We start from the raw sequence: 114544 nt of genomic DNA on the forward strand, positions 1-114544 counted from the left end.
TACGAACCGCCCGCCTGCCTTGCGTCGGTCCTGCGTCCCTACCAGGTCAGTGGCTACCAGTGGCTGAGCGCCCTGGTCGACATGGGCTTCGGCGGCATCCTAGCGGACGAGATGGGGCTGGGAAAGTCCGTGCAGCTCATATCGCTGCTGCTGGCGCGGCGGGGCAGGGGTGCCACGCTGGTGGTGTGCCCGGCCTCGCTCGTCTACAACTGGGAGGCGGAGTTCGCCAAGTTCGCGCCCCAGCTGGACGTCGCAGTGGTTGCGGGTAGCGCCGACGAGCGGGCGCGCATCCGCGGCGAATGCGGCCACGAGGTGCTCATCACCTCCTATGACCTGTTGCGCCGCGACATCGAGGGCTATGCGCGGCTCGACTTCTGGTGCGAGGCCCTGGACGAGGCCCAGTACATCAAGAACCACGAGACCCTGGTCGCACGCGCGACCAAGGCCGTCCATGCGCGCCATCGCTTCGCGCTCACGGGCACCCCCATAGAGAACCGCCTGTCCGAGCTCTGGAGCATCTTCGACTACCTGATGCCGGGGCTCCTGGGGTCCTACGACCGCTTCCGCGAACGTTACGAGCAGCCTGTGTTGGACGGTGACGAGGAGGTGGGGGCATGCCTGCGTGCGGCCACCGGTCCGTTTGTGCTGCGTCGCCTGAAGCGCGACGTCCTGAACGACCTCCCCGAGAAGCTCGAGCAGGTTGTGTATGCCCGTCTCGCGGGCGAGCAGCGCAGGCTGTACCAGGCCCATGAGCAGGCGCTGCGCGTATCGCTCTCCAGGCAGACGGACGAGGCCTTCGGCAGGGGCAAGATCCAGGTCCTGGCCGAGCTCATGCGACTCCGCCAGCTGTGCTGCGATCCCCGCCTGCTCTATGACGACTACGAGGGGGGCTCCGCCAAGCTGGCCACGGTCATGGACCTGGTGGGCTCGGTGGTCGACTCGTCCCACAAGATGCTGCTCTTCTCGCAGTTCACCAGTTACCTGTCGCTGATTGCGAGTGAGCTGGACGCACGTGGCGTGCGCTACTACACGATCACGGGCGCGACCCCCAAGCACCGTCGCCTCGAGCTGGCGGACGCCTTCAACGCCGACGAGACGCCCGTGTTCCTCATCTCGCTCAAGGCCGGGGGCACCGGCCTGAACCTGGTGGGCGCCTCGGTCGTCGTGCATGCGGACCCCTGGTGGAACGCTGCGGCGCAGGACCAGGCCACCGACCGTGCCCACCGCATCGGCCAGACGCGCGACGTCTCCGTCTACAAGGTCATCGCGAAGGATACCATCGAGGACCGCATCCTCGCCCTGCAGGAGGTCAAGAGCGACCTGGCCGAGCAGGTCATCGGCGTAGGCGGCGGCGCGGGCCTGTCGGCGCTTCGCAAGGAGGACCTGATTGCGCTGCTGGGGGAGTAGGGGGTCTTGTCGGCGTGTCCCTCCCGTCCGCGGGTGCCTTCGGTCAAGTGCCCCTGCGGTGCGTCGCCGCCGTGCGGGCCCGTGGTTGCGACGGTGCGCCGCCGCCGTGCGGGCCCGTGGTGCGCCGCCGCCGTGCAGGTGATTACGTTCTTCGCCTTTGGGTAGAAGAAGGGCATCAGACAAGGTTCGGACAAGCCGCGCGGGCACATCGCCGTGCGGCTTGTCGTTTCGCTTACGGGGACGGGAGGCATGTCATGGTGTTCCAGACCAACGACAACGAGATTCTCTTTCTGGGCGACAATGGCGCGGTGAAGGGCCGAGTGTCGTTCCCCGATGTCGGCGAGGGTCTCGTCGACATCACCGAGACCTTTGTCGCGCCAACGGAGCGCGGCATGGGCCTGGCGGGACGTCTGATGGGCCGGGCGGCCACGCACATCAGGTCGCAGGGCAAGAAGGCGCGCCTTTCGTGCAGCTATGCCCAAGACTGGTTTGGGAAGCACCCCGAGTACGCGGACCTCGTCGTGGAGTAGGGGACCGTTCCGGAGGGGCTCTCGTGGCGCTTGCGAGAAACCGGGAAGGAGCCGAGGGAGGATTCGGGGGAGGGCGGCTACCGGCGTGGGCGGTCCTGTTTGTCGGAAGTGAGTACCTGGTCGCCGGAAGTGAGTACTTTTTGGGCTTTCCGTGGGGCCTCAGCGCCCGACTGGCGCGTCTCTCGATATATCCGCAGTTACACTCGTTGCCAGGATTATCGGAAGTGAGCACTGGTGCTCACTTCCGATACTCGGGTACTCACTTCTGGGAGCGGGGAGCGTGGCGTGCAGTTCGGCCTTGGCAGAATGCTCATTCCCGATGGCCGGGCTTCCGATACTCGGGCACTCACTTCCGATGATTGGCGCGGCTGGATGCGCGCCGGTGTCTGGTTCCCAGCATGATTGGGGTCATGCACCGAGCGGGCCGCGCATGCAATGCAACGCTAGTCGATGCCCACGCCGCCAGAAGTGCGGGTGTTTCTCGGTCGCAACCTTGCGAATAAGCGATATTCTCGTACCCGCACTTGTGCTGCGGCCTCTCCGTCACTCGCATTGGGCGTCCCGCGTCCGCTGCGAGTGCGTCTGCGCTTGCGCATCGTCTGCCCAAACTCACGATGAGTCATCAAGGAAGTGGCCATGGTCCTGCTCGGCGCCCTGCTCAACGGTCTTGAGGCATTTCTGGGGGGCGTCATAGGCCTGCTGTTCAAGAGCCATGTCTCCGATGATCTGGGCGACTTCCTGCTCAAGGGACAGGGCCTGTGCGTCGTGCTTGTGGGCGTGCAGGGCATGACGTCGGGCGGCAGCGTCGTCGTGGTGACGGCCGCAATGGCGCTTGGTTGCCTCGTAGGATACCTCATCGATTTTGATGGCCTGGTCAGACGCCTGGGCAACTGGGTGCAGCGGCGCCTGAGCACCACGTTTTCCGGCAGCGAGCGCCTGGGCAGCTTCTCGGAGGGCTTCGTCGCGGCGACGCTCTTCTGCTGCACGGGTGCCATGGCGATCGTGGGGTCGCTCCAGAGCGGCTTGCAGCTCGATCATGCCACGCTCGTCGCGAAGGGCCTCATCGACCTGGTGGTCTGCATTCCTCTTGCCGCAACCCTGGGCGTGGGCGTGCCCTTCGCGGGGGTGAGCCTTTTAGTCTACGAGGGGATCCTCAGCCTGCTGGCCAGCGCTTTGGGTGGCGTGCTGACCGAGGCGGTCATCGCAGAGGTCTCCGTCACGGGCTCGCTTCTGCTGCTGGCCGTGGGCACCAACCTGCTCAAGGTGACCGACCTCAAGGTGGCCAACATGCTCCCTGCGGCCTTCATGCCCATCGCGCTCGTGCCACTGACGAGCGCGATGGGGCTCCTCTAGGCAAGGTTCGTGAGCGACCGCCGGCCGCCTCCCTGCCGCCGGCCGCCTCACGGCCACTGTCCCCATCGTCGCCGCTAGAGCGTGGTGCCGAACCACCTCTGCTCGAGCCCGTCGACGGTGCCGTCCTCCTTGAGGTCCTTGAGCGCCTGGTTGATGGCCTCGGTCAGCTTGGGGTTGTCCTTCGACACCACGACGCCGTACTGCTCGCCGGTCGGTATCTCCATGGCGGTCCTGAGGTCCGTGTAGGCGATGCCTATCTCGTACGAGGCGACGGGCAGGTCGCAGACGGACGCCTGGTAGAGACCGCTCTGCACGCCGGTCAGGCACTGGATGATGTCGTCGAGGGGAACGATGGTGGCGTTGGGGATGTTCTCCCTTGCCCAAGCCTCGCCGGTGGTTCCGGACTGGACGGCGACCTGCGTCCCTGACACGTCGAGCGCGGCGGCATCGGTGGCGGCGGAGGCCGCCTTGACGACAAGTGCCTGGTTGGAGTCCAGGTAGGGGTCGGAGAAGTCGATCTCCTGCTCGCGCTCGTCGGTGATGGTGATGGCACCCAGGGACACGTCGGCCTTGCCGCCCTGCTTGATGGTCGGGACGATGGTGTCGAACTGCACGGTGGGCAGGATGTTGGGCTCTAGGCCTAGCTTGGCGCAGATGGCCTTGTAGAGGTCGACGTCGAAACCCTCGTAGTCGCCCGTCTTCTCGTCCATCGAGACGAACGGCGGGAAGTAGAAGTTGGAGATTAAGGTGAGTCTGCCGTCCTCGACGAGGGTGTAGCCGGCTTGCGTGGTGGTGTCAGACGAGGCTGCACCTCCGGTTTGCGTACCGTCGCTCCGCGAGCTGTCGCTTTGCGAGCCGCAGCCCGCGAGCCCCACGGCCGCCAGGCCGAGGCCGCACATGGTCAGGAAGTTACGCCGAGTGGTGTCGTACATGATGGTCTCCGTCCCTATTTGCTTCGTGCGCCCGTCATCGGTGCGGCCGCCCACTGTCACGCCCGGGGGTTGCTCCGTGCGTTAGTGCGACAGTTTCTGGCGTCTTCCAGTAAAACGCCGTGACGTCCCCTTACTTGTAATCAAGATGTTATAAATGCACTATATATTTCCGTAAAAACAATACATGTGTTTATTATCTTTAGTAAAAGTGATTATTAATAGTATATATATGAAATACGAGACGTGGAATAACCCAGGGGAGCAAGCGCTGTCCTATAGAGCTGAAAACGCATGTAATCAGCGTAAACGAAGAGGACAGGCAGGCCTGTCCCACGGTCGGGCCCCTCGCTCGTTCGCTCATCCCGCATATCGTGGCGTTCCGTTAGGATGCTGTCCCTGTCTCCATCCCCATCCCCATCCCCATCCCCATCTCCATCAGGCTGTCGTCCTCGACTTTGTTCCCGCTCGTGCCGCTTCTCGCTGTTCGGGAAGCTGATTGCGGTGCGCATCTTGTGTAGGGCGTCAGTCATACCCCCCAGGCTAGGCTGCTCCGTCACCTGGCCCTGGCTGCAATTGCCGAGATCACGAGTGGGGCTTCCGTTGGCTGCGACGTTGTGCCTAATGGTGACATATCCTGTGTGAACCTGTGCAAGGCTGGTGACATCTCTGGGGTTATGAGGTGCATCCCAGGCTCTGCGACTACTACTTTCTACTGATCTGCTGACGGGCGTTTCTCCGGCGCATCAGGTGACCTCTCCGTTGGCCGCCCCTGCTCCGAGGCGGTGTAAGGTGGTGGTATCGCTCTCCTGAGGGACGATGACATGGTCGACATCGACCTTAACGCGAACTCAATGACTCCATGAGAAGTTGCTGATGGCGAGGGACGCGGAGCAGGGTGGATGTTCCGTCTCGCTTCCTCGCCTTTGAGTACTCTTGGCCACTTGAGATGCTTTCGATCATTACCGGAAAAGCTCGATGTAACAAAATCGGGACTTATGTGTGTTTGGGAACGCCTTCCGCGAGCTCTTTCTCCCGCATAAGCGTAAGGATAAAAAAGTTATATCTTAATAAGCTGGAGGTATAAAATTTTACCTGAATATCTCCTTGGCTAATCGATTGTCTTAAAGAAGCCATACGTATAAAAAAGGAGTCCGAAACACACATAAGTCCCGATTTTGTTACATCTGGACTTTGGGGCGAGACACGTCGGGACTTCGGGATGAGCTATACCCGGACTTTGGGGCAGGTCATGCGTCGAACGATGTTGTGACAGACGCCCTGACGTACTGCGGGTGGGCACGACGGCATAAGGTGACGAGCTGCTGCAACGCTCCGCTGCGCCCTAGGCCTCGAGCAGGTCTTCCGTGTGGCATCTCAGTACCTGGGCCAGCAGGTGGACCGAGATGGCCTGGGCATGGTTGACGTCCTTCCCGCGCTGCTCATACTGCTGTATGGCACGAAGCGAGACCCCCGAGGCCCTCCCGGGCGTCCTCGATGACTTGCTGACGGAGGTATAGCACGAGGACGACGGCAGAGTGGGTCCACTTGCTCTTGCAGGGTGATAACCTGCCTGTAATAGCATTGTGCCGATGGACGGCTTCGAGCGGTTTCGTCGTGAGATGGGCCTTGCACGTCGCATATGGAATGCTATAGGAGGTAGGCTATGGACTACGTGCATCACTACGACTCGCCGCTTGGCGGCATCACGATCGCGAGCGATGGCGTTGCGCTCGTGGGCCTCTGGTTTGACGGACAGAAGCACTTCCCCGACCCCCTCGTCCTGGGCGCCCTTGCCGAGGGAAGTGCCGAGAGTGACCCGCCCGTCTCTGCCCAGACGGACGCCTGGCTCGACGCGTACTTTGCCGGGAGCGACCCAGGCCCCACGCCACCCCTGGCACCTCGCGGCACGGCGTTCCGGCGTGAGGTGTGGGAGATCCTGCTCCAGATCCCCTACGGTCGGACCACGACGTACGGTGACATCGCGGCACAACTTGCGCGCCGATGCGGCCTCGGGCACTTCAGCGCGCAGGCCGTCGGGGGAGCCGTGGGGCACAATCCCATCTCGGTCATCATCCCCTGCCACCGCGTCTTGGGTTCGGACGGCAGCCTGACGGGGTATGCTGGCGGCCTTGAGCGCAAGGCTGCGCTCCTCGCCCTCGAGCGCACGGGTGGGATGCGCAGCGGAGCGCCCCTTCCTGAGCTACCTTCCCATGGCGGCGCGGGGCGGCGGGAACTGCGCGCCTCTCGCCGCCCGCGCTAGTGACGCATCCTGCTTGAGATGAGGCGGCAGGGGCTGGTGACGGTGTAGCTGCCAGCGCTTGCGGGAACAAGGCAGGATTCGGTGAAGCCAAGGTGGACGGCACCCTCCTCGCTGGATACGTCGTACTCGCCGGCAACGCAGGCGAGGACGCGATAGGATCCGTCGCAGTCCTCGCCCCACGTGTCAGGGACGTCCATGATGTCGATGACGAAGAGGCCGGCGACGGCGGTGCCGCGCGTGGTTCGCGCGGGCGCGGTGGCGTCAAAGCCTCCCAGGTGGATGGGGTCGGGCTGTGGGCGGACGTCAAGGACGTCGAAGCCCTTCTCCACATGCAGCTCGCGACTGCGACCCCAGTCGCAGAGGCGGTATGTCGTGAAGCCCAGCGTGCTGATCCCGACGGCGAAGATGCCGGCACCATAGGCGTGAAGCGTGCCTGCGGGCACGACGATGAAGTCACCTTCGGTCACGGGCACGCGCCGTCCGTACTTGTCGCCGATGGTGTTGTCGGCGGCTGCGGCTCGCAGCGCATCGACATCATCGGTGAGGGAGCCGGCAATGAGGGTCGAGCCCGGGTCTGCCCCAAGGACGTACCAGGCCTCCGCCTTTGACGGAGGTCGCCATGCCGCGATGGGCCGTGAGATCGAAGCCCTCGCCGTAGAGCTCGGGCCCGCCAAGACCGCGCACCTTGTTGATGCGGTCCCCCGACCAGATGGGTGCGATGTAGTTCGTGTTGAAAAGAAGCGGACCCATGGGTTCCTCCCGAGCTAGATCTCGATGTAGTCGGCGCCGGCCTCGGCCATGCGGCGACGGAACTCCTCGATGATGGGGATGCCCTGGCTGCAGCCGATGCGCTCGGCGCCGGCGGCGACCATGGCGGCAAAGTCATCGGCTCTGCGGATGCCGCCAGAGGCCTTGACCTTGACTGCGGGATCGACGGCTTTGCGCATGAGCGCCACGTCCTTGACGGTTGCGCCACCGGCGACGGTACCGGAGGAGGTCTTGACGAAGGTGGGCTTGACCTCGCTCGCTATGTTGCAGATCTCCATGATCTCCTCGTCGGTGAGGAAGTAGGTTTCCAGGATCACCTTGGAGATGGCCCCCGCCTCGTTGCAGGCGGCAACGATCTGGGCCATCTCGTCCTTCACATAATCCCAGTCATGGGCCTTGACCTCTGTGAGGTTGATGGAGTAATCGATCTCGTTCGCCCCGTTTGCCAGGGCATCCTTGGTCTCGAAGACCTTGGTGGCGACAGTTGCCTGGCCGAAGGGGAAGGCGATGGCGGCGCCGGTGTCGATGTCGGTGCCCACAAGCTCCCTGGAGCAGACCTCGGATTGCAGGGCGGTGACGGCCACCATCTTGAAATGGTATGCCTTCGCCTCACTGCAGAGCCTGACCATGTCCTCGTGCGTTGCGTTGGGACGGACGTTGGTGTGGTCAACCATGCGGGCGAGCTGATCGATCGTGTAACGTGCCATGGGGCTCCCTTTCCTTCGTGGACATCGCCTTGTTGTTGTGAGTATAGACAGAAGTGCGTTCCCAAGACATATATGTCCGTACAAAAAATAGAAAAATGTATAATATGTACCACTCATAACAAAAAAACAGACCGTTTGCTGGACGTACTTCGGTTCATGTGAGCGATACGATGAGGGGCCCGTCACAGTTCGGTGTAGATAAGACGAAGGGGGTACCAATGAACATTCTGGTCACTTCCCACTCGACGTTCTGCACAGGGCTCATCTCGGCTTACGAGATGCTCGTGTCGCCTGATGCTCACAGGTTCTCGGCGGTCTCCCTGACCGATGGGGGCATCGGTGACTTTCGCGCCCGCCTCGGCCGGAAGTTCGCGGAACTCAGCTCCCAGGGCAACGTGCTCACACTCGCCGACCTCACCCGCCTTGGGGGCAGACTACGGAGGCGTCCTCAACATCGGCAACTACAGCGTCGGTGCGCTGGCTGCGGGCAACATCGCCCTTGCCACCATGCTGAGCATCCCCAATGCGGGAGAGTGGCTGCCGCTCCAGACCACGCTTGACGGCATCTCCCCCCGCGTGCTGCCGCTCATTGCCGTGCTGACCACCTGGTGGATGATCAACAAGAAGCAGTTCTCGCCCACCAAGGTAATCATCGTCTTCAGCGTCGTGGTCGCCATCGCCTGCCTGCTTAGCGTGTTCTAGGCAAGGGTGGACCGGGGGGGGGAGGCGGGCCGTCGGGTCATCCGGTGGGCCGCCTTTCCGAGGTCCCCGACGGGGTGGGGCAGGCGAGAAACGCGTTCTTCTCGTCTGCGTGGCGCCCTCTTGTACGTACAATTAGGCGAGTGTGTCAGACAAGCGGGCGGACGGGACAATGGCTCTCCACAACGAGATTCGCGATGACATCTACGGCAAGATCAGCGACGGCACGTATCGTGAGGGCGACTCCATCCCCTCCGAGATCGACCTCGCCTCAAGCTATGGGGTGAGCCGTTCGACCATCAGGCAGGCGCTCCAGGCGCTCGTCCACGAGGGCTACCTCGAGCGCCGCAAGCGTCGCGGCACCATCGTCACGCGGCCGAAGGTGGACCAGTTTGCCGCCATGGGAATCCGCAGCTTTGAGGAGGAGCAGGCAAACGTCGGCCGCAAGATCAGGACGACCGTCATCAACTTCAAGCGTCAGAGGGCAAACGCCGAGGTGGCGCGTGCGCTCGAGCTGTCCGCCGCCGCCGAGGTCTGGCACCTTGTGCGCCTGCGCTACGTGGATGACCGCGCCAACGTCTTTGTGGAGAGCTACGTGCCATGCGAACTGTACCCCGGCTTTGACGAGTACGACTTCGCCACCACGCGACTCTACGGTGCCATGGCCGATAAGGGCCGTCCCGTCGTGAGGGCGCACCGTCGTCTGGGCGTCATCAAGGCCGACTCCGCCATGGGCGCGCTTCTGGACGTGAGCGCGAGGGATCCGCTGATTCTCATGCACACCGTGGGCCGGGACGAGGACGGCAATGCCGTGGAGTACTCCGTTGCGACGTATCGCGGCGAGAACAACGTCTTCGAGTTCGATGTGGCTAAGTAGGCAGCGCTCAATCCGCCCCGAGCGCATAGCATCTCGGCGTTTTCTGCGACCCCGGGCTTCGCTGCTCTTTGCGTGGCCGGGCTGTGGCATGGCCGTGAGAGCGCGGAGGTTGGCGATTGGCAGCTTGCGGATTGCAGCTTGCGGATTGCGGCGAATGTACGGCGCATTACGGCGTGGTGTGGCTGGTAGGTTTTGGCCGGTACCCCCGTGCACACGTTTCGAAAACGCATGCACGGTCCCGGCGTTTGTCCAGCTCGCAAGATGACCCGTGCACACGTTTTGAAATCGCGTGCACGGGGCGCCGGCCCTTCCTGCAGTGAGTGGGCGGCTGGAGAGCTTCTGTGAAAGCGCGCTTGCGGAGGCTCACAAAAGTCGCTCAGCTGTCCAGCCGAGCGAGCTGGCCGAAAAGCGCTTCGTAGCGCGACGCCTTGGTCTCCCCGATCCTCTTTTCGGGAGACGCGTACTTTCCAATATCGTGATCTGCCTTGTACGGCAAAAACGGTACGTGCCTATGCCATATTTTATTGAGATGGCGCAGAAGGAGGTGCAGTTGTCGTGGTGAGGCTACGGCGTTGAGAAGACTGATCCCGCGCGATTCCACGATTTAAAGCGCCCCCTGCCGCGCGAGGCAAAAGGTTACGAGGCAAAGGGTTACTATGGACTTACCGCGCCCGGCTTCCGGACACCCAGGCGACAGGAGGGTCGGCCATGTCCATTAGAGTCGAGTTCGAAGCAGACCGAGGTGCTTCGGTCCATGCTTTCCGGGTCCGAGCTTCAGGGGGAATCGTATTCCGCGTTCCGTGACAGGGTGAGGAGCCTGCGCTTACCGCTTGTCGAGGCCCATCGCGCCGCCTTCGATGTGATGTACGCCTGCAATGAGGAGAATGTGGCCAAGGTGTCGACCCTGCCAGAGACATCCCCTGGCATTTCGGACACGGATGAGGCGCAAGCGAAAATCGAACGTCTGCAGGAGCTCAACCAGGCCTACATGCGCCTGATCGACGCCGACCCGCCGGGGACCTCGAATGATGCAGTACGCTCCGTTGAGGGTGCCATCAGGGTGAACGAGGACCTCATTGCCTCGCTGAGGGACGTTATTTACCAGATAGAGGACTATGCGGCCCGTTCTGTGGGAATCTATGCACGCGCCCGGAGCGCCGTGGACGTTTTGCGGGAGGCGGGCGCCTCGGTGAAGAGCTGCCTTGTCGGCAACGGGTACGGGGATCTCTCGTGGGCGGATGGCTTTACCGAGGGTGACGACGAGCTGGTGGCCGAGAGGCTGGGCGTCTCCAAGGAGGACTTCGTCACCATGCAGCGTGATCAGTTTGGCTTCAACGCCGAGACCGTGGAGACCATGTGGGACATCTACGCTGCGCTGTACCGTCGCTATCCCGACTTGAGCCAGGAGAAGATCGCGCGGCGTCCGCCTCACACGTCCCGTCCCATTGTCCAGACTCTGTGACGCCGCTCGCATTCCTTCACAACGTGTGCAATACTACGCGTGCTAAGAGTTATTACACATACTGTGAAGAATTGAGACAGTCGTGCAACAGGTACTCAGAGGCGTTTCGTCGCCCCCGGCGCGCACCGATCCGCGCAGCGTCCGCACGCGCCGCGCCCTGCGTGACGCCCTTGCCGCCGAGATCCTTTCGACGGGAGACCTCTCGCAGGTCACCGTCACCGCAGTCAGCAACCGCGCCGGCGTCACGCGCCGCACGTTCTACTCCCACTTCAAGGACATTCCCGACCTGGTCGATCAGGTTGAGCGCGAGACGGTGGACGGATCGCGCGCGCTGGTGGAGCGCATCGCGTCCACCCACTTGGACGAGCTGCAACGTTCCATCGAGAACCTCAAACCCTGTCCCGGCTCCGTCGAGCTGCTGGAGTACTTCCGCGCACGCGGCGGCTACCTGGGGGCGCTCTTGGGTGACGGTGGCGACCCGGCCTTTGCAGAGCGACTCAAGCACATGGTGCGCGAGACCGTCGCGTCGCGCGCGCTGGAGGGCATCGACCTCCTGGCCATCGGGGCCTTTTTCGACTACTACCTCACCTTCGCCATCTCGGCTGAGGTAGGCGTCCTCGTTCGTTGGCTCACCAGCGGCATGCGCGAGAGCAGCGAAGCGATGGCGCGCGTCATGACTGCCCTCATGTTCGTACGCCCCGGCGACCTGTACGGAAAGAAGATCGAGTTCGACATCCCGAGCTTGGGGCTTGCCTTGCTGACAATGAGGGAGAACGACGATGACTAACCACATGGAATCGACAGCTGCCCAGGTCCGCGCCCGCCAGCCGATCGAGCTCGTGCAGTTCGAGGCGGAACTCAGGCCCAAGAACCCCATCGATTTGTCCCACGCGCACCTGCGCCTGGGCATCGACGTGGGCTCGACCACCGTCAAGCTTGCCGTCATCGACGACAACGACAACCTGGTCTACGCCAACTACGAGCGCCACCACACCGACGTCAAGGCCACGGCCGCGCAGGTCTTCGCCAAGGCGCGCAGCGTCGTCGGCGACGTGCCCATGCGCGTCTCCATCACCGGGTCGGGCGGCATGCTCCTGTCCCAGTGGCTGAACGTGGAGTTCGTCCAGGAGGTCATCGCCTCCAAGCACGCCGTCGAGGCCCTCATCCCCCAGACCGACTGCGCCATCGAGCTCGGTGGCGAGGACGCAAAGATCATCTACTTCGACAATGGCATCGAGCAACGCATGAACGGTACCTGCGCCGGTGGCACGGGTGCCTTCATCGACCAGATGGCCTCCCTCATGGAGACCGACGCGACGGGCCTGAACGAGCTCGCCAAGGGTGCGTCGCACATCTACCCGATCGCGTCGCGCTGCGGCGTCTTCGCCAAGTCGGATGTCCAGCCGCTGCTGAACGAGGGCGCCGCCCGTGAGGACGTGGCCGCCTCCATCTTCCAGGCCGTCGCCAACCAGACCGTCTCTGGCCTGGCCTGCGGCCATCCCATCCGTGGATATGTCGCCTTCCTCGGCGGCCCCTTGCAGTACCTCTCGGAGCTGCGCCACCGCTTCTACGAGACCCTGCGGCTCGACGAGCAGCATCGCGTCATCCCCGAGAACGCCCACCTCTTCGTCGCCACGGGTGCCGCCCTTGCCGGCGAGTCCGACACCTATGTCACCTTCTCCGAGGTCATCGACGACCTCAGGAACCTGGGCGACACCCAGGGCAGCGAGGTTGCCCGTCTCGACCCGCTCTTCGCGACCGAGGACGCCTACCGCAGCTTCAAGGAGCGCCATGACCAGGAGGTCGTGGCCAAGGGCAGCCTGGACGGCTACCACGGCCGCGTGTTCATCGGCCTGGACGCGGGCTCCACCACGATGAAGGCCGCCGTCGTGGGAGAGGACGGCGAGCTCCTCTACACCTGGTACGACAACAACAACGGCGACGTCCTGGGCACGGCGCGCAGGATCATGGACGACATCTACGACCATCTGGGCGAGGGCTGCACCATCGGTCACGTCACCACCACCGGCTACGGCGAGGGCATCCTGATCGAGGCGCTCGGTGCCGACTCCGGCGAGATCGAGACCGTCGCCCACCTGCGTGGGGCCCGCGCCTTCGTCCCCGACGTCAACTTCATCCTCGACATCGGCGGCCAGGACATGAAGTGCCTGCAGGTCAAGAACGGCATCATCGAGCACATTTCGCTCAACGAGGCCTGCTCCTCGGGCTGCGGCTCGTTCATCGCCAACTTCGCCGACTCCATGGGCATGGACGTGCGCCAGTTCGCTGCCGCGGCGGTCAAGGGGGAGCGTCCCGTCGACCTGGGCTCGCGCTGTACGGTCTTCATGAACTCCCGCGTCAAGCAGGCCCAGAAGGAGGGTGCGACCATCGGTGACGTCGCTGCGGGCCTCTCGTACTCCGTCATCAAGAACGCGCTCTTCAAGGTCATCAAGCTGCGTGACTACGACGAGATCGGCAAGTACGTCGTGGTCCAGGGCGGCACCTTCATGAGTGACGCGACACTGCGGGCCTTCGAGCTCCTGACGGGTCGCGAGGTCATCCGGCCCGACATCGCGGGCGCCATGGGCGCCTACGGCGCGGCGCTGCTTGCGCGCGACCGCGCCGGTGCAAGTGGCACCTCAATGCTCCTCTCGCGCGAGAAGATCGACAACCTCGAGGTCAAGCATACCAACGCCCACTGCGGTCGCTGCTCCAACAACTGCCTGCTCACCATCAACTCCTTCGGCAACGGCCGTCGCTTCATCACGGGCAACCGCTGCGAGAAGGGCTCGGGCAAGCCCAAGAGCCAGCAGTCCCAGGCGCCCAACCTCTTCAAGTTCAAGAGCAGGCTGCTCTTCGACCGTGAGGTCCTGCCCGCCGACGAGGCCCCACGCGGCACCGTGGGCATACCCCGTGCCCTCAACATGTACGAGAACTACCCGTTCTGGCACGCGTTCTTCACCAGGCTGGGCTTCTCGGTCGTGCTCTCCGACCCCACCACGCGCAAGACCTACGAGGCAGGCACCGAGTCCATGCCATCGGAGTCCGTGTGCTACCCGGCCAAGCTCTCGCACGGCCACATCATGAACCTTTTGGAGAAGGACCCCGACTTCATCTGGATGCCCTGCATCCGCTGGGAGCGCCAGGAGGATGACGGTGCGACCAACCACTACAACTGCCCCATCGTCATGAGCTACCCGCAGGCGCTGGGCCTGAACGTCGACGAGCTCTCCGACCCCAAGGTGGAGTACCTCGACGCCTACATCCCCTATGACAACAAGAAGGAGCTCAAGCGCCGCCTGTACGAGCTCATCCAGCTGCAGCGCAGAGCCGATGCGGCCGCCGGCAGGGGTCGCTTCAGGGGGGCGGACATCACCCGTGCCGAGGTCGATGCCGCCGTCAACGAGGCCTGGGAGGCCGACCTCGCGTTCAAGGACGCCATGCATCGCAAGGGCGACGAGACGCTCAGGTGGATCGAGGACAACGATGCCCACGGCATCGTGCTGGCGGGTCGCCCCTACCACAACGACGGCGAGATCAACCATGCCATCCCCGAGATGCTCCAGGGCTTTGGCTTCGCGGTCCTGACCGAGGACGCCGTCGCGCACAAGATGAGGCCCGAGCGTCCCATCCGCGTCGTCGACCAGTGGATGTACCACAGTCGCCTCTATCGTGCGGCGCGCTTTGTCGCCAGCCGAAACGACCTCGACCTCATACAGCTGCAGTCCTTCGGCTGTGGCCTCGACGCGCTTACGACCGACCAGGTCCAGGAGATCCTCGAGAACTCCGGCAAGATCTACACCGTCCTCAAGATCGACGAGGTCTCGAACCTAGGTGCCGCGCGCATCCGTGTCCGCTCGCTCATGGCCGCCCTCAAGGAGGGGCGTGCCGAGCTCGAGCGCGAGACTGCGGCGGGCATCGCCACGGAGGTCGCGCCCGTCGACGTCCGTCGTGCCGATGGCACGCTCGAGCACGCCCGCCAGACGGACCTCTCGCGCCGCACGCCCGTCTATCGCAGCGCCAAGGGGTCGGACTTCAAGAAGGTCCGCTACACCAAGGAGATGCAGGCCGAGGGGTACACCATCCTCGCACCTCAGATGGCACCCATCCACTTCGACCTCGTCGAGCCCCTTCTGAGGGGGGCCGGCTACAACGTCGTGCTGCTGCCCTCCGTCGACCACGCGGCCGTCGACACGGGCCTCAAGTACGTCAACAACGACATCTGCTACCCGTCCATCCTGGTCACGGGACAGATCATGGAGGCCGTCCTCTCGGGCAAGTACGACCTCAGCCGAACGGCAGTCCTGATCTCCCAGACCGGTGGCGGCTGCCGAGCCACCAACTACATCGCCCTCATCCGCAAGGCGCTCAAGGACTCGGGACATCCCGACATCCCGGTCATCTCCCTGTCCGCAGCCGGCAACCTCGACGAGAAGAACCCCGGCTTCAACATCCTGTCCGATCCCCAGCTGCTGGTTCGTGCCGTGTACGCGCTGCTGTACGGTGACCTCATCATGCAGCTGCTCTACCGCGTGCGCCCCTATGAGGTCGAGAGGGGCTCGGCGGACCGGCTCTACGACAGCTTCATGAGCCGTGCCAAGACCCTCATCCCACGCACGGATCGCAAGAGCTTCTATCGCCTGTGTCAGGACACCATCGACCGCTTCGAACGGCTGCCGCTGGAGAACGACCGCTCCAAGCCACGCGTCGGCGTGGTCGGCGAGATCCTCGTCAAGTTCCACCCGACGGCCAACAACGAGGTCGTGCGCGTCATCGAGAGCGAGGGCTGCGAGGCAGATGTGCCCGGCCTGGTCGACTTCTTCCTGTTTGGCATGTCCAACCAGATCAACATGAAAAGGGAGCTGGGCACCAAGGCCAGCTCGCGCCTCACGCACATCGCGGGCATCAAGGCCATCGACGCCCTGCGTGCGCCCATCAACAAGATGCTGCGCAGGACAACGCGCTTCGAGCCCTATGGCTCCATCTTCGAGCTTGCGGAGAAGGCCGAGCAGGTCCTGTCCCTGTGCAACACGATGGGCGAGGGCTGGCTGCTCACGGCCGAGATGGTCGATCTCATCGAACACGGCACGCCCAACATCGTGGTGTGCTCGCCGTTTGCCTGCCTGCCCAACCATGTCGTGGGCAAGTCGGTCATCAAGCGCCTGCGCCAGATGCATGGCGAGTCCAACATCGTGGCCGTCGACTACGACCCCGGTGCGTCCGAGGTCAATCAGCTCAACCGCATCAAGCTGATGATCTCTGTCGCGAAGGAGAACTTCAAGAACGGTGGCGCGTTCAGGATCGAGAACGCGAACGACCCCACCACCAGCGTGGTCATGCCCTACGTGGACGAGACCTCCTCGCATCGGCGTCACCGTGGCGAGCTTGGGGACAGCCTTGTGAACGAGGGTGCGGTAGTCTCGGGAGTCTATGCCGCCTACGGTGCGCCGGCGTCAGAGGATGGCGGTGCGACGTACGGTCGCGGGGAGGGGAGGATCCACCTCTCGCCCGAGCAGCTCGATGCCATCCGGCAGGCCAAGGAGAAGGCTGGCGTGAGGTAGGCGACATAACAGGCGACATAACAGTCGACATAACAGGCGGCATAACAGGCGGCATAAGGTATGCGGCGAGATATGAGGCGTGTGGCAGGTGACATTCTGGCTGCGAGGCGAGTGCGGGTAAGGCGACTCGCCCAAGCGATGGGGGCAGACGAGGATGTGCCGGCAGAAAAGTAGCAAAAGTCGCTTAGGCACTTTTGCTACTTTTATACATTCGCGCAGGTAGACACGCAAAAATTGCCAAAAGTACCAAAAGTCCCTCAGGGGTTTTTGTTACTTTCGCCTGTGAATGAAGCGTCGGGTCGCTTGCTGGTTACATTCGGGTCCCTCCAGGTTCGACAACACCCCGTGCGGCATCATGTCTCGGCATCGCCTTTCGCGCCGTCCTTCCCGCCCCTGTCCTTCCCGCCCTTCTTCCTGAGCCTGTCCCAGACCTTGTCGGAGAGGGTCGCACGACGGGTCGTCCCGTCTGCGATTCCGCGGATCTTGCCCCAGTGCGCGCGGAGCATCAGAAGCGTCAGCACGAGGGCGACCGCTGCCTGTTCGGACGTGCCGACGAGCAGTGTGAACAGGAAGAACGCTCCGCATATCGCGACGGCGCCCACGCAGAGGTAACCCGAGAGCACAACGACCGCGAATCCGAGAAGGGACGCTGCGATGCCCCAGAGCGGACTCGTGAGGATGATGGCCGAGCAGGTCGTGGTCACGCCCTTGCCGCCATGGAAGCGGTGCCAGAAGGGATAGTTGTGACCGAGCGTCGCACCGAGGCCCGCCCAGAGGCCGGCGGCGTCCGCGCCGCCTGCTGCATCGGCAAAGACCGTACGTGCGACCATCCAGGCGAGGAGCGTCTTGAGGATGTCGCCCGCAAGCACGGCGAGAGCTGCCTTGGTGCCCAGCTCGTGGCCGACGTTGGCCATGCCGGGGTTGCCCTGCCCTACCTCGAAGGACGACTTGTGCACGAGGGTGCGACACACGACCTCGGCCGTGAGGAGGCCGCCGAAGGCATACCCGATGAGGAGCGATGAGATTCTTGCGACCATGCTGGCTCCGTCCTGTGGGGATCTATGCCGGGTTCCGCTCGGGGGGCTCGTAACGTCTGGTCTCCCAGTCTTCCTGAGTGGAGGGTGGATAGGGTGGGGGACGGCTAGATTAAAGGGTAGCTGGTCGGGCCGATGGCGTCCCTTGGGATTGCCCGTTGGGCTCAGAAGTCTCTGAGACCCCATCTTTGGGGAGCTCGTTAATGTGGTTCCCCGGTTTTCCACAGCGACAAGCCGCACCGCGGCGTCCCTCTCGCCAGCGCCATGGCGTACTGGGGTACCATCAGAGGGTCTGAACGAGGTGTGTCAGGGCGCGTTCCCGCTTGTTCGGAGGGCGTGACCTGTCCTATGCCTACGCTTCCCTGCCTGCAATCCCCGTTTGTCCCACGCAACGAGAAAGGTCCCCGCCATGGCCAGCGCCACCGAGCACCGCGAACCCAAGCACCGCGAGCCCAGACCCTGCGAGCCCAGACCCTGCGAGCCCAGACCCTGCGAGCCCAGATCCTATGAGCCCAAGCCCTCCGACGTGCTCGAGCGCTTCCTGCGCTACGTGCAGGTCGACTCCCAGTCCGATCCCGACAACGAGTCGGAGACGCCCTCCACGCCTGCACAACATGACATGGCACGCGTTCTGGGAGAGGAGCTGCGCGCCCTGGGCTGCGAGGACGTCGTCGTGGACGGGCACGCCTACGTCACCGCGACGGTTCCGGCCTCTGCGGGTGCCGAGGGCCTTCCCGCCCTGGGCCTCTGCGCCCACATCGACTCCACGGTCGACGCCCCTGCCGCAGGCGTGAGGCCCCACGTGGTCCACTACGAGGGTGGCGACCTGGTCGCAGGCGTCATCGACGGCACCGAGGTCTCCACCTCCTCCGATCAGGTTCCCGACCTGGGACAGTTCGTGGGCCAGGACATCGTCGTGAGCGACGGGCGCACGCTCCTCTCGGCTGACGACAAGGCCGGCGTGGCGGAGATCTGCGCGTTGGTGGCGCGTCTCGGGGACGATCCCAGCCTGCCACACCCCACGCTCAAGATCGCCTTCGTGCCGGACGAGGAGATCGGTCACGGGGCCGCCCTCCTGGACCTCGATAAGTTTGGCGCCGCCTGGTGCTACACCGTCGACGGCGAGGCCTTGGGCGAGTTCAACTACGAGACGTTCAACGCAGCCGAGGCCACCGTGCGCGTGCGCGGCGTGATGGTGCACCCAGGCAGCGCCAAGGACGTCATGGTCAACGCAATCACCGTGGCAGGCGAGTTCGAGCGGCTGGTGCCCGCCTTCGAGCGCCCGGAGCACACCGAGGGTCGCGAGGGCTTCTACCATCCCATCCAGGTCAGAGGCACGGCGTCCGAGGTCACTCTCACCTACATCGTGCGCGACCACGACGCCAGTCGCTTCGAGGGACGCCAACAGGTCCTTCGTGACATCGCGGCCTTCCTGAACGGCCGTCATGGGGAGGGGACCGTCACGGTGGAGCTGCGCGAGCAGTACCGCAACATGTCCGAGGCCTTTGGCGACTGTCCCTTCCTGATCGCCAACGCGCTCGAGGCACATCGGGAGGTGGGCATCGAGCCCAAGGTCGTCGCCGTCCGTGGCGGCACCGACGGCTCGCAGCTCTCGCTGCGCGGGCTGCCCTGCCCCAACATCGCGACAGGCGGCTACAACGCGCATTCGGTACGCGAGTTCGTTCCCGTGCGTAGCCTTGAGCTCACGGTCGACCTCCTTGAGCGTCTGGTGGGGAAGTTCTCCGTGCCCCAGTCGTAGCGCTCCCGTTTGCGTGCGAGAAAAGACAAGCCGTCTACCGGGTCTTTTTCACCGCCTGCCGGAGCGTTTCCCCTTGTCCTGCCGTCTGCGCCGAAAGCCGGGCCCCCTGCGAGGCGCTGGGCCGCCAGCTGTGTGCCGTGGGATACAGTGGGCACAGACGACAGATGAGGGGAGGTCCGCATGTACGACAGGGGGCGCGTCGGTGGCATCTTGCGCGCCCGTGGCGTGCGTGTCTGTAGAGTGGCGGCCTGGTCATGACCTTTGGCGTGGGGCTTCTCCTGACGGTGGTCCTGCCGATGGTGGCGCTCCTGCGTGCGAGCCTCATGGGTCCGGGTTTGGCTGAGCGCCATCACAGCCACCATGACACCTACAGCGTCTCGAGCTTCCTGCTGCGCAGCGTCGTCGTCGCGATGCTGTTCATGGCGGTCCTGGGCGTCATCTTCGGGTGGCTGTGCGAGGTCGATGCCTTTGCGGCGGACTCCGACGTGGTCGTCGCGTTCTTTGCGGCCTTCGAGCTGATGGCCTTCTTCATGTGGTTCTGCATGGTACGCTATCGCGTCGTGACCTATGGCGATCACATGAGCGTGACGCCATTCGTGGGTCCCCGCGTGGACGTTCCCTACGACGCTATCGAGTGCATGGAGTGGACGAGCTCCAGTTCGCTGGTGGGCTACCAGAGCGTGCGCGTGCGTTCGCGGGGACGCCGCCGCGTCACGCTCTGGGGCACCATCGACGTGGACCAGGTCCTCATGCGCATCGACCGCTATGACGTGCTGGAGAGCCGCGTGCATGAGTGAGCCCGTCCCCGGCGTCTCTTCGCGTCCCCGTCCCGGCTCCCTCCCTAGGCGCCCATGCCCGCGAAGCCGTAGCAACCCATCTCCCAGGCACGGTGCTCTCCCGGGAGCGTCGAGGTGACGCACAGCTCCGAGACGTCCTGTGGGTACCAGCGTGTGGTCAGGGTGACCTCCCCGCCGTTCACGAAGACCTCCACGATGGAGGTGTCGACCAGCATGCGCAGCGACTCCACGCGACCGGCCGAGAGCGTGCTCGCAAGGAGGCGCCGTACGCCGCGATGGGCCCCTGCCGCCCCGTGGAAGCAGAGCTCGAGCATCTGGTCGCACACCAGGAGCTCGAGCTCGCTGCCCAGAAGGACGCGCCCCTCCCCGTCGATGTCATCGATCACAAGGTCGCAGCTGCCATCCGCGAAGCGCGCCCCCCTGGCGCCCGTGAGGTCGAAGACGTCGTAGGGGGAGGTCCCGACGGTGCCCGTGAGCCCGTGGGCGTCCTGCGCCGTGAGCTTGACCTCCTTGCCACGCAGGCCGTCGATCTCTCGGGCGGGCCACTGGCAGATGCGGCCGGCGGCATTCGTCGTGAGCTCGCGTGGCACGGTCAGCGTGTGCGTCCACGCACGGGTCGGGTTGTCGTACTGGGTCTCTATGTCGGGCAGGCCTGCCCAGCCCACCAGGAGCGTCCGCCCGGACTCGTCCTCGAACGCCTGCGGTGCGTAGAAGTCGAAGCCAAAGTCCAGCTCGACGAAGCTCCTCTCGTCGATGCAGGGGTAGGGGCCACTGGCGCCCATGAGATCCCCGTCGCCGCGCATGAGCTCGACGAGGCTTCCCTCGAGGGGGAAGTAGCCGCTGTTATGGATGTTCTGGAACGAGAAGGGCCGCTTGCTCACGCCCTGGGGGCATACGAGGAGGAACTCACGCCCATCCACACGCACCAGGTTGGGGCATTCCCACATGTAGCCGAAGGGCTCGGCACCCGTGCCCGTTGCCGACCCCTCCAGCTCCCAGGCAAGGCCGTCGGGGCTGCCGTACAGGAGGATGGCCCCCCGGTCGTCCATCGTCCGCGCCCCCAGCAGCATGTGCCAGCTGCCGCCTTGTCGCCACACCTTGGGGTCGCGCACGTGGCAGCTGCAGTAGGAGGGGTAGCCCTCGTTGCCCAGGACGAGCCTCTTCTCGCCAAAGCGCACCCCGTCGCTCACCACCAGGGTCTCATTGGCGAGACGACCCGAGCGGTCGTAGTCGTGATCGCCGGGGAGCAGGGCATTTCCGGTGTAGTAGCACCACATCTGCCCGTCATGCACGACGGCGGAGCCCGAATAGGATCCGTTTCGGTCCAGGTCGCAGTCGGGCATGATGGGGCAGCCCATCCACTCCCAACTCACAAGGTCGCGGCTTGCCCAGTGGGCCCAGCCATGCGCGGCGTCGGGCCAGAGGCGGCGGTGCTGGTGGAAGAAGTGATAGGTCCCGTCCAGCTGGCACAGCCCGTTGGGGTCGGTGATGTCCCCGGTCTGGGTCTGGAGGTGGAAGCGCAGGCGCCAGTTGTGCTTCGGGTTGGCGTTGTAGTCTATGGCCACGGCTCTCGTCTCCTTGGGTTCGTCGCGACAGGGCGTCGGCATGACGTGATGTTAGCGGGCGTGGCGCTGGCAAGCGTGGCGCCGGCCGGGCAGGCGCCGACCGGGATGATGCTGGTCGAGAGGGGCGGTCGGACCTAGCCCAGGACCTTCTCGACCTCAGCGAGCGTCGGCATGGAGGGGATGGCCCCGCGGCTGCGGACGCAGAGCGAGGCGACGGCGTTGCCGAAGCGCGCGAAGCCCTTCGCGTCCTCGAGGGTCACGTCGGCAGGGGAGGTCCTGCTGTCCACGAAGGCGCACAGGAACCCACCCCAGAAGGAGTCCCCGGCACCGGTGGTGTCGACGGCCTCGACACGGAAGCTCGGCACAGTCGCGCCGCCATCCTTGGTGGCAACGTAGGCGCCATCTGCGTCGAGCGTGACACAGACTACCTTCGCGCCCTGGTCCAGAAGGACCTGGGCCGCGGCCTGGGGGTCGGTGGTGCCGCACATGAGCTCGCACTCCTCGCAGGAGATCTTGATGAGGTCCATGTAGCCCACGATGGAGCGCATGTGCCCGGAAGCGACCTCGGCCGAGGGCCAGAGGCTGCTGCGGTAGTTGGGGTCGTAGGACATGACGCAGCCAGCCGCCTTGGCCGCCTCGAGCGCGGCCATGGTCGCGGAGCGCGCAGGCTCGTCGGTGAGGGAGAGCGAGCCCACGTGGAAGACCTTGGAGTTGCGGATGATTCGGGTGTCCACCTCCTCGGGGCGCAGCTGCGTGTCCGCCCCGGGCTTGCGCGCGAAGGAGAAGGTGCGCTCGCCGTCCTCGGAGAGCGCCACGAACGCGAGCGTGGTGAAGTGCTCGGGGTCGCTGACGAGGCCGTCGCAGTTGACGTCGTTGGCGACGAGGGTGGCGCGCAGGAACTCCCCGTGCATGTCGTCACCGACCTTGCCGATGAAGGCGCAGGACATGCCCAGGCGCTCGAGTGCAACCAGGACGTTGGCGGGGGCGCCCCCGGGGTTGCGCTCGAAGAGCTTCTGCCCTGCGGCAGAGGTCCCGGCGTCGGTGAAGTCGATGAGCAGCTCTCCAAGGGCGGTGACTGCAAACATGTGGGTTCCTTTCGGTTGGGTCCGCGTCGCTCAAGAGGGGGACGGCCGCTGGTGCGACCGTCCCCCGCAGGCGTGAGCGTGTGGTCAGGAGACGGCCTGCTGCCTACGTGAGGTCGATCAGGTCGTCACCGGCTGCGACGTCGGAGCCGGTGTGGCCCTCGACCGCGCCGTAGGAGTCGGTGTTGGTGACGATGACCATGGTGGTCGCGGGCTTTCCGGCGGCCTTGATGACCGAAAGGTCGACATCCATCAGGAGCTGGCCCTTGCTGACCTTGTCACCGGCTGCGACGTGGGCGGTGAAGGGCTCTCCCTTGAGCTCGACGGTGTCGATGCCAATGTGGAGAAGGACCTCGGCGCCTGCGTCGGAGAGCAGGCCCAGCGCGTGACCTGTCTCGGCGAGCAGGGTGACGCTGCCGTCGACGGGCGAGTAGACCTTGCCGTCACTCGGCTCGATGGCGGCGCCCTTCCCCATGGCCTCGGAGGCAAAGACGGGGTCCGAGACCTCGGTCATGGCGATGGCCCTGCCGCTCATGGGAGCCACGATCGTCTCGGAGGCGATGGAGACCGGAGCGGCGTTGTCGACGGCCGTGGCGACGGCGGCGGCCTGGTTTGCCGTGGCGGACACCTCGGCGACGGCCTCGGTGGTCTCGGCCTTGGTCGCGGCGGCGACGGCATCGTCACGGTAGATCACGGACGTGATGCCGAAGGCGACGCCAAAGGCGACGGCGAACATGATGGCGTACTGGATGGGCTGCTGGATGCACAGGAGGATGCCGAAGATGCCCGTGACGCCGGTGCCGCTGGCGGCCAGGTTGAAGAGGAAGCAGCAGAAGGCACCGCAGGCGGAGCCGATCATGCCGGCGACGAACGGCTTGATCTTGGGGAGGTTGACGCCGAAGATGGCGGGCTCGGTGATGCCGAGCAGGCAGGAGATGCCGGAAGGGACGGCCAGGGCCTTGGTCTTGTCAGACTTGGTCCTGAGCGAGACGGCCAGGCAGGCACCGCCCTGGGCGATGTTGGCGGCGCTGGCGATGGGCAGCCAGTACGTGACGCCGTAGTTGGCGAGCATGGAGACGTCTATCGCGGTGTACATCTGGTGCAGGCCGGTGACGACGGACGGCGAGTAGATGAGGCCGATCGCCATGTAGCCAAGGCCGAGGGGGACGGAGAGCAGGAACTGCAGGACGCCCAGGATCGAGTTCTCGAGCCAGACGAAGACGGGGCCGATGAAGAGGATCGTGATGTAGGCGGCCAGCGAGACGGACAGCAGCGGGGTCAGGAACAGGTCGAACATGTCGGGGACGAGCTTGTGGAGGCGCTTCTCGAAGAAGCAGAGGATCCAGACCCCCACGAGGATGGGGATGACGTGGCCCTGGTAGCCCACCCAGTCGATGCTGTAGAGGCCGGGGATGACGCTCAGGGTCACCATGCTGCCGTCCGCGATGGCCGACGAGGCGTTGTAGGCGTTGACGAAGTCTGAGCTGATGAGCAGGGCACCGAGCGAGGCGCCCAGGTAGGGATTGCCCCCAAAGACCGTCGCTGCGGAGAAGCCCAGAAGGATCTGCAGGTTGGCCAAGGCGCAGGCGTTGACCAGGGCTGCGATGCGCCACCAGACGGTGGTGGTGTCGAGCGTGAAGAAGCCGGCCCCGTCCGGGGCGGGGGTGCCCATGTAGCTGATGGCGCCCATGATGCCCATGAGCATGCCGGACGCGACGATGGCGGGGATGATGGGGACGAAGACGTCCGAGAGGACCTTGATGGCGCGCTGGAGGGCGTTGCCCTTGTTGGCCGCGGCCTCCTTTGCCTCGTCCTTGGACGCGGCGGACACCCCGGACTGGGCGATGAAGGCGTCAAAGACCTTGTTGACGGTTCCGGTGCCATAGATGACCTGCAGCTGGCCGGCTGCCTGGAAGTTCCCCTTGGCGCCGACGCAGTCGTCGAGCTTGGCCTTGTCGACCTTGGAATCGTCGGCGATGACGAGGCGCAGGCGCGTTGCGCAGTGCGCCGCCGAGACGACGTTGCCGGCACCGCCCACCGCGTCCAGGATCTCCCTCGCCGCTTGCGCGTGATCAAGTGCCATTGAGTCCTCCTGTCTCTGTTATGGAACCGTTCTCACACCACTTTGCTCCTGCGACCGACTCCAAATCAATCATACTGCCCTATCGTGATATGAAATCGTTCTCATATTCATACTAATACTCCCAGATGTGGGGATGCGCACCTCAGTGGGTGGGGCCGGACGTGAACGGTATCTATCGCGCGGTGAGCGGTAGGCCCTCCTAGCGCGTGGAGCGTCTCCGACGCAGCTCGAAGCCCATCATGATCTGGCGCGCCACGTTGTCCGAGACATCGGCCATGGCCGCGACCAGCATCTTCGCGGCCTCGATGCCACTCGTCTTGTAGTAGTTGTGCACGGTGGTGAGGGAGGGGCTGATGATCTGGGAGAGGGTCCCGTCGCCTATGCCCGTCACCTGAACCTCGTCCGGCACGCCGTGGCCGTACTCGCGCAGGCAGGTCAGCGCCCCGTAGGCGACGCTGTCCGTGGCGCACACCACCGCGTCGACCTCGGGGTAGGCCTCGAGGAGCCCCTCGCAGCTGGTGTAGCCCGAATCCACGTCGAAGCCGCCTATGACCTGGGCCCGGTCGGGCACGTTGAGGCCCGCCTCCCTGCAGGCGGCAAGGAAGCCCTGGTGGCGGTGGCAGCCTGCGGAGAGGTCGTCCTCGCGTACGCCTATGAACGCGGGATGTGCGCTCTTCTCGGCAACCAGGCGCGTTATCTCGAGCGTGGCGCGGTAGTCGTCCTGGAACACGCAGGACCGCCCCTCCATCTGCTGTCCCAGCACGACCAGCGGCACCTTCAGCGCGTCGAGGGCCCTCTGGTGGGCGGGCGTGACGATCGTGCTGATGAGCACGACCCCGTCCACCTGGCTGCGCTCGGCGAACAGCTGCAGGAAGCGGATCTCCTCCTTGGCGTCGTTGTCGGTGTTCGCCAGGAGCATCTGGTAGCCGGCCTCGTTGAAGACCACGCTCAGCCCCGCCACCATGCGCGAGACCGAATGGGAGTTGATCTTGGGGATGATGACGCCCACGAGCCTGGTCTTGCCGGTGCGCAGGGTCTGCGCCTGGGGGGAGGGCACGTAGCCGGTCTGGTCTATGACGCGCTTGATCAGGCGGCGCTTCTCCTCCGACACGTAACCGTCGTTGAGGTAGCGCGAGACGGTCGCGCGCGACACGCCTGCCATCCTCGCAATGGTGTTGATGTCCATCCCGCACTCCTCGTCGAAAACCGCCAACGCCCATCGTATCATCTACACGACAAGCCGCAGCCCAAGGAGGCCATCATGGGTAACCCGCTCGCCAACGATCTCGAGACGCTTCGCCAGGCGGTCGAGAGGAACGCGCGCCCCGGGCGCTTCGCCCAGGCGTTCCACCTCGTCCCCCCGGTCGGCTGGCTCAACGACCCCAATGGCCTGTGCTGCTTCGATGGGGCCTATCATGCCTTCTTCCAGTACTCGCCCTTCAACTCGGAGGGTGGGGTCAAGATGTGGGGCCACTCCGTGAGCGATGACCTCATGGGCTGGGAGTACCTGGGGACGGCGCTCTATCCCGACCAGCCCTTCGACGTCTCGGGCGTCTACTCGGGCTGCGCCTACGTCGAGGACGGCGTGATGCACGTCTTCTACACCGGCAACGTCAAGCGCGAGGACGCGGACGGCTACGACTACGTCAACAGCGGCCGCGAGGCCAACACCGTCCACGTGGTGTCGACCGACGGCATGACCTTCGGCAACAAGCACCTGGTCATGACCAATGGGGACTATCCCCAGGATGACACCAACCACGTGCGCGACCCCAAGGTCTGGCGCTCTGCCGACGGCTATCGCATGGTGCAGGGGGCCCGGCGCGAGGACGACAGGGGAGAGGTGCTGGTCTTTGGGTCCTCGGACCTCGACAGCTGGGAGCTCGTCAACCGCGTGTCGACGGAGTACCCCTTTGGCTACATGTGGGAGTGCCCGGACTACTTCGAGCTGGCCGACGCCCGCCGCACGGGCGCGGGGGCCACGGTGAAGGTGCTCTCCGTCTCGCCGCAGGGCCTCGAGGGGCAGGACTGGGACCGGCGCAACGTCTACCAGTCGGGCTACTTCGTGCTGCAGGGAGACATCGTGGGCGCCTGCCGCCTGCACCCCTTCGCGCTCTGGGACGCGGGCTTCGACTTCTACGCCCCGCAGACCTTCGAGTCGGACGATGGACGGCGGATCCTCATCGGCTGGATGGGGATGCCGGACACCGACGAGTACGTGAACAAGACGGTGGAGGATGGCTGGCAGCACTGCTTCACCATCCCGCGCGAGGTCACGGCCGCCAACGGGCGCGTCTTGCAGCGGCCCGTGCGCGAGCTGGACGCGCGGCATGCCAACGAGCGCCACGGTGAGGACGCGCTGAGCGCGGACGGCACGCGCTGCTTCGACCTGCTGGTAGACGAGTTCCCCCCGAGCCTGGACTTCGCCTACGTGCGCATTGCCGAGGACCTGGTCCTGACCTGGGGCAGCGGAACCTTCGAGATGCGCTTCCTGGACGAGGGCAAGGACTCGGTCGGAGCCGGCCGTACGTGCCGCTACGAGCACCTCGACGGCCTGCGCAACATGCGCGTGGTGGGCGACGTCTCGTCGATCGAGGTCTTCCTCAACGACGGGGAGCTCACCTTCTCGACGCGGTACTACCCGGAGAGCTATGGCGTTCGCGTGGACGCCCCGGGCGCCAGCGTCACGCTCTGGGACGTCGAGGCGTAGGTGACGGGCGCACGTTCGGGCATGTGGCTTGCACGAGGGCGGGCTGCCGTGGCCAAGATTGGACTCATATGAGACGCTTCAGGCTCGACGACGATCGCTACTCGACCATCAGCCGCTACGTGGTCGCAACGGCTGCCGCCATCGTCGCCATCGTGCTGGCGGCCGTCCACCTCGCCGAGATCGCGGATGCCGTCGGGACCTCACTCGCCTGGGTCTATGCCATCGTGAGTCCGCTCATCGTCGGAGGCCTGGCTGCCATCCTCCTGTATCCCGGGGTCAAGTGGTTCGCCCGGAGGCTGGGTCGCGTCCCCCTCCTCTCGGGGAGGGAGAAGCTCAGGCACGTGCTGGGAGTCCTCCTCGTCTGCGTGTGCTTCGTCCTGGCGCTGTCGGTCCTGGTGGCGCTGCTGCTCTCGGTCATCACGGGATCGATCCACCGCATCAGGTTCGAGAACCTGGAGTCACTGGCCCAGTACCTGGCCTACGGGGCCGATGGCCTGTACAGGTGGCTCATCCGGCTCACGACGTCTCTGGGGGTCCCGCCCGATGACGTGAACGCGGCCCTGGAGCATGCGGAGACGTTCGTCTTTGGCGATGGCGACGGCTTGGGCCAGACGCTCACGAAGGGCGTCACGGCCGTGCGCAACGCCGCCTCGACCATGGTGTTCGCCGCGATCTTCGCGGTCTACCTGATGGTGGACGCGCCCCACCTGGCAAGCTATTGGAACGGGGTGCTGCGCTCCCTGATGGGGGAGAGGGGCTATGGGCGCTTCGCCGAGTTCCGTGCCGACGTGGTCTTTGCGTTCACGGGCTACATGCGCGGGCAGTTCATCGATGCCGTGCTGGTGGGGCTGATGGTGGGCGTCTCGCTCACGGTCGTGGGCGTGGACTTTGCACCGGTCATCGGCATCGCGACCGGCATCGGCAACCTGATCCCCTACATCGGTCCCATCGTCTCGTACGTGCTGACGGTCGCCGTCTGCGTGGTCAACGGCGACATCGGCCGCCTGGTCGTGGCTGCGGCCGTGCTGCTGGTCATCCAGTTCGTGGATGGGCAAGTCATCAACCCCAAGATCCTGAGCGACAGCGTCGAGGTGCATCCCATCCTGGTCCTGGTGGCCCTGACCGCAGGGGGCAGGCTGGGTGGCGTGCTGGGCATGTTCATCGCGGTGCCGTGCGCGGCGCTGGCGAAGATCTACTTCGAGAAGTTCGTGGCCTGGCGGCGCCGGATGCGCGTGGGTGGGGGCGGCGGCACAGGGGCAGATGCCGGCACGAGCGGCGATGGCGGCACAGGGGCAGATGCACATGAGCGTGGGGGTGGCACGGCGAGTTGTGAAGACACGTCCACGGCGGTTGACATCAAAGGGGATGTCCCGTAGTATTTTTTTCCGCGCATGGTGCGCCCAGACAGTGCGGGGTGGAGCAGTCTGGTAGCTCGCCGGGCTCATAACCCGGAGGTCGTTGGTTCAAATCCAGCCCCCGCGACCAAAAACACGTCCCCTACCTGGCAAAACAGGTGGGGGTTTTCTTTTGACCACCAACGTGACCACCATTTGACCACCAAAAATTTTTTCTGGCAAGTCAAAAACCGCCCGGAAAACGGCGTAGCTGCCGCCTTGGCGAAACCTTCACTTTTCAACAACCGCCCCAGCGAAAGCTAACTACCGCCGTGGCGAAACCTATGTACCGCCCTGACGGTAGCTTCGGGCGGGTTACTCTCGCTCTGGCGGCACCTCTTATCTCCTTTATCTATTTTTATAAAAAATCTCCGAGCGGTCTCGAAAGCGCGGCGCTCCTCCTCTGGCGCTCGCGCTTGCGTTAAGCCCGCTCGACTTTCGAGTGAAATCCACCAACCCTAAAGCCCTCCTGCTAGCTTCTGCGTGAAGCCGAAGAACGGAGGGAAGTCCATGGAGAACGTGAACGCAAGGGAAGACGAGGAAGAGGGCCGCGTCATCACGCTGTCGGAGGCAGGAGAGATCCTCCACGCCTTGTATGCCACGGTGCTCAGGCTCGGCACCGACGGCGTGCTCTCGGCGAGCTTCGACCAGATGCTGAGATCGGCCGGCACCGTCACCATGCGCGACGTGGTGCACGGCGTCTGGGAGGCAGCGATCCTACCAATAGGCTGCGGCGTACTCTCGCTCACCTTCATCCTGCAGCTCATCCGCATCAGCCAGCGCATGGACGGCAACGCCTCCATGCCGGGCGTGAAGGAGGTCGTGTTCCTGCTCGTCTTCTACGCGGTCTTCCTCTTCGTGCTGCAGCACAGCTTCGAGCTCATGCAGTCTGTCTACGAGGTCTCGCGCATCGCGGTGTCGCGCGTGAGCGACCTCTTCGGGACGGGCTCGGCCTTGGACCTCCAGACCGTCTCCATCACCACGACCGACGACGACGTGGCCGCGCTTCTCGGCATGCTCGTCGTCGCGCTCGTGAAGAGCGGCGGCTGGGCGCGCGACGTCATGGGCGGCTAGCAGCCGACCTGAGGAAGGAGGCGGCCATGGTCACCTAGGCCGAGAAAGGCAAGAAGCAAGCAAGGACAAGGGCGGAGACCCCCGTGCCGCCGCAACGACAAGGAGGAAGAAATGGCAGATGAGAGAGGCCAGGGCAAAAATGTCTACCTCACGCTCCACGAGAACTTCGTGCGCGAGGACATCGCCTACACCGACCGCGCCACGGGGGAACGAAAGACCTTCAACCAGGTGCGCCTTCCCGCCGGCACTGTCATCGACGGCAAGGACGTGGGCAGCTGCGAGTTCACCCCGCTCTTCGTGGACGCGTCGCGCTTCAAGGGGCCAGAGTGGCGCGACATCCCGCTTCTGGCGGACCGCGAGGTGTGGCTCAAGAGGTCGGTCCTCGACCCGGAGGGCCGCCCCGTCACCGATGCGGACGGCAAGCGCGTGAAGGACGTGATGAAGGTCATGCCGCAAGAGATCAAGGACGCGCTTACGGCTTCGAGGCGCGCATGGGCCGAGGAGCACGGCGACGACCCGCGCGCACTGGCCGACCGGGGACGCGCCGCCAGGGACTCCGCCGAGGCCATCGATCGCTCGGGGCGCACGCGCCCGGACGCGCGAGAGATTGGATAGGCGCGGCATGGAGAAGACGAAGGGGAGCTGTATCGCCACCTGCGAGGTGGTCATCATGCGCGACGCCGTGACCGTGGACTTGGGCACGCTCACCAACGACGCGCCGCCCACAAGACGCCTTCCGCGCCTGGCGTGCAGACCGAGACGATCGACGCAGACGACGGCGACCACGAGGCCGTGGCCGACGACTCGGTGACCATCGTGGGCACCGTCTCCTACACGGGCCCCACGCCCGGCAAGGAGTACACGCTCACCGGCACGCTCGTGGACAGAGAGACCGGTGAGCCCGTACGCTCTGACGGCAAGGCCGTCACCTCCACCGTGGCCTTCGTGACCGATACGGCGAACGGCACACAGGAGGTCACCTTTACCTTCGGCGGCATGGAACTCGCAGGGAATGCGCTCGTGGCCTTCGAGTCGTTCGCCCTGGGCGGTCAGGAGGCCGCGGCACATGCCGGCGTGAACGACGAGGGACAGACCGTAAGACTCGTGCCGCCTGAGACTCCCGAGGCGCCGACGCCCGGCAGCAAGCTCCCGCAGACGGGAGATGAGCTGCCGATAGCGGGCATCTGCGTCCTGGCTGCGGAGGGCTGCGCCGCCTCCGTCATCGGCATCGCGCGCAGCATCGGTACGGGACATCGTGAGGAGGACGAGGGAGAGGAGGCCTAGTATCGTCGCCTCATAGCCGGCTTCCTCTCCGGCTTCGTGGCGCTCGCCGCCTACGCCTGTTGCAGGGCGTCCGGCGCAGTGTCACGGGCTAAGGAACGGGAATAAAGAAAGCTTATTGAAGTGGTCTTTTGCGTCTATTTCTACGTGTCGCCATGAAAAGCTGCATACGTTAGACTGGCCATCACTGTCAGTAACTTGTCATAGCCTTTGCAAAAATCTCCAGCGTTTTCTTTGCAGCATGCTGTGGGATTAGTCCTTCATGGAAATAAGAGGCGAGCTCAACTTGATTTGCTTGCACGCGTGCGACGATAAGAGCGGGAGGCGTTGGGACAGCGCCGCCTTTAATCAAGACGCTTACAATGCCCTTGTCTTCGTCCTCTTCTATGACCGTCCCCGCATCGATAGCGCTATCGCGAACGGCCTTGAAAGGCCTATCGCAATGGAGCTCTATCTTGCAGAAAGCAGTATCCTTTTCCCTGATTTCTGCTATTGAAGAGTCTGTATGGCTCTCAATGGCTTTCTTCAGGAGCTGCTCCATCGTCTCCATTCCCGTCACCATCCTCTGTGGCTTCTTTCAGCACGGCTACCAAGCCGTTAGAGAGCATTTCGTCGATGTTGCCGTCAATCTCTATGCGGTTTCTAACCACCTCCTCTGTTGGAGGAAGTATGAGCACGCGGGCGAATTCTCTGCGGTTGTCCGATGCGTACATGTCCTTCAAGGTGCCGCCATTGCTCAAGGCATCCTGAATACTTTCAACAACCTCGTTTGCTTCGGATTCGCAGAGAAGATACTCGCTGCAAACGTCATTCATGACTTCGGTGATAATTGCCAGCATTTGGTCGGCATCGTCTTTGACGAAGTAGCCAACAGAAACTTCAATCAGCTTGCTCGCAGCGACCCCGGCACCAAGTGAGCCGACTAGCCCACCGACGATCGTCCCCGGACCAGGGAATATTGCGGTTCCAAGTGCTGCGCCGCCGATCCAGCCGCCAGTTCCTCCAGCGACTGACCCGAAAGTCGTCGCGAGGTTTTTTGCTAGCTGCGCTGATGAGATTCGCCCACGAACGATGTCATAGATGTCTACGGAGGATAAGGCTACCACGGTCAGACCGGCAACAACCGCATTACCACGAAGGAGCTTCGCCGCGCTCTTCATAGCTGCAGCGCCATATATGTTCGAGCCGGACCTGAAGGCGTTTACGATGGCCGCGCATGCCTTCGGGCCAAGTGCATTGGCAATCGCCTCCGTACCGGAAACCATCGCGCTATTAAGACCCGCTTTGAGAAGCTGCTGGGAGAGAACCGATACAAAGAAGGAGGTTCCTGCAACCTTGACGCCGCATAATGCAGCCTTCTTTGCTGCGATATCTAGGGAGTCCCCACTCCAGACGCTTGCGCAGAAGGCAATCACTGCACTTACGCCAAATGCTGATGCAGCAACAACAGCGCCATTCGTTGCATCGTACTTCAGCGAATCGATGTTGCCCGCCTTGGCGATGTTTCGGGCCTGTTGGTAGGTGTAGTTTCCCTGCTTCACGATATTCTTAGCTTCGGCAGGGTCTGTGACGCCTTCTACCTGACCGTTTCTGATCTTCTCTTGCATCCGTTCAACGGCCTGGTCGTATATATTCTCGTCTTTGGGCACCTCAATGGTCATGGGGCTATCGTGTTTGCCTATATAGCGAAAGGCACCATCTCCGCCATCCTCGAAGCACGCGTCTATCGCCTGTCGTCCATTTTGGAAATACTTCGATTGGATCCACTCGCCATTTACGATGCGGTCCGGCCCGTTCTTTGCGTTGTCATCGCCAAGAATGCGGGCGTCTTTCCCGTGCAGCTTGTCATGTAACGTGTTCGCACGTTCCGCAGCGAATCCATGGCCTTGCCGGGCGTGGAAGCGCTCTTGCTCGTAAGACAGGTTTACATTTTGATATCTGGCTGCGCTATCGCCACTGAGCTCTGCCATCTTTGGAATCGTTGCGTTTTCCGCAACGATTCCATGAGGTGTGCTTGCGTGTACAGGGTCCTTTTTGGACTCGTTTTTCATGCAACCATCCTCCCCTCAATAAGCGGGCGTTGGTTTATAAATCGTCCGTTTTATAGACTTGCTTTGTTGTAGACATTTTAGGTTATGGGGTGCTGAAAATGATTCATCAGCACACGCAAGCTAGACGATATGACCCGAACTGAGGGAGTGGAACTTATCTCTGGGTCGGGGCCCCAAGGGGACCTCCCGTGAGCCGGGATGGTTCCGTTGCGGCAGAACGGCGCCGAGGCGCCACGACCGACGGGAGGGTCCCCATGCCTATCTATCGTGCATACTTCGGGATCAACAGCCACCCGCGAACCACAACGATATGTGCGCCGGCGCCCGAGGACGACGAGCCGGGGACTCGCACGTCCGAGGGAAGTGACTACGGGGAGATGGCCGAGTGGGCGGCCGACTTCCCACAGCCGTCCCACGGCGCGTGCGAGAGCGGCCGCGCGGATTCGTGCCGGCACGGATGCCGGCGCGTGGCGACACGCTGGCGGGGCCCGTGGCCTCCCCGAGGCCTCCCAGCTCGGCCGACTCGCGCCCCGGGAAGAACGACAGGCGCGACGCGGAGGGCCGTGCGCGGCTCGCCCTGGCCGGGGAGGCCGGCCCGAACCCGACGAGGCGCCGCGACCCGTCCTCACCGCACGCGATCGCCGCCGCCACGCCCCTGGACCGCACGTGGCCCTCGTCGCGACAGTCGGGGTAGGTGGCGCCCGGCCACGGGTACGGGAACGCCATGCCCCCGAGGCGCCGCGCGCCTGGGGCGGCGACCTCCCCGTCGAGGTCCGCCGCCGTGCGCGAGACGCGCGAGGGGACCGGCGACGCGAGCCCGAGCGCGTCGGCGGCCTTCCCTGTCCTCCTGGCCGGGAGCCCGCGCACGCAGGCCTCCCGGACGACGCCGACCATGGCGCGGTCGACCCGCGAGTGGGGCCTGACGGGCCCGTCCGGGAAGTGCGTGCCCCTCGCGCAGCTTGGGTATGCGCAGCGTGATCTCGCCGACCGTGGCGGCCGGCCTGCGCTTGCGGCAGCCGCGGCTCCGGTTGCCCTCCCCGCACAGCTCGTCGGCCTGCCAGCCCGTGACCTGGTCGGCCATCGCCTCGAGCTGGCGCCCCGTCATCTCGTTGATGCCTGTCGTTCCGTCCTCGCGGATCGGCAGGTCTCGCAGAGCTTCCTTTTCCTGTAGAATATCCATCGGTGGCCGTTGCCCCTCTCTTGAGTCGATTGCCTTCGCAAAGCTCGATTCTAGGCAATGGCCGCCTCTTCTCAAAGCGGCCCGTGACACCAACAATCGGCACACGATCGGAAGGAGGCGTTTGTGGCAGACGAAGACGACAAGAACGTAGACCGCAATGCCTCCTTTTCCGAGTTCGGATGGGAGTTTCAAACCAACGCAGCCATAGTGCTCTTCATTCAAAGGATTGAAGATGCCAGCAGCGTGAGGGTTGAGGGTGCCCACGAGGACATAGAGATCAGCCTAAATGACGGCACAGTCGTTTACGCTCAAGCAAAAGCGAGGACGGGCAATGAACCTGGGAAAGGTTCAACCGACCGGCTTGATGGTGCTCTGAAAACACTTGCGGATGATATCAAGCAAGGGAACTATCGCGAGCTCATCTTCGTCACCAATGATGATTACCCGTTTGGGAAATCGCACGACGTATCAGACCTGCATGGTGGAGGAACGCTAAGGTTCGATGAGCTGCCAGATGGGGTCCAGAACTACATCAGGGAAAAAGGCGCTGCGCATGGCATAGGGGATGACGCCTATCCTGTCATGGCGGTAAGCGTAATAGGCTTCTATGGTGATGATCGAGATACGAGGCACAAGCACATCCGCGCGGCGATACAAGACCTGCTCTCTCGCTTAGACCTTGGCAGGCGTGGTGATGTCAACGATGGTCTGTTGCGTGACCAATGGGGCACGATGATGCAGGAAAACGCAGGCACGCTTGATACCGACATCACTCTCAGCAAGGAAGATTTCGTTTGGCCTGTCATCGTTATGCTCTGCAAAGTCGATACCGATGACAAAGACTTTGAGCGTTTTGACGAGGAAGATGTGCAGGACGCTGTTAGGGAATACGGTTCGATCATCAATTACCACACACAGAAGTTCGAGTTTGTCACAAAAGTCTCCACCGACTTCGACAGATACCTAGCAGATAACAGCGGCGGGAGAAAAGAGGTGCGAACGCGCTACATTGACGAACGTTGGGGCGATTACGTTGACATCCTTGGACTCGGCGAGATTGGCGACGGCGAGACGCGCGAGATTGTTGCAAAGCTCATCATGCGCAAGGTGCTCCGCAGAGAGGATGTAATCAAGCGCGTTAAGGACGGTGTCAACCTTGGTAATTGAGTCTCTTGATATCCACGAGGGGATGTTCGTCAAATCTTTCGCTTTTGGTGACGGTCTGACTGTGATTAGCAGCAACAACGTCAACAATGTTGGGAAGACGACCCTTGTTCGCTTGGTCCTCTATGCCCTGGGCGAAGAGGTCTCCATGACGCAGGGGTTCGATCCGCAGAAGCTTGTTACGCGCCTTGTGATTACTACCGATGCGGGCAAAAGGCTAGAGCTCGAACGCGAAGGCAACACCATTACAGTAACAGGCGATGGGGAGCCACAGCGATTCATACCGTCACTCGAGGCACGAGAAATCAAGAAGTGCATCTACGGCATCGAGAACGGTGAGATAGCAGATAACCTCCTCGGCGCGCACTACATCGACCAGGACAGGGGTTGGACTCTGCTCAACCGTGGCAAGGTCATCGGGGACATACGCTTTTCCATCGAGGCATTGCTTCGGGGCCTGTCTGGAGGAGATTACGGCAGACAGCTTCTTAGGCTGCGAGAGCTTGATGCGGAGATAGACAAGTACAAGTTCTTTGTGGAAGCAACAGGATACAAAGATCGGATGGTCGATATCCCTGATACAAAAGAGATGGCTCCTGATAAGAGCCGGGACCGCGAGCGCCTTACGCAGCTGCGCATACAGTCTGCGTCACTCAAGAAGCGCATAGCGACCATCCGACGCGCCCAAAACGGCAACAAGCGTTTCGTCGACTACATCGTTGACATGGGCCTCCGGGTTAGGACAGATGACGGGGAGGTTGCAATCACACCAGACAACCTCCTTTATTTCACAGATAACGACCGGTATCTCAACGGCGAAGTGCTAGAGCTCACTACCGAGAAGAAGAGAGTCGACGAGCGTATAGAGGAGCTTAAAGCGCGGCTTCAGGAATACGAAGGCGCACTGTTCCCTGTTCCGCGTGTAGACACACGCGAATTTGATCGGCAAATTGCTGGGATGAAGCTTGACCTGCCTGCATATGAGGCGATTCTTAAGTCGCTCAGAGATGAGAAGGCAGCTATCAAGCGGGCAATGAAGCAGCCTTTCGCTGTAGGCAACGAGCTGTTCGATTCCATCACCACTACCATTGACGACTATTGTGCTGAGCTTGGGATTGAAGAGTACTTCAGGAAGGATTCAAAAGGGCTGCTCACCAAGACGTTGAAGCGAAAGAGCGGGACCAACTATCACTTGCTTGTATTCGCGTTCAGGCTTGCCTACGCAGATGCGGTAAGGCGCATTTGCAACGTCAGGCTGCCTTTGATCATAGACTCGATTCGCGGACGCGAGATGAGTCGGGAAAACTTTGAAAAGTGCGTCGCCCTTCTCGAAGAGCATTTCTCTGACTACCAAATCATCATTGCTAGCATTTCGGCAGAAGGTATTTCTTCTGGTAGGACGATTGTTTTAACCAGCAAGGTTATGGAAGGCGCAGAGATAGACCCTGCGTTGGCAAGCGAGAGCGAGTAGCTCGTCGTTGCTATCGAGCTAGGTAGGGCTGCACAACAAATCGAGGTGTAATCAATGGATGAGTTGCCGCCGGTTGACGAGCGCATCGCAGAACAAATGGACATCCTCCGTGAGCTGAGGCACTATTACCTGCACCTTCACCATGCAGGCCTTCATCCGCTTGACCCCGACGAGTATTACGAGCGCCAGATTGACCGGAGGGCATACAGGGAGCCCAGGGATAAAAGCAGGAGCCAAGCGAGAAAAGACGCAGGGGTGTCTCTGCTCCTTCGAGTACACGCCTTACTCAGCGAGACGGCGAAAGCCGAATTAGAACAACGTAAGACGCTCGCCGACATCAAGGAACAAGAATACACAGCAGAGCACGCGCGGATGGTTGAGGAGGACCGTGCCGTCTACCTGAAGCAACAGGAGCAATGCAACCTGCAAATCGACGAGCGTAGGCGCGCCTATCTTGATGGCGATCCCTTAGAAGTGATGGGTTATTTCGAAACAGTGCTGCATAACGATAGCTTTACTCTGGAATTCCCAGATCGACCTCAGCCCTATGAATCATGCGTGCAAGTCGTGAGCTATGACCAAGCTAAGAAGACATTATTCGTGCGGTACAGGGCTCCCAATGCTGACGAGATCTGCACCATCGACTCGTTCACCTTCAACGAAAAGGAATGGATGGTCGAAACGAAGGAATTACCTGCGCAGAATTCGCTCAGGGTGAGGGCCAGCGTCCTTCATGCTATCATTGTGCGCACTGCTGCACTTGTGTTCTACTCAGATGCCTTTCATCTTGTCGACTCGCTCACCATCACCGGATATCTTGATTACTTCGATCCTGCCTATGGAACGAATCAGACCATTGACGTTCTCAAGACAACCGTTAGTGAAGAGGAGTTCCTCAAAGTTGACCTCGAACGAGCGAGGCTCGAAGACCTGTTTACCAGGCTTTTCAAATCCCACGTTGCTTCCGGGCTCTACAAGAAAAAACCCTACGAGCTCAAAGGCGTGACTTAGTAATCCAGAATCGCCTCAGACGTGCAAAGAACCACTTTGTGACGGCCTTCTAACCTGCTCGCAGTGTTAGAGGGCCGATTTGTTTGTATCGGCCATGACCGAAATGCAGGCCGACATGGCTGGTGATAACCATGACACAGAGACGCAGGAAGAGCCGCAAGCCTCGCAGCACATCGGGCAGCAGCAAGCGGCGCAAGAGCAGCCGCAGATGAGCGGCAAGGACTGGGAGAAGGCCATCGCCGAGCGCGACGGGCGCATCGCTGAGCTTGAGCAGTAGGTGACCGACGCCGCCAAGAATGCCGAGACGGCCGAGCAGCTGCGCAGCCAGATCGCCGAGCTGAAGACACAGGGCGAGAGCGACCGAATCGACTTTGAGCAGTAGGGCGTCGCGGTACCGCCAATCTGGCGAGAGCGGTACCGCGATTCCGGCCTAGGTGGTACCGCGCGTCACTCCCTCTTCGGGCGGTTGTCAGCGATCCGCTTCCTCATGTTCGGCCCGTCGATGTCGAGGTACCTGCAGGCCGACGCGACGCGGCCGAGGATCGGGTCGGCGATGGGCTCGCCCCCTGTCCTCAGGTACCGCTCGTTCGGCCCCGGCTGCGAGGCGATCATCGTCGCGCGCCTGCCCTCCCTGGCCTCCGGGATCTCGAAGGGGTCGACGGAGCTGGCGGTCTCCATCGGCGTCGTGGGGGAGTCGTCGATGATGAGCGGCCTGATCGACCTGAGCCGGCCCGTCAGCCGGAGGTGGGCGCCGCCCTTGGCCAGGCGCGCCCTGTCGAGCCCTGCGCAGGGGTCGGCCGGCCGGGCGTGGCGCGTGGGCGGCAGCCTCCCGCGCGCCGCGCTTCCGATGGCCTGCGCCACGAGCGACTTCCCACGGCCGGTCTTCGAGATGGCCGCGAGCGCCTCGTCGTCCTCAGCCCACGGGCACTCGGCGAGCCTGGCGACGCGGCCCTTGCCCGACTTGCGCTCGGGCATGTGGACTATGCCCCCGACGCGGGCCGCGGGTTCCCTGAGGCGGGCCCCCCTCACCGGCCTCGCCACCCTCCTCGCCTGCCCGGCGGCCTCCCCGGCGTCGATCGTCCCCCTCGCCTTCCCCTCGAGGGCCCACGAGTCGTGCGACTCGCCCTCGCGCATCTCGCGCGGCCCCTGGCCCATGGCGCGCGCCCGGAAGGCGGCAGACTCGGCGAAGTCCCCCTCGGCGGGCACGCCACTCACCCCGTTCCCAGGCGTCGGCGCCCCCCGCGCGGCCGGCGGACTCGGCGCGGCCGACGGCGGCGGCCGCCGGCATGCCGGTGCCTGGGCCGGCAGGCGTGCCGTCGGCGCCCTCGGCCCTGGTGGTGGCGATCGTGCCCCTCGGCGCGGTGTGGCCGGGCACCGCGGGGCCGGCGACGAACCGCGCGCACGCCCTCTCCGGCAGCTCCGGCGAACGCGACCTGGAGAGCCCCGGGATGCTGCGGCAGGCGGCGAGCGCCCGCTCGACGACGGACCCGGGGGCGGGCACCCCCCGCACGCACTCGCCGGTCGCGGGCCCCACCCCGTCCGCCCGGGACCCGAGGCTCTCGCGCGACCGGGGGCCCCTCGCGTCGCGGTGCTCGGGCGGCATGTGCGACTCGTCGGTGGGGTACCGGCCCCGCCCGCCCCGGGGCCCGGGGCGCCCGGCGACGACCTCGCCGCCGTCCATGACCCGCACGGCGCGGCCCGTGACGCCGACGCCCACGGTGCGGCCGACGGGCGCGAGCGGGACCGGGTGGCGCATGTGGCCGACGCGGACGTGGCAGTCGGGCGCCACCCTGGGCCGGCGCCAGCCGCAGACCTCGTGGCGCGACGGCGGCGGCGGCAGGTGCGGCAGCCCCTCGAGCGGGCGCTCGTCGCGCGGCGCGCCGCAGCCGGGCACCTCGCGCGCGTTGGGCCAGCCGACCCCGTCGCCCAGGCAGTCGTTGAGCTCGCCGAGGCCGCGGAGGCGCGGCCCGCGCGAGGGGGCGATCGCCCACCGCCCGGCCATGTCGACCGTCCCCTCGGCCAGGCCCTTGTCCCTCGGCCTCCTGACGCGCTCGGGGAGGATCCCGCGGCCGTGGTGCCCGGCGAGGCGCCCATAGGCATCATTGGCCCCGGTGACGCCGGCGCCCGCCCGGTCGGTGGCCGTCGCACGGCTGCCTGGCACGGGCACGCGCGGAACGCCGCCGATGGCCTCGAGGGCCCGCATGCGCCCGTCCTGCCAGCCCCCCATGGGCATGCCGGCGTAGCCGCCCGCCCACACCCATCCGGACCGCGGCAGGCAGGTGACCGGCACGCACGCCTCGGCCCTCCCGCCCGTGGCTCGGCCGGTGGGCCAGGCGACATCCCCCGCCCAGCCTACGCAGGCCCTCTGGCCCGGCTCGCGCGCGAGGCGGGCGGGGGCGCCGGGCCTCCTCGCCCCCTCCGAGAAGGTCTCGCAGAGCCGGGGGCACGGGCACGGCAGCCTCCTCGCGGCGGATGCGGCCTCGCGGCGCTCGGCCCGCATGGGCCCGAGCGGAGGCCTGGGGTCCCCGGACCTTCCCTCGACCAGCGCCGGCGCGTCGACCTGGAGGCGCGACCCGTCACGACCCCCGGGGGGCGCGGCGAATGTCGAGGCGGCGTCGGCCCCGGACATCGCCTCGAGCTCCCCGGCGCCGATTCCGCTCCCCCGCAGGAACCTCGCGCACTCGCTCGCGTCCCCCTTGCCGCAGCCGACCATCGCGGCCACGTCGGCCTGGCTGTGCCCGCCCCTGGCGTGCATGGCCGGCACCCTCCTCCCCTTGGGCATATGCATGCCCCCTTCTGCTCGGGGACCCCTTTGGCCCCTTCGCTGAAAGGGTCACACATGGTACCTGTTAGGCCGAAATGTCGGTACCATGCTCATCGGATGGGCGGTACCATCACACGCTACCGCTCACGCTATGGCATTGTGCCTGGCGACGGGCTGAGAAGGCTACTCCGCTATCCCGTTGATTGTTCCGACGGGAGGTTGGCCTGAGCGGCTGTCCCTGCCTTCGGGCTCGGGGCAGGGCGACTTGGTGGGGCTACGCATAAAGAAGACCCGCCAGTGTGCGTGCCCGAAAGCAGAGGCCAGGCAGGTTTACTAGTTACAGTTTATCGCATTTGCCAAGCGTCAGGTTGGCTTTGGGGCTTAGGCGCTTTGAGGTCGCAGTTTGCGACCTCAAAGATGTCACACGTTTTAATCTCCTACTCGCCAAGCGCGCCGCGAATCGATTCAATGATGCTTGAGTCCTCAAGCTTGGCGACGGCGAAGCTCTTCTTGCCTGCGTCCTTCAGCGACGCCCCCCACCAGGTAGCCCTCGGCTCCGTCCAGGATGAGGAAACGGTCGTGAAACGAGGTCGTGTGTTTGACCTCGAGCGTCGGGTACTGCGCATTGAAGGTTGCCGCATCACGTGCGGTGAGGCTGGTCCTGGGGTGCGTCCACACGGTGACGGGGACGCCTGGCTGCTTCTTGGCGAGGATGTTGAGCGTTCCCGTGTCCACGTAGCCGTCGACCAGGACGATCTCGCGCCTTGCCCTCTGCACGAGGGAAACCAGGAGCTCGAAAGCGTCGTAGACCTGTCCCTCGAAGAAGACCTTCTGACTCGGCGCTTCGTGGGTCTCCATGTAGTCGAAGACGCGCTCGAAGCGCTCGTCGGTCGAGCGCTCGAGACTGTCCAGCCTATGGTCGATGCTCCTGATCTGCTCGAACATATGGGCGTTGTCCGCGATGAAGCGCCGCATCTCGACGAAGGCGCGCATGATGCGTACGCTTGTGTCGACCGCGGCCTTGCTGCGGAGCACGCCCGAGAGCATCGCCACGCCTTGCTCGGTGTACACATAAGGCATGTAACGACGACCGCCAGATGCGAATTCCCGCAGGTCATCGCTTGAGATGCCAATTTGGCATCTCAAGTTTTCGTGCTCATCGTCAGTAAGCCTGAACCGGAAATCCTCAGGGAAACGATCCTCGTTGCGCTTGGCTGCACGGTTGAGTGCACCGGTCTCAACCTCGTACAGTTCGGCGAGATCGCTGTCGAGCATCACCTGCTGTCCCCGCACGGTGTAGATCATGTCCCTGATCTGCGCGTCGCTTGAGAGAGCGATTGATGTCTCAGTCTTGGCAGGTTCTTTGTCGGGCATGGCCGTAGCCTTTCTCCTCGAACCATTGATGCAATTCTATCAAGCGCGTGCTCACATCCACCGCGAGACGGCGCGGAAGAGCCAGCGCACGAGACGCTCCCGATGTAGGAGACGTCGATGTCAACCGAGAGCCTCGGAACGTCGAGCATGAAGAGGTTGATCGCCGTGCCGCCGTGGAGCGCCAGCTTGCCCTTGAGGGAGGGGTGGCGCTCCATCTCGTCCAGGAGGTCGAGCAGGCGCTCGACCTTGTCCACGGTTCTCGGCTCGAACTCGTCGGTGCTCATGATGTCCATGAGAGGACCTCCCCTTCCGTCTCGGGCAGGTACAGCTTCCATCGAAAGCTCCAGCCCCTGTTCTCCTTCGCCTTAGGATCGAGTTTGGACGGGCCATGCCCGAGCCTCTCTTCGAGCGACAGAAGCGTCTCGTCTGCCACGCCCCAGTCAGCTTGCTTTGCATCGAGGAGCCAGCCTGCGCGGGCGACGACGGCTGCAGGCGCGCCGCCGAGGATCTCAAGCAAGACATCGATGTCAAGATAGGGAAACGCCGAGCAGGACCGCACGGTCTCCTCAGCGCCGCCTGCCCTCCCGGGACTCGTCAGGCAATCGACGATGGTCTGCTCGCGCGTGGTCACGCTAGCCGTGCCATACGACCTTGAGCGCATGGCCTGCGTCCGGGGGCTATCGCCGAGGTCGTATGGAACGTAGCGGATGCCCCCGTACTCGAACGGCGAGCGTACTTTTGCGGATCTGAAGGCACACTCGAAGCCGACGTTGTGCGCGACGCCGTGGGCGACGAGGGCAGAGTGGTACGAGATCACGGCCTCGGGGTCGGCGGTCCTGGCAACGAGGAACGGGTCGGGCGCCTCGCCGGTAAACTTGCCGGTCTTGGACACGTAGACGCCTCGTCGCACACGCTCCACCTTGCCGGATTTGACGGCGCGCCGTAGCTGCGTGTGTGCGGCCTCCACCGCCGCTATGGCGTAGACGTCCCCCGTCGTGAACGCCTGGTGCGATTCTATGTAGTCTTTGAACTTCATACAGACGAAGTATAGTAGAAACGGGTACAAAATGTAACCGTATCCATGAATTATAAACTGTAAATCAGCGTATTTCATCTGCTCACATCCACCGTGAGACGGCGCGGAAGAGCCGGCGCACGAAGCGCCAGACGAGCCTAAGGACGCCCATGTGAAGCCTCCTTCTCCTCTGCGGCGGCGAGCATGGCCTTGAGCTGGTCCACCGAGAAGCTGAGCGCGGGCTCGCGTCGCTTTGGCGCGCCAATGGCGCTGTCCATGATGGCGTCGCCGTAGCCGCTCATCTCCGCGTCGAAGCCCTCCTCGACCTTGCTCACGGCGGCGCGCTTGGCCTCCGGGTCCACGTCTGCGTAGATGTCCAGGGCTCCTTCACGTAGAAGCCGCCGTCGCCGTTTCCCAGGGCGCGGCTCACGGTTATGGTGCCGTCGTCCGAGAGGTCGGACCACCTGAGCGCGCAGACCTCTCCGCGCCTCATGCCCGTGGTGAGGGCGAGCTCTATGGCTATGCCCAGGGGCGCGGGCTGGGCGCGCCTCGCCAGCTCGAGCATGCGCGTGCGCTCCTCGCGCGAGAGGGCGTTGATGGGCGTCCTCGCGCGCTTGGGCGGCTTGCAGAAGTCGCAGGGGTTCTTGGTGATGGGGCCCTGCGCCACGGTCCACCTGAGCGCCTCCCAGCGGCCGGCGTTGCGCCTCCACCTCAGCGACCTGCTGGTGTACCTGGAGCCCACGTCTCCTCCCAACGAGTCTTCCACGGCCGTCCGTGGCCGACATCGCGGCCGCCGAAGCGGCCGCCAAGCCGAAGATGGAGGCACGGGGGCCGCGGGCTTCGGAGGTGCGGGGGATTGGAGGAGCCACAGGCCAGGGGCCGCTCGCCTGCGGCTTCGGCGCAAGCAGAAAGGGGAGGGCGTCAGTGGAACGCCCCCTGGGTCGCCCATGGCCCGGAGGCTGCGGGTTCGAGCCCCTGCCCCCGCGACCAAGACGTTGTCGTAGGCCAGCTGGCTTCTTGAGTTGCTGGCCCGTTTTTGTGTCTCGGTTTGCCCCTGTTAGCGGACGCAGAGGGACGGAAATTGGTATTTCGGGCATTGTCCGACATGTGTCCTAGCACGTCCGCTATTCTCCCATCCCCCTCCGGCCCCTCTCGGTCATCTCGTAGTGAGCCCCTCCGCCACGAGTGAGGCTCCAACCAGGTATCCCTCCGTTCCGTTCAGGAAGGAAGCGGTCGTCGGTCGAGCGCTCCAGGCTGTCCAGCCTGCGGTCGAAGTTCCTGACCTGGGCCAGCAGCTCGGAGTTGTCTGTTAGGAAGTGGCGCATCTCGACGAAGGCGTCCATGATGCGCACGCTCACGTCGATGACCGTGTCGCTGCGCAGTACTGCGGAGAGCATCGACCTTCCTGCTCGGTGAAGACTCTCAGGGGCTTTCGCCTGCCGCCCCAGCTTCTCGAACTTGAAATCACAGATTATGACTTCAAGATCTCTGACTCCTCACTTGTGAGCTTGAGACAGAAGCGTTCTGGAAAACGTCCCGGGTTTCTCGTGACAGCCTGGTTGAGCGTTCTTGTCTCGACCTTGTACAGCTCGGCAAGGTCGCTGTCGAGCATGACCTGTTTGCCCCGTACGGTGTAGATCATGTCCCTGATTTGCACGTCATCGCATGCGATGATTGCTGCTTCGTTCATATCCTGCATGACCAAGGTGAAACGGGGTGGGGTCCTGTGGGGGGTAGCACGCGGGAACGTGTCGATGCGGTCTTTACGGGGCTTGCGCGCCCGTGTGACGGGCCATGACCGTAGTGGCGCCTGGGTACGCTTCTGGCCATCGTGGCGTTGTTCGTGTGCGGCGTGGTGGGAGTCAGCGCACAAAGCGCCCGAAGAGCCTAATACTCAAGCTGCTCCCATTCTTATATTAATGTTAATAGCGATATTTCGTAAAAAAATTGCAAAATAGTGCGATACTCATTACACTATGAGTTGCGAAAGGAGGGCAAAGGTATGTACAAACTCGTGTCGCTCACGGTAGGCAACTTTCGGTCGTTCTGCGACCCACAGACCCTCACCCTCGATGGGCGCAGTGCTCATTCGGTGACTGCGGTTTTCGGTCCCAATGCCGGAGGCAAGTCGAATATCGCCAAGGCGCTCGTTGCTCTTATCAACTGCATCAGGAGGTCTTCCGACCCCAACTTCCGGCTTCCCTATGAGCCCTTTCTGCTCAAAGCGGGCATGGACGAGAGGCCGTCTATGCTCGGCATGGCCTTCTCCTTGGACGGAAGACGTTACGAGTACTCTGTCAGCTTCTTGGCTCATAAAGTTACCCATGAGCTGCTAAGAGAGCAATCTGATAAGACGAACCGAATGAACAAGGTGCTCGAACGAACGGATGACAAACTCAATCCCTACGCGCGCCAGTACGGCTTCGGTAAGAGGCTTCTCGACAGAACGCGCGAGGACACCCTGCTCATCACAAAGGGCCGTGAGGATAACAACGCATACTCCAATATCATCTTCGGCCTCCTCGACCATATCAGCATTGTCTCTCCCAGCCCGGATGCGCCCACGCCTCTCTTCGTGGAAATGCTCAAGAACGATGTGAGCCTGCGCTCCAAGACTCTTGAGCTGTTGAAGCGATGCGACTTCTCCATCAGAGACATCAAGTTCACTGATGTGGCTTTGCCAGAAGACATTTTCGATCAGCTGCCTGTTCAGATTCCCCCCGATATCAGGAGGGCGATGATAGAGCAAGGCACCACGACCTTCACCACGGTGCATGCTGTCCGTGATGAGGAGCAGGCGATTGTCGGCTCGCGTGACCTCGACTTCTGGGCCCAGGAGTCAATGGGCACCCAAAAGTTCTTTGAGGTAGCCGTCCCCATCATCGACGCACTGGAGAACGGCAAGACCATCTTCATCGATGAGTTCGGCACCTATATCCATCCCATGCTGACCCATGCCATCGTGTCGCTGTTTGGGGAGTCCAGCAGTGATGACGCCTACATGGTCCTCATGACACATGGCACGACGATGCTGCGGGAGCTTACGCGCGACGAGGTTGTGCTCGTTGAGAAGAGCCACACCGAGGAGTCTCTTATCATACCCCTGACCGATCTGGGAGTCCGCGACGGCGAGGCCTTTGAGAAACGCTATCTCGCGGGGCTCTACGGTGGCGTTCCAATCATCGAGGGTTAGGAATGCGATGGTGAGCAAGAAAAACGGGAGAAGGTATCTGCTCATCTGTTGCGAGGGGAAGACGGAGAGGGAGTATTTTTTGATTCTAAGGAGGCTCTACCGTATTTCCGCAGCACAGGTTTCGGTTATTGGCGAAAAGGGTCAGCACAAGGCACTCGTCGACAGAACGCTCGAAGAGCGCGACAAGCTTTGTGAAGACATGTGTATTGATCAGGACGAGGTCGAGTGCTGGGCAGTTTGCGATGATGACAACATGCCATTCTCCTATGCGGAGCTTAAGGATTACGCTGAGAAACGTAAGGTAAAACTTGCCTTCTCCCGTCCACAGTTTGAGGCGTACCTGCTCCAGCATTTCGAGCAGTCCTCGCTGCATGACCAGAAGGGGCTTTATACGAGACTCAGCGACCTTGCGTCAGGCGCTGCTGGTCAAAGTGAGGAATACGATAAGGCGAATTTGAAGTGGCTAGACGTAGCAATTGATGCTAAGCCTAAGCTTGTGGATATCGCTCTCGTTAATGCCGACCAGAGAACAAGGCAGTCAGGTAAGGTCTTCCTTACTGTGCAAAACCTTGTTAGGCGTATGAAGGAGCTTGGTAAGCATTAACTGCATGCTGGTTTTTCAACAGTTTTAATCGAGCCCGCGTCTCGCTCATTCCTGAGAGAGACGCGGTCCGGTTTTAACAAAACGGTCTCAACGACTGTTACGTCAATAGGTTTACAGAAATATTGAAGGGCATTCATGGAGCACCTTCGCCGCCAGATAAGGGTTGTTGAACTTGCGGTACATGCTCGGCCCGCGCCTCAACAGCTCCGCCACCAGTCTGTAGGACCACAGAAGCGTCAGTGGGTCACGGAGCAGCAGATTCAACTGATCGAGGTTCTCGAATTCTAGAGAGAATACGTTGTCGGCATTTGCGTATTCGGCAGGCCTGGCTAATCGTCTCGCTGATTGCCCGTTCAGTGCGACTATGGTGTTGCCACGAAACCTCCAGCCGGCGCGTTTCATTGGTGCCATGTCGTGCTTTATGCACTCTTCGAGCTTCTCGTCAGGTACGTCCTTGCCGTTGATGAAGCCGCTTCCGTCCCTGCCGATGACGAGAACCTCAAGGTTCTGGCAGCTGAGTGTTGCCGCCCTCGTCCTCCTCGCCGTCGATGGCAGCGCGGTGACCGTCCACAAAATCCCGGCGCCCCCGGGCAGGTCGGTCTTCATGATGTTGCGGAGATCCCATCCGTGTGAGCCAAACCATGCGATTGCGTCGGTCTCTGCGCGGTCGAGCACTTCAGGGTTATCGCCGGAGACGTGCGCGAACAGCATCTCGGCGACCTTCGGGCTTCCTTCCATGTGCCGGTACTCGTGTGCGTGCTGCACATAGCGCTTGCGGACGTCCTCGGATTTGCCGACGCAGCACGTTCCGTCTTCGAACTTGTAAACGTATATGCCGCGGGCATCCACATCGGATATGTCCCCTGCGATCGAGGACTTCCCGTCGATAGTCAAATGTTTGAAATCCAGTTCCGCAGCATTCATGCTACTGCCCCTTTCTCGCAAATGTGCGAGCGCGCCCAATCTCTAAACGGGTGATTGGAATGCAGAAGCGCAGGTCGTTTTTTAAACCGCCGTTTGCCACTGCGTTTGCCACTGTACTTTTGCGACTCTCCAAAAAGCAGGCTTGGCAACCTTCCGGCGCAGCCATCTGGCGAGAAGTTCTTTTGAATAGAAGAAGGGACTCAGGAAGGGACTCAGCGTACCCTTTCGAAGCAGCATGGTAGTGCACTGTCCTCCGCAAGCGGTTCGCGTTTTCGTTTCGGAGGAACGAAGCGGCACGACAGAGCAATGAGGCCAGATTGTAAAGACGAAACCACGCGCAACGGAGGGCACCTTTCTCCCAAGGCGTCCATATCGATAGCTTTTGGGCGCCCTGAACAGATCAAAGGGGCATAAGCGGGACAGATGGCATCGAGGGCAGCAAGGAGGCGGCGGAAGCGCTGGCACGGGGCTGGGGCAGACGAGGTTCTCCCTGATCGCGCCCTCGTACAGCCAGATATCCTGAAGCACCATGCCAAACCGCCCGCGCAGCCCGTATCGGGACATCTTCCCATCGCCCTGTTTTGCTATCCTGACTGGCGTGAAGTCCCTGGTGAGAAAGTAGGGGAGGCTGAGAAAGGCATGGACCGCTATCTTGAGGCGACGCCCCTGCTTGACTTCCATGATCGCCGGATTCAGGGTCTTTTGGCGAGACGAGGCTGGCGGACCCTGTCCACGCCCACGTGCATGCGGGCCATCTACGACTTCGTGCGAGATGAGATCCTCTTTGGCTACAACGAGGATGACAACATCCCTGCTTCGCAGGTGCTTCTCGAGGGCTATGGTCAGTGCAACACCAAGGCCACCCTGTGCATGGCCCTGTTCCGGGCCTGTGGCATTCCCTGCAGGATCCATGGCTTCACGATCGACAAGCGCCTGCAAAAGGGCGTGATGATGGGCTTGGTTTACCGCAAGGCTCCCGCACACGTCTTGCACAGCTGGGTGGAAGCCTGCCTTGATGGGTGCTGGTACCAACTTGAGGGCCTGATATTGGACTCGGCCTACCTGCAGAAGCTCCAGGCGCGCTTTTCAGGTCATGGGGGACCGTTCTGCGGCTTCGGCGTCGCCACGGCAGACCTTCAGCATCCCCAGGTGGATTTCGACCTATGCGACACTTATATCCAGCGAGACGGCATAGACCAGGACTTCGGCCTGTACGACAGCCCGGACGACCTCTACGCCCACCATCGCCAGGCAATGAGCCCCCTGAAGCGCTGTGCCTACCAGCACCTGGGTCGTCGGCAGATGAACCGCAAGGTACGCCAGATCCGCGAGGGCTAGGGCAAATCGGGCAGCCTCTGGAGGACTTGTCGGCATCTTCGGGGCATGTTGCGAATCGTTTCGGTGCCGGATCGCCCACCAGCTTATTTGGCTGGTGGGCGCACGCCCGCCGCTTCTCCTCGGGCGCGACGTCCAAGCCGTACTCGGCGAAGAAGCGCGGCTGGAGCGAGAACCACACGCTCTCCGAGCCCACGAGGACGTCGTTCATGTCGAAGATGACGGTGCGAACGGTCGTGCCCGGGACCGCAGGCCGATCAGACGGAGCTTTCGAGGGGCTAGTAGTCGTAGGCATATCCTCCACGGTCCCCCCTCGTGTAGCTGCACGCGTACTCGATCGCCTGGCCGAGCGCGTCGTACGAGACGCACTCCAGAAGCAGCGCCGCCGATCCGGCCGCGACGCCCAGGAGGCCCGCGTCACGCCCTCCCAGCTCCACGATGTCGAGCTTCTCCTGCGTCTGCGCGACCATATGGCCGAGGTGCCTGTACGTCTCGTACAGGCTGAAGACCTGGATGTCCACGTCCTCCACGCCAGGTAGGATGGATAGCGGTACCAGCGTGTTCTCGATGGTCAGCGGCTCGGCGTCCACGCTGTTGAGACGGCGCAGGCTGTATAGCAGGTCGTCTGGCCTGATGCCGAAGAGCCACGCATAGTACTCACCCGCGCGACGCTTCCTGCGTGAGAGTACGCGCACCGACGGCTTGCGTCCTAGGATGCGGGCCGTCTCGCGGAAGCCGCCTCGTGAGGTGCCCTCCGGATCGAGCAGCCCCGGGGTCACGAAGGTGCCCTTGCCTTGGATGCGACGGACGCGGCCCTGGTCTACGAGTCCGTCGGTGGCATTACGAATCGTGAGCCGCGTCGTGCCGAACTCGGAGGCGAGGTCGTTCTCGGAGGGCAGCGCGGCACCCACGGCGTAGGCGCCGCGCTCGATACGCTCGGCGAGCGCACGTCGGACGCGTAGGTACGATGGCATATCTGTGTCGGGAGTCGAGACGGGTGCGTCCCCTTGGCCACCCCGGGCGATCGTGGTGCGGGCCCCCGCTATGACCTCAGCCATGCTGTGTTCACCTCCACATGCACGTCGTCCGTCTCGTCCTCGACGCTTGCGAAGCGGTAGCGACTTGGGAGAATCACGGACGTGACGTACTCCACCGTGACCCCGTCCTCGGTGCGTGCGAGGCTACGCTCGAAGAAGGCCGGCTCTCCGACGCGCGCCCCCAACACGTCGGCCTCACCCTCGTTGACCTGCGTGATGCTTACGCGCTGGTAGCCACGGACGGGTATGATGCCGTACTCTTCCTCGAGGACGGCGTAGAGGCTCTCTCGGCTGAAGTCGTGCCGATCGATGTCCGGGCAGAGCGCAACGTTGACGCGGGCCGTCTCAATGCCCACGGGCTCGTCGTCGGCTGTCCGCATCCGGCGCAGGACGAAGGTCGCGGCGCCGGCGGCAATCCCGAGGTGGTTGGCGACGCCTTCGTCGGAGGCCGTGATTCGGGCCTCCAGCACGCGCGAGCCAGGCCTCATGCCTGCCTCGCGAACCGTGTCGGAGAAGGACCCGGAGCATTGGAAGACGGACTGCGGCTTGCGAGCACAGACGTATGTGCCCGATCCCTGGCGACTCTCCAGCTCGTGCTGGCTCACGAGTATCGCGATGCCAGCCCGTAGGGCCGTGCGCGAGACGCCTAGCCGACGGCTCAATTCACGCTCGACGGGCAGACGGTCGCCTGCGCCAAGCTCCTGGCTGTGTATCAGCCACTCGATGCCCTCGACGGCACGGTCCTTGGGCGGTATGGCATACGGGTCTCGCACGTGCGGGCCTCCCTCCTTGTGGGGCGAGCGTCTCGGGTGCCGTTCCCATGGCATAGGGGTGCCTTTCGGTGGCGGCGTCCAGGGGTTCGCTTCGCCTTGCGTTACCCCAACCTTAGCAACTCTACCCTCCTGCAAGCCACGGGGAAGACGCCCCTCGACGCCTTCCCCGTGGCTTGGGCCTCCTCAGAGGTACGGCATGAACCGGAGGATGTCGTTCGTCTTGGACGGCACGAGGTCCTCGGTCTCGGCCACTAGGGGCAGCTCGTCCCACGACCCCTTCTCCTCTGTCGCCCGGTAGGCGATGATCTGGAAGAAGGGCAGCAGGTAGAGCGGTAACAGAAGCGGGTCAGCGGGACGCTCCTCCGGGAGAGGGAAGACGTTGCCGTCCGTACCGGCAGCCCCGTCCGTCGCGGTGGCGGTGAGCAGGAATGCGTGGTCGGTCACGTGGCGGCAGGCCCGGTACAGGGCCACCATGCGCTCGTGGCCCCGTGCGAGGTCGTCTACCAGAAAGACGGTGTATGCGGGCGTCATCTGGAGGTTAGGACCATGGTTGAACTCCTCGGCCTCATAGGCGAAGGCCGGGACCTTGACCGTCTCGCCGAGCTTGAGCGCACCCTCCAGCGCGACGCCCCAGGCCTGGTCGAAGCCGAGCACGTAGCACGGACCCATGCCCAACAAGTCGCGACGGTGTGTCCGGTAGAACTTGTCTGCGCTGGCCTGCAGGGCGCGATGGGCCTCAGGTACGAGCCTCATCTGAGCGAGGGTCGCGTCCCGTTCCCCGTTCCCCATCCGTCCGGTGGCCACGGCTGCGTCAAGTGCGAAGAGCATCAGGTACTGCGCGAGCGTCACGACCCCCTTCGTGACGTAGCCCACCTGCTCCTCTCCGCAGCCGAAGTCGAAGACGGCATCCGCATGGCTGTGCACCTCCGCCTCAGGGTTCGCCGTGAGGGCGAGGGCGGGGGCGCCCGTCCCCCGCAGACGGTCCAACACGGCGAGGGCGTTCGTCGAGCAACCCGATTGGGTCACGACCAGGTGGAAGGTGCCGCGCACGGGGAAGGTTTCGGAGACGAGGCACGTCCCTGGTGTGGACACCGTCACGCGCGCTCCCAGCGCCCGTCGCATCAGCGGTGCCGCGCACTCCGCCGCGTTGCGGCTTGACCCGCAGGCCACGAGCACCACGTTTCCGGTTGACGTCCCGTCGGATGACTCGGCGACGTAGCGCGCGACGAGCGGGCCGCACAACGTCTCGTGGTTGGTGAGAGCGCACTCGAGAGCCTCGGGAGACTCATGCACGTAGTCGAGCATCGTCGGGTGCTTCTCGGTAGTCATAATCTGGACCTCCCATGCTTCTTCTGGGCGTTCCTCCTGATCGACGAGGCCTTGTCGGCTGAGCTGCCGCCGTCGGGTGCCGCGCCGTGTTCGGTGCTCCTCTCGCTGACCGCCGTCCGTGCGCTCACGATCATCGCGTCGAAGGTCTCCTTGACGTGGTCGGCGGCGGCTCTGAGCTCGTGGTACACCGGTGAGGAGCGTCGTGTGGGACGCGTGATGTAGGGCAGCTGAATCGTCACGTCGGCTCCATGCACCGCGATGACGACGCCGAGCGAGAAGCACCTGTCGCCACGTTTGGACGCGTTCGCCTGCGAGTAGCGCATCGGGTTTGCCACAAGCGAGGCGAGACTACCCTCGCGCTCTATCCGGGTGCGCTCCGCGGCACCGTCGTCGTCCGCCACGCGGCACGCAAGGACGTCCTCGAAGGAGTAGATGCGCGGTGACGCCCCAGACAGGCGCACCGCCCAGCGGTGATGCCCTCGGTCGAGGTAGATGCTGGGGGCAGGTACGAGCGCGGGCGGCTCGTAGAGCACCTCATCTACGGTGAAGTTGGTTCCCGCGAAGAAGCGCTGCGGGTCCTTGCCGCCGAATGCCGCCATAGGCATTCCCTCCCTCCTGACGCACGGCGCATGCATGCGCCGTGCGCGTATGTCGTGCGACGAACTAGATAGGTAAGAAAAACCTCATACCAATCTGCTCATATTGTGCCATAGAATGACTTGTTGAAATTTAAGACCATTTACCGATGGTGGACTGCCGTTCACCCAGGAAGGATCCGTTCCCAGGAATTGGTCTGAAAAAGGCATTATCTTATCAAGTCAAGATCACAGATTGGTATGAAAAAGACAAAACTTGACTCTGAAGGGAGCATATACGATGGCAGTGACCGAGAATGTGGAGATCATGCACTTCGACCAGGAGGGATACTTGGCCGGTGGTGCTGCGGCAGCGGCCGCCGGTGACGTGATGGAGGGCTTTGCCGACCGCGTGGCGGCTGAGGGCTACGACGCGATCTTCCTGCTGGGAGTCGGCGGGACCTGGGACGAGTTCATGCAGCTCGAGTACTTCATGAATAAATACGGTGACAAGGACCTGGAGTGCTACCTCATCCACGCCGCTGAGTTCAACGTGTCCGGCCATAGGCGCATGACCAACCGATCGGTCGTGCTTACCGCCTCGGAGTCTGGGACCACCCCCGAGGTGCTCGAGGCCGTGCGCAAGCTCAAGGACATGGGCGTCCGGGTGTTTGCCATGACCAAGCCCGACGGCAAGATCGGCCAGGCTGTGGGCGCCGAGAACTGCCTCGACATGGCGTCAGACCATGCCGACGGCGGCTGCGAGATGGGCTACTACCTCGCGGACCGCTTTGGCCTCAAGCTCCTCAACCTGCGCGGCTGCTTCCCCAAGTACCACGAGTTCGTCGAGCAGACTCGTGGCATCTGGCCCGCCTTCCTCGACATTCGCAAGCAGTTCGAGCCCAAGGCCGAGGCGTTCGCTCGCTCGTACGCACTCGCGCCGTACACGATGTTCATCGGTTCCGGCGCCCTTTGGGGCGAGACGATCCTCTTCGCGATGTGCATCCTCGAGGAGATGCAGTGGAAGCGCACGCGCTACATCAGCTCGGCGGACTTCTTTCACGGGACTCTGGAGCTCGTCGAGCCGGGCGTGCCCGTCGTACTCTTCAAGGGCGAGGACGAGTGCCGCAAGCTCGACGACCGTGTCGAGGCCTTCCTAAAGACCGGTCGCACCGGTGACGCCGACGTCACCGTCATCGACACGGCCGAGTATGCGCTGCCCGGTCTTGACCCGGACTTCCGTCCGCTGCTGAGCCCCTGGATTCTTTCCTCGATCATCACGGACCGTCTCTCGGCTTACTACGAGCTCGTCACGAAGCACAACCTCGACTACCGCCGCTACTACCACCAGTTCGACTACTAACGATGGGTGGGAGGGACCGTCTCTCCCAGCGAGGCGGTCCCTCTTCCGGCTTTGGGAGGGGGTCCATATGCCAGCTCGCCTTGCGGCCATGAATTGCTCACATCGCTTCTTTGACCTGGAAGAGTTCTTTGCGAGTGCTGACGCCGCGGGCTTCGAGGGTGTGGAGCTCTGGACCGGCCCGATGCACTTCTTCATGGATGCACACGGGTACGATCCCGTCTCGCGCCTCGTGGGTCTGGAGAGGCGCTATGATCTCCCGATCATTGGGGTCTGCCCTGAACAGGCTAACCCCAAGCCGCACAATATCGCCGTGCGCGGTGAGACGGGACGGGCCCGCACGCTTGCGTACTTCACAAATGCGCTCGAGGTGGCTCGCGAGCTAGGTGCGAGCCAGGTCGTCGTCACGAGCGGTTGGGGCTACCTTAACGAGCCAGTTGAGGTCGCCTGGGAGCGCAGCGTGACAATGCTCAGTGCCATAGCGCGGCGCGCCGAGGCGATAGGCGTACCGCTTGCGATTGAGGCGCTCCAACCCGACGAGTCCAACCTCGCGCATACGGCTGCCGACCTTTTGCGCCTCGTGGCCGAGGTGGACTCGCCCGCCCTCGGTGTCTGCCTTGACCTGGGCGCGATGGCCGTTGCTGGTGACACGATCGAGGGCTACTTCGCGACCTTCGCCGGCCGCATCATCCACGTGCACTTCGTTGACGTGGGGCACGGTATGACGCACCTCGCCTGGGGCGACGGCGAGAGGGACATGACCTCCGACCTCGCTGCACTTGCGCGCTGTGGCTACGAGGGGTGGCTCTCGTCCGAGACGGTGGACCCCGAGCGTTTCGCAGGTCCGGCTGCCGCCGACGCCCAGACTATGGCCGCGTTCCGTACGGCCCAGGAACAGCTTCGAAGGGGGGTGAGGCATCTGTGAGACAGATCGTCATCGCAACCCACACGCACCTCGCGGCGGGACTGGCTGAGGCTGTGACGTTCCTCGCGGGAGAGCACGGCAACGTCCGCGTTCTCAATCTCTTTGTCGACGGCGAGGACGATGTGGCGGCAGCGGCCCGGCGCGTCATCGACCAGACGCCCTCAGGCGACGACCTCGTCGTCTGTACGGACCTGCTCGGTGGCTCGGTCAACAACGAGTTCGCCAAGCTCGCTCAGATCGACCCGCGCATCCTGCTTGTTACGAACGCAAACCTGCCTGTCGTTCTACAGCTCGTGCTTGCTGCCGGTGACGAGCCCACCGTCGAGCTCGTCCGACAGGTTGTGAGCGCCGAGGAGTCGAGGCCCGTCCTCGTGAATGACCTCCTGGTCGCCGAGTCGGACGGTGAGGACGAGTTCTAGCGGGACGACGCCGACCTATGCGACACGCACCGCCAGCATGTCACGTACACGCATCCCTGGGGAGGGAGCACAATGATTCTACTCACTCGTGTGGACCACCGGCTGCTCCACGGTCAGGTGGCCGTTTCGTGGGTCAACGGTCTCAAGGCCAACTGCGTCTTCGTCGTGGGCGATCACGTCGCCAACGACCCTGTGTGGAAGACGACGCTCAGGCTGGGCAAGCCTGCTGGTTGCAAGCTCGTGGTCAAGGACATGGCCCGTGCAATCGAGTCGTTGAAGTCGGGCGTCACCGACAAGTACCGGATGATCATCTGCGTCGGATCGATCGCCGAGGCCAAGCAGCTCGCCGAGGGCTACCAGAAGATCCGCTCGATCAACCTCGGCAACACCAAGGAGAGCCCCACCACCCGAACGCTCACGAAGCAGGTCTTCGTGGAGCCGGATGAGGAGCAAATGCTGCGCGATATGGCGGCCGACGGCATCGAGCTGGAGTACCGCGCCCTCGCCGACGATCCCAAAGTCGACGTCGCAAAGCTTCTCGATGAGTAGGGAGTTACGTGTGGGAGGGCATCGCGCAAGCACGATGCGCGACGTCCGACTCGTGCGAGGATCGCAGGTCATGCAACACACAGAACGGAGGAGGCAATGCTTGGCACATCTTTGATGCTGGGAATCGTATACTGGACCTTTGCGTACTTCGATTACCAACTTGGCACGCTCTACGCCTTCAGGCCCATCGTGGTCGCCCCAGTCGTTGGGGCCTTGCTCGGTGACGTCCAGACGGGCCTGGCCATTGGGGCGAGCTTGGAGCTGCTCTTCATGGGGTCGGTCTCGATTGGCGCCTATGTTCCGCCCGACGCCACGGCGTCAGCCGTCCTCTGCACCGCGTACGTGATCCTCACCGGTATCGAGCCCGCGGTGGCCGTCGGTCTCGCGATGCCCGTGGGGACGTTGCTCGGTGCCCTCGAGAACCTTCTCCAGCCGCTCCAGAACTGGCTGCTCGCCTTCATCCCCAAGTTCGCGCGGGAGGGCGCCAGCCGCAAGATTATGGCTCTGCACTGGGCAGTCGGCTTGGTTACTGCCCCAATCTACATTGCTGCCATCACAGCCTCCGTCTACTTTGGGTCGGACGCCGTCAACTGGCTCGTGGAGGTCATCCCCGCCTTCGTGCTCGACGGCTTTGCCTGCGCGGCAAACATTCTGCCCGTCATGGGCTTCGCGATGCTCGCCCGCATGATCCTGACGAAGCAGCTCGTCCCGTTCTACTTCCTGGGCTTCCTACTCACTGCCTACCTCAACGTCCCAGTACTTGGCGTGGCGCTGCTCGCGATCATCATCGCGATCGAGAAGCTCGACCTGTTCAACAACAACCCTGAGCCCGCGCTCGCCGTAGAGGGGGATGACGACGATGACTTCTGATCGCAAGAGTGACTTCGGCATCACCAAGAATGACTTGGTCAAGACCTCGCTCAACGTTGGCTCGCTGGGCATGGAGTTCTCTTGGACCTACGTCAACCAGATGGGCCTCGCCTTCTGCGTGATGATCATGAACTGCCTGAAGAAGATCTGGGGTGAGGGCACCGAGGGATACAAACAGGCCCTCGAGCGCAACGCGGCCTTCTTCAACATCACGGTGCAGCTCGCGCCCTTCGTCGGCGGGATCACGATTGCGATGGAAGAGGGCGTCGCCAAGGGCAAGGTCGACCCGAAGGCCATCAATGACGTTAAGGCCGCCCTCATGGGGCCGCTCTCCGGCATCGGCGACTCGATTTTCCTCACGACTCTTCGTGTGATTGCCGCTGGCGTGGGCATCTCGATGTGTCAGGCCGGCAACCTCGCCGGTCCCCTCGTCTTCCTGCTCATCTACAACATTCCGGCGTTCTGGCTGCGTGTGGTGGGCATCCGGTACGGCTACGAGATGGGTACGAGCCTGCTCGACCGGGCCGAGAAGTCTGGCATCATGGAGAAGGTCTTGGCCGCTGCGGGTATCGTCGGCATCATGGTCATCGGTTCGATGACCAAGGACATGTTCGGGGCTGAGCTTGCAATCGGGTTCGGTGCTGGCGACGACGCCACCACGCTCCAGGCGGTGCTCGACGGCATTATGCCCGGTATGGTGGGCCTCGGTTTCATGTGGCTCTACTACTGGCTGCTCGGCAAGAAGATCAGCCCCTCCGTGCTGGTTCTCGGCACGATGCTCCTGGGCGTCATCCTGGTCTACTTCGGGATTATGGCCTAGCCATGCCGTTCTCGTCCGCGCGCTCGCTGGCGCGCGGACGAACTCGTGGGCACAGGATGCCCTCCCAGGGAAGAGGCGGTGCTCCGTGGGCACGTCCGTGGCGTGCCGCCCTCGTCTCTCCAACCCAAAGACATTAGCGAGCGGAGTGAACAATGGACAAAAAGAATGGCAGCAGGTTGCCGTGGCTCGTGATCGCGATCATGTCCGCAATCGTTGCGATCATGTGCGCTGTCGGTCAACCTGGGGCAGGCGCCGAGGATGACGAGGGCATCTGGGACCTGCACCGGGCCTATGGTGACCTCTACGTCAATCTTGGCGACACGGTGACCTTCGCGGTGGATGTGGTGGACTACGACACAGCCGAGGTCATCGGAGACAACGCAACGGAGGTGATCGCCGAGTCCGCAGACGCCGAGGGCGAGGGCGATCAGGCCGCCGAGGGGGAGTCTGAGGCTGAGCCCCGCGAGCAGTCCGAGGACGGCAAGGGTGACGGTGAGGAGAAGCCCGAGGACGGGGAGATCGACCTCTCGCAGTTCAAGTTCCAGTGGTATTGGTGCCAGCATAACGACGAGACCGGCGAGATCATGTACGAACCCATTGAGGGCGCGAACGAACCCACGTACACGATTGACCGCGTGAGCGAGGTCGACCTCTACGACAACAACGAGCTCGAGTTCGTCTGTGCCCTCTTCCCGGCGGATGCGACGGACCTCTCCTACGGCAACCGCATCAACGTGTCATCCATCTGGTTCTCCCTGTCGCTGATGCCGGACGACTACGTGCAGACCGGAACCACCCAGCACGTAACCGTCAACCCCGAGGGTCAGGACTCCAAGGGCGGCTACGTGGCCTTCGTGACCAACGAGGCCGGGACCTTCGACTTCCAGGTCTCGGGCGTCTCCGACGCCGCTACGTCACCGAGCGTCTACGTCGCCGCCATACAGGGCGACTGCGTGGTTGCTGAGTACGAGTCCGACAAGACGAGCTTCTCGCTTGCGTGCGACCCGGCCTACACCTACGTGATCAGCTGGTCCGCCGACGCTACGAAGCCCGTGAGCTTCGACTACACGATCTCCGGCGAGGCGAGCGAGCCCGCGTACGTGGACCTCAACGAGTCGCTCGAGCCGACGGACGAAGGCCTCAACGTCTACGTGGACGCCGTGACGCTGCGTGAGGACGGCGAGTACCAACTCACCGTCGCGAACCCATGGGTGGACGCCGACTACTCGATTGACAACGAGTCCGTGGCTACCGTCTCGGATGACGGTAAGATTTGGGCTGTGGGACCCGGTGAGGCCACCATCACGGTCACACAGGGTGACGAGACGGCAGCCGTCGCCGTAAACGTGGGATAACGCGCGGTTCCCACACCACGAATGGCGAGGCGCCTCCGGGAATTGTGTTCCGGGGGCGCTGACGGTAGGGGGCGTTCTCCTCGACCGTCCGGGCGGTCTCCCTCGTGGCGATCGCATAGGCGTTGTCGGTCGTGAACACCTGGTGCGATTCTATGCGCTTCTTAAATTTCATACAGATAGAGAGCCGCTCCGCTGCGAACGTGATGCTGCCAGCATCGGTCACCGGACGCGACGCCTGTCTCGGTGAGTACGTCCCGGCTAACCGAGTGCCTGGCCGCCAGCGCGTCGAAGGACTTGTCGCGTCGGCTCTCTGCCACCTTCCTCAGAGACTCCAAATGTCATTTGGCCGTCACACCGACCGTCAAAGCAATTATCGATCAAGTGAAAAAGCGGCAAAATCGAGACGCAGCCCTTTCTCGGAGATGCAGCGGGGATGGGTTGAGCGCGCGGTAGGATGTTCCCCACCAAGTATTAGGAAGGCACGAGCAACAGCCAATCGCCCGCGACGATCCTGAGCTCTTCTCTACCGAACGGGAGAATCAGTGCTTCGATCGAAAGAGCTCCCGCAAGGACGAGAAGGAAGCTGCCAGTTTGGCGGCATCACCTTTCAGCTATGGCAGGGAAAAGTTTCACGAATGGCAAAGGCATGCCGACCAGCTAGCCCTACCGTTGCGGTTGCAGTTACCAACTGACGATCGCATAGGAGGCCGGAAGGATGATCGGCATGCCAATGATAAGAATATAAGGGAGATGTCCCGCAAGTGGCTGTCCAACGCGGAAATCCATCGCGGGACGGGGATCTCGCAGCCGACGACTCGCAAGCATATCGCGATGGACGACTTCTCGTCCCAGGTGTCCAGGGCCCAAGGGCACCCCTCGGTGCTCGACCTGTACAAGCCCTTTGTCGACAGTATTCTGATGGAGGACCGGCGCGCCCACGCGCATCGTCGACAGGAAAGCCTACATATCAGACGCGGCCCCGCCCCCTACGCCCGCCTCCTCGAGAGCGCCAGCGCGGCCGCGGCGCCGATCAGGCAGACCCCCGCGGCCGTCGCCGCCAGGGCGCCCCGGCCCCCGGCCCTGGGCATGGAGACGTTCGGGTAGTTGGGCAGCGCGAGGGCGCCGGCGCCGGGCCCGGGCCTGAACGCCGGCGGCATGTCGCCGGCGGGCGAGGCGTGGGCGGTGATCCTGACCCTCGGGTCGGCCCTGGGGTCGACCTCCACGAGCCACTGCCCGTAGGGGGCCGCGAGCCCCGCGGGCGCCTCGGTCTCGGCGAGCATCCAGGCGCCCGCCGGCAGCTCCCCGAAGTCCACGGTCCCGTCGGGGCCCGAGACGGCGCGCCTGAAGGGCGACGAGACCACCCAGCAGCCCGCGGCCTCCGAGGCGGCCGAGGCCAGCGGCCACAGGGAGTGGTCGCAGCCCGCCGGGCAGGCGTAGAGCTCGAAGGCGGCGCCGGCCAGCGGCGCGCCGTCCCTGTCGACCTTCACGAAGGAGAAGGGGGCCTGGGAGGCGCGTCCTCGAAGGAGAGCTCCACGACGGCGCCGGCGGCGGCGAAGGCGTCGCCCGCCACCGTCTGGTCGGGGGCGGCCTCGTATCCCGCCGGGACCCGGGTCTCGGAGACCGTGTAGGCGTCGGAGGCCCTGCCGTAGGGGACGTTGGCGATGGTGTAGGTGCCGTCGCCGTTGTCGGCGGACGTCAGCGAGAAGGCGCCGTGGACGCTGGAGGTTCCCGAGCACGTGAACTCGGCGCCCGCCAGGGGCTCGCCCGTCGACGCGTCGGCCTTCTTGATGGTGACGGTGCCGGTGACAGGGGTGTAGTACGCTTCTACGAACCCATCGGCGTTTAGACTGTTTATGTAGAAGGAGTTGTTTGAGGAATTGAACGTGCTGTTTATCGTCGCGCCATTGTAGGTGACATCGGAACGGTAGAACCCCTCCGATGGGACCGCGTTCAACGGAACCGCTTTCCCGTTCCCTGCATACCTCGTCAGATACCCGGTGGATGCCGCCGCTCCCACAGACCAGCTCAACCACGCTTGATCTGCGTAGTCGTGGATCTGGATGCCGCCACCTGTCGAACCGAGCACCCATCCGGAAAGGGTGCCGTTGTTGTAGGCCCTGTAATACGGCGCTGCTTTGATCGCAACGGCCTTCGTTATCAACCCGCCCCCGTGAGCGCCGGAGGCGCGGAACCTCTCTATGACATGGGAGCCCGCCAGCATGGAGAAGCAGTTTGCGGCGGCGCCGTACTGGGCGGTCGTCGCCGGGGAGTTTTGGGAGGCCCGTATCCACAGTCCGTTCGCGTCGGGCGTCGCGCTTGACCCCGCTATGTCCACGGCGACCCCCGACGTCCGGGGGATGTATGCCTTAGACTGCGCTCCGTAATCTATGACGAAGCCCTCGCAATAGGCACCCGCAAATGTGGACGTTGCGTAGGACACCGCGTCGGGGCCGTCGATCTCGTTCTGCTGCCAGATTAACTTGGATCCTACATGCTCGGTGCCGTCCTTATTCAAGACCTGCATATCGACTTTCGTTTGAATCCCTATTCCGGAATTCATCGGCCTCCCGGTGCCGTTCCAGGCGAACAGGCAGGGGGCGTGTCCGTTCCAGACAAACGTCTGCGTGGGATAGCTGCTTACCAGCGCGTCATTTATCACGAAGTCTTCGATCGTCAGCTGGATTCTCACATCTCCGTGCGACCCGTCTGAAAACTCTGCGGCATCGTAGAAGAGCAGGGTAGCCGTCGCGTTCGGCGAGGCGTTCTGGGTGATCGGCGCCGTCCAGCAAATTGCATGCACCGTGTCTCCCTGGCCTGTGATATCGGAGGTTGAAAGAACCAGGTTTGGATTTGAAGACGCGAAGGAATACGTGCTGCCGCTCGGTCCATGCGTTGCCGTGTTTATCTTGCCCGGATCGATCCTCGCATCGGTGAACGCGAAAGACGACATGTAATCGTCGTGGTTCCCTGCCACCACGACCTTGCTCCCGCCATTGTTTATCGTCGCGTCGGTCACCCTGATCTCGACCACGTCGCCGTCCGGGAACGTGCAGGAGAGCCTCTCCTCGGTGGAGAAGGGCGCGAGCGACGCCAGCCTCCAGTCGTCCCCCTCCCGCCCCACGGAAAGGAGGGCCGGGTCGCTGAACTCGCAGGAGACGACGTCGGAGGCCTCGCGGCCCACCGACAGGCGGGAGAAGACCTCGGAGAGCAGGACCGAGGACTCGCCGGCGATGGAGAACGTCCCTCCGTCGAAGCGGAAGTCCACCGTCCAGGTCACCGCGCAGGTCGGGAAGGCCTTGCGGGGAGAGACGAGGCGTTCCGCATGACAGTCCGTCGATAGCCTTTTCAGCAATACTATTATGTTTCCGTTATACTATTGGCATGACGAAGTTCGATGACATATACGAGGAGGCAGTCGATAGCCACGGGCTCATCACGTCCGCGCGCGCGGCGGAGCTCGGCGTCACCAATAACGAGCTCGTGCAATACGCGAGGCGCGGACGCCTCGAGAGGGTCGGTCACGGGCTCTACCGTCTGGCAAGGCGCGTTCCGGAGGACAATGATCCCTACGCGCTCGCGGTCGCTCTCGCCGGGCCTGGGGCGTATCTTTTCGGCGAATCCGTGATCGCTATGCTCGGCCTTGCGCCCACCAACCCGAGCCGCCTCCATGTTGCCGTTCCTGGGCGCATCCGCAGAAGGCTTCCTGACGGGCTCGTCGTGGAACGCGGGGACGGGATGGGGACGACGGCCTACGACGGCATATCCTCTCAGACAGCCGAAGCTGCCATACGGGCCTGCAGGGGCAGGATGATGCCCGAGAGGCTCGTGCAGGCGGCGGGGGCCGCTAGGCGCGAGGGCTACGTCGATGAGGTGGAGTACGGCAGGCTGATAGAAGAAGTCGAGGGGTCATGAAGAAGCCGAACAGCAGGAGGAACCTCGACGTTGCCATAGAGAGGGCGTTCGGGCGCGGTCGCTCGTTCACGAGGGCCCGAGCTACCATCGCGAACGTCATAGTCGGCCAGATGCTTCCCGACGGTGCCGTGAAGGGTGGCAGCTCCATAAAGCTCCGCCTCGGCGAGGGCGCCACACGCTACACCACCGATCTCGACGTCGCGAGGGCGTCAGATCTGGAGGACTGGATCGCACGCCTCCGGAGCTCGCTTGCCGAAGGCTGGGAGGGCTTCACCGGCCGCGTCGTGACACGCGAACCGGCGTCGCCCGAGGGGGTGCCTGCAGCCTACGTCATGCAACCGTTTGCCGTAAAGCTCGACTACAACGGCAAGCCCTGGGTAACCGTCGACCTTGAAGTCGGCCACAACGAGATAGGGGATGCCGACGAACCTGACCTCTGCCTTCCCCGCTTCGTCGTGGAGATGTTCGAGTCCATCGGGCTGCCCAGCCCCGGTCCCGTTCCCCTCATGCCTGTTTCCCACCAGATAGCCCAGAAACTCCACGGGCTGAGCGAGCCCGGCAGCAGACGCGCGCACGACCTCATCGATCTGCAACTGCTCGTGGCAGGGTGCGACGTCGATTACGCGAAGACCCGCTCTGTCTGTGAGCGCCTCTTCGCCTATCGCCAGATGCAATCCTGGCCACCGAAGATCGATGGAAGTGCCGATTGGAACGACCTGTACCGTGAGCAGTCAGGCGAGCTCGACGTCGTCGATGATGTCGAGCTCGCAGTGACATACATGACCATATAGGCGGGAAGGTGAGCCACTTTGCCCGAGACGTGCACATTCGCCTCGCAGAGCACGACGGCCTGATCGATGCGGTAGTTCTCTACCTTCATCACATTATCCAGGGCGCTGTGTCTCTTGTAGGTCTTGCCGCTTTTCACTTCGATAGGCAGCACATGGCAGCCTTTACGCTCCGTCACGAAGTCGAGCTCCCCGACCCCTTTCTTCCTGAAGAAGCGAAGTCGGTGTCCATGGGCCTTGAGCTCCTGCGCGATGGCGTTCTCATAAATCGATCCATAGTTGACGCCCAGGTTGTCGCTGACGATGCCCTTTGGTACCTCCATGCCGCACATGGCGCTGAGCAGGCCCACGTCGTTGGCGAACAATTTGAAGAAGGCACGGTTTTCCGCCATCTTGAGGGGATGGCGGGGTTTTGTCACGTTGACGACTGCGTTGGCCACGCCGGCATCCACGATCCACATGAAGTCTTCTTGGTAGCGCTCGTAGGTGCCCTTGGGAGCCAGGGCTGAGAAGTTGAACCTCTTCGACTGGGAGTCCAGCTGGGAGGGAATCTGATCGAAGATCTCGCGGATCACCAGCCTGCGTGAGCGGGCGTACTTGGATATATCGGCGCGGTAGAGCCTGACGATGTCGTCCTGGACCTTCTTCACTTCGGCGATGCTGTCGGTCTCCAGGAAGCGCGTCACTGCCGCCGGCATGCCACCCACCATGAGGTAGAGATGGAAGAGGGATAGCATTCGTTGATGAACGGGTTCTATGACGGGCCGGGACTCCGCGAAGCAGTCCCGCGCATGGCATAGGGCCTCCTTCCTATATTGTGAGGGGCGGGTGGCCCGGAAGCCGGGGCATGGACTTGGGCGAGGCCATGCAGATTCCGGTGGATTATCTGAGGAACGTGCCGGACGATATGGAAAGAAGCGATGGCAAGAAGAGGGATGCGAGGAAGGTCCAGTCGCTTTTGCGGGCGTTGGGGCGCGCGGAGAGCAACATGACTTCGATGAGGTCGTTGCAGAGGGACATGGAGGAATACGCCGAAGACCGCGACGCTGCATATGAGGCTTCCGTCAACATGATCGCCGACTACCTCGATTGCTTCACAAGGTCGGGTTCAACCAGGTTGAGGCCGCCGCGGCGGAGCTGCTGGCCCTCAGGAAAAAATTCAATGCGGAGACGGGGTCGAGCCCCTCGTTCCTATGCGTCATCTGCGGAATGTCAAATGCGGCATTCAGGAGGCCCGACGGGGTCATCGTGGTGCCGATTACATCGCTTGGCACATAGTTCCGGATGTCCGACATGTCGAACAATATGAAGCCAAGACGCCGAAGAGCGACCGTTCTCCCAGGTGATCGACTGTCGTGACGTCGCGGTGAGGTCGGATGTAGTCGCGCCGTGCGGCCCGCCCCGCCTGTCAGCGCAGCTCGACGGCTCGGACCGGATCGTCCGAGAACGCGACGCGCGCGAGCTTGCGGAACGTGCGGGGAGGCGTTCCGACGCGCTTCGAGAACAGCGCCGAGAAGCTCGTCGCGCGCGCGAAGCCGCACATGCGCGCGATCTGGCCGACGCTCAGTTCGCTCGAGGCGAGCAGCCGCTTCGCCCGCTCGACGCGCTCTGTCGCGATGAACTCGGTGGTGGTGGTCCCGGTCAGCTGCCGGAAGAGCCGTTTGAACTTGGTCGTGCCCATCTGCGCCATGTCGGCGAGCTCCCCGAGACGGGGCGGGGCGTCGATGTTGGCCCGGATGTGGTCGGCCACGAGCACGATCGCCCGGCGGTCCCCGTCGTCGACCGCCTCGGAAAAACGGTCCTCCATGGCCAGCATACGCCCCATCACCTCGTTCGCGATACCCGCGAAAAGCAGTTCGGCCGCCCTGCCGTGCGCCTCGGTGCCGCCGATCGCCTCGAGCAGGCGCGGAATCTGCGGGTCCCACATGCCCTCGCCGCGCATTGCGCCAAGGCATGCGGAAAGGTGGGCCAACGACTCGGAGCACCCGCTGCCGAACGCCTTCTCGAAATACCCGTCGTAGTACTCGATCTCGGTGTAGGCGACGTGCGTGCCCGTCGGCATCACGACGCGACCGGTGCGAGGCCTGGTCTCCAGGAACGCCATGACCTGCGCTGGCGGGAAGATGCCGGCGCTCTCGTGGCGAATCGCGAAGTAGTTGGTGAAATCGAATGCGAATGGAACTCGTTTGAGCAGCCTGAAGTCGCAGCTTGCCACGACGAGGTCTCGATCGAGCGACCACGCGTGGTACCAGCCCTCAGAAGCCTCCCCGTCGCCCGCGAAGAACACGCCGCAGCCTCGTGGGTTCTCGTGCGAGGGGACGAGCCCGACATTCGCCAGAGGGGCGGTAAAGAGCGAGCCAGCCCAGGATCCGCCGGGGACGTCGGGGTCGGACATTTGCGATCGGACGCGATGCATGCCCGTAGAGTCCTTTTCCTCCGAGAGCCTCGTCAGCGACAGTTAGCGATAGCTAACATCCTCATGATACACCCAATGGGCCACGCGGAGAGCGAAAGGGCGACAAGTGGCTTTGACCGACGACAACGGACTCTGCAGCCGTCTCGACGTGCGCACCAAGCTTGCGGTGCTCCTTGCGCTCATCGTCACCGGCGCGTTCGTCAAAGACTTCGCGTGGGGCAGCATGGTCTTCGCCTTCGCGTGCATGCTGACCTTCGCGATTGGGCGGAGGAAGATGGCGCTGTCGTTCGCGGCAAGCTATGTGCTCATCATGCTCGTCTTCTGGGTCACCTTGTCCTTGCCGCGGAGCGTGTCGGGGGCCATGGGCTCGGCCGTCCTGCTGGCGCGCACGTGCATGCCGGTATTCCTGTTCGCCGCAGCGTTCGTGTCGTCGACCAAGATCGGAGACCTCACGGCGGCGCTGTATGGTCTGCGCCTGCCGCGCGCTTTGGTGGTGCCGCTCGCGGTGTGCGTCCGTTTCTTCCCGACGCTCGGCCAGGAGGCCGGCGCCGTGCTCACCTCGATGCACCTGCGCGGGCTGGGCCTTTCGCCGCGCAACGTCGTCGCGCACCCGGTTCTCACGTTCGAATCGCTGCTGGTGCCCCTCATGCTGCGCTGCGCGAAGATAGCCGACGAGCTCGCGGCGTCGGCGGTGGCGCGCGGCATCGACCGGCCGGGCCTCCGCACGTCGTACAGCCCCATCCGCATCACGGCGGCCGACGTCGCCGTGCTGGCGAGCACCGTCGCCTGGTGCGCCGGCGTCGCCGCCGCCAAAGCGTATTTCGAAGGCGGCCTGGTCGTATGAGCGTGCCGGTCATCGAGTTCGAGGGCGTGTCGTTCACGTATGCAGGCGCCGACGAGGCCTCGGTGAAGAAGGTCTCGCTTGCGGTCGAGGCAGGGGAGTGCGTGGTCCTGTGCGGGCGCTCGGGCTGCGGCAAGACCACCCTGACCCGCCTTGCCAACGGGCTGGCCGGCGGCTTTTGGGAGGGAAGGCGTACAGGCGCGGTGCGCGTCGAAGGGCGAAACGTCGACGAATTCGAAGAATGGCAGCTCGCCGAGCATATAGGCAGCGTGTTTCAGAACCCCCGCACGCAGTTCTTCAACCTCGACACGACGGGCGAGATCGCCTTCGCCCTCGAGAACCTGGGCGTCCCGCGCGACGAGATGCATGCGCGCGTGGCACGCGTGGCAGACGAGCTGGGTGCGACCGACCTGCTCGATCGCTCGATCTTCAAGCTCTCGGGCGGCCAGATGCAGTCGATCGCCTTCGCAAGCGTTTCGGTCTGCGAGCCAAGGGCCTACGTGCTCGACGAGCCGTCGAGCAACCTGGATCCCGTCGGCATGGAGCGGCTCGCTGCACTCATCGCCAAGGCGAAGGCCGCGGGTTCCGCGGTGCTTGTCGCCGAGCATCGCCTGGCCTACCTCTCAGATGCCGCCGACACGTACGTCCTCATCGAAGAGGGTCGGGTCGCGCACGCATGGACCCCGAGCGAGTTCGAAGCGCTCTCTGCCCTGGAACGCACCCGTATGGGCCTGCGCTCGCCGGCACCGCCGCGCACGGCCGATCTCGTCGCACGGCTTCGCATCGGTGCGACGTCGGCGTTTCCGGCACTTGAGGCGCGCGGCGTCGTCGCGGAGTACGACCGCGACGACGAGGTGCTGCGCAACGTGACCGCGGGCTTCGAGGCCGGGCACGTCACCGGCGTCGTAGCGCCGAACGGGACGGGCAAGTCCACGCTGTTCAAATGCCTGGCCGGCGTGCACCCCGAGGTGCTGGGGCACGTGCGCATCGACGGGGCCGTTACGATTCCCAGGAAGCGCGCGGACAATGTCTTCCTAGTAATGCAGGACCCCGACTATCAGCTGTTCAGACCGACGGTTCGCGACGAGCTCACGACGCTTCCCCGCGTCGAGGGCGGCATCGACCCTGCACGCGCCGACGCGATGCTCGAGCGATTCGGGCTGGCTTCGGTTGCGGATCGCCATCCCGCCTCGCTTTCGGGCGGTCAGAAGCAGCGCGTCGCATGCGCCTTGGCTGCGCTCTCGGACGCCCGCGCGCTGCTGTTCGACGAGCCGACGAGCGGCCTTGACCTGGACAACATGCGCCGACTTGCGCGAACCATGCGCGAGCTGGCGGACGAAGGCCGAGCGGTCGTGGTGGCAACCCATGATCCCGAACTGCTCTCGGAGGCATGCGATCGGATTATCACGCTTGGATGACCTGCGCAGACGCGCTTCATCAAGAGAGACCTGAACCTGCAAGCAGAAAGGACATCGCACATGGAAGCAAACGTTGAAGAGAGGAAGCTCACCTCGAGGGATCTCATCGCGCTCGGCGTCTTCTCGCTGCTCTTCATGATCGTGAGCATGCTCGTCGTCGGCCTCACCTCGATAAGCGTCATCGCCTACTGCGGCTGCTGTGCCATCGCGGCCATCCCCGCGGGCATCGTCTGGACCTACATGCACGTGCGCATCCCACGCGCGGGCACGTCGCTCGTCATGGCCGCCGTCTTCGCCATCGTCGTGTTCGCCGTCGGCAGCGGCTGGCCGGTCGCCCTGGGCCTCCTGATCGGCGGCGGCGTCTCCGAGTTGGTGCGTAAAGCGGTCGGTCGCAGGCGCTTTTCGGGGATCGCCGTCGGCTACGCGCTGTTCGAGACCTGCTGGGCCGCCGGCATCTTCGTCCCCATGTTCGCGGATCAGGACTACTATCGCGCACTCATGGGATCGAACAACATCGATCCGTCCTACATGGAGTCGATGCTCTCGTTCGTGACGCCCCAGACGTTCGCCGCCATCGCCGCCGTCACCATCGTCGGGGCGCTCATCGGCGCCTTCCTAGGGCGCGCCGTCTTCAAGAAGCACTTCGAGCGCGCCGGCATCGCATAAGGAGCAGGAAGGGAGTGGACCGCATGAAAGAGCAGGATGCCATGCAGGTCGAGCCTGCGGCCGGGGTCGCAGGCAAGATCTCGGCCGGATCCGCGGACGGCAAGGGCAGACAGCCCAAACGGCCCGGGGTGTTCACGCGCTGCATGGCGTTCGCCGGGCCGCGCAAGCCCCTCATCGTGCTGTCGATGCTGCTGGCCGCGCTGTCCTTGGCGGCGTCGTTCGTGCCCTACGTCGCCATCTATGCGACGATATCGGCGATCGTGTCTGTCTATCCGGACCTGTCTGCGCTCGACGCGCGCCAGCTCTCGGGCTACGGCATGCTGGCGCTGGCGGGAGTCGTCGCCGATGTGGGGTGCTACCTGTGCGCACTGCTGTGCTCGCATGCGGCTGCGTTCGACACGCAGTACCGCATCAAGATCGGCATCGTCGACCATCTGGGCAAGGTGCCGCTGGGGCACGTCGCCCGGCTGGGAACGGGACGCATCTCCAAGATCATGGACGAGGCGGTCGACGGCATAGAGCAGTTCATCGGGCACTCGATCCCCGATTTGGCCGCCACCGCCGTCGCGCCCGTCGTGCTCATCGTGCTGCTCTTCGTGTTCGACTGGCGCTTCGGCGTGGCGACCATCGTCGCGGTCGCCGTTGCCTGCATCGTGCAGTTCTCGTGCTACGCCGACAAGCGCCTCATGAGCCAGATGGGGCGCTACCAGCAGGTCAAGGAGGAAATGGGCAACGCCGCCGTCGAATACGTGCGCGGCATGCGCGTCGTCAAGGCGTTCGGGCAGACCGCACGCTCGTTCAGGAAGCTCGCCGAGGCCGTCAAGGACTACACGGGGCTGGCGCTGGACGTCACGTTCTTCTTCCAGAACTCCATGCCGGGCTTCACCGCGCTGCTCAACAGCGCCTACCTGTTCGTCCTGCCAGTGGGCATCCTGCTCGCCCCCGGAGCGGACGACTGGCCGGCCTTCGTCCTCTCGCTCGTCTTCTACCTGCTGTTCGTGCATTCGATATCGAGCGTGTTCCAGAAGATCCTCTATGTGAGCGAGGACTCCATGATCGCCGGCGCGAGCATCGGCCGCATCGATTCGGTGCTGAAGCTCGACGGGCTTTCCTCCGCCGGCGAAGCGCAGACCCCGCGCGATGCCTCGGTGGAGTTCGAGAACGTGAGCTTCGCGTACGAGGAAGGCGGCCCGCAAGCGCTCGAGAACGTGAGCTTCACCGTGCCCGCCGGAAGCGTGTGCGCGGTCGTCGGGCCGTCCGGTTCGGGCAAATCGACGCTCGCGAACCTCCTCGCGCGTTTCTGGGACGTCGATCGCGGCTGCATCCGCATAGGCGGCGCCGACGTGCGCTCGATGGGATCCGACGAGCTCATGGAACAGCTGAGCCTGGTGTTCCAGGACTTCCACCTGTTTCGCGAAAGCATCGCGGACAACATACGCCGCGGCCGCGCCGGCGCCACGGACGCCGACGTGATCGCGGCGGCGAAGGCGGCCCAGGCGCACGACTTCATCGAGCGGTTGCCCTCCGGATACGACACCGTCGTGGGCGCCGCGGGCATCCATCTGTCCGGCGGCGAGGGCCAGCGCATCGCCCTGGCACGGGCGATCCTCTCGGATGCCCCTGTCGTGGTGCTCGACGAGGCCACCGCGTTCGCCGACCCCGAGAACGAGTGGCTCATCCAGAAGGCGTTCGAGGGGCTCATGGACGGCAAGACGGTGCTGATGATCGCGCATCGGCTGTCGACGGTGGTCGGCGCCGACAAGATCGTCGTCATGGACGACGGCAAGGTGGCGGAAGAGGGCACGCACGCCGAGCTGCTCGCTTCGGGCGGCACCTACGCACGGATGTGGGAACGCTACGAGCAGTCGCTCGCTTGGGGCATCGGCTCCGACGGCGGCGCGCGAATCGCTGCGGCGCCGCCTGCCGCAGCCCTTCCGCCCGAGGCGGTGGCTGCGAAGTCCGCTGCCGCTGCTACTACGACCGCATCCGCAGCCGCCGCAAGCGCCGATAGAGACGAGGATGCCCCGGGCAAGAAGCAGCCGTGGCTCAAGCGGCTTCTGAGCCTTTCGGACGAAGGATACAGGAGCCTGGCGCGCTCGTCGGTCGCCTGCACCCTTACCGACCTGTCGCTCATGATCCCGTTCATGTGCACGGTCGCCGCGTTCTCCATCCTCGTCGGAACGCTCGCGGGCGAGCCGTTCGAGGCCGGGAAGCTGTGGGCGGTGTTCGTCTGCGGCATCGCGGGCCTCGTCGTCACCTTCATCGCCGCGAAGAACGACTACAGGAAGACGTACGTCGCCGCCTACACCGAATCGGAATCGATGCGCCTGTCCCTTGCCGAGCATCTGCGCCGGCTGCCCATGAGCTTCTTCAACCGGCGTGGGATCGCCGATGTCGCCGACCGCATCATGAGCGATGTGACCGCGCAGGAAACGATGCTTTCGAGCACGGTGCCGCAGCTCGTGGCCGGATGCGTCTCGACGGTCGCGATCTGCGTGCTGCTCGCGTTCTTCAACTGGATGCTTGCGTTCTGCGTGCTCGTGACGCTGCCGATCGCCGCGCTGATCGTCCTTGCCAGCCATCGGCGCGAGAAGCGCCTGTTCGAGCGCCAGCAGGATGCGCGCATCGAATCGCTCGCCTGCATCCAGGATTATCTCGAGGGTCTCAAAGACATCCGCGCCTGCCATATGGTCGGCGAGAAATCGCACGAGATGAACGAGGCGCTCCTGTCGCTCAAGCGCATGACCATGAAAGTCGAGCTGGCGGTCGACCTATCGGTATCGCTCGCCAACGCGATCCTGCGCTCGGGCGTAGGGCTTACGGTGTTCGTCGGCACCGCCTTGCTTGCGGGCGGCAGCGTCGACTTCATGACGCTGCTCATGTTCCTCCTCATCGCCTCGCGCGTGTACGGGCCGATCCTCATGCTGGTCTCCAAGCTGCCCAGCGTGCTGAGCCTTTCGACCAAGACCGCGCGCCTCAGGGCCATCATGGACGAGCCCGAGGCATGCGGCGACGCGGAAGTCCTGGTGGACAGCCATCAGATCGCCTTCGAGGACGTGCGCTTCGCCTACGAGGAAAAGGAGGTGCTGCACGGCGTGAGCTTCGTCGCGCGCGAGGGGCAGGTGACGGCGCTGGTTGGGCCGTCCGGCTCGGGCAAGTCGACCTGCGCCCAGCTCGCGGCCCGATTCTGGATACCCGGCGGGGGACGTGTGACCTGCGGCGGACGCGACATAGCGGGTTTTTACGAGGAATCGTGGCTGTCGCATGTCTCGATGGTGTTCCAGGACGTGCTGCTCTTCGACGACACGGTGGCGGGCAACATCCGCATCGGGCGCGAGGACGCGACCGATGACGAGGTGCGCGCCGCGGCGGAGACGGCATGCTGTACCGAGTTCATCGACAGGCTTCCCGACGGCTTCGACACCATGCTGGGCGAGAACGGGGCAGCGCTTTCGGGCGGCGAGCGCCAGCGCCTCTCGATTGCCCGCGCCCTGCTCAAGGACGCGCCGGTGATCCTGCTCGACGAGGCCACGGCCTCGCTCGACCCTGAGAGCGAGACGTTGGTCCAGCAGGCCGTGGGGCGCCTGTGCGCCGGCAAGACGGTCATCGTGATCGCCCACCGCATGCGCACGGTGGCAGGGGCCGACCATATCGTGGTGATCGACGACGGCCGCGTTGTCGAGGAAGGGAGCCATGGGCTTTTGCTCGAACGGCAGGGCCTCTATGCCCGGCTGTGGGAGCTGCAGCACGAGAGCGCCGGCTGGAACGTCGAGAGGCGCTAACGCGGTTCGCAACGGCGTACGGTGCCCGCCCTCACCAGCCGCAGCGTGCTGGAGGTGTGCCCGGTGGGCGGTATGGTCCTCGGCGAGTCCGAGGTCTTGGGCTCCTTCACGCAGGGGCCTCCGCCGCCGTCTCCAAGGGCGTGGGCCACGGTCATGCCGCCGCCGTCTGAGGGGACGTTTAGGGAATGGGTGGCATACCAGTTCCCCAAGATGCCGATCGCCGAACCGACCCCAGAGACCACGCCAAACGAGATCATGATGGGCGGCTCCACTGTCTCGCTCGGTCTCTCGAGCGAGACACACCGCTTCCCTCAGCGTTGGCGTACTGCGGCGATGCGTCGTGCGTTCTGCTTCGATCGTCCGACGTTCGTCTCGTAGTTTTGCTGGAAGACCCAGCAGTAGAGGCAGTCAAGGATAAAGTGCACCGCGTTGAACGACGCGAAGCCCTCGATCTTGGTCGAGAACGAGCTGTCCTCGCCGACGTGGGTGAGGATGGTGTCATCGGCCATGCGTGCGACCGTGCTCTGCGGATGTGCGGTGATGGCGAGCGTGCGCCTCCCCAGACTCCGGAGAATCTGGACGCACTCGACAATGGCGGGCGTCTCACCCGAGTGTGAGACGAGCAGGTCAAACGAGTCCTTTCCACCAAGGAAGGCGTAGCTTGGAAGCAGGGACGAGTTCTCCTCGATGTTGGTCTGCTTGCCCAGCCTGACCATCTTCTGCTTGAAGTCGAGGGCTGCGGTGGCAGAGACCCCGACAGCGTAGATGTTGACGCTATCCGCTGACGCCATGCGTTCCACGACGCCTTCGAGCCTGCGGTAGTCGAAGCCCTGGAGGGCGTTGTTCATGGCGCTCGCCGCCAAGTTGGCCATGCTGAAGGCAACCTCCCGAAGCGGGTCCGTGGCCGAGAAGGGCAGGTTTGCGTCGACGCTCTTGCGTCGGGAGGCCTCCTCGAGCTCTGCCGCAAAGACGATGCGGAAGTCACGGTAGCCTGACAGGCCCAGCTTGCGGCAGAGGCGGGTTATGGTCGCGGGGGAGGAGTAGGTCCTTCTGGCGAGCTCCGAGATCCCCAGGTTCCTGATATCGTGGGCATTCACGAGGAGGTAATCCGCGATCTTGGCCTCGGAGGCGGTGAGGCTGCCCTTCATTTTGAGCGCGTCCATGATCATCGTATGCCTCGTTTCTGACGTGTGACGCGGATCCCGCATGGGACAGGTGCCGCTAGCCGAAGTCCCTTATGCCACCAGATTTCAGCAGTATGGCCGTCGAGGCGAAGGACGCAACGAGTGATATGGCGATGCCCAGACAGTACATGGGGAAGTTCTTCGCGCCGAGCCATGCACCAAACGAGAGGATGCCAGAGAACGCGAAGTTGGTGGCTGCGACCTGCCCGAGGCCGAGCACGAGCCCGCCGCAGGCCCCCGAGACGACCATCGTGGCGATGAGCCTCTTGTCGCGCAGGATGACGCTTGCGCCCGTGACTAGCAAGTCAGAGACGCCTGGGTACATGATGGCAGCCCCGAGGGTCGCGGCGACGTAGGGGTTGCACTTGAAGTGCTTGCCGGCGGTGAAGGCAAGCAGGATCGGGAAGAAGTAGATCAGGGCGTAGAAGATCGCGTAGAACGTCATATAGGTCAGGCTGTCGGGGGCGACGACGCCCATGTTGGCGAGCAGGCCGATGATGCCGGAGGCAATGCCGCCCGTTGCGAGCACGGGGATGTAGGGTGCGTAGACGTCGGACATCATGCGGGTGAAGCGGTCGAAGAGACCGATCCTTGCGGCGCTAGGGTCGCCTATGGCCTCGGACTCCCTGATGCCACGCTCCTTGAGCTCGGGAAGCTCGACGAGCTGCCTGAACACGTCGTCCACCCGGTTGCCAACGAGCACCTGGAAGGTGCCGGCGGCCGACTGGGTGCCGATGACGCCCCGCAGCGCCTGGAGGGCGCCCCTGTCGGCCTTGGTCTCGTCCCTGAGGGTGAACCTCAGCCTGGTCGCGCAGTGGATGACGTTGACGACATTGTCGGCACCGCCGACTCCCTCGATGATCGCGCGGTTGAGCTCCGTGTAGTCCTCCATGACTCTCCTTCCCTGCCTTCCTCTAGATGTTCAGTGCGAAGGTGTGTCCCTCGAAGTTTGCGTTCATGATGCTCGAGGGCCTCACGCAATCTCCGATGGTCGCTGTGTCGGGGACGATGCCGTGGAACCTTTCCACCAGGTCCGTTTGGGGGGCGAGGCCAACGGAGACGATCATGTGGTCGTATGCAGCCTTCTGCCTCCTGCCAGCGTCATCTGCGTACTCGACGTGCTCTGCTGAGACCTTGGTGCAGCTGTTGCCCAGTGCCGCTTTGATGTTGGGGTGCAACTCGAACTTCTGGCGCAGCGCCTCCCGGTAGAGGGCGTTGGCATTGCCGGCCAAGGCATGGGCCATCTCGATGACGAGCACCTGTCGGCCCCTCTCGGCAAGCTCGAGGGCCAGCTCGCAGCCAATCGAGCCGCCGCCGAGGATGACGATGCGTCCCTCGAGCTCGTCGGCGCGCATGATGACCTCGGTTGCCAGCAGCACCTTGGGCCCATCGATCCCCTCGATGGCGGGCCTGCGTTCGGTTGCGCCGATTGCGATGCCGAGCGCCTCAGGCTCGAGGGCGCGCACAAGCTCGGGCGTGGCCTCGCAACCGAGCATCACGCGGATGTCCCTCTTGGCAAGCTGGGCCCTGTAGTGGCCAAGGAGTCGCGCCACCTCCGACTTGTGGCTCTCCCGTGCGATGAAGCGCAGCATGCCGCCAGGCTCGTCCTCGCGTTCGACCAGCGTCACGCGGTGACCACGGTCGAAGGCGGTGATGGCCGCCCTCATGCCGCCTGGTCCCGCACCAAGGATGACCACGTTGCGGCCTGTGTTGGCACGGGCGATTCCCTTGGGGACAAAGGACTCGTTGTGGTAGTGCGGGTTGACGGAGCATCCCACGTTCCAGTGGTCCGAGGCGATGTGGTAGCAGTTGTTGCACCTCAGGCAGGGAACGATGTCCTCGGGCCTGCCCTCCATGGCCTTCCTCGGCCAGTCGGGGTCGGCGATGAGCGTGCGACCAAAGGCGACGGCATCGACGTCGTTGCGGGCGAGGGCGTCCTCGGCCACCTGTGGCGTCATGAACGCGCCCACAACCGAAACGGGGATGCTCACGGCCCGCTTTACTTGGCGTGCCCAGCCGAGGTTGGTCATCTCCGGCTCGAGGTTGGTGGTGATGCAGTGGACGTTCGCGACGGTGTTCTTGTCGATGCCCGAGGAGACCTGGATCATGTCTACGTACCTCTCGGCCATCCTGGAGAACGCGAGCACGTCTGGGAACTCGATGGACCCCTCGACCCACTCATAGGCGCTGATGCGCATCTCGACAGGGTAGTGCGGCCCGACGGCATTGCGGACGGCCTCGAGGATGCGCAGGGGGAACCTGGCCCTGTTCTCGATGCTGCCGCCGTACTCGTCGCTTCGGTGGTTGTAGAAGGGAGAGAGGAACTGGTCGGGCAGCCAGCCGTGACCAAAGTGGAGGAGGATGGCGTCGAATCCGATCTTTCTGCAAGACGCGACCGTCCGGGAGTACCAGTCGAGCGTCTCCTGCATCATGGCCTCGTCCATGGCGCGCACCTTGGTACCGTCGGGCATGGTGAGCGAGCAGGGGCCCTTTGCGTAGTCCCTCACCCGCGACTCGCGCCCTCCGTGGAAGATCTCGATGGAGGCCTTGGAGCCCGCCTGGTGGACCTTGAGGACGCGCTTGCGCGTCGCCTCGCGCTCGTACTTCGCAAATGGCCAGGGCTCGTCCTCGCTTGCGAAGCTCGATCTGCCAGGCTCGACGATGGCGTGCCCGGCCACCACGAGCGCCGCACCGCCCAGGGCCTTCTCGTCGAAGGCGTCACCCGTCGGCGTTGCGATGATGCGGTTCCTCAGGATCATACCGTTGACGTTCAGCGGACGAAGGAGCTGCTCGAACACGCCCTGTCACCTCCCTTGCATCGCCGTCCTCTGCCGGCAAGGATAGGTGACGGGTCGGTGGGAGAAGCCCTTGGGGGTCAAGTTGTTGAATTGCTTTCAGCTCTGAGGCGAGAAAGTGCCTCCGACATGAAAATGCTTTTCAGACAAGGGGGAGTGGGGGAGAGGAAGGTCTCCATCGCGCTCACCGAGGCTGACGTCATGGGCGCCAGACGCGGCGGGTCCGCCTACAACCCCACATCGGGCGATGTGGGCGCCCACTAGGTCCCCCGCGCCTGCCCCGCGAGGGACGTCGCGTTTGCCCCGCGAGGGGACGTCTTGCCTGTTCAGATTTGTCGCAGTCGGCACGACGCCTTGGGATGCGACGCCTTGGGATGCGACGCCTTGGGATAGATGCTATAAATAGGCACGGGCGCGCCGATTGGTGCGCCCACGAGGTGCCTGGCATGGCAGCCTTGGTGAGCCCTTGCCCCTCCTGGGGAATTATGATCGGGCATCAATCTGCCAGGCGCGAAGAGAGGACGGCAGGGGGCCGTCCGAGACCCAGGGGGGACATAACGTGAGAGAGTACCTGGTAAGCGCGTCGGACGTGCTCGAGGAGTGCGCAACCGATGCCGAGCAGGGCCTTGGTGCCGGTGTCGCAGAGGAGCTGCTCAGGCAGAACGGCCCAAACAAGCTCAAGGAGGCCGAGAGGACCCCACTCTGGATCCGCTTCTTCCAGCAGATGGGCGATCCCATGGTCATCATGCTGATCGTGGCTGCGGTCATCTCGGCCGCAACGAGCGTGGTGCAGGGCGAGGCCGACTTCGCCGACGTGGTCATCATCATGTTCGTCGTCATCCTCAACTCCGTCCTCGGCGTCGTGCAGGAGGCCAAGTCCGAGGAGGCGCTCGCGGCGCTCCAGGAGATGGCCGCCGCCACGAGCAAGGTCATCCGGGACGGCAAGCAGGTCGAGGTCCACTCGCAGGACCTCGTCGTGGGTGACGTCGTGATCCTCGAGGCCGGCGACTCCGTGCCGGCGGACTGCCGCATCCTCGAGAGCGCGTCCATGAAGGTCGAGGAGGCGGCCCTCACGGGCGAGTCCGTGCCCGTGACGAAGCACGCGGACGCGATCAGCCTTCCCGAGGGCGAGGACGACGTTCCTCTCGGCGATCGCAAGAACATGTGCTACATGGGCTCCACCGTGGTCTTTGGCCGTGGCCGTGCCGTGGTCGTGGCGACGGGCATGCAGACCGAGATGGGCAAGATCGCCGGCGCCATCGCCGAGGCACAGGACGAGGAGACCCCGCTGCAGGTCAAGCTCGACGAGCTCTCCCACATCCTGACCATCCTCGTCGTCATCATCTGCGCCGTCGTGTTCCTCACGGGCTTCTTCAAGCATGGCATGGGCTTCGTCTCAAACCTCGACCTGGTGCTCGACACCTTCATGGTCGCCGTGGCACTTGCCGTCGCCGCCATCCCCGAGGGACTGGTCGCCGTCGTGACCATCGTGCTCTCCATGGGCGTCACCAAGATGAGCCAGCGTCACGCCATCATCCGCAAGCTCTCGGCCGTCGAGACCTTGGGCTGCACCCAGATCATCTGCTCCGACAAGACGGGCACCCTCACCCAGAACCGCATGACCGTCGTGGAGCACGCCACCGAGAACCTCACCTCCCACGTCCGCACCATGGCGCTCGCCTCCGACGCCAAGTGGGACGAGGCCACCGGAGCCGCCCTCGGCGAGCCGACCGAGGCCGCGCTTGTGACCGACGCCGCCAAGCTGGGCTTCACGACCTCCCACCTGTCCCAGTCCCGCCCGCGCATCGGCGAGGCCCCGTTCGACTCTGGCCGCAAGATGATGTCCGTCGTGGTTCGCGGCAGGGATGGCGTCATGCAGCACACCAAGGGCGGTCCCGACGTCGTGCTGGCCCGCTGCACCAGGTACCTGGCCGAGGACGGCGTCGTCCCCATGACCGACGAGCTGCGCGCCCAGGTCATGGAGCAGAACAAGGCCATGGCCGACCGCGCGTTGCGCGTCATGGCGGCGGCGCGCCGCGACTGGGGCGACAGCGAGCCCGAGAGCTACGATGCCTCCTACCTCGAGCAGGACCTCACCTTCGTTGGGCTCTCCGGCATGATCGACCCGGTCCGTCCCGAGGTCAAGGCGGCCATCGAGGAGGCCCGCTCCGCAGGGATCCGTGTCGTCATGATCACCGGCGACCACGTCGATACCGCCGTGGCCATCGCCCGCGAGCTGGGCCTCGTCGAAGGGCGTGGGCAGGCCATCACCGGTGCCGAGCTTGACCGCCTCTCCAACGAGGAGCTCACCGAACGCATCGCGGACTTTGGCGTCTACGCCCGTGTCCAGCCCGAGCACAAGACCCGCATCGTCGACGCGTGGAAGAAGGAGGGCGAGGTCGTCGGCATGACCGGCGACGGCGTCAACGATGCCCCCTCCATCAAGCGCGCCGACATCGGCATCGGCATGGGCATCACCGGCACAGACGTCACCAAGAACGTCGCCGACATGGTTCTGGCTGACGACAACTTCGCCACCATCATCGGCGCGGTCGAAGAGGGCCGTCGCATCTACGACAACATCCGCAAGTGCATCCAGTTCCTGCTGTCCAGCAACCTCGCCGAGGTGATTGCGGTCTTCGTGGCCTCGCTCGTCGGCTTCACGATCCTCGAGCCCACGCACCTCTTGTGGATCAACCTCATCACCGACTCGCTGCCCGCCCTCGCCATGGCGACGGAGGGCGCCGAGAAGGACATCATGGAACGCCGTCCGCGCGACGCCAAGGACGGCATCTTCGCCGGGGGGATGGGTGCCGACACGATCTTCCAGGGCGTCGTCATCTCCCTGCTGACGATCGCCGCCTACTTCATCGGCATCAGCTCCGTTGGTGCCTCCGTCGCGGACGTCGTTGCCAGCGATAGGGCAGGTCTCACGGGCATGACCATGGCGTTTCTGACGCTCTCGATGGTCGAGATGTTCCACTCGCTCAACATGCGCAGCCTGCGCGGCTCCATCTTCACGCTCAAGGGTCAGAACAAGTGGCTGTGGGGGTCCCTCGCGATTGCGCTGCTCCTGACCTTCGTCGTGATCGAGACCCCGCTCTCCGTCGCCTTTGACTTCGCCGAGCTGGATCTGGAGCACTATGCCATCTCGATGGGTCTGGCCATCCTGATCATCCCCATCGTCGAGCTGGAGAAACTCGTCATGCGCTCGATCGAGAAGGGCGAGAGGCGCGGTTAGGGCAGAGGTGGTCGTGCGGCTGTGCAGGGCGTGCGATTGTGCAGCGGTTCCGCGGCCATCGTATAAGCATAACGACCGGTAACTTGTGGTAGGTTACCGGTCGTTCCTATCTGTCCACAGGTTCCTATCCGCAGGTACTCGCAGGTATTCGCAGGTACTTGCAGGTCCAAGTAACAAAAACTCCTGAGGGACTTTTGGCACTTTTGGCAATTTATGGGTATCTACCTGTGTAAACATGCGAAAGTAGCAAAAGTCCCTGAGTGACTTTTGCTACTTTCCGCTGTGTGGGTCACCTTGCTGCTGACGTTGCTCGCGTGGGTTATCCTGCCTCTATGGGTTACCCTACCGCCTACGTCCCGCAATTGTCGGCCGGTTCGTGCGCACCGCATAGCGACCCGCAGCCGCCGTCACTTGCGAGCCGCCGTCACTCGCGACCGCAGCTGCCGCTGTCATTCGCAACCGCGGCTGCTGTCGACGCCCAGGTGCCAGATGTCGCGGTTGTACTGCTCTATGGTGCGGTCAGACGAGAAGAACCCGGCCTTTGCGATGTTCACCAGGGCCTTGCGCTGCCAGCTATGCTGGTCAGCCACGTCATTCAGGACGCGGGCCTTCTCGGTCAGGTAGGAGTCGAAGTCCGGGAAGGTCATGAACCAGTCCTTGCCCAGGAGCTCCTCCGTCAGACGCTCGAGGCTTTCCGCATTGCCCACCTCAAGCATCTGCGGTCCGCGCAGGAAGTCGACGGCCTCCTTGAGGCGCTCGTCCCCCTCGTAGTAGCTGCGCGGGTCGTAGTCGCCACGCTGGTAGCGCGCGATGACCTCGTCGGAGCCCTCGCCAAAGGTGTAGATGTTCCCCTTGCCCACGAGCTCCGCGATCTCCACGTTGGCGCCGTCCATCGTGCCCAGCGTCAGGGCTCCGTTGAGCATGAACTTCATATTGCTGGTGCCCGACGCCTCCTTGGAGGCCAGCGAGATCTGCTCCGAGACGTCGGCGGCGGGGATGAGTCGCTCCGCAGCGGTGACGTTGTAGTTCTCGATCATCACGACCTGCAGGTACTGGCTCGCCACGGGGTCTGCGGCAACGACCTTGCCCAGGCAGATGATGGCATGGATGATGTCCTTGGCGATGGTGTAGGCCGGGGCCGCCTTGGCCCCAAAGAGCATGCATACCTTGCGCTCGGGCAACTTGCCGGCTTTGACTTGCAGGTACGTGTTCGTGGCCCACAGCAGGTTGAGCTGCTGGCGCTTGTACTCGTGCAGTCGCTTGGACTGCACGTCGAAGATGGCGTCGGGATCGACCTCGGTACCCTGGTGAGCACGCAGCCATGCGGCGAAGCGCTCCTTGTTGTGGCGTTTGATCTTGCTCAGCTGGTCGAGAAGGCCGTCGTCATCCTGGTGCGCGAGCAGGTCCTCCAGCCGGGTGGCGTCGTGCTTCCAATCGTCTCCGATGGTCTGGGTGATGAGGCCTGCGAGCTCGGGGTTGCACTCGATGCACCAGCGGCGGAAGGTGATGCCGTTGGTCTTGTTGTTGAACTTCTCGGGATAGAGCTTGTAGAACGGTGCCAGCTCGACGTCTTCCAGGATCTTGGTATGGAGCGCCGCCACGCCGTTGACGGAGTGGCTGAAGTGTATGTCGATGTTGGCCATGTGGACGTTGCCGTGCTCGTCGATCACCTGGACGAAGGGGTCCTCGCAGCTGTCGCGCACCAGCTTGTCCAGCTGGTCGATGATGGGGATGAGCTGCGGGGCGACCTGCTCGATGAAGTGCTTGGGCCAGGTCTCCAGCGCCTCGGCGAGGATGGTGTGGTTGGTGTAGGCGCACACGTCGCGCGCGATCGAGACGGCCTCGTCGAAGGCGATGCCGTGCTCTCCCAGCAGGCGGATGAGCTCGGGGATGACCATCGTGGGGTGCGTGTCGTTGATCTGGATTGCGGCGTAGTCGGCAAGGTCGTGCAGGTTGCTGCCGCGCGCCTGGCACTCGTCCAGGATGAGCTGCGCGCCGTTGGAGACCATGAAGTACTCCTGGTAGACGCGCAGGAGCCGGCCGGCATCGTCCGAGTCGTCGGGGTAGAGGAAGAGCGTCAGGTTCTTGGTGACGTCGTCCTTGTCGAAGGAGATGCCGCTGTGGATGACGCGCTCGTCTGCGCTGTCCACGTCGAACAGGCGCAGCTTGCCGCTTTTGCCCTCGTAGCCGGTGACGTCGATCTCGTAGAGGGTCGAGGTGACGTCGAAGCCGCCAAAGCTCACGCGGAAGTGTCGCGACGTCCTTCTCAGCCAGCTGTCCTGCCCCCACCTGAGCCAGTAGTCGGGCGACTCGCACTGGCGGTTGTCCGCAAAGTTCTGGCGGAAGAGCCCGCAGTGGTAGGCCAGGCCGATGCCGTCGGCGGGCAGGCCCAGGGTCGCGCAGGAGTCCAGGAAGCAGGCGGCAAGGCGGCCCAGGCCACCGTTTCCCAGCGACGGCTCCAGCTCCATCTCCTCGAGGGCGGAGAGGTCGCGGCCACAGGCGGCGAGCTCGTCTCGGACGCTGTCGTAGAGACCGAGGTTGATGAGGTTGTTGCTCAGGAGCTTGCCGATGAGGAACTCTGCGGAGATGTAGTAGAGCCTCTTCTTCCCCTGGTTGTAGCCGCGCTCGCGCGTGGCATCCGCGACGAGGGACAAAAGCGCGTTGAAGAGCTCGAGGTCGGTGCAGTCCGCAAGGGGCTTGTCGGTGTACGAGGAGAGCGTGGCGATCTTCATGTCTGGCCTTCCTTCCGGTTCGGCGGGCGCCTGGGTGCACGCGTGGTGTCCGCATGGGACGCTAATAGACACTATAGTTGCGCATATAGGAGAAAATCTTGCACCATAGCAGCGAAAAGTAGTACTAAACTAGCAAATAGCTTCACTTGGGGCCGTGCTTGCGGGGAGGTGGCCATGGAGACGGGGGAGTACGAGCGCTATCGCGAGCGCAAGCTCCACGAGCGCGCCGGCTTCGCCTACGACACCTACCTCTGCACGATCCCGCAGGACTTCGATCGCGTCCCGCCGCACTGGCATGAGCAGATGGAAGTCATCTACGTGAAGCGGGGCTCGGGTGCGGTGTCGCTCAACTTCGAGCGCCTGCCGGTCGTCGCGGGGTCGATCGTCGTGGTGTGCCCGGGGCAGATCCATGCGATCGAGGGGGACCCGGGCGTGCGCATGGAGTACGAGAACATCATCTTCTCGCTCTCGGCGCTCGACAGCGCGGCGGAGGAGGACTGGTGCCGCACGAACGTGCTGGTCCCCTTGCGCAGGGGGACGTTGGGGATCCCCAACCCGCTTTCGCCGGGGTCCGAGCTCCACCAGGAGGCGGCGCGCGCCCTGGACCGGGCGGACGCCGCCTCGTCAGAGCGGGTAGCGGGCAACTCGCTGCTCGTCAGGAGCGCGATGCTGCTCTTCCTGCATGCACTCTACGTCCACGCGAGAAGGGACGAGCCCGTCGGTCCGGACATGGCCATCGAGCGCCTGAGGCCGGTGTTCGACGAGGTGAGGCTCCACTACGACCGTCCGCTCGACGTCGCGGGGGCCGCCCGCCTGAGCGGCTACAGCAAGGCCCACTTCATGCGCATCTTCAAGCAGGAGACGGGACAGACCTTCGTGGGCTACCTGAGCGACTACCGCCTGTCCGAGGCGGAGTCCCTCCTGCGAAGGACGAACGAGTCCGTGACGACTGTCGCACGTGGCTGCGGGTTCGACAACCTCTCGTACTTCACGCGTCGCTTCCGTGCCAAGTACGGCATGCCGCCCAGCGCGTACCGCAAGCACTGGATGGAGCGAACGTGACGCTAGGCCGTGACGTCGCAGGAACCGGTTGCGCCCCCTCGCTTGGCATCGATGGCGCTGCAGGCGATGCGAACGGCCTCCTCTACGCTGTCGGTCATGCTGACGAGGTGAAGGTCACCAGGTGACATCATTCCCCTCTCGACCATGGTGCCCTGTATCCAGTCTATGAGACCCTGCCAGTAGCCAGACCCGAAGAGCACGATGGGTATGGCGGGAGACTTGTGGGTCTGGACGAGGGTGAGCAGCTCGAAGGCCTCGTCCATGGTACCAAGCCCGCCTGGGAAGATGATGGCCCCCTGCGAGTACTTCACGAACATGGTCTTGCGCACGAAGAAGTAGCGAAACCCCATCCCCAGGTTGACCCACTTGTTGACGCCCTCCTCGAAGGGCAGCTCGATTCCCAGGCCGACGGAGACCCCGCCCATCTCGGCGGCACCGCAGTTGGCGGCCTCCATGATGCCGGGACCTCCGCCCGTTATCACCGCGACGCCCCTCTGGGCCATGAGCCGTCCACTCTGACGGGCTGCCTGGTAGTCGGGATGGTCCTGGCTGGTGCGGGCGGATCCGTAGACCGACACGGCGGGGCCGAGCTCGGCCAGCGCGCCAAAGCCGTCCACGAACTCCGACTGTATGCGGAGCACGCGCCAGGGATCGCTGTGGAGCCATTCGGTGTCCTGCATGGGTTCGAGCAGATGCTCGTTGGTGCTGTCCTCGGGGATCATCTTGCCGCGCAGGAGCACGGGCCCGCGTCGGTAGGCGGGACCCAGGGGCTGGTCCGCGCTGCGTCGCCCCACGGCGTCTCCTCCCGTCGTGCCGTGCTCTCCAGCGCCACGCCCGTCTGCGCCACGCCCGTCAATCGTCATCGGATCCATGGGTCCCTCTTTCGCCGTCTCACGCATCGACGCGCGCGTCACCCCGTGTCCGAGCCGACAACCTACGGACGCGGTGACGTGACAGCCCTAGAATGTGATAACCCCATCAGTTTACCCGAGAGGGGCAAGGCGTTGGGGGAGCCCGTCCTCCCAGGCGAGGGAGGGCTCGCCGGCAATGAGCGGTCGCGCGTAGCGCTCGAAGTCGACGGTGAGCCCCATGCCGTCTGCGGTGATCCAGCTCGTGGGGACGGGTTTGGTCCGGTTGGCGACGGCGTGGACGTCCACCGTCTCGATTGAGCAGCCGTAAGGGGCGTCCCCGCTGCGCCTGAGGGCGCACATCCGCTCGCTCCCGCCGCGCTCCGCCGCCTCGACGCCAGCTGCGCCCAGCGCGAAGGCCTCGTCCAGATCCGTCGCGCTTGCGCAGTGACTGGCGCAGCGCTGCAGGGTCGAGATCTCGACCGCACGGGCCTTGACGCCCAGGCGCTCCCTCACGAGCTGCGCCAGGTACCGGCTGGTGCCCGAGAGCGCCGCCAGGTGGCCGAAGGCGTCGCGCCGGGTCCCGGGCGCGTTGGTCCGCTCGGCTACGAGGCGCCCGTCAGGCGTGCGTGCGCCTTCGCTCGCGGCGAGGATGACGCTGCTCTTCTCGGCCAGGAGCCCCTCAAGCCTGCCGAGCAGGGCGTCGACCTCGAGCGGCGCCTCGGGCAGGAGGATGACGTCGGCCGCGGGGACGCCGCCTTGTGTGGCGAGCGCCGCCGCCGCGGCGAGCCAGCCTGCGTCGCGGCCCATGATCTCGACCACGGTGACGCCCTTGAGGTCATAGACGTCCGAGTCGCAGGACAGCTCGCCGATGGAGGTCGCCACGTACTTGGCCGCCGAGCCGTAGCCCGGGGTGTGGTCCGTCCCGACCAGGTCGTTGTCGATCGTCTTGGGGATGCCGACGAAGCGGACGCCGCTGCCGACGCGTGAGCCCCAGGCGCCGAGCTTGGCGATGGTGTCCATGGAGTCGTTGCCGCCGATGTAGAGCACCGCGTCGACCTGCTGGCGCTCGAAGGCCGAGAAGAGCCTCTCGTAGGTGCCGGCGTCTTCCGATGCGTCCGGGAGCTTGTACCGGCAGCTGCCCAGCCAGCTGGCAGGCGTGTGGCGCAGCAGCTCGAGCTCGACGCTCGTGGGGAGCGCAGCGTCCAGGTCGACGGTGCGACCGGCCAGGAAGCCCTCTATGCCGTAGCGCATGCCGACGGCGTGGGCTCCCTGCCTGCGGGCGGCACTCACTACGCCGGCGAGACTGGCGTTGATGGCGGCCGTCGGGCCGCCCGACTGGCCTACGAGGACGTTGCGAAGGGTGCCGTGCGTATCGCAAGGGGTGCCGTACATGCCACATACCTCCCGGGGGACGGTGCGAAGTAGAACGCTGCAGAGGGAAACGCCGTGGAGGCGACGCTACGACAGGAGCATGCGGTCGTTCGCGAGCTCGCCGCCCGAGGCCTCCTCGAACTTCTGGAGCAGGTCGTGGACGCGCAGACGGCGCTTCTCGTCGTCGCGCGCATCGAAGATGACGTTGCCCTCGTGCATCATGATCAGGCGGTTGCCCAGGCGTATGGCGTCGTTCATGTTGTGCGTGACCATGAGCGTGGTGAGGCCATGCCCCCCCACGAGCCTCTCGGTCAGGGCCAGGACCTTGGAGGCGGTCTTGGGGTCGAGGGCGGCGGTGTGCTCGTCCAGAAGCAGCAGCTTGGGCTTCTTGAGGATGGCCATGAGCAGGGTGAGCGCCTGGCGCTGACCGCCGGAGAGCAGGCCCACCTTGGAGGTCAAGCGCTCCTCGAGCCCCAGATCGAGCTCGGCCAGGCGCTCTCGGTAGGAGGCGCGCTCGTCTCTGGTGATGCCCCAGCTCAGGCCGCGACTCTCGCCACGCCTGGCCGCGAGGGCGAGGTTCTCGACGATCTGCATGTCTGCGGCAGTGCCGCGCATGGGGTCCTGGAAGACGCGCCCCAGGTCAGTGGCCCGCCTGTGCTCGGGCAGCCGGCTGACGTCGCGACCGTCCAGAATGACCTGCCCGCCGTCGAGCGCGAAGACGCCCGCGATGCTGTTGAGCAGCGTGGACTTGCCGGCGCCGTTGCCACCGATGACGGTGACGAAGTCGCCGGGCTCGAGGTGGAGGTCGACACCGGTGAGCGCGGGCTTCTCGTTGACCGTGCCCTTGTTGAAGGTCTTGGTGACACCCTTGAGGACTAGCACGAGCGCTCGCCCCCCTTCGCGTAGGCCCGGCGTTGCCGACCTCGCTCCCAGACGACGGGCACGACCAGCGCGAGCGCGACGATGATGGCGGACAGGAGCTTCATGTCGTTGGCGTCCATGCCCAGCTGCAGCACGACGGCGCGGATGAGGAAGTAGACGACGGATCCCACCACGGCGGAGGCCAGGCGGCTACCGAAGGCCTGCAGCTTACCGGGGGTCAGGCGGCCAAGCACCTCGCCGATGACGATGGCGGCCAGGCCGATGACGATGGCACCCGTCCCCATGCCGATGTCCGCGTACTTCTGGCTCTGGCAGATGAGCGCACCGGACAGGCCCACGAGGCCGTTGGAGAGCATGAGGGCGATGAGCTTGGCGACGCGCACGTCGATGCCCAGGGCACGGCACATGTCCTCGTTCTGGCCGGTGGCGCGCAGCGCGGAGCCGATCTCGGTGCCAAAGAACCAGTAGAGGAGGACGATGGCCAGGACCGCGACGACGATGCCCACGACGAGCGCCGCCATGCCCTGCGTGACGTGCAGAAGCGATGCCACGCGGGTGAAGACCGTGTCGGCGTTCAGGAGCGGGGTGTTGGACTTGCCCATAACGCGCAGGTTGATGGACCAGAGCGCGATCTGGGTCAGGATGCCCGCAAGGATCGCCGGGATGTCGAACAGGGTGTGGAGCAGCCCGGTGACGGCGCCCGCCACGACGCCCGCAAGCATACCGAGAAGGACCGCGACGAGCGGGTCCAGACCCATCCCCACCGAGCAGACGGCCGCGACGCAGCCGCCCAGGGCAAAGCTTCCGTCTACGGTGAGGTCCGCGATGTCGAGCATCTTGTAGGTGATGAAGACGCCCAGCACCATGATGCCCCAGAGGATGCCCTGGGAAACGGCTCCCGAAAGCGCTAGCAGCATGTGGTTCTCCCCGACATGGTCGTTATGGTTTGCCGTGTACGGCCCGACGCCGACCGGGGAAAGGGACCCGGCCGACGGCGATCTGCGGTACCCACAGTCTAAGGCAGACGCCTCGAAGGCGGTCTCCTGATAAAGCGGACGTCTGGCAAGGCGGGGCCCTAGGCGTCCAGCACCGAGAGGTCTATGCCCAGGGTCTTGGCGGCCTCCTCGTTGGTGGTCAGCGTGCACTCGGAGACGTCGAGGTGCTCGATGGGCATCTCGGCGGGCTTGGCCTCGCCGTTAAGGATCCTGACGGCCATCTCGCCTGCCTTGCGCCCCAGCTTGCCATAGTCGATGCCGTACGTGGCAAGTCCTCCGTTGCCGACCATGCCGCTCTCACCGCAGATGATGGGGAGCTTGTTCTCGGTCGCGACCATGGCGACGGTCTGCATGCCCGCCGCGATGGTGTTGTCCGTGGGGGCGTAGATGACGTCCACCTTGCCGATCATCGACTCGACGACCTGCTGGATCTCGTTGGAGCTGGAGACCGTGTAGTCCTCGGCGTCCAAGTTGCGCGCGCTGGCGGCGTCGTGGGCCATGCCCGCCTGCACGCTGGAGTTGGACTCTGCGGTGCAGTAGAGGACGGCAACCCTCTTGGCGTTGGGAAGGAGCTTCCGCAGCAGGTCGAACTGCTCCTCGACCGGGGTGAGGTCGGAGGTACCGGTGACGTTGCCTCCCGGGGCGTCGTTGTCGGCGACGAGACCGGAGGCGGCGTAGTCGGTGATGGCGGTGCCGACGATGGGGATGTCGGCCGTGGCGCCCGCCACGGCCTGGCAGGCAGGCGTGGCGATGGCGAGGATGAGGTCGTTGCCGTCGTTGACCAGCTTGGAGGCGATGGTCTGGCAGGCGGACTGGTCGTTCTGGGCATTCTGCTGGTCGATGGTGTACTTGAGGCCAGCGGCGTCGAGCGCCTGGACGAAGCCGGCGTTCGCTGCGTCGAGCGCCTTGTGCTCGGTCAGCTGTAGCACGCCGATCTTGAACTGTCCGTGGTCGGAGGGGGAGCCATCCGAGCCGGTGTCGGAGCAGGCGGCGATCCCAAAGGCAGCCAGCCCTCCGAATACTGCAAGTGCGTCGCGACGCGTGATGTTTCTGGACATGCCGACTTCCTCCTCCTAGGTTCTGCCGCGCTCTGGTGCGCGACGACGGGTCGCTTTCGTGTCATCAGGACCTTCCTGCCACCCAAGGACGGTGGTGTGACCGGACCATCATCGCCGCATGCGCCCCATGGAACGCCTTGCAATAACAATTGATTACAGAGTCGTAACCGGCGCCGTGGCGGGCGTGTCGTGCGCGGGTGCCATGTCCGCGTGGCGGGCGTGTCGTGCGCGGGCGCGCCGTGTCCGCGTGGCGGGTGTGTGTCGTGCGCGGGTGCCATGTTGGCTCAGGCATGGCCAGCGCATGTGTCGTCCATGTGCCCATCGTCCGCGCACGACGCGCCCCAGTCGCCGGATGGCGGGTATAAGGCCGATAGGGTTCCGGGGTCGTGCTCCCCGGGGCTGGTCTTCTCGCGAGGGGAGTGGGGTATGTACGACTTCATGTTTCACGTTCCGACCAAGATCTACTTCGGCAGGGGGCAGATATCACATCTCGCCGAGCTGTCGGACTTTGGCCAGAAGGCACTGCTGGTCTACGGCGGCGGTTCCATTAAGCGCAACGGCATCTACGACGAGGCGATTCGGATCTTGACCCACGCTGGCATCGAGGTCGTCGAGCTTTCGGGCGTCGAGCCCAACCCGCGCATCGAGACCGTTCGCCGTGGCGTCGGCCTCTGTGCACGGGAGGGTGTGGACATGGTGCTTGCCATCGGCGGCGGCTCTACCATCGATTGCGCCAAGGTCGTGGCGGCTGGCGCCAGGTATGACGGTGACCCATGGGACCTGGTACTTGACGGGTCGAAGGCCGCTTCGGCACTGCCCATCTTCTCGGTCCTGACGCTCTCTGCGACGGGTTCCGAGATGGATGCGTTCGCGGTCATCTCCGACATGTCCAAGAACGAGAAGTGGGGCACCGGCGCCGAGTGCATGAAGCCGACGATGTCCGTGCTTGATCCCAGCTACACGTTCAGCGTGAGTCCCAAGCAGACCGCAGCCGGCACGGCCGACATGATGAGCCATACCTTCGAGAGCTACTTCTCGATGGACGAGGGTGCCTACGTGCAGAAGCGCCTGGCCGAGGGGCTCCTTGGGACCATGATTCACTTTGGTCCCATCGCGCTTGCCCACCCGGATGACTACGACGCCCGCGCCAACCTCATGTGGGCGGCAAGCCATGCGATCAACGGCCTCGTAAGCGACGGCTGCTCGCCTGCCTGGTGCGTTCACCCCATGGAGCACGAGCTTTCCGCGTTCTACGACATCACGCACGGCGAGGGGCTGGCGATCTTGACCCCCGCCTGGATGGAGCATGTCCTGGATGCCCAGACCGCACCGCTCTTCGCGGCGTACGGCTGCAACGTCTGGGGCCTGTCCGGCGTTGATGACATGAAGGTGGCGCGTGAGGCCATCTCCAGGACGCGCGCGTTCTTTGTCGAGGCCATGCACCTTCCTGCAACCCTGCGCGAAGTCGGCATCACGGACGAAAAGAACTTCGAGGTGATGGCTCGGAAGGCGGCCGATGGCTGCAAGGGGTCCTTCGTCGCCCTGTCGCAGGATGACATCGTGGAGATATACCGTGCGGCACTGTAGGTAGGACGTTTCGTGACGCTGGCATCTTGCGGTGTCGAGGCGGAATGCTGTGTACTGTGCTGCGGGGCGAACCGCTGTGCTGCGGGGCGAACCGCTAACCTCGCATATTCTGTAGTTGGGATCGTTCTCATACGAGGTTAGCGGTTGCTCACGCCTGCGGGTGCTCACGCCTGCGGGTGCTCACGCCTGGGGGTAGCGGTCTTTGCGCGCTTCGCCTCTCAATAGGGGTGTAGTAGCAGGTGGTGCAACTTGCTCTGCTGGCGGCATGCCTCCCTGTCCGTAGCTGCGGGTTTCCTGCCCAGGGCACGCGTGACCTGGCTTGCCAAGACCTGATACTTCCTGAAATCGAGCATCTGCTCCTTTGTCACATGCATGACATGCCTCCCCATGGCCGTGAGCGCGTTCGAGCGCTCGTCGTCCTCGGCGAGCTTCGAGCGTTTTGTATCGGCCGAGTGGAAGAGATCGCTGTCATACTCGACGACGAGGTGCCGTTCAGGCCAATAGAGGTCCGGACGGTAGCTTACTGTCCTTCCCCCGGTACCCGTGAGCTCGAGCAGCTCGTTTAGATGTGGTTGGGGGAGCTGGAAGCCACCGTAGCGCCTCTGCAGAGTAAGCCCAAGGGCAAGTGCGGTCTCCATGGGCGAGTAAGAGTTGGGCATGGCATGACTTGTGACTCGCCGCAGCATCTGGATTCCCTGATGCCCCTCATGCGCATCCACGAAGCCATGCAGCTCGTTGGCTGACAGGAGCGTCTCTGTGCCAAAGCTCGTGTTGCCTCGGATTGGGGCAAGGCGATAGGTTCCCATGAGCTCCATTGCGACGAGCGTCAGCCTGATGGTGCCGGCCAACTGGGAATATGGGCTGCGGTTGAGCCGCCTTCTGTCATCCATGGCCTCAGCCGAGGTGCCCGTGCGGCGGTCACGTCGAAAGACGTTCGAGCACAGCTGTAGGAGCGTGAACGATGGGGAGCTCACCCACACGTCGTCGCTCACTCTCCAGAAGGGGTCTGAGGGAAGGCGGGCGCTCCAGCGGTGGAACGCGACTTCGGGCGAGCGGACCCGGTTTTTATCAGGTAGCAGCAGATGAAGCGGCCTTTCGAGCGACCCTAGCGCGCCTAGGCAGGCTAGGGCGGAGCATCCGCTCGAATCGAGCCTGTCCCGTCGTGGCCATCGATCGGCGATCTCGCCCAATTCGCGGTAGGTGCCAGAGTCGACACTTGCGGCAAGGCGGTAGTACTCGAGCGCTGACTCGTGCGAGAGAACTATCATGCCCGCCTCCGTGTGATCGATTGCTGGTATCCGGCACCACTGTGCATCATGCCGCTTGCAGTGAGGCCGTTTTCTATTTGCCTCAAGGTCGCAGTCATTCGCTTTTCCGCCAACCCATGCATTCGCTCGACGCCATGCATGACATGCATGACATGTATGTAGACGGCCACGGTCACAGGACGGCCACAGCCACAGGACGGCCACGGTCACAGGACGGCCACGGTCACAGGACGGCCACAGCCACAGGACGGCGCCACGGACAGCTCGCGCGGCGGACCACTTGTCGTCCCTGCCGCCTGCGACCGTGCTTGACAGGGTGCCTGACGCAGCACGTAGCCTGGTGCAACATGAATACGCTCGGATGCGTCATGCTGCTTCAAAGTGGTTGCGTTATGATGAACTTCGTTTAGGCCTGTGCTTTTAGGCCTGTGCTGGGGGACACAGCCGACACGACCTTGACTTGCTCTTGGAACGAGCCGCCGAAGACGGCGGGGCGCATCGCTTTTCGAAGGAGAGGATATGGCGAGAAAATTCAAGTCGATGGACGGTAACGAGGCCGCGGCGTACGTCTCGTATGCCTACACCGAGGTGGCGGGCATCTACCCGATCACACCGTCCAGCCCGATGGCCGACCACGTCGACCAGTGGGCAGCCCAGGGCATGAAGAACGTCTTCGGCACGCCCGTCAAGGTCGTCGAGATGGAGTCCGAGGCGGGTGCCGCCGGCACCGTCCACGGCTCGCTGGGCGCAGGTGCCCTGACCACGACCTATACGGCGTCGCAGGGCCTTTTGCTCATGGTCCCCAACATGTACAAGATTGCGGCAGAGCAGCTGCCGGGCGTCTTCCATGTCTCCGCACGTACCGTCGCCACGCAGGCGCTCAACATCTTTGGCGACCACTCCGACGTCATGGCCTGCCGCCAGACCGGCTTCGCCATGCTCGCCGAGACCAACGTCCAGGAGGTCATGGACCTCGCGCCCGTCGCCCACCTGTCCGCCATCGAGGGCAAGGTGCCGTTCCTGAACTTCTTCGACGGCTTCCGCACCTCCCACGAGATCCAGAAGGTTGCCGTCTGGGACTACAGCGACCTGGCGGACATGTGTGACATGGATGCCGTCCAGGCGTTCCGTGATCATGCCCTCAACCCCGAGCATCCCCATGCCCGCGGCAGCCACGAGAACGGAGACATCTTCTTCCAGCACCGCGAGGCATGCAACTCCACCTACGACGCGCTGCCTGCGGTCGTCCAGGCCTACATGGACAAGGTCAACGAGAAGCTCGGCACCTCCTATCACCTGTTCGACTACTACGGCGCCGAGGATGCCGACCGCGTCGTCGTCTGCATGGGCTCCTTCTGTGACACCCTCGAGGAGACCATCGATTACCTCAACGCCCATGGCGAGAAGGTCGGGCTGGTCAAGGTCCGCCTGTACCGTCCGTGGTCCGTCAAGGACTTCGTCGCGGCGCTGCCCGCATCCGTCAAGAAGATTGCCGTCCTCGACCGCACCAAGGAGCCCGGCTCCATCGGGGAGCCCCTCTACCAGGACGTCGTGTGCGCCCTCGTCGAGTCCGGCATGGGCGGGATCCCCGTCATCGGGGGCCGTTATGGCCTTGGCTCCAAGGACGAGCCGCCTGCGGCTGCCTTCTCCGTCTACGACGAGCTCAAGAAGGACGAGCCCAAGCGCGAGTTCACCATCGGCATCGTCGATGACGTCACCAACCTCTCCCTGCCCATGGACCCCAAGGCTCCCAACACTTCGGCCGCTGGCACCATCGAGTGCAAGTTCTGGGGCCTCGGCGGCGACGGCACGGTGGGCGCCAACAAGAACTCGATCAAGATCATCGGCGACCACACCGACAAGTACGTTCAGGCATACTTCCAGTACGACTCCAAGAAGACCGGCGGTGTGACCATCTCGCACCTGCGCTTCGGCGACGCCCCCATCCGCTCGCCCTACTACGTCACCGCAGCCGACTTCGTCGCCTGCCACAACCCCAGCTACATCATCAAGGGCTTCAAGATGGTCCGCGACGTCAAGCCAGGTGGCAGCTTCCTTCTCAACTGCCAGTGGAGCGACGAGGAGTTCGCCGAGCACATGCCGGCGAACGCCAAGCGCTACATCGCCGAGAACGACATCAACGTCTACCTGATCGACGCCATTGACCTGGCAGCCAAGGTCGGCATGGGCAAGCGCACCAACACGGTGCTCCAGTCCGCCTTCTTCGCGCTTGCCAAGGTCCTGCCCGCCGAGGACGCCCTCCGGTACATGAAGGACGCGGCGACCAAGTCCTACTCCAAGAAGGGCGAGGCCGTTGTCGCAGCCAACCACAAGGCCATCGACGCAGGTGCCACCGCGTTCCGCAAGTTCGAGGTGCCGGCCGGCTGGGCCACGGCCGAGGACAGGCCCGACACGCTGGCGCTCGAGGGCCGCGAGGCCATCGTCAAGCAGGTCAAGGAACTCCTTGGGCCCATCAACAAGATGGACGGCGACTCCCTGCCCGTCTCCGCCTTTGCGGCCAACGCCGACGGCCAGTGGGAGCTGGGTGCCTCCGCCTACGAGAAGCGCGGCACGGCGGTCATGGTCCCGCGCTGGGACGAGAGCAAGTGCATCCAGTGCAACAACTGTGCCTACGTCTGCCCCCACGCGACCATCCGCCCGGTTGCCATGAACGCCGAGGAGGCCGCCGCCGCACCCGAGGCCATGAAGACGGTCGGACTCAAGATCCCCAAGAACACCGGCTACACCTTCACCGTCGCCGTGTCGCCGCTTGACTGCATGGGCTGCTACAACTGCGTCGCCATCTGCCCCAAGAGCGACATGAAGGAGGGCGGTGCCCTCACGATGGTGCCCCAGGAGGAAGAGGCCGCCCAGGTGGCCGTCTGGGACTACGCCGTCAACAAGGTCTCCGAGAAGGGCGAGCTCTTCTCGGACAAGACCACCAAGGGCTCCCAGTTCAGGAAGCCTTTGCTCGAGTTCTCCGGCTCCTGCGCCGGCTGCGCCGAGACCTCCTACGCACGTCTCGTGACCCAGCTCTTCGGTGACCGCATGTTCATCTCCAACGCTACCGGCTGCTCCTCCATCTGGGGCAACCCTGCCGCCACCTCGCCGTTCACCTGCAACGCCGAGGGCCATGGCCCCGCGTGGAACAACTCGCTCTTCGAGGACAATGCCGAGCACGGCCTAGGCTTCAGCGTGGGCTACGAGGCCGAGCAGAACCGCCTGGTCGCTGCCACCGAGGCCCTTCTCGCGACCGACGTCTCCGACGAGTTCAAGGCGGCCGCCCAGGCTTGGCTGGACTCCCGGGGCGACGCCGCCGCCTCCAAGGCTGCGGCTGCGGCCTACGTCGCGGCACTCGAGGCCAACGGCTCCGATGCCGCCAAGGCGATCGCCGCTGACAGGTCGTTTATGACCAAGAAGTCCTTCTGGATCTTCGGTGGCGACGGCTGGGCCTACGATATCGGCTTCGGTGGCCTGGACCACGTCCTTGCCTCCGGCAACAACGTGAACGTCTTCGTCTTCGACACCGAGGTCTACTCCAACACCGGCGGCCAGGCGTCCAAGGCCTCCAACATCGGCCAGGTCGCCCAGTTCGCGGCTGCCGGCAAGGCGACCAGCAAGAAGTCCCTCGCCGAGATCGAGATGAGCTACGGCTACGTCTACGTCGCACAGGTCGCCATGGGCGCCAACCTCGCCCAGACCCTCAAGGCCATCGCCGAGGCCGAGGCCTACGACGGTCCGTCCCTCATCATTGGCTACAGCCCCTGCGAGATGCACTCCATCAAGAAGGGCGGCATGATCCACTGCCAGGAGGAGATGAAGAAGGCCGTCGACTGCGGCTACTGGAACCTCTTCCGCTTCAACCCCTCCGCTGGTCCGGGCAAGAAGTTTGTCCTCGACTCCAAGGAGCCGAAGGGCGGCTATCAGGAGTTCCTGATGAACGAGGCGCGCTACGCCCGCCTCACCAGCGAGTTCCCAGAGCGCGCGGAGAAGCTCTTCCAGCGCAACGAGGAGGCCGCCATGGCTCGTTACCAGCATCTCCTCAAGCTCAAGGACCTCTACGCCGAGGCTTAGGGACCAGAGGCGGTGGGCTGCGACGTGAGATTGTGCGCAGTCACGAACCCATAGGCTAGGCTGGCCGGGCTGGGGGCGTAGCGCCTCCGGCCCGGTCTTCCTCGTCTCGTGCGACCATTCGGGAGGTTTTTCGGGCGATTTGTCGATTATGCCAGGCATCCGCATGCGCTAGGGTTTGCTGCGCCCGATATTGGACCTGGTATCGGAAGGTGCTGCCCGGGGCCTTGGGTGGCACATGGCCATGACGGGAAGGTGCGATCACATGCGCGAGAATCGTATTCGCAGGCTGCACGCTGCGGCCGTGGCCGCTGTGGCGGCCGTGCTGTCCGCCGCGCTTGTCGCCTGCGGGGGGCAGGCCGCCCCCTCGGGTCAACCCGCCGACACCGATGCACGGCAGTCCGAGGCCGTGGGGTCCGTCGACGTCAAGGTGGCGTCCCTCAAGGGCCCGACCTCCATCGGCCTCGCGTCGTTCATGGACAAGGCCGCAAGCGACCCCGGCAGCCTGGCCAACGCATACGACTTCACTGTGGCCGGCTCTGCCGACGAGGTCGTGCCCTCCCTCATCCAGGGCGATGTCGACATCGCCCTCGTCCCGGCCAACGTCGCCTCCGTCCTCTACAACAAGACCGCAGGCGGTGTCGTGGCCCTCGACGTCAACACGCTCGGCGTTCTCTCTGTGGTGACGGCCGATTCCGGTGTGGTGGACTTCTCGGCGCTGTCGGGGCGGACCGTCTACATGACGGGCAAGGGGGCGACGCCCGAGTACGTCATGAACTACCTCCTCGAGAGGAACGGGCTTGCCGGGCAGGTGACGCTCGAGTTCAAGAGCGAGGCCACCGAGGTCGTCCAGGCCATCTCCCAGGACCTTGATGCCGTCGCCGTGCTGCCGCAGCCCTACGTCACGGTGGCCTGTGCCAAGAACCCCTCGCTCAAGGCAACCATCGACCTCAACGATGTCTGGGACACGGCGTCTGCGGACGGCTCAAGGCTCGTCACGGGTGTGACGGTGGCGCGCAGGGAGTTCCTCGAGGAGCATCCCGACGCCGTCAGGGAGTTCGTCGAGCGGCAGTCCGCCTCCGTCGATGCGGCGAACGCCGATCCTGAGGGCACGGCGCCCCTGGTCGTGAACGCGGGCATCGTGGACAGCGAGCAGATCGCCGCGAAGGCCATTCCCGGATGCCATCTGGTCTGCCTGACCGGGGACGATCTCAGGGGGGCGCTCTCGGGCTACCTCAAGACCCTCTTTGATGCCGACGCCAGTTCCGTGGGCGGCTCTCTTCCCGGTGACGACTTCTACTACGCCGGGTAGCTCGCCATGCGGAACGCATGGTCCTGGGACCCCGGATCGCCGGCCTCGGCCATCGGAAGCGAGTGTTTCTGCGAGTACTTTTGCGAGTGCTTCTAGAGTACTTTTAGAAGTGAGCACCTTTTAGTCCCCTCGGGGGCATCTCGCGTCCGAGAAGTGCGTATCTTGCGATATCATCGCAGGTACCGGGCTTGTCGAAATTGCCAGAAGTGAGTAGCGGCACTCACTTCTGGGTAGCGGCACTCACTTCTGGGTAGCGGCACTCACTTCTGGCAATCGGGACCTGTGGGCTCCGGACCCGTGGCTCCGGGAGAGGATGCTCCGTCGCGCTCCGGCACCCGGCCGCGCCGCCTCGCGCTAGCACCGCTCCGTGGCCGCGAGCAGGGGGGTGAGCGGCCCCTGCGAGAGGACGCTCACCCTGTGCGTGGCGCGCGAGAGGGCCGTGTAGAGTCGGTTTCGCGAGAGGGGCGTGTCGGGGTAGACCTCCGCCTGGGCATCCGCGACGACGACATGGTCGAACTCGAGGCCTTTGGCGAGCGAGAGCTCCATGAGCACCACGCCCCCTGCGGGCAGTGCGTCGCCCTTGTCGACGAGAGTGACGGCGCTCCCTGGTTGCGCGTCCCCCATCCTCGGCCGCAGGCCTCCTCGTTGGCCATCCGGCGCACCCTCCGGCCGGACCCCCTTCAGCTGGCGTGCGAGCCAACGGGAACGGGCCCTGTCGGCGCAGATGACGGCACAGAGCCCCTTGCATCGCCCGGCCTCGTCGAGGATCTCCCTGAGCATTGCCAGGTAAGCGCCTGCGTCCCCCGAGCTGACCTCGATTATGCGCGGACGTCCGCCATCGCGTTGGACCGAGCTCACCGCGGCGTGCTCGTCCTGTTCGACCAGGCCCCAGAACAGGGCGGTGACCTCGGGCGTGGAGCGGTAGCTCGTGAGCAGGCGGCACTCCTCGACCTCCCCATGGGACTCCCCGAAGACGCGCCTGATCTCGTCGAAGGAGGCACTGCCCTCCCGAATGGCCTGGTGCTCGTCCCCCAAAAGCAGGAAGTGCGCCCGTGAGAAGTAGCGTGCCAGCACCATGAGCTGCCCTGCGGAGTAGTCCTGGACCTCGTCGACCATCACGTAACGGGCGTCGCGCCCGCCACCGCCGGTGATGAGCAGGTGCAGGTACAGCCATTCGACGGAATTCAGGTTGCTGGTTCCTAGGATGCGTGCGCCTATGCGATCGATGCGCAGCCACCCAGACCGCTCTATCTCGTCGTGCGCACCCCCGTAGAGACCCTCGGCATAGCGTTTGGCCCATGAGAGGAGCTCGTCCTCGTCATTGGGGGAGATGACCTCCCCGAAGCGGGCCATCTGCTCGTCGACGTCAAGCGCGAGCATGCGCTCCTGGAGCTCCTCGTCGTGGGCGAGATTCGCGATCCTGCGGTTCAGGCGGCCATGGAGCTCGTCCTTGACCAAGGCCACGAACTTGGGCCCAACGGGGAAGCGCGCGTACTTCTCTGCCGCGCCCTGGATGCTCGAGGTCCTGAGGAGCACCGTCTCGGCGACCTTGACCTCGCGGAAGTCGGAGGGCAGCAGCTCGAGTGACGGCACGGCGGCCTCGAGGCGACCCAGCTCGTCCGCCGTGGTGCCCCTGCCCTCCCCGTGGTCGGCGAGGCCCTGCGCCGCCGTGAAGGAGCGCCAGGTGAAGGTCCGGGGGTTTGACTCGCCCAGCGAGGGCAGGACGGTGTCGACGTAGCGCCTGAAGACGTCGTTGGGCGTGAAGAGGTAGACCTGGCTCGCGTCAAGGGTCTTGCGCTCGCGGTAGAGCAGGAAGGCGATGCGCTGGAGCAGGACCGACGTCTTGCCCGAGCCCGCGATGCCGCTGACGATGAGAGCGCCCACGTCCCGGTGGCGGATGACCCGGTTCTGCTCTCGCTGGATGGTGGCCGTGATGGCCTGGAGCTTCTCGGAGTGATGGCGGCTGAGCGCCGAGAGGAGCAGCGAGTCCTCGATCGCGACGTCAGAGTCGAAGTACAGGTTGAGGTGGTCGCGCGTGATGTCGAACTGCCGGCGCAGCTCGAGCTCCACGGTGCGCAGCCTCCCATCGACCTCGTAGGAGGTCGTCCCCATCTCCTGGTTGTAATAGGTCTCCGCGATGGGGTTGCGCCAGTCGACGACGAGCGGTGTGTGGTGGTCGTCGGTCATGCCGGCGGCACCGATGTAGACGTCGCGTGCGGGTCGTCCCGGGCGCATCCTGAGGCGCACCTTGGCGAAGTAGGGCTGCCTCAGCAGTATGGCCACGCGTCCCAGGCGCTCGATGTCGAAGTCATGCACCTGGTTGTAGGAGTCTATGACGGAGTTCAGGGTCTCGATGGCCGCCAGGGTCTCCATGGCCTCGTCGGCGCCGCCGAAGTCCTGGCGCACCTCCTCGGACATGTCGATCAGGTCCCGGGCGGCCTGCCTGTGGGTGGTCTCGAGCCTCTCGGTGAGCTCGTCGCGCAGACGGACGAGCTGCGCGTAGATGTCGTCGAGGTGTGCCTGCTCTGCTGCCAGCGTCCTGTCGTCCATGCTAGAGACACGCCTCCTCGATGACGCGGCGGAGCTCGCCTATTCCCAGGCCGGTCTCGGACGAGGTGACGATCATGCGCGTGCGGTCGATGCCGAACTGCCGGGCGAGCGCTGCGGCCTGCTGGGACTGCCTGGCACGGCTGAGCTTGTCGGCCTTGGTCAGTGCCACCACGTAGGGCAGCTCGTTCTCCGTCAGGAAGCCGAGCATGTCGCGGTCGAGCTGCTGGGCGTCGTGGCGGATGTCGACGAGCGACACGACGAGGTTGAAGCTGCGCCCCTGCGCGAAGTAGCCGCCTATGAGGTCTGCCCAGCGCCGGCGCTCCCTCTGGGAGACCTTCGCGAAGCCGTAGCCGGGCAGGTCGACGAAGCGCACCCCGTCGACGTCGAAGAAGTTGATGTTGGCCGTCTTGCCCGGCTGGGACGAGACGCGTGCGAGCGCCTTGCGCCCGACGAGCCGGTTGAGAAGCGACGACTTGCCGACGTTGGAGCGACCGGCGAAGGCGACCTCCGGCGTGGTCGGCTCGGGCAGCTGCCCTACGGTCCCATAGGACGCCTCGTAGCGGGCGGTCTCGTACTTGAGGGCCATGGGGTGCCTCCCTGTCGCGAGCAGCCCTTCGAACTCCCGAGGCCCTCCCTGGGCCATGGGCTGCAGTCTCTTCTCGACCTGGGCGATTGCCGGTGCTCCGCTTGGGCTGGACATGCCGGGCGGACGCCCTCGTTCAGGGGACCAGGGTACCAAGACGGTTGTTGGGATGCCGGGCACTCGACGAGAAAAGCCTTAAAACCCATGGCTTTGCGGTCGTTCAAAGGGGGAGGGACCACGAAGTACGTGACCAGCACCCCGTTACGTGCCTACCGGCCCCCTTCCGCCTCCAGGAGGTCCTCAATGAAGCCGACGGCATAGCTTTTGAAGACGACCTCCCCCTCCTCCTGGGTGGCATCGAGGTCGACGTCCGCCGAGATGCCGAAGTCCCCCTCGTCATCCTCGTCCCTCAGCATCTGCCGCACGTGCCAGACATGGGAGTCCCGCTCGTCTGACTCGTCCATGAGCAGATAGGCGTTCGAACGTGCGCCACCGTCGAGAAGGACCTCCTCGTGGGCCCCATGGTAGGCCTCGATCGCGGCACGCCAGCGCGCCGCGCGCCATCCCCAGCCACCGTCCATCTCGCCCAGCCCCTCGTCGTCGCCGTGGGCGATGAGGCGCACGCGCGCGAAGAGGGCGTTCCTGACCAGGACCACAAGGCCTCGGCGGTCGTGCACGACCTCGTCCGCATCGGGCGGCGTGACGTCCGCACCGTCGGCGCCGGTCGTGCCCGCGGCCTCCCACTCGTCCACGAGCGAGGAGTCCACGGAGCGCACGACCAACCTGAGCCAGGCAACGATGTCGCGCAGGCGTTCGTCGAGCTTCTCGGGCGGTACGGTGCGGTCGAGCACGCGATACGCGTCCGAGAGGTAGCGCAGCAGCGTGCCCTCGCTACGCGCGATGTTGCAGCGCTGTACGTAGCCCTTGAAGTCGGATGCCGTCTCGAGCATGTCGCGCAGGACCGACTTGGGGCTGGGGGCGAAGTCGGCGGCCCAGGGGACCTTCTCGCAGTAGCGCTCGAAGGCGGCATCCAGAAACCCCTCGAGCGGCTTGGGGTAACTGACCTCCTGGATACGCTCAATGCGTTCGTCGTACTCCACGCCGTCGGCCTTCATGCGGGCCATGGCCTCGTCGCGGGCCTGGCGCTCGAGGGCACGCAGGATCTGCGGCGGGTCCTCGAGGGTCGCCTCGACCATGGAGACGAGGTCCATCGCGTAGTGGTCGTCTGCGGGATCCAAAAGCTCCAGGGCGGCAAGGAGGAACGGCGACAGGGGTTGGTCCAGGGCGAAGTCCTCGGGCACATCCACGGTCGCCGCGAAGTCCGCGCTGCCGTCCGCTCCCTCGTGACGCTCCACGACGCCTGCGTCGATGAGGGTGGCGAAGATCTCGTCGGCACGCCTGCGCAGCCGCTCCTTCTCCTCGGCGCTCTGGGCGGAGCCGTCGATGAGGCGGATGGTGCGCGCGTAGGCGTCCCCGCCCTGCACGACTTCGGCCAGGACCATGGCATGCGTGATGCGCATGCGGGGTCTCATGGGCTCGGGCTCGGCGGCGACGAGCCTCTCGAACGTCGCCTCCTTCCAGCCGACGTAGCCCTTGGGCGGCGTCTTGGTCCTGACCTTTCGCGCCTTCTTGGGGTCGCCTCCGGCCTTGGCCAGGGCGCGGGCGTTCTCGATGTCGTACTCGGTGGCCTCGGCGATGACCACGCCCTCGGTGTCGAAGCCCGCTCGACCGGCCCTCCCTGCGATCTGGTGGAACTCGCGGGCGTTGAGGTGGCGCATGCGGCGCCCGTCGAACTTGGAGAGCGCGGTCAGCACGACGGTGTGGATGGGGACGTTGATGCCGACGCCCAGGGTGTCGGTCCCGCAGATGACGGGCAGAAGCCCCTGTTGTGCGAGCTTCTCGACCAGCAGGCGGTAGCGTGGGAGCATGCCGGCGTGATGCACGCCGACGCCCGTGAGCAAAAGGCGCCTGAGGGCCTTCCCGAAGGTGGTGGTGAAGCGGGTCCCTGCCAGGGCGTCCCCGATGCGCGTGCGCTGCTCCCTGGTCGACACCCCGAAGCTTGCCAGCGACTGTGCGCTCCTGATGGCATCCTGCTGTGAGAAGTGGACTATGTAGAGCGGCGCCTCGCCTGCCTCGAGGGCGACCTTGACCGTGGCCTCGAGGGGGGTGTCGACATAGCGCCAGGAGAGTGGCACGGGGCGCGGCGCGTCCGCGACGACGTCGACGGCGCGGCCGGTGTGCGCCTCGAGCGCACGCGCGATGCCGCCGACGTCACCCAGGGTGGCGCTCATCAGCAGGAACTGCGTGCGGGGCAGCGTGAGCAGGGGCACCTGCCAGGCCCAGCCGCGTTCGCGGTCCCCATAGAAGTGGAACTCGTCCATGGCGACGCAGCCGATGTCGGCGCCCTCGCCCTTGCGCAGCGCGTCCTGGGCCAGGATCTCGGCGGTGCAGCACACGATGGGGGCGTCGCCGTTGATGACGACGTCGCCCGTGATCATCCCCACGTTCTCACGGCCGAGCAGTCCCACGAGGTCGAAGAACTTCTCGCTGACGAGCGCCTTGATGGGCGCGGTGTAGCAGGCGCGCCGGTTGGTGCAGACTGCCATGAAGGAGAGTCCGAGCGCCACCAGGGACTTGCCGGACCCGGTGGGCGTGCCCAGGATCACGTGGTCGCCGGCAGCGATGTCGAGGAGGGCCTCCTCCTGGTGCTCCCACAGGTCCATGCCGCGCGACTCCACCCAACCCAGGAAGAGCCCGAGCGCCTCGTCGGCGGGTATGTCGGCGAACGTCTCGTCGTCTGGCCAGGGAACCAGGCTCCCGAGGGAGCCTGTCTCGTCATCCGTCACGTGGCCCCCGCCCTGGGCGCCGCCGCCCCTCGAGGGCCTTTGCGATCCGGTGCGCCGCCTTGGAGGGGACGAGGGTCTCGTCGTCCTCGAAGCTGAGGATGAGCTCGTCGAGCTTGGCGATGTACCCCAGGGCGAGCGACGTGAGCCGTCGCTGGCTGTGGGTGACGTAGCCCACGTTCATGACCTCGTCGCACTCGATGGGAATCGAGGTGATGCCCGAGAACATCTCGTCCGAGCGGACCCCCGTGGAGACCAAAAAGCCGTCGTAGCGCGAGAGCAGGCCGGTCATCGTCGCGCGGTCGCTCACGACGATCTCTCGGTCGTGGGGAAGCGTCGCCAGGGGCTCCTCCGAGTAGAAGAGCGAGCTCTCGGGCCCCTGCTCGAAGGTGTAGCGCGCGAAGGGCGCCAGGTCCTCCACCGTGACGGAGGGCCTTTCCGCGAGGGGGTGCCCCTCGCGGACGAACACGTGGGGCCGCGCGCGGAAGAGCGGCGTGAACGAGAGGGACGCCTCCTCGAGGCGGCTGCGCAGCACGCGCTCGTTCGAGCCCGAGAGGTAGAGGATGCCGATGTCGCTCCTGAAGGAGCGGACGTCCTCGATGATCTCGCTGGTGCGTGTCTCGCGCAGCGAGTACTCGCATGACGCGTCGTCGCGTTCGGCGACGAAGTCGATGAACGCGTTCACCGCGAAGGCGTAGTGCTGGGACGAGATGGCGAGGCGCCTGTGCGCGTCCTCGCCCTTCTGGCGGTAGTGCCGTGCGAGCAGGTCGGCCTGCTCGACGACCTGGCGTGCGTACCCCAGGAACTCCACGCCCTCGCTGGTGAGCGTGATGCCCCTGCTCGAACGGTTGAACACCCTGATGCCCAGCTCCCGTTCGAGGTCGCGCACGGCGACGGAGAGGCTGGACTGGGAGATAAACAGGGAGCGCGCGACGGAGTTCATCGAGCCGCTCTCGGCTATTGCGATGATGTAGCGCAACTGCTGAAGCCTCATGCTCTTCTCCCAGGCCCCCTCGCGCCGCCGCAGCGACGGTCGCTACTCGTCCGTGGCCTCGGCGCCCATGACGCTCAGGAACAGCTCGAGGCTGTCCTGGTCATGGGGCAGGAGGTCGGCGTCGATGCCGGAGGTCATCTGCTCGTAGGTCAGCACCTGGCCGGTGTCGCAGATCCTGAATTGCTTGCCGGCCTTGGGCAGCTCGAAAGCGCTCATCTCGTTCCCTTCGTGTTCGACCATAAGCCCCTCCATGATTGTCCGTGAGGCACCTCGTGCGTGCGGGACTGCCTCGCGAGGCTAGATTCTAAGCCTACATAGACGAGATGCCTACGCGCAGTAGATATGCGACTTGTATGACACCACAAAATATAGGCTAGCAAGTAGCAAAAGGAGGTGTCGTGGGCGAACGGTACAAAGAAGCGTCTGATAGGAGCGCGGATGCCGTCGCCGCAGGACCCCGCTCGACGCAGGGGGAACGGGCAGTTCACGAGAACAACCTCCGTTACCTGCGTGACAAGGTGGGCCTAAGCCAGGTGCAGGTTGCCGCGCAGCTGGGCGTCAGCTCGAAGACCTACAGCTCGTGGGAGACGGGCCGCACCGAACTGGGTGCCGAGCGCATCCGCGCGCTCTGCGACCTTCTGGGCTGTACGCCCAACGATGTCTTGGGGTATAGGGGACACACGTCCTTCGCGCCCGTCACCACGATAGAGGAGACCATCGTGGACCTCTACGGGAGGCTTGCCCCCAACGTTCGCATGGCCGTGCTCGAGATCATGCGTGACTCCGCCAAGAAGCGTCGACCGCGCTAGAGGATCTGCTCCATGCCGACTTTGTAGGGCACCGGGCCCATCGCCTCGCAGAAGCCTCGGGCACCTGGGGGTTGCAGCTCCATACGATGTCCATGTGCGCCTCCTTTGAAGATGCTTGGCCCAATCAACACATCTTGGACATGGCGCTGTGGGTGTGCGAGAGGATATAGTGTAGCGATACTGAAATGCAACCGAGCCCCGGAGTCCCTTAGTCGTGGAATTGTACTCGGCAGGTTTCCTGCTCTTCCTGGCGGTTTCCCTCGCCAGCTACTACCTTGTAGGCCGCCTCGTCCCGCGTGGCCAATGGGCGCTGCTCCTCGTCGCCTCCCTTGCCTTCTACGGCCTCGTCGGTTCATGGGAGACGCTCTGGCTGGTCGTGCTCGTCGCACTGGTGACCTGGGCGGTCCCGCTCGCGTTCGTTCGCATGGAAGGCCTCTCCTCACGGCAGCGCCATGCACTGGACGACCGCAGGCAGAGGAAGGCCGTGAAGCTGCGCTGGCGGCGGCGCCAGCGGCTCGTCCTGCTGGCCGCGCTCGTCGCCTGCTTTGGCATCCTCGCGTACCTCAAGTACTGGAACACGCTGCTGTACGAGCTGGGCGCGGCCCCCTCGCGTGGGAGCCTGGGGCTGCTGCTGCCGCTGGGCATCTCGTTCTACACCTTCCAGTCGGTCGCCTACCTGGTCGACGCATACAACGCCAAGGTCGAGCCCCAGCGGAACTTTGCGCGCCACCTGCTGTTCGTGACCTGGTTCCCCCAGATGATCCAGGGACCCATCAATCGCTACGACCAGCTGGGTCCCCAGCTCTTCGCGCCACACAGGTGGTCCGAGGTCGACGTGTCGCGCGCGCTCGTCACCGTGGGCTACGGCATGGTCAAGAAGTTCGTGATGGCCGATCTCCTGGTGGGGATCATCACCCGCCTCCTCTCCTCGGTGGATGCCCAGACGCCGGGTTCGCTCATCGTCCTCGCGATCCTCATGTACTCCGCCCAGCAGTACGGCGACTTCTCGGGCGGCATCGACATGGTCGAGGGCGTCTCGGAGCTCTTTGGCGTGCACATGGCCCCCAACTTCAGGCGTCCGTACTTCTCGACCTCGCTCGCGGACTTCTGGCGCCGCTGGCATATCTCCCTGGGCCAGTGGATGCGTGACTACGTGTTCTACCCGTTCGCCCTGACGGCGCCGATGAAGCGGTTGGGCAAGTGGTCGTCGGCTCGCCTGGGCCGCCACGTCGGCCGGACCCTGCCCGCCTGCGTCGCAAACGTCCTGGTGTTCCTGATCGTCGGCATATGGCATGGCGCCGACCTGCACTTCGTCGTATGGGGCCTCTACAATGGCCTTGTCATTGCCCTGTCCGACCTGCTGCGGCCTGCCTTCGACCACCTGGTGGGGGCGCTGCGCGTCGACAGGGAGGGCCGCCCCTGGCACGTCTTCGCCGTCCTGCGCACCTTCGCCGTCGTGAACGTGGGCTGGTACTTCGACCGCATCGAGGACTTTGGCACGAGCGTGCTCTGCCTCAAGAGCACGCTCCTCAACTTCGACCCTGCGGGCTTGGGTCCGTCACTTGCGGCATTGGGGCTCAAGCCGGGCGAGAGGATGCAGATCATGCTGGCGTTTGTTGCGATAGTGGTGGTCTTCGCCCAGAGCCTGCAGGAGGAGCGCAGGGGACATGCGACGCAGTCCTGCGTCGCCGAGGACTTTCTCGCGCGTCCGGTCCTGGTTCGCGGCGCCACCGTAGTGACGTTGGGGCTGCTGGTCCTGTCCTCCTTCGTCTTTAACGTGGGAGGGGGGTTCATGTATGCGAATTACTAGGGCCAAGGCACGGGTCGTCGGGGGCTCAGGCAGAAGGGGCGGGCTCACGCCCGCTCGCCTGCTTGGGGTCATGGCGTGGTGCGCGCTGCTCGTGCTGGTGGACGTTGCCGCCACGCTCGCCCTGGGCCAGTACGGCTCGCTCTCAGCGGTTGCGGTGGACGACTTCGGGTCCGCCCCCTCCGTGGGGACGGCGTTCGTGGGCAGCTCCTTTGCCGAGAGGGCCTTTGACCCGATGTCCTTCGATGACGCCCGTCAGGAGGAGGACGCCACGGCCGCGCAGGACTCGTACAACCTCTCGACGCCAGGTCAGACGATGGGCGCCACCGGTGACGCCGTCTCCTATGCCATCCAAAGGGGTGCCCGCCGCGTCGTGCTGGGCCTTGGTGTCGAGACGATGTGCTGCTACGCGGACGCCCGCTCGGACGTCCCGTACTACCTCGCCCGCTACGAGCGCGAGCCGCTCACCCTGGTGGGCAGGCTCGCCTCCGTGGCACTCGATCCTGACGTCGTGGGCAGCAAGGACTCGCTCAACGTCCTGTTTCCCTGGATCTTCACCACGATCAAGCATGTTCCGAGCGTGGGGCAGAACCTGCGCTCGCGCCTCTCGGGGGAGGCCCGCTCTGCGGCTGCGGAGAAGGTCGTGCGCGACTGGCGCTACGCGGGCCGAGGCTACGGAAACTTCACGATGCAGCTTGACCTCAGCAACCCACGCACCTCCGTCAACACCTACGGCGAGCCCCGGCAGGACCCGCGCTGCCTCGAGGCGCTGGCCCGCATCGCCGACGAGTGCCGCTCTGCGGGCGTGCAGCTCGTGGTGGTCTCGACACCGCACCCCGCATACGACACCGTCGCCTTCGGGGATGCCTATCCCGAGATCATGGGCGCGGTGCAGCGCGTCGCCCAGGAGCACGGGGCCACCTACCTCGACTTCAACATGGCGAGGGACGGCGTGCTCGACCTCTCGCCCGAAGACTACGGCGACTTCGAGCACCTGGGACCCGAGGGCGCGCGGCGCTTCTCCCGCCTGCTCGCCCAGATGCTCTCGCGCATTGATGAGGGCGCGGACGCGAGCTCTGACTTCTATGGCTACGATGACTGGTCCCAGTGGCTCGCCGGGCACCAGGGTTGGAGGGTGTAGCGGATGCACAACGTCTTGGAATGGCTCGAACGCTCGGCCGCACGGGCGCCCGACAAGGTGGCCGTGGCAGGCCCCCAGGATCATCTGACCTTCGCCCAGCTGGCCGAGGGGAGCCGCCGCGTCGGCTCGTGGCTCGCCGCCCATGGCATGTCGTCGCGCCGCGGCGTCGCGTTCTACCTCGAGAAGAGTCCCTCTGCCCTGTCGGGCATGCTGGGCGCCGTCTTTGCCGGGGGCTTCTATTCGGTGCTCGACGTGCGCCAGCCCGCAGCGCGCATCCAATCGATCTGCGCCACGTTGGACCCGCTCGTCGTCGTGGCCGATGATGCCAACCTCGCTGCGGCCCGGGAGGCGCTCGAGGCCACGGCCTGGGAGGTCGTCCCGTTGGGGGAGCTCCTGTCCGCCCCCGAGGACGCGGCGCTCCTCTCGGCAGCCCGCGCCCAGGCGACCGACGTGGACCCCCTGTACGTGAACTTCACGAGTGGCAGCACGGGCACGCCCAAGGGCGTCGTCGTGAGCCATCGCTCGGTCATAGACTTCATCCCCACGTTCGTCCGGACCTTTGGGATGGGGGAGGACGACGTCTTCGCCAACCAGGCGCCATTCGACTTCGACGTCTCGGTGAAGGACATCTATTCGTGCCTGCTGCTGGGTGCGCGCCTGCAGCTGGTCCCCCGGCCGTACTTCACGGCACCCACCACGCTCATGGACTACCTGGCGGACACCCACGCAACGACGCTGGTCTGGGCCGTGAGCGCCCTGTGCTTCGTGTCGATCATGAACGCCTTCGACTACCGCGTGCCCAAGGATGTGAGGAGGGTGCTCTTCTCCGGCGAGGTCATGCCGCCCAAGCAGCTGTCCCGCTGGCGCGCCCACCTGCCGGACGTCACCTACGTGAACCTCTACGGACCCACCGAGATCACCTGCAACTGCACCTACTACGTGGTGGATCGCGACTTCGGCAAGGGCGAGGCCATCCCCATGGGGAGGCCCTTCGACAACGAGCGCGTCTTCTTGCTGGGCGAGGGCGAGCGGGAGGTGACGCCTGACATGGTGGGCGTCGAGGGCGAGATCTGCGTGGCTGGCACGGCCCTGGGCCTGGGCTACCTGGGGGATGCCGGGCGCACGGGCGAGGCCTTCGTGCAGAACCCGCTGGAGCGTCGCTGGCTGGACCCCATCTACCGCACGGGCGACCTGGCACGCTACGACTCCGCAGGCAACCTGGTCTACAGCTCCCGCAAGGACCATCAGATCAAGCACCTGGGCCAGCGCATCGAGCTGGGCGACATCGAGTCCACGGCCGCCGCGCTCGCGGGCGTGGACCAGGCGGCCTGCACCTACGATGCCCGCCGCAAGAAGATCCACCTGTTCTACGTCGGCGAGGCCTCCCACGAGGAGGTCGCGCTGTCCCTGCGCGCGCAGCTTCCCTCGTACATGGCCCCCAACGGCATCCATGCCCTCGAGGCGATGCCCCTCACCAAGAACGGCAAGGTGGACCGCTCGCTGCTTGCCGAGCAGACCACGTCCCGACTATAGGCAGGAGAGAAGAACATGGCCTCTGGACTGGCGACCGCCGAGCTCCTGGACATCGCAAGGGAGTTTGGGACCCCGACCTACCTCTTCGACCTCGTCGCCCTCTCGGCGCGCCTTGCCGCGGTGCGCGAGATCCTGGGACCGTCCGTGCGCCTGTGCTACTCGATCAAGGCGAACCCGTTTCTGAGCCGCGCTGCCGCAGAGTGCGGCTATGAGCTCGAGGTCTGCAGCCCGGGCGAGCTCGACGTCTGCAGGGGCCTGGGCATAGAGGCGCCCGCCATCGTCTACTCGGGCGTCTGCAAGGGCGAGGCAGACGTCCGAGCGGCCCTCGACTATGGCGTGGGCGTCCTCACGGCCGAGTCGCCACGCCAGTTCGAGCTGGTGGAGCAGGAGGCGAGGCGCAGGGGGCTTCGCGTCCCGGTGCTGCTGCGCCTGAACGGCGGCAGCCAGTTTGGCATGAGCCGCGGCGACCTCGAGCGCATCGTCCGGGACCGCGAGGGCTATGGTGCCGCCGAGCTCGTGGGCATCCACTACTTCGTGGGCACCCAGCGTCGCAAGCTCCAGCACCAGCGCCGCGAGCTGCAGATGCTCTGCGACCTCGCGGACGAGCTGGAGCGCCGCTGCGGCTGGCGTCCCGTGCGTCTGGAGTATGGCCCGGGCCTCGCCGTTCCCTACTTCGAGGGGGAGGACTTCTCCGACACGCTGGCGCCGGCGCGCGAGCTGGCCGGCGACCTGCAAGCCGTTGCCGGACGCTTCGATCTCACTGTCGAGATGGGACGCTTCCTCGCGAGCTCGTGCGGCAGCTACCTCACGTCTGTCGTCGACCTCAAGGACGGCCAGGACGACGAGACCTGCTACGCCTTCGTCGACGGCGGCATCAACCACGTGAACTACCTGGGACAGATGATGGGGCTCAAGCTCCCCGTCATCCGTAACGCGAGCGTCGAGGGGGGGTCGGGAGGCCCGTTGTCCCGCGAGCGCCGGCCCTGGACGCTCTGCGGGTCGCTCTGCACCACCAATGACGTCCTCGTGCGGCAGCTCGACAGGCCCCTCGCCCCCGATGACGTGCTCGTGTTCGAGAACATAGGCGCGTACTCCGTCACGGAGTCGATGTACCTGTTCTTGAGCAGGGCCATGCCACGCGTCATCCTGCGCCGGGGGAGGGGCGACTACGTGCTGGCCCGCGACGTCGTGCAGACGAGCATGCTCAACATGCCATCCTAGTCGACGTAGGCGTGGCCCTCGTGCCCGAGGCGCGCGCTGCGTTAGAATGGACGAGCTTTCTGGACGGGCCTTCGGACGCCTTCCCCATGGCGGTGCCAGTGGCCCAGGACCGAGGAGGAGACCACCATGGATGACATCACCCTGGACGCCGTGATCGAGATGCTCTCGGGCATCCGTGACGACGTCGACTTCGCGACGGCGACCGGCCTTGTGGATGACCGCGTGCTCGACTCGTTCGACATACTGTCCGTCATCAGCGCCATCGACGAGGAGTTCGACGTCGCCGTCCCCGCCAAGGACATCGTGCCCGACAACTTCAACAGCGCCGAGGGCATCTACCACATGGTCAGGGGGCTTGCGGACGCCGAGTAGCGTCCGGTCGGCCCCGTGGCCCGAAGTTCCGTGGCCCCACAGGGGGCCCATGATCGTCCGGGTGCCGCGACAGCGGACGTCCGGCGAGTGAGGAGAGACCCCATGCCACAGATCGACACGCTCTGCGTCCAAGCGGGCTACGCCCCGGGCGACGGCGAACCGCGCCAGCTTCCCATCGTCCAGTCGACGACCTTCAAGTACGACACGTCCGAGCACATGGGCCGGCTCTTCGACCTCGAGGCTGAGGGCTACTTCTACACCCGCCTGCAGAATCCCACCAACGACGCCGTCGCCGCCAAGATCTGCAGGCTCGAGGGTGGCTCTGCGGCCATGCTCACGAGCTCGGGGCAGGCCGCGAACTTCTTCGCCCTGTTCAACATCGCCGAGGCGGGGGACCATGTGGTGGCCAGCTCGGCGATCTACGGCGGCACCTACAACCTCCTGGCGCACACGATGTCCAAGATGGGGGTGAGGGTGACGTTCGTCTCGCCCACCTGCACCGACGAGGAGCTTGCGGCGGCGTTCGAGCCCAACACCAAGGCGGTCTTCGGCGAGACCATCGCCAACCCCGCCCTCGCCGTCCTGGACATCGAGCGCTTCGCGCGTGCCGCCCACGGGCACGGCGTTCCCCTCGTCGTGGACAACACCTTCCCCACGCCCGTCAACTGCCGGCCCATCGAGTGGGGCGCCGACATCGTGACCCACTCCACCACCAAGTACATGGACGGGCACGGCTGTGCCGTGGGCGGTGCCATCGTCGACGCGGGCCGCTTCGACTGGATGGCCCATGCCGAGAGCTTCCCTGGCCTCACGACACCCGATGAGTCCTACCACGGAATCGTCTATGCCGAGCGCTTCGGCTTGGGCAAGGCCTTCATCACCAAGGCGACCTCGCAGCTCATGCGCGACTTCGGCTCCATCCAGAGCCCGCAGAACGCCTTCTACCTCAACCTCGGCCTCGAGAGCCTGCACGTCCGCATGTCCCAGCACTGCAGGAACGGCCAGGCCATGGCCGAGTTCCTCGCGGCAAGTCCCAAGGTCACGACGGTCAGCTATCCCGGTCTTTCGGGCGACGCCTATCACGGGCTCGCCCAGAAGTACCTGCCCCACGGGTCGTGCGGTGTGGTGAGCTTCGAGGTCGCCGGTGGTCGTGCGGCCGCAGAGCGCTTCATGGCCGCGCTCGGGCTCTGCGCCATCGAGACGCACGTGGCCGATGCGCGCAGCTGCTGCCTCCATCCCGCAAGCTCGACCCACCGCCAGATGAGTGACGCGGAGCTCGCCGCCGCCGGAATCTCCCCCGCCCTGGTGCGTCTCTCCTGCGGCCTGGAGGGCACCGCAGACCTCATTGCCGATGTCGAGCAGGCGCTCGCCCAGGTCTAGAGGGTGCCGGTCGGTCGGGACCGCGCGTCGTGCGCTGGTGTCCGGGGAGGGGAGTCGCATGCAGAGGGACGCGTTGGTGCGCGTGCAGGCCACGGGAAGCTATGGGAGCGTGTTCTCCGTGGGCGAGGACGGTGTCTGCGAGGTGGGCCTCATCGATCCTGTGGCAGACGACTATTCGCTCAAGCTCCCCCAGCTGACGCTTGAGGAGCTGCCCTGGCCACCCGCTGGCGCCGAGGCCGCCCTCATCGAGAGGCTTGCCCTGTTTCACCTGCGCGTGCGCCGTGGCATGGACGTTGATCATGCGTTCGAGGTCTATCTCGGGAGGAACGAGGGGGGTGACCTGGAGCTCTGGTTTGCCCCGGGCGCGTCGCGTGCCGAGAGGTGCGTGACCCTCGACGAGTGTGGGGAAGGCCTCGTCCGCGAGGCGCTTGTCGGCCTGCGCCTGGACGCGTGGCGCTCGGGCGGCGGCGCGACGCCCAGCCTGGGCTCCTGGAGCTGGTCGGCAGAGGTCATAGGCGACGGCATGGGCATGGCGGGTTATGGGCGCGCGGTGGCGGCCGAGGGGCTTGCCGGCGTGGTCGCGGCCCTCGCGCGCCTGGGCCTGCCCGTGGAGTGTGCCCCTGGCGATGGTCCGCGGGCATGTCTGTAGCGTCCGGGTCCGAGGTGGGGGCAGCGGAGCCGAGCTACTTCGTCTACGTGCTGCGCTGCGAGGATGGCTCGCTCTACACGGGCATCACGACCGACGTCGTGCGGCGCCTGTGCGAGCATCTCACGCGCTCGGCCCGCGCCGCGCGCTACACGCGGACCCATCCCGTCGTCGCCCTGGAGGGCCTATGGGAGCTCTCGGGTCGCTCGGCGGCAAGCAGGTTGGAATGGCACCTGCACCACCTGTCGCGACCCGGCAAGCTGGCCCTCCTCGCTCGGCCAGAGGACGTGGGAGGGGGCGCAGGCGTCATCGGCGCCTCCGGGCGCAAGGAGCTTTGGGAGCGGGCGATGGCGAGGAAGAGCCAGACGGAGCGATGTGAGGGGTGGAGCCCATGTTCGAGATAGAGTGTCCCAAGTGTCACACCGTCTTCGAGGAGGACGAATCAAAGTTCGCCCACATCGTGAGGCAGGTGCGCGACCGGGAGTTCCAGAAGGAGCTTGACGCGCAGGTCCGTCTCATGGAGGAGGCACGACGCCTGGCCGTCGCCGAGGCGGAGGCACGCGGGCGGGCTGCGGCGCAGGAGGGGGTGGCCGGGAAGGACCGTCGCATCGCCGAGCTCGAGGCCAGGCTCGAGGGCATGGAGCAGCGGATGGACGCCCAGAGGGCCCAGCTCGAGGGGCAGGCCAAGCTTGCCGTGAGCCAGGCCACCGCAGCCCTGGAGCACGAACGTGACGACTTCAGGCACAGGGCCGAGCTGGCAGACCTCGACCGCCGGCGCTTGGAGCAGTCGCTCGCGGAGCAGAGGCGCGAGGCGACACGCCAGGTCGAGCAGGCGATCCAGATGAAGAACGACGAGATCGAGCAGATCAAGTCCTTCCAGTCCAAGCTCACCATCAAGATGGTGGGGGAGTCCCTGGAGCAGCACTGCGAGATCGAGTTCAACAAGTGGAGGAGCGCGTTCCCCCTGGCGCGCTTCGGCAAGGACAACACCGCCGTCGAG

96 protein-coding genes, 1 tRNA gene and 3 pseudogenes (2 of these 100 running past the window's edge) are annotated in these 114544 nt (G+C 64.5%); 55 read left to right on the forward strand and 45 right to left on the reverse strand.

The window, feature by feature from the left end; translation table 11 throughout:
• The 3 genes from OLSU_RS02065 to OLSU_RS02075 all read left to right on the forward strand — a co-directional run.
• On the forward strand, window positions 1-1407 hold the end of the coding sequence (locus tag OLSU_RS02065) for a DEAD/DEAH box helicase (RefSeq protein WP_013251292.1). The gene continues 1833 nt to the left of window position 1, outside the view; 1407 of the gene's 3240 nt are visible here — the last part of the coding sequence; its start codon lies off the left edge, out of view; its stop codon occupies window positions 1405-1407.
• 119 nt (window positions 1408-1526) lie between these two features.
• Entirely contained in the window at window positions 1527-1937 is a 411-nt protein-coding gene (locus OLSU_RS02070; RefSeq protein ID WP_337588055.1) for a GNAT family N-acetyltransferase, read from the forward strand.
• Between the two features lie 636 nt (window positions 1938-2573).
• Window positions 2574-3290 carry a DUF554 domain-containing protein gene (locus OLSU_RS02075; protein WP_013251294.1) on the forward strand — a complete coding sequence of 239 codons (717 nt, stop codon included), beginning with the start codon at window positions 2574-2576 and terminating at the stop codon, window positions 3288-3290.
• 74 nt (window positions 3291-3364) lie between these two features.
• Here the strand turns inward: OLSU_RS02075 and OLSU_RS02080 are convergent, their stop codons facing one another.
• Window positions 3365-4222 (reverse strand): ABC transporter substrate-binding protein, encoded by an 858-nt coding sequence (locus OLSU_RS02080; protein ID WP_148219037.1) that lies wholly within the window; start codon window positions 4220-4222, stop codon window positions 3365-3367.
• A 1663-nt stretch (window positions 4223-5885) separates the two neighbouring features.
• Here OLSU_RS02080 and OLSU_RS02085 point away from each other — a divergent pair.
• Window positions 5886-6482, forward strand: coding sequence for a methylated-DNA--[protein]-cysteine S-methyltransferase (locus OLSU_RS02085; RefSeq protein WP_013251296.1), 597 nt, complete (start codon window positions 5886-5888; stop codon window positions 6480-6482).
• On the opposite strand, the gene OLSU_RS09025 is transcribed toward OLSU_RS02085, so the two are convergent.
• A complete protein-coding gene (locus OLSU_RS09025) occupies window positions 6479-7156 on the reverse strand; it encodes a class I mannose-6-phosphate isomerase (RefSeq protein ID WP_049765139.1) in 678 nt (225 codons plus the stop codon). The two genes, OLSU_RS02085 and OLSU_RS09025, sit on opposite strands and share 4 nt — an antisense overlap.
• 90 nt (window positions 7157-7246) lie before the next feature.
• On the reverse strand, window positions 7247-7957 hold the full coding sequence (gene deoC, locus OLSU_RS02095; RefSeq protein ID WP_013251297.1) for a deoxyribose-phosphate aldolase: 711 nt from the start codon (window positions 7955-7957) through the stop codon (window positions 7247-7249).
• Window positions 7958-8175: 218 nt separating this feature from the next.
• Between deoC and OLSU_RS09880 the strand changes: the two are divergent.
• The 6 genes and pseudogenes from OLSU_RS09880 to OLSU_RS02120 form a co-directional block, all read left to right on the forward strand.
• Window positions 8176-8364 (forward strand): annotated as a pseudogene (locus OLSU_RS09880) (PTS sugar transporter subunit IIA domain-containing protein); the annotation flags it as partial.
• Between the two features lie 16 nt (window positions 8365-8380).
• A complete protein-coding gene (locus OLSU_RS09750) occupies window positions 8381-8659 on the forward strand; it encodes a PTS system mannose/fructose/sorbose family transporter subunit IID (RefSeq protein ID WP_041548807.1) in 279 nt (92 codons plus the stop codon).
• Between the two features lie 169 nt (window positions 8660-8828).
• A complete protein-coding gene (locus tag OLSU_RS02105) occupies window positions 8829-9533 on the forward strand; it encodes a GntR family transcriptional regulator (protein ID WP_013251299.1) in 705 nt (234 codons plus the stop codon).
• A 754-nt stretch (window positions 9534-10287) separates the two neighbouring features.
• Entirely contained in the window at window positions 10288-10995 is a 708-nt protein-coding gene (locus tag OLSU_RS02110; protein WP_013251300.1) for a hypothetical protein, read from the forward strand.
• A gap of 82 nt (window positions 10996-11077) precedes the next feature.
• Window positions 11078-11782 (forward strand): TetR/AcrR family transcriptional regulator, encoded by a 705-nt coding sequence (locus OLSU_RS02115; protein ID WP_013251301.1) that lies wholly within the window; start codon window positions 11078-11080, stop codon window positions 11780-11782.
• Window positions 11775-16556, forward strand: coding sequence for a 2-hydroxyacyl-CoA dehydratase (locus tag OLSU_RS02120; protein ID WP_013251302.1), 4782 nt, complete (start codon window positions 11775-11777; stop codon window positions 16554-16556). Before OLSU_RS02115 ends, OLSU_RS02120 begins: the two co-directional genes overlap by 8 nt.
• A 353-nt stretch (window positions 16557-16909) precedes the next feature.
• On the opposite strand, the gene OLSU_RS02125 is transcribed toward OLSU_RS02120, so the two are convergent.
• Window positions 16910-17593, reverse strand: a complete 684-nt coding sequence (locus OLSU_RS02125) for a glycerol-3-phosphate acyltransferase (protein WP_013251303.1) — start codon at window positions 17591-17593, stop codon at window positions 16910-16912.
• Between the two features lie 406 nt (window positions 17594-17999).
• On the opposite strand from OLSU_RS02125, the gene pepT reads away from it, so the two are divergent.
• Both pepT and OLSU_RS02135 read left to right on the forward strand, forming a co-directional pair.
• Complete coding sequence (gene pepT, locus OLSU_RS02130; RefSeq protein ID WP_013251304.1) at window positions 18000-19349, forward strand: peptidase T; 1350 nt, start codon at window positions 18000-18002, stop codon at window positions 19347-19349.
• 254 nt (window positions 19350-19603) lie between these two features.
• Complete coding sequence (locus OLSU_RS02135; protein ID WP_013251305.1) at window positions 19604-20146, forward strand: hypothetical protein; 543 nt, start codon at window positions 19604-19606, stop codon at window positions 20144-20146.
• Between the two features lie 44 nt (window positions 20147-20190).
• Here OLSU_RS02135 and OLSU_RS02140 read toward each other — a convergent pair whose 3' ends face one another.
• The 4 genes from OLSU_RS02140 to OLSU_RS02155 all read right to left on the reverse strand — a co-directional run bounded on the left by OLSU_RS02140 (window position 20191) and on the right by OLSU_RS02155 (window position 26062).
• Window positions 20191-21711 carry a glycoside hydrolase family 32 protein gene (locus OLSU_RS02140; RefSeq protein WP_013251306.1) on the reverse strand — a complete coding sequence of 507 codons (1521 nt, stop codon included), beginning with the start codon at window positions 21709-21711 and terminating at the stop codon, window positions 20191-20193.
• Window positions 21712-21845: 134 nt separating this feature from the next.
• Window positions 21846-22796 carry a PfkB family carbohydrate kinase gene (locus OLSU_RS02145; RefSeq protein ID WP_013251307.1) on the reverse strand — a complete coding sequence of 317 codons (951 nt, stop codon included), beginning with the start codon at window positions 22794-22796 and terminating at the stop codon, window positions 21846-21848.
• 103 nt (window positions 22797-22899) lie between these two features.
• Window positions 22900-24876 (reverse strand): PTS beta-glucoside transporter subunit IIBCA, encoded by a 1977-nt coding sequence (locus OLSU_RS02150; protein WP_013251308.1) that lies wholly within the window; start codon window positions 24874-24876, stop codon window positions 22900-22902.
• A gap of 199 nt (window positions 24877-25075) precedes the next feature.
• Window positions 25076-26062 (reverse strand): LacI family DNA-binding transcriptional regulator, encoded by a 987-nt coding sequence (locus OLSU_RS02155; RefSeq protein ID WP_013251309.1) that lies wholly within the window; start codon window positions 26060-26062, stop codon window positions 25076-25078.
• 75 nt (window positions 26063-26137) lie between these two features.
• On the opposite strand from OLSU_RS02155, the gene OLSU_RS02160 reads away from it, so the two are divergent.
• The 6 genes from OLSU_RS02160 (at window position 26138) to OLSU_RS02185 (ending at window position 31338) form a co-directional block, all read left to right on the forward strand.
• Window positions 26138-27586, forward strand: coding sequence for a glycoside hydrolase family 32 protein (locus tag OLSU_RS02160; RefSeq protein WP_013251310.1), 1449 nt, complete (start codon window positions 26138-26140; stop codon window positions 27584-27586).
• A gap of 68 nt (window positions 27587-27654) precedes the next feature.
• Window positions 27655-28962: an AI-2E family transporter gene (locus tag OLSU_RS02165; RefSeq protein WP_013251311.1), complete on the forward strand. Its 1308-nt coding sequence runs from the start codon at window positions 27655-27657 to the stop codon at window positions 28960-28962.
• Between the two features lie 32 nt (window positions 28963-28994).
• Window positions 28995-29071 (forward strand) — tRNA-Met (locus OLSU_RS02170).
• A 419-nt stretch (window positions 29072-29490) separates the two neighbouring features.
• Entirely contained in the window at window positions 29491-30054 is a 564-nt protein-coding gene (locus OLSU_RS02175) for a hypothetical protein (RefSeq protein WP_013251312.1), read from the forward strand.
• Window positions 30055-30165: 111 nt separating this feature from the next.
• Window positions 30166-30669, forward strand: a complete 504-nt coding sequence (locus OLSU_RS02180; RefSeq protein ID WP_013251313.1) for a hypothetical protein — start codon at window positions 30166-30168, stop codon at window positions 30667-30669.
• 39 nt (window positions 30670-30708) lie between these two features.
• Window positions 30709-31338, forward strand: coding sequence for a VaFE repeat-containing surface-anchored protein (locus OLSU_RS02185; RefSeq protein WP_269083695.1), 630 nt, complete (start codon window positions 30709-30711; stop codon window positions 31336-31338).
• Between the two features lie 187 nt (window positions 31339-31525).
• On the opposite strand, the gene OLSU_RS09480 is transcribed toward OLSU_RS02185, so the two are convergent.
• From OLSU_RS09480 to OLSU_RS09885, 3 genes are all read right to left on the reverse strand, one after another.
• On the reverse strand, window positions 31526-31885 hold the full coding sequence (locus OLSU_RS09480) for a hypothetical protein (RefSeq protein ID WP_148219039.1): 360 nt from the start codon (window positions 31883-31885) through the stop codon (window positions 31526-31528).
• Window positions 31848-33386: a hypothetical protein gene (locus tag OLSU_RS02195; protein ID WP_013251316.1), complete on the reverse strand. Its 1539-nt coding sequence runs from the start codon at window positions 33384-33386 to the stop codon at window positions 31848-31850. Before OLSU_RS02195 ends, OLSU_RS09480 begins: the two co-directional genes overlap by 38 nt.
• Window positions 33387-33668: 282 nt before the next feature.
• Window positions 33669-34280, reverse strand: coding sequence for a transposase (locus tag OLSU_RS09885; protein WP_081439221.1), 612 nt, complete (start codon window positions 34278-34280; stop codon window positions 33669-33671).
• On the opposite strand from OLSU_RS09885, the gene OLSU_RS09890 reads away from it, so the two are divergent.
• The 5 genes from OLSU_RS09890 to OLSU_RS02220 all read left to right on the forward strand — a co-directional run bounded on the left by OLSU_RS09890 (window position 34279) and on the right by OLSU_RS02220 (window position 38489).
• Window positions 34279-34557 (forward strand): hypothetical protein, encoded by a 279-nt coding sequence (locus tag OLSU_RS09890; RefSeq protein WP_081439222.1) that lies wholly within the window; start codon window positions 34279-34281, stop codon window positions 34555-34557. The two genes, OLSU_RS09885 and OLSU_RS09890, sit on opposite strands and share 2 nt — an antisense overlap.
• A gap of 132 nt (window positions 34558-34689) precedes the next feature.
• Entirely contained in the window at window positions 34690-35733 is a 1044-nt protein-coding gene (locus OLSU_RS02205) for a hypothetical protein (RefSeq protein ID WP_013251318.1), read from the forward strand.
• On the forward strand, window positions 35723-37201 hold the full coding sequence (locus OLSU_RS02210) for a hypothetical protein (RefSeq protein ID WP_013251319.1): 1479 nt from the start codon (window positions 35723-35725) through the stop codon (window positions 37199-37201). Before OLSU_RS02205 ends, OLSU_RS02210 begins: the two co-directional genes overlap by 11 nt.
• 54 nt (window positions 37202-37255) lie before the next feature.
• Window positions 37256-38212: a hypothetical protein gene (locus tag OLSU_RS02215; protein WP_013251320.1), complete on the forward strand. Its 957-nt coding sequence runs from the start codon at window positions 37256-37258 to the stop codon at window positions 38210-38212.
• A 94-nt stretch (window positions 38213-38306) separates the two neighbouring features.
• On the forward strand, window positions 38307-38489 hold the full coding sequence (locus OLSU_RS02220) for a hypothetical protein (protein ID WP_162260690.1): 183 nt from the start codon (window positions 38307-38309) through the stop codon (window positions 38487-38489).
• A gap of 170 nt (window positions 38490-38659) precedes the next feature.
• Here OLSU_RS02220 and OLSU_RS09595 read toward each other — a convergent pair whose 3' ends face one another.
• The 9 genes and pseudogenes from OLSU_RS09595 to OLSU_RS09765 all read right to left on the reverse strand — a co-directional run bounded on the left by OLSU_RS09595 (window position 38660) and on the right by OLSU_RS09765 (window position 45055).
• The gene (locus tag OLSU_RS09595; RefSeq protein ID WP_013251323.1) at window positions 38660-39427 is read right to left on the reverse strand and encodes an ATP-binding protein; all 768 of its coding nucleotides are present in this window, start codon (window positions 39425-39427) and stop codon (window positions 38660-38662) included.
• A gap of 451 nt (window positions 39428-39878) precedes the next feature.
• Window positions 39879-41000: pseudogene (locus OLSU_RS09895) on the reverse strand (Mu transposase domain-containing protein); the annotation flags it as partial.
• A gap of 459 nt (window positions 41001-41459) precedes the next feature.
• A complete protein-coding gene (locus OLSU_RS02235; protein ID WP_236697203.1) occupies window positions 41460-42350 on the reverse strand; it encodes an ORF6N domain-containing protein in 891 nt (296 codons plus the stop codon).
• A complete protein-coding gene (locus tag OLSU_RS09300) occupies window positions 42278-42643 on the reverse strand; it encodes a nucleotidyl transferase AbiEii/AbiGii toxin family protein (protein WP_013251325.1) in 366 nt (121 codons plus the stop codon). Before OLSU_RS09300 ends, OLSU_RS02235 begins: the two co-directional genes overlap by 73 nt.
• Entirely contained in the window at window positions 42631-43464 is an 834-nt protein-coding gene (locus tag OLSU_RS02240; protein ID WP_013251326.1) for a type IV toxin-antitoxin system AbiEi family antitoxin domain-containing protein, read from the reverse strand. Before OLSU_RS02240 ends, OLSU_RS09300 begins: the two co-directional genes overlap by 13 nt.
• Before the next feature lie 59 nt (window positions 43465-43523).
• A complete protein-coding gene (locus OLSU_RS09600) occupies window positions 43524-43700 on the reverse strand; it encodes a hypothetical protein (RefSeq protein ID WP_156407858.1) in 177 nt (58 codons plus the stop codon).
• Window positions 43697-44107 carry a tyrosine-type recombinase/integrase gene (locus OLSU_RS09030; RefSeq protein ID WP_049765141.1) on the reverse strand — a complete coding sequence of 137 codons (411 nt, stop codon included), beginning with the start codon at window positions 44105-44107 and terminating at the stop codon, window positions 43697-43699. The genes OLSU_RS09600 and OLSU_RS09030 overlap by 4 nt, the downstream gene beginning before the upstream one ends.
• A 382-nt stretch (window positions 44108-44489) precedes the next feature.
• Window positions 44490-44762 (reverse strand): hypothetical protein, encoded by a 273-nt coding sequence (locus OLSU_RS09760; RefSeq protein ID WP_013251327.1) that lies wholly within the window; start codon window positions 44760-44762, stop codon window positions 44490-44492.
• A 74-nt stretch (window positions 44763-44836) separates the two neighbouring features.
• A complete protein-coding gene (locus tag OLSU_RS09765; protein ID WP_236697202.1) occupies window positions 44837-45055 on the reverse strand; it encodes an ORF6N domain-containing protein in 219 nt (72 codons plus the stop codon).
• Between the two features lie 312 nt (window positions 45056-45367).
• On the opposite strand from OLSU_RS09765, the gene OLSU_RS02260 reads away from it, so the two are divergent.
• Window positions 45368-46558, forward strand: coding sequence for an AAA family ATPase (locus OLSU_RS02260; RefSeq protein WP_013251329.1), 1191 nt, complete (start codon window positions 45368-45370; stop codon window positions 46556-46558).
• A 7-nt stretch (window positions 46559-46565) separates the two neighbouring features.
• A complete protein-coding gene (locus OLSU_RS02265) occupies window positions 46566-47162 on the forward strand; it encodes an RloB family protein (RefSeq protein WP_013251330.1) in 597 nt (198 codons plus the stop codon).
• Between the two features lie 111 nt (window positions 47163-47273).
• Here OLSU_RS02265 and OLSU_RS02270 read toward each other — a convergent pair whose 3' ends face one another.
• Window positions 47274-48086, reverse strand: coding sequence for a GIY-YIG nuclease family protein (locus OLSU_RS02270; RefSeq protein ID WP_013251331.1), 813 nt, complete (start codon window positions 48084-48086; stop codon window positions 47274-47276).
• Between the two features lie 639 nt (window positions 48087-48725).
• Here OLSU_RS02270 and OLSU_RS02275 point away from each other — a divergent pair.
• Window positions 48726-49424, forward strand: coding sequence for a transglutaminase-like domain-containing protein (locus OLSU_RS02275; protein ID WP_013251332.1), 699 nt, complete (start codon window positions 48726-48728; stop codon window positions 49422-49424).
• 275 nt (window positions 49425-49699) lie between these two features.
• On the opposite strand, the gene OLSU_RS02280 is transcribed toward OLSU_RS02275, so the two are convergent.
• The 4 genes from OLSU_RS02280 to OLSU_RS02295 all read right to left on the reverse strand — a co-directional run bounded on the left by OLSU_RS02280 (window position 49700) and on the right by OLSU_RS02295 (window position 53159).
• A complete protein-coding gene (locus tag OLSU_RS02280) occupies window positions 49700-50479 on the reverse strand; it encodes a GntR family transcriptional regulator (protein WP_013251333.1) in 780 nt (259 codons plus the stop codon).
• Window positions 50464-51231: a GntR family transcriptional regulator gene (locus OLSU_RS02285; RefSeq protein WP_013251334.1), complete on the reverse strand. Its 768-nt coding sequence runs from the start codon at window positions 51229-51231 to the stop codon at window positions 50464-50466. The genes OLSU_RS02280 and OLSU_RS02285 overlap by 16 nt, the downstream gene beginning before the upstream one ends.
• A 183-nt stretch (window positions 51232-51414) precedes the next feature.
• On the reverse strand, window positions 51415-52560 hold the full coding sequence (locus tag OLSU_RS02290; protein WP_013251335.1) for an SIS domain-containing protein: 1146 nt from the start codon (window positions 52558-52560) through the stop codon (window positions 51415-51417).
• The gene (locus OLSU_RS02295) at window positions 52557-53159 is read right to left on the reverse strand and encodes a hypothetical protein (RefSeq protein WP_036576399.1); all 603 of its coding nucleotides are present in this window, start codon (window positions 53157-53159) and stop codon (window positions 52557-52559) included. Before OLSU_RS02295 ends, OLSU_RS02290 begins: the two co-directional genes overlap by 4 nt.
• 277 nt (window positions 53160-53436) lie before the next feature.
• Here OLSU_RS02295 and OLSU_RS02300 point away from each other — a divergent pair, with 277 nt between their 5' ends.
• From OLSU_RS02300 to OLSU_RS02330, 7 genes are all read left to right on the forward strand, one after another.
• Window positions 53437-54498: an SIS domain-containing protein gene (locus OLSU_RS02300; protein WP_013251337.1), complete on the forward strand. Its 1062-nt coding sequence runs from the start codon at window positions 53437-53439 to the stop codon at window positions 54496-54498.
• Between the two features lie 67 nt (window positions 54499-54565).
• Entirely contained in the window at window positions 54566-55420 is an 855-nt protein-coding gene (locus OLSU_RS02305) for a sugar phosphate isomerase/epimerase family protein (protein ID WP_013251338.1), read from the forward strand.
• Entirely contained in the window at window positions 55417-55839 is a 423-nt protein-coding gene (locus OLSU_RS02310) for a PTS sugar transporter subunit IIA (RefSeq protein ID WP_013251339.1), read from the forward strand. The genes OLSU_RS02305 and OLSU_RS02310 overlap by 4 nt, the downstream gene beginning before the upstream one ends.
• Window positions 55840-55911: 72 nt before the next feature.
• A complete protein-coding gene (locus OLSU_RS02315; protein WP_013251340.1) occupies window positions 55912-56388 on the forward strand; it encodes a PTS sugar transporter subunit IIB in 477 nt (158 codons plus the stop codon).
• Window positions 56389-56484: 96 nt separating this feature from the next.
• Window positions 56485-57258 carry a PTS mannose/fructose/sorbose/N-acetylgalactosamine transporter subunit IIC gene (locus tag OLSU_RS02320; RefSeq protein ID WP_013251341.1) on the forward strand — a complete coding sequence of 258 codons (774 nt, stop codon included), beginning with the start codon at window positions 56485-56487 and terminating at the stop codon, window positions 57256-57258.
• A complete protein-coding gene (locus tag OLSU_RS02325; protein WP_013251342.1) occupies window positions 57248-58078 on the forward strand; it encodes a PTS system mannose/fructose/sorbose family transporter subunit IID in 831 nt (276 codons plus the stop codon). Before OLSU_RS02320 ends, OLSU_RS02325 begins: the two co-directional genes overlap by 11 nt.
• A 152-nt stretch (window positions 58079-58230) precedes the next feature.
• Window positions 58231-59433: an Ig-like domain-containing protein gene (locus OLSU_RS02330; RefSeq protein ID WP_013251343.1), complete on the forward strand. Its 1203-nt coding sequence runs from the start codon at window positions 58231-58233 to the stop codon at window positions 59431-59433.
• A gap of 986 nt (window positions 59434-60419) precedes the next feature.
• Here OLSU_RS02330 and OLSU_RS02335 read toward each other — a convergent pair.
• Complete coding sequence (locus OLSU_RS02335) at window positions 60420-60920, reverse strand: prealbumin-like fold domain-containing protein (protein WP_041548826.1); 501 nt, start codon at window positions 60918-60920, stop codon at window positions 60420-60422.
• Window positions 60917-62698: an MSCRAMM family protein gene (locus OLSU_RS02340; protein ID WP_148219040.1), complete on the reverse strand. Its 1782-nt coding sequence runs from the start codon at window positions 62696-62698 to the stop codon at window positions 60917-60919. Before OLSU_RS02340 ends, OLSU_RS02335 begins: the two co-directional genes overlap by 4 nt.
• Before the next feature lie 116 nt (window positions 62699-62814).
• Here OLSU_RS02340 and OLSU_RS02345 point away from each other — a divergent pair, with 116 nt between their 5' ends.
• Window positions 62815-63345, forward strand: coding sequence for a type IV toxin-antitoxin system AbiEi family antitoxin domain-containing protein (locus OLSU_RS02345; RefSeq protein WP_013251344.1), 531 nt, complete (start codon window positions 62815-62817; stop codon window positions 63343-63345).
• Complete coding sequence (locus OLSU_RS09770; protein WP_013251345.1) at window positions 63342-64136, forward strand: nucleotidyl transferase AbiEii/AbiGii toxin family protein; 795 nt, start codon at window positions 63342-63344, stop codon at window positions 64134-64136. The genes OLSU_RS02345 and OLSU_RS09770 overlap by 4 nt, the downstream gene beginning before the upstream one ends.
• Before the next feature lie 137 nt (window positions 64137-64273).
• Here OLSU_RS09770 and OLSU_RS09845 read toward each other — a convergent pair.
• Both OLSU_RS09845 and OLSU_RS02370 read right to left on the reverse strand, forming a co-directional pair.
• Window positions 64274-65185 (reverse strand): annotated as a pseudogene (locus tag OLSU_RS09845) (DUF4143 domain-containing protein); the annotation flags it as partial.
• A 356-nt stretch (window positions 65186-65541) separates the two neighbouring features.
• Window positions 65542-66528, reverse strand: coding sequence for a helix-turn-helix domain-containing protein (locus OLSU_RS02370; RefSeq protein WP_222821444.1), 987 nt, complete (start codon window positions 66526-66528; stop codon window positions 65542-65544).
• Window positions 66529-66655: 127 nt separating this feature from the next.
• On the opposite strand from OLSU_RS02370, the gene OLSU_RS02375 reads away from it, so the two are divergent.
• The 4 genes from OLSU_RS02375 to OLSU_RS02390 are packed head-to-tail and all read left to right on the forward strand — an operon-like array spanning window position 66656 to window position 73256.
• A complete protein-coding gene (locus tag OLSU_RS02375) occupies window positions 66656-67393 on the forward strand; it encodes an energy-coupling factor transporter transmembrane component T family protein (protein ID WP_013251348.1) in 738 nt (245 codons plus the stop codon).
• The gene (locus OLSU_RS02380; protein WP_013251349.1) at window positions 67390-68808 is read left to right on the forward strand and encodes an ABC transporter ATP-binding protein; all 1419 of its coding nucleotides are present in this window, start codon (window positions 67390-67392) and stop codon (window positions 68806-68808) included. Before OLSU_RS02375 ends, OLSU_RS02380 begins: the two co-directional genes overlap by 4 nt.
• A 60-nt stretch (window positions 68809-68868) precedes the next feature.
• Entirely contained in the window at window positions 68869-69474 is a 606-nt protein-coding gene (locus OLSU_RS02385; RefSeq protein ID WP_013251350.1) for an MptD family putative ECF transporter S component, read from the forward strand.
• A gap of 23 nt (window positions 69475-69497) precedes the next feature.
• On the forward strand, window positions 69498-73256 hold the full coding sequence (locus tag OLSU_RS02390; RefSeq protein WP_148219041.1) for an ABC transporter ATP-binding protein: 3759 nt from the start codon (window positions 69498-69500) through the stop codon (window positions 73254-73256).
• On the opposite strand, the gene OLSU_RS02395 is transcribed toward OLSU_RS02390, so the two are convergent.
• The 4 genes from OLSU_RS02395 to OLSU_RS02410 are packed head-to-tail and all read right to left on the reverse strand — an operon-like array spanning window position 73253 to window position 77238.
• A complete protein-coding gene (locus tag OLSU_RS02395; RefSeq protein ID WP_013251352.1) occupies window positions 73253-73513 on the reverse strand; it encodes a hypothetical protein in 261 nt (86 codons plus the stop codon). The genes OLSU_RS02390 and OLSU_RS02395 overlap by 4 nt on opposite strands.
• Window positions 73514-73567: 54 nt before the next feature.
• Window positions 73568-74419, reverse strand: coding sequence for a MurR/RpiR family transcriptional regulator (locus tag OLSU_RS02400; protein ID WP_162260687.1), 852 nt, complete (start codon window positions 74417-74419; stop codon window positions 73568-73570).
• A gap of 58 nt (window positions 74420-74477) precedes the next feature.
• On the reverse strand, window positions 74478-75332 hold the full coding sequence (locus OLSU_RS02405; RefSeq protein ID WP_013251354.1) for a PTS transporter subunit EIIB: 855 nt from the start codon (window positions 75330-75332) through the stop codon (window positions 74478-74480).
• Window positions 75333-75354: 22 nt separating this feature from the next.
• Window positions 75355-77238: an oxidoreductase gene (locus OLSU_RS02410; RefSeq protein ID WP_013251355.1), complete on the reverse strand. Its 1884-nt coding sequence runs from the start codon at window positions 77236-77238 to the stop codon at window positions 75355-75357.
• 126 nt (window positions 77239-77364) lie between these two features.
• Here OLSU_RS02410 and OLSU_RS09830 point away from each other — a divergent pair, with 126 nt between their 5' ends.
• Window positions 77365-77499 carry a hypothetical protein gene (locus OLSU_RS09830; RefSeq protein ID WP_269083694.1) on the forward strand — a complete coding sequence of 45 codons (135 nt, stop codon included), beginning with the start codon at window positions 77365-77367 and terminating at the stop codon, window positions 77497-77499.
• Window positions 77500-77794: 295 nt separating this feature from the next.
• On the forward strand, window positions 77795-80476 hold the full coding sequence (locus tag OLSU_RS02415; protein ID WP_013251356.1) for a cation-translocating P-type ATPase: 2682 nt from the start codon (window positions 77795-77797) through the stop codon (window positions 80474-80476).
• Window positions 80477-80925: 449 nt separating this feature from the next.
• Here OLSU_RS02415 and OLSU_RS02420 read toward each other — a convergent pair whose 3' ends face one another.
• Window positions 80926-83208: a glycogen/starch/alpha-glucan phosphorylase gene (locus OLSU_RS02420; protein WP_013251357.1), complete on the reverse strand. Its 2283-nt coding sequence runs from the start codon at window positions 83206-83208 to the stop codon at window positions 80926-80928.
• 174 nt (window positions 83209-83382) lie between these two features.
• On the opposite strand from OLSU_RS02420, the gene OLSU_RS02425 reads away from it, so the two are divergent.
• Window positions 83383-84270 (forward strand): helix-turn-helix transcriptional regulator, encoded by an 888-nt coding sequence (locus OLSU_RS02425; protein WP_013251358.1) that lies wholly within the window; start codon window positions 83383-83385, stop codon window positions 84268-84270.
• Between the two features lie 2 nt (window positions 84271-84272).
• On the opposite strand, the gene OLSU_RS02430 is transcribed toward OLSU_RS02425, so the two are convergent.
• The 5 genes from OLSU_RS02430 to OLSU_RS02450 form a co-directional block, all read right to left on the reverse strand.
• Entirely contained in the window at window positions 84273-85142 is an 870-nt protein-coding gene (locus OLSU_RS02430; protein ID WP_162260686.1) for an LOG family protein, read from the reverse strand.
• 111 nt (window positions 85143-85253) lie between these two features.
• Entirely contained in the window at window positions 85254-86513 is a 1260-nt protein-coding gene (locus OLSU_RS02435; protein ID WP_013251360.1) for a diphosphate--fructose-6-phosphate 1-phosphotransferase, read from the reverse strand.
• A 66-nt stretch (window positions 86514-86579) separates the two neighbouring features.
• Complete coding sequence (locus OLSU_RS02440; protein WP_013251361.1) at window positions 86580-87374, reverse strand: ABC transporter ATP-binding protein; 795 nt, start codon at window positions 87372-87374, stop codon at window positions 86580-86582.
• Entirely contained in the window at window positions 87368-88291 is a 924-nt protein-coding gene (locus OLSU_RS02445) for an ABC transporter permease (RefSeq protein ID WP_013251362.1), read from the reverse strand. The genes OLSU_RS02440 and OLSU_RS02445 overlap by 7 nt, the downstream gene beginning before the upstream one ends.
• 158 nt (window positions 88292-88449) lie before the next feature.
• Entirely contained in the window at window positions 88450-89427 is a 978-nt protein-coding gene (locus OLSU_RS02450; RefSeq protein ID WP_013251363.1) for an ABC transporter substrate-binding protein, read from the reverse strand.
• A gap of 426 nt (window positions 89428-89853) precedes the next feature.
• On the opposite strand from OLSU_RS02450, the gene OLSU_RS02455 reads away from it, so the two are divergent.
• Window positions 89854-91014, forward strand: a complete 1161-nt coding sequence (locus OLSU_RS02455; protein WP_013251364.1) for an iron-containing alcohol dehydrogenase — start codon at window positions 89854-89856, stop codon at window positions 91012-91014.
• Window positions 91015-91232: 218 nt separating this feature from the next.
• On the opposite strand, the gene OLSU_RS02460 is transcribed toward OLSU_RS02455, so the two are convergent.
• Window positions 91233-92282 (reverse strand): hypothetical protein, encoded by a 1050-nt coding sequence (locus tag OLSU_RS02460; RefSeq protein WP_013251365.1) that lies wholly within the window; start codon window positions 92280-92282, stop codon window positions 91233-91235.
• Window positions 92283-92801: 519 nt separating this feature from the next.
• Here OLSU_RS02460 and nifJ point away from each other — a divergent pair.
• Together nifJ and OLSU_RS02470 are read left to right on the forward strand one after the other, a co-directional pair.
• Window positions 92802-96356 (forward strand): pyruvate:ferredoxin (flavodoxin) oxidoreductase, encoded by a 3555-nt coding sequence (gene nifJ / locus OLSU_RS02465; protein WP_013251366.1) that lies wholly within the window; start codon window positions 92802-92804, stop codon window positions 96354-96356.
• 262 nt (window positions 96357-96618) lie between these two features.
• Complete coding sequence (locus OLSU_RS02470; protein ID WP_013251367.1) at window positions 96619-97665, forward strand: ABC transporter substrate-binding protein; 1047 nt, start codon at window positions 96619-96621, stop codon at window positions 97663-97665.
• Window positions 97666-98019: 354 nt separating this feature from the next.
• Here OLSU_RS02470 and OLSU_RS02475 read toward each other — a convergent pair whose 3' ends face one another.
• The 5 genes from OLSU_RS02475 to OLSU_RS02495 form a co-directional block, all read right to left on the reverse strand.
• Window positions 98020-100215, reverse strand: a complete 2196-nt coding sequence (locus OLSU_RS02475; protein ID WP_013251368.1) for a HelD family protein — start codon at window positions 100213-100215, stop codon at window positions 98020-98022.
• 1 nt (window position 100216) lies between these two features.
• Window positions 100217-100801: a ribosome biogenesis GTP-binding protein YihA/YsxC gene (gene yihA / locus OLSU_RS02480; RefSeq protein WP_013251369.1), complete on the reverse strand. Its 585-nt coding sequence runs from the start codon at window positions 100799-100801 to the stop codon at window positions 100217-100219.
• 266 nt (window positions 100802-101067) lie between these two features.
• A complete protein-coding gene (locus tag OLSU_RS02485) occupies window positions 101068-103644 on the reverse strand; it encodes a DEAD/DEAH box helicase (RefSeq protein ID WP_013251370.1) in 2577 nt (858 codons plus the stop codon).
• Window positions 103634-104635 carry a LysR family transcriptional regulator gene (locus OLSU_RS02490; RefSeq protein WP_013251371.1) on the reverse strand — a complete coding sequence of 334 codons (1002 nt, stop codon included), beginning with the start codon at window positions 104633-104635 and terminating at the stop codon, window positions 103634-103636. Before OLSU_RS02490 ends, OLSU_RS02485 begins: the two co-directional genes overlap by 11 nt.
• Window positions 104636-104677: 42 nt before the next feature.
• Window positions 104678-104875 carry a hypothetical protein gene (locus OLSU_RS02495; RefSeq protein WP_013251372.1) on the reverse strand — a complete coding sequence of 66 codons (198 nt, stop codon included), beginning with the start codon at window positions 104873-104875 and terminating at the stop codon, window positions 104678-104680.
• A 158-nt stretch (window positions 104876-105033) separates the two neighbouring features.
• Here OLSU_RS02495 and OLSU_RS02500 point away from each other — a divergent pair, with 158 nt between their 5' ends.
• From OLSU_RS02500 to OLSU_RS02545, 10 genes are all read left to right on the forward strand, one after another.
• Complete coding sequence (locus OLSU_RS02500) at window positions 105034-105444, forward strand: helix-turn-helix transcriptional regulator (RefSeq protein WP_013251373.1); 411 nt, start codon at window positions 105034-105036, stop codon at window positions 105442-105444.
• Window positions 105445-105658: 214 nt separating this feature from the next.
• Window positions 105659-107254 (forward strand): MBOAT family O-acyltransferase, encoded by a 1596-nt coding sequence (locus tag OLSU_RS02505; protein WP_013251374.1) that lies wholly within the window; start codon window positions 105659-105661, stop codon window positions 107252-107254.
• Window positions 107241-108392, forward strand: coding sequence for an SGNH/GDSL hydrolase family protein (locus OLSU_RS02510; RefSeq protein ID WP_013251375.1), 1152 nt, complete (start codon window positions 107241-107243; stop codon window positions 108390-108392). The genes OLSU_RS02505 and OLSU_RS02510 overlap by 14 nt, the downstream gene beginning before the upstream one ends.
• Before the next feature lie 3 nt (window positions 108393-108395).
• Window positions 108396-109925 (forward strand): amino acid adenylation domain-containing protein, encoded by a 1530-nt coding sequence (locus OLSU_RS02515; protein WP_013251376.1) that lies wholly within the window; start codon window positions 108396-108398, stop codon window positions 109923-109925.
• A 15-nt stretch (window positions 109926-109940) separates the two neighbouring features.
• Window positions 109941-111146 (forward strand): diaminopimelate decarboxylase family protein, encoded by a 1206-nt coding sequence (locus OLSU_RS02520; protein ID WP_013251377.1) that lies wholly within the window; start codon window positions 109941-109943, stop codon window positions 111144-111146.
• A gap of 126 nt (window positions 111147-111272) precedes the next feature.
• On the forward strand, window positions 111273-111518 hold the full coding sequence (locus OLSU_RS02525; RefSeq protein ID WP_013251378.1) for an acyl carrier protein: 246 nt from the start codon (window positions 111273-111275) through the stop codon (window positions 111516-111518).
• 102 nt (window positions 111519-111620) lie between these two features.
• Complete coding sequence (locus OLSU_RS02530; RefSeq protein WP_013251379.1) at window positions 111621-112898, forward strand: O-acetylhomoserine aminocarboxypropyltransferase/cysteine synthase family protein; 1278 nt, start codon at window positions 111621-111623, stop codon at window positions 112896-112898.
• Between the two features lie 58 nt (window positions 112899-112956).
• A complete protein-coding gene (locus OLSU_RS02535; RefSeq protein ID WP_013251380.1) occupies window positions 112957-113547 on the forward strand; it encodes a hypothetical protein in 591 nt (196 codons plus the stop codon).
• A complete protein-coding gene (locus OLSU_RS09045; protein WP_013251381.1) occupies window positions 113538-113948 on the forward strand; it encodes a GIY-YIG nuclease family protein in 411 nt (136 codons plus the stop codon). Before OLSU_RS02535 ends, OLSU_RS09045 begins: the two co-directional genes overlap by 10 nt.
• Window positions 113936-114544, forward strand: partial view of a DUF2130 domain-containing protein gene (locus OLSU_RS02545; protein WP_013251382.1) — the 5' end (the start) only. Its footprint extends 693 nt past the window's final position; the window shows 609 of its 1302 coding nt (coding positions 1-609); the start codon lies at window positions 113936-113938; its stop codon lies off the right edge, out of view. The genes OLSU_RS09045 and OLSU_RS02545 overlap by 13 nt, the downstream gene beginning before the upstream one ends.

The sequence above is a fragment of the Olsenella uli DSM 7084 genome, assembly GCF_000143845.1.
Taxonomy (GTDB): domain Bacteria; phylum Actinomycetota; class Coriobacteriia; order Coriobacteriales; family Atopobiaceae; genus Olsenella; species Olsenella uli.

Excerpts from the sequence above, each read along its gene's own strand:
- OLSU_RS02075 (WP_013251294.1), top strand. The coding sequence starts at position 2,574 with ATGGTCCTGCTCGGCGCCCTGCTCAACGGTCTTGAGGCATTTCTGGGG.
- OLSU_RS02080 (WP_148219037.1), bottom strand. The coding sequence starts at position 4,222 with ATGTACGACACCACTCGGCGTAACTTCCTGACCATGTGCGGCCTCGGC.
- OLSU_RS02085 (WP_013251296.1), top strand. The coding sequence starts at position 5,886 with ATGGACTACGTGCATCACTACGACTCGCCGCTTGGCGGCATCACGATC.
- deoC (WP_013251297.1), bottom strand. The coding sequence starts at position 7,957 with ATGGCACGTTACACGATCGATCAGCTCGCCCGCATGGTTGACCACACC.
- OLSU_RS02105 (WP_013251299.1), top strand. The coding sequence starts at position 8,829 with ATGGCTCTCCACAACGAGATTCGCGATGACATCTACGGCAAGATCAGC.
- OLSU_RS02110 (WP_013251300.1), top strand. The coding sequence starts at position 10,288 with ATGCTTTCCGGGTCCGAGCTTCAGGGGGAATCGTATTCCGCGTTCCGT.
- OLSU_RS02120 (WP_013251302.1), top strand. The coding sequence starts at position 11,775 with ATGACTAACCACATGGAATCGACAGCTGCCCAGGTCCGCGCCCGCCAG.
- OLSU_RS02125 (WP_013251303.1), bottom strand. The coding sequence starts at position 17,593 with ATGGTCGCAAGAATCTCATCGCTCCTCATCGGGTATGCCTTCGGCGGC.
- pepT (WP_013251304.1), top strand. The coding sequence starts at position 18,000 with ATGGCCAGCGCCACCGAGCACCGCGAACCCAAGCACCGCGAGCCCAGA.
- OLSU_RS02135 (WP_013251305.1), top strand. The coding sequence starts at position 19,604 with ATGACCTTTGGCGTGGGGCTTCTCCTGACGGTGGTCCTGCCGATGGTG.
- OLSU_RS02145 (WP_013251307.1), bottom strand. The coding sequence starts at position 22,796 with ATGTTTGCAGTCACCGCCCTTGGAGAGCTGCTCATCGACTTCACCGAC.
- OLSU_RS02150 (WP_013251308.1), bottom strand. The coding sequence starts at position 24,876 with ATGGCACTTGATCACGCGCAAGCGGCGAGGGAGATCCTGGACGCGGTG.
- OLSU_RS02155 (WP_013251309.1), bottom strand. The coding sequence starts at position 26,062 with ATGGACATCAACACCATTGCGAGGATGGCAGGCGTGTCGCGCGCGACC.
- OLSU_RS02160 (WP_013251310.1), top strand. The coding sequence starts at position 26,138 with ATGGGTAACCCGCTCGCCAACGATCTCGAGACGCTTCGCCAGGCGGTC.
- OLSU_RS02165 (WP_013251311.1), top strand. The coding sequence starts at position 27,655 with ATGAGACGCTTCAGGCTCGACGACGATCGCTACTCGACCATCAGCCGC.
- OLSU_RS02175 (WP_013251312.1), top strand. The coding sequence starts at position 29,491 with ATGGAGAACGTGAACGCAAGGGAAGACGAGGAAGAGGGCCGCGTCATC.
- OLSU_RS02180 (WP_013251313.1), top strand. The coding sequence starts at position 30,166 with ATGGCAGATGAGAGAGGCCAGGGCAAAAATGTCTACCTCACGCTCCAC.
- OLSU_RS09480 (WP_148219039.1), bottom strand. The coding sequence starts at position 31,885 with ATGGAGACGATGGAGCAGCTCCTGAAGAAAGCCATTGAGAGCCATACA.
- OLSU_RS02195 (WP_013251316.1), bottom strand. The coding sequence starts at position 33,386 with ATGAAAAACGAGTCCAAAAAGGACCCTGTACACGCAAGCACACCTCAT.
- OLSU_RS09890 (WP_081439222.1), top strand. The coding sequence starts at position 34,279 with ATGGCGCGGTCGACCCGCGAGTGGGGCCTGACGGGCCCGTCCGGGAAG.
- OLSU_RS09885 (WP_081439221.1), bottom strand. The coding sequence starts at position 34,280 with ATGGTCGGCGTCGTCCGGGAGGCCTGCGTGCGCGGGCTCCCGGCCAGG.
- OLSU_RS02215 (WP_013251320.1), top strand. The coding sequence starts at position 37,256 with ATGGATGAGTTGCCGCCGGTTGACGAGCGCATCGCAGAACAAATGGAC.
- OLSU_RS02220 (WP_162260690.1), top strand. The coding sequence starts at position 38,307 with ATGACCGAAATGCAGGCCGACATGGCTGGTGATAACCATGACACAGAG.
- OLSU_RS02235 (WP_236697203.1), bottom strand. The coding sequence starts at position 42,350 with ATGCCCGACAAAGAACCTGCCAAGACTGAGACATCAATCGCTCTCTCA.
- OLSU_RS09300 (WP_013251325.1), bottom strand. The coding sequence starts at position 42,643 with ATGGACATCATGAGCACCGACGAGTTCGAGCCGAGAACCGTGGACAAG.
- OLSU_RS02240 (WP_013251326.1), bottom strand. The coding sequence starts at position 43,464 with ATGAAATACGCTGATTTACAGTTTATAATTCATGGATACGGTTACATT.
- OLSU_RS09760 (WP_013251327.1), bottom strand. The coding sequence starts at position 44,762 with ATGCTCTCCGCAGTACTGCGCAGCGACACGGTCATCGACGTGAGCGTG.
- OLSU_RS09765 (WP_236697202.1), bottom strand. The coding sequence starts at position 45,055 with ATGAACGAAGCAGCAATCATCGCATGCGATGACGTGCAAATCAGGGAC.
- OLSU_RS02260 (WP_013251329.1), top strand. The coding sequence starts at position 45,368 with ATGTACAAACTCGTGTCGCTCACGGTAGGCAACTTTCGGTCGTTCTGC.
- OLSU_RS02265 (WP_013251330.1), top strand. The coding sequence starts at position 46,566 with ATGGTGAGCAAGAAAAACGGGAGAAGGTATCTGCTCATCTGTTGCGAG.
- OLSU_RS02270 (WP_013251331.1), bottom strand. The coding sequence starts at position 48,086 with ATGAATGCTGCGGAACTGGATTTCAAACATTTGACTATCGACGGGAAG.
- OLSU_RS02275 (WP_013251332.1), top strand. The coding sequence starts at position 48,726 with ATGGACCGCTATCTTGAGGCGACGCCCCTGCTTGACTTCCATGATCGC.
- OLSU_RS02280 (WP_013251333.1), bottom strand. The coding sequence starts at position 50,479 with ATGGCTGAGGTCATAGCGGGGGCCCGCACCACGATCGCCCGGGGTGGC.
- OLSU_RS02290 (WP_013251335.1), bottom strand. The coding sequence starts at position 52,560 with ATGACTACCGAGAAGCACCCGACGATGCTCGACTACGTGCATGAGTCT.
- OLSU_RS02295 (WP_036576399.1), bottom strand. The coding sequence starts at position 53,159 with ATGGCGGCATTCGGCGGCAAGGACCCGCAGCGCTTCTTCGCGGGAACC.
- OLSU_RS02300 (WP_013251337.1), top strand. The coding sequence starts at position 53,437 with ATGGCAGTGACCGAGAATGTGGAGATCATGCACTTCGACCAGGAGGGA.
- OLSU_RS02305 (WP_013251338.1), top strand. The coding sequence starts at position 54,566 with ATGCCAGCTCGCCTTGCGGCCATGAATTGCTCACATCGCTTCTTTGAC.
- OLSU_RS02315 (WP_013251340.1), top strand. The coding sequence starts at position 55,912 with ATGATTCTACTCACTCGTGTGGACCACCGGCTGCTCCACGGTCAGGTG.
- OLSU_RS02320 (WP_013251341.1), top strand. The coding sequence starts at position 56,485 with ATGCTTGGCACATCTTTGATGCTGGGAATCGTATACTGGACCTTTGCG.
- OLSU_RS02325 (WP_013251342.1), top strand. The coding sequence starts at position 57,248 with ATGACTTCTGATCGCAAGAGTGACTTCGGCATCACCAAGAATGACTTG.
- OLSU_RS02330 (WP_013251343.1), top strand. The coding sequence starts at position 58,231 with ATGGACAAAAAGAATGGCAGCAGGTTGCCGTGGCTCGTGATCGCGATC.
- OLSU_RS02345 (WP_013251344.1), top strand. The coding sequence starts at position 62,815 with ATGACGAAGTTCGATGACATATACGAGGAGGCAGTCGATAGCCACGGG.
- OLSU_RS09770 (WP_013251345.1), top strand. The coding sequence starts at position 63,342 with ATGAAGAAGCCGAACAGCAGGAGGAACCTCGACGTTGCCATAGAGAGG.
- OLSU_RS02370 (WP_222821444.1), bottom strand. The coding sequence starts at position 66,528 with ATGTCCGACCCCGACGTCCCCGGCGGATCCTGGGCTGGCTCGCTCTTT.
- OLSU_RS02380 (WP_013251349.1), top strand. The coding sequence starts at position 67,390 with ATGAGCGTGCCGGTCATCGAGTTCGAGGGCGTGTCGTTCACGTATGCA.
- OLSU_RS02385 (WP_013251350.1), top strand. The coding sequence starts at position 68,869 with ATGGAAGCAAACGTTGAAGAGAGGAAGCTCACCTCGAGGGATCTCATC.
- OLSU_RS02390 (WP_148219041.1), top strand. The coding sequence starts at position 69,498 with ATGAAAGAGCAGGATGCCATGCAGGTCGAGCCTGCGGCCGGGGTCGCA.
- OLSU_RS02395 (WP_013251352.1), bottom strand. The coding sequence starts at position 73,513 with ATGATCTCGTTTGGCGTGGTCTCTGGGGTCGGTTCGGCGATCGGCATC.
- OLSU_RS02400 (WP_162260687.1), bottom strand. The coding sequence starts at position 74,419 with ATGGACGCGCTCAAAATGAAGGGCAGCCTCACCGCCTCCGAGGCCAAG.
- OLSU_RS02405 (WP_013251354.1), bottom strand. The coding sequence starts at position 75,332 with ATGGAGGACTACACGGAGCTCAACCGCGCGATCATCGAGGGAGTCGGC.
- OLSU_RS09830 (WP_269083694.1), top strand. The coding sequence starts at position 77,365 with ATGAAAATGCTTTTCAGACAAGGGGGAGTGGGGGAGAGGAAGGTCTCC.
- OLSU_RS02420 (WP_013251357.1), bottom strand. The coding sequence starts at position 83,208 with ATGAAGATCGCCACGCTCTCCTCGTACACCGACAAGCCCCTTGCGGAC.
- OLSU_RS02425 (WP_013251358.1), top strand. The coding sequence starts at position 83,383 with ATGGAGACGGGGGAGTACGAGCGCTATCGCGAGCGCAAGCTCCACGAG.
- OLSU_RS02430 (WP_162260686.1), bottom strand. The coding sequence starts at position 85,142 with ATGGATCCGATGACGATTGACGGGCGTGGCGCAGACGGGCGTGGCGCT.
- OLSU_RS02435 (WP_013251360.1), bottom strand. The coding sequence starts at position 86,513 with ATGTACGGCACCCCTTGCGATACGCACGGCACCCTTCGCAACGTCCTC.
- OLSU_RS02445 (WP_013251362.1), bottom strand. The coding sequence starts at position 88,291 with ATGCTGCTAGCGCTTTCGGGAGCCGTTTCCCAGGGCATCCTCTGGGGC.
- OLSU_RS02450 (WP_013251363.1), bottom strand. The coding sequence starts at position 89,427 with ATGTCCAGAAACATCACGCGTCGCGACGCACTTGCAGTATTCGGAGGG.
- OLSU_RS02455 (WP_013251364.1), top strand. The coding sequence starts at position 89,854 with ATGTACGACTTCATGTTTCACGTTCCGACCAAGATCTACTTCGGCAGG.
- OLSU_RS02460 (WP_013251365.1), bottom strand. The coding sequence starts at position 92,282 with ATGATAGTTCTCTCGCACGAGTCAGCGCTCGAGTACTACCGCCTTGCC.
- nifJ (WP_013251366.1), top strand. The coding sequence starts at position 92,802 with ATGGCGAGAAAATTCAAGTCGATGGACGGTAACGAGGCCGCGGCGTAC.
- OLSU_RS02470 (WP_013251367.1), top strand. The coding sequence starts at position 96,619 with ATGCGCGAGAATCGTATTCGCAGGCTGCACGCTGCGGCCGTGGCCGCT.
- OLSU_RS02475 (WP_013251368.1), bottom strand. The coding sequence starts at position 100,215 with ATGGACGACAGGACGCTGGCAGCAGAGCAGGCACACCTCGACGACATC.
- yihA (WP_013251369.1), bottom strand. The coding sequence starts at position 100,801 with ATGGCCCTCAAGTACGAGACCGCCCGCTACGAGGCGTCCTATGGGACC.
- OLSU_RS02490 (WP_013251371.1), bottom strand. The coding sequence starts at position 104,635 with ATGAGGCTTCAGCAGTTGCGCTACATCATCGCAATAGCCGAGAGCGGC.
- OLSU_RS02495 (WP_013251372.1), bottom strand. The coding sequence starts at position 104,875 with ATGGTCGAACACGAAGGGAACGAGATGAGCGCTTTCGAGCTGCCCAAG.
- OLSU_RS02510 (WP_013251375.1), top strand. The coding sequence starts at position 107,241 with ATGCGAATTACTAGGGCCAAGGCACGGGTCGTCGGGGGCTCAGGCAGA.
- OLSU_RS02515 (WP_013251376.1), top strand. The coding sequence starts at position 108,396 with ATGCACAACGTCTTGGAATGGCTCGAACGCTCGGCCGCACGGGCGCCC.
- OLSU_RS02520 (WP_013251377.1), top strand. The coding sequence starts at position 109,941 with ATGGCCTCTGGACTGGCGACCGCCGAGCTCCTGGACATCGCAAGGGAG.
- OLSU_RS02525 (WP_013251378.1), top strand. The coding sequence starts at position 111,273 with ATGGATGACATCACCCTGGACGCCGTGATCGAGATGCTCTCGGGCATC.
- OLSU_RS02530 (WP_013251379.1), top strand. The coding sequence starts at position 111,621 with ATGCCACAGATCGACACGCTCTGCGTCCAAGCGGGCTACGCCCCGGGC.
- OLSU_RS02535 (WP_013251380.1), top strand. The coding sequence starts at position 112,957 with ATGCAGAGGGACGCGTTGGTGCGCGTGCAGGCCACGGGAAGCTATGGG.
- OLSU_RS09045 (WP_013251381.1), top strand. The coding sequence starts at position 113,538 with ATGTCTGTAGCGTCCGGGTCCGAGGTGGGGGCAGCGGAGCCGAGCTAC.